This is a genomic window from Oceanospirillum linum (assembly GCF_001995095.2).
Classification (GTDB): Bacteria; Pseudomonadota; Gammaproteobacteria; order Pseudomonadales; family Halomonadaceae; genus Oceanospirillum; species Oceanospirillum linum.
Map to the genome: position 1 here is coordinate 1 of NZ_MTSD02000008.1, position 114,608 is coordinate 114,608.

108 protein-coding genes, 3 tRNA genes and 1 other RNA gene (1 of these 112 running past the window's edge) are annotated in these 114,608 nt (G+C 49.9%); 57 read left to right on the top strand and 55 right to left on the bottom strand.

What is annotated here, in order from left to right:
• Positions 1-573: 573 nt before the first annotated feature.
• Positions 574-2,478 (bottom strand): biosynthetic arginine decarboxylase, encoded by a 1,905-nt coding sequence (gene speA / locus BTA35_RS14255; protein ID WP_078320609.1) that lies wholly within the window; start codon positions 2,476-2,478, stop codon positions 574-576.
• A 430-nt stretch (positions 2,479-2,908) separates the two neighbouring features.
• Here speA and speE point away from each other — a divergent pair, with 430 nt between their 5' ends.
• A complete protein-coding gene (gene speE, locus BTA35_RS14260; RefSeq protein ID WP_078320496.1) occupies positions 2,909-3,769 on the top strand; it encodes a polyamine aminopropyltransferase in 861 nt (286 codons plus the stop codon).
• A 60-nt stretch (positions 3,770-3,829) separates the two neighbouring features.
• On the opposite strand, the gene BTA35_RS14265 is transcribed toward speE, so the two are convergent.
• From BTA35_RS14265 to BTA35_RS14280, 4 genes are all read right to left on the bottom strand, one after another.
• The gene (locus tag BTA35_RS14265) at positions 3,830-4,864 is read right to left on the bottom strand and encodes an extracellular catalytic domain type 2 short-chain-length polyhydroxyalkanoate depolymerase (RefSeq protein WP_078320497.1); all 1,035 of its coding nucleotides are present in this window, start codon (positions 4,862-4,864) and stop codon (positions 3,830-3,832) included.
• Between the two features lie 237 nt (positions 4,865-5,101).
• A complete protein-coding gene (locus tag BTA35_RS14270) occupies positions 5,102-5,974 on the bottom strand; it encodes an HD domain-containing phosphohydrolase (protein ID WP_202931275.1) in 873 nt (290 codons plus the stop codon).
• A gap of 768 nt (positions 5,975-6,742) precedes the next feature.
• The gene (locus tag BTA35_RS14275; RefSeq protein ID WP_078320498.1) at positions 6,743-7,096 is read right to left on the bottom strand and encodes a hypothetical protein; all 354 of its coding nucleotides are present in this window, start codon (positions 7,094-7,096) and stop codon (positions 6,743-6,745) included.
• Between the two features lie 36 nt (positions 7,097-7,132).
• Positions 7,133-7,369 (bottom strand): hypothetical protein, encoded by a 237-nt coding sequence (locus BTA35_RS14280; RefSeq protein WP_078320499.1) that lies wholly within the window; start codon positions 7,367-7,369, stop codon positions 7,133-7,135.
• 121 nt (positions 7,370-7,490) lie between these two features.
• On the opposite strand from BTA35_RS14280, the gene BTA35_RS14285 reads away from it, so the two are divergent.
• Genes BTA35_RS14285 through BTA35_RS14315 form a run of 7 tightly spaced genes read left to right on the top strand, consistent with a single transcriptional unit; the run spans position 7,491 to position 16,667 of the window.
• Positions 7,491-8,669: a hypothetical protein gene (locus BTA35_RS14285; RefSeq protein ID WP_078320500.1), complete on the top strand. Its 1,179-nt coding sequence runs from the start codon at positions 7,491-7,493 to the stop codon at positions 8,667-8,669.
• 54 nt (positions 8,670-8,723) lie between these two features.
• Positions 8,724-11,834, top strand: coding sequence for a type I restriction endonuclease subunit R (locus tag BTA35_RS14290; RefSeq protein ID WP_078320501.1), 3,111 nt, complete (start codon positions 8,724-8,726; stop codon positions 11,832-11,834).
• A gap of 34 nt (positions 11,835-11,868) precedes the next feature.
• The gene (locus BTA35_RS14295) at positions 11,869-13,500 is read left to right on the top strand and encodes an HsdM family class I SAM-dependent methyltransferase (protein ID WP_078320502.1); all 1,632 of its coding nucleotides are present in this window, start codon (positions 11,869-11,871) and stop codon (positions 13,498-13,500) included.
• Complete coding sequence (locus BTA35_RS14300) at positions 13,497-14,771, top strand: restriction endonuclease subunit S (protein ID WP_078320503.1); 1,275 nt, start codon at positions 13,497-13,499, stop codon at positions 14,769-14,771. Before BTA35_RS14295 ends, BTA35_RS14300 begins: the two co-directional genes overlap by 4 nt.
• On the top strand, positions 14,768-15,325 hold the full coding sequence (locus tag BTA35_RS14305) for a KwaA family protein (protein WP_078320504.1): 558 nt from the start codon (positions 14,768-14,770) through the stop codon (positions 15,323-15,325). The genes BTA35_RS14300 and BTA35_RS14305 overlap by 4 nt, the downstream gene beginning before the upstream one ends.
• A 2-nt stretch (positions 15,326-15,327) precedes the next feature.
• Positions 15,328-16,161 carry an ATP F0F1 synthase synthase gene (locus BTA35_RS14310; RefSeq protein ID WP_078320505.1) on the top strand — a complete coding sequence of 278 codons (834 nt, stop codon included), beginning with the start codon at positions 15,328-15,330 and terminating at the stop codon, positions 16,159-16,161.
• 35 nt (positions 16,162-16,196) lie between these two features.
• Positions 16,197-16,667, top strand: a complete 471-nt coding sequence (locus BTA35_RS14315; protein ID WP_139363674.1) for a hypothetical protein — start codon at positions 16,197-16,199, stop codon at positions 16,665-16,667.
• 268 nt (positions 16,668-16,935) lie between these two features.
• On the opposite strand, the gene BTA35_RS14320 is transcribed toward BTA35_RS14315, so the two are convergent.
• Positions 16,936-17,012: transfer RNA gene (locus tag BTA35_RS14320), tRNA-Arg, on the bottom strand.
• A gap of 315 nt (positions 17,013-17,327) precedes the next feature.
• Here BTA35_RS14320 and BTA35_RS14325 point away from each other — a divergent pair.
• Entirely contained in the window at positions 17,328-17,753 is a 426-nt protein-coding gene (locus BTA35_RS14325) for a c-type cytochrome (RefSeq protein ID WP_238377608.1), read from the top strand.
• A gap of 133 nt (positions 17,754-17,886) precedes the next feature.
• On the opposite strand, the gene rep is transcribed toward BTA35_RS14325, so the two are convergent.
• The 3 genes from rep to BTA35_RS14340 all read right to left on the bottom strand — a co-directional run bounded on the left by rep (position 17,887) and on the right by BTA35_RS14340 (position 21,957).
• A complete protein-coding gene (rep, locus tag BTA35_RS14330) occupies positions 17,887-19,905 on the bottom strand; it encodes a DNA helicase Rep (protein ID WP_078320507.1) in 2,019 nt (672 codons plus the stop codon).
• 161 nt (positions 19,906-20,066) lie between these two features.
• Positions 20,067-21,587 (bottom strand): YifB family Mg chelatase-like AAA ATPase, encoded by a 1,521-nt coding sequence (locus BTA35_RS14335; protein WP_078320508.1) that lies wholly within the window; start codon positions 21,585-21,587, stop codon positions 20,067-20,069.
• A gap of 97 nt (positions 21,588-21,684) precedes the next feature.
• Entirely contained in the window at positions 21,685-21,957 is a 273-nt protein-coding gene (locus tag BTA35_RS14340) for an accessory factor UbiK family protein (protein WP_078320509.1), read from the bottom strand.
• Between the two features lie 421 nt (positions 21,958-22,378).
• On the opposite strand from BTA35_RS14340, the gene glnK (BTA35_RS14345) reads away from it, so the two are divergent.
• The 3 genes from glnK (BTA35_RS14345) (at position 22,379) to glnK (BTA35_RS14355) (ending at position 24,622) form a co-directional block, all read left to right on the top strand.
• Positions 22,379-22,717 (top strand): P-II family nitrogen regulator, encoded by a 339-nt coding sequence (gene glnK / locus BTA35_RS14345; RefSeq protein WP_078320510.1) that lies wholly within the window; start codon positions 22,379-22,381, stop codon positions 22,715-22,717.
• A gap of 48 nt (positions 22,718-22,765) precedes the next feature.
• Entirely contained in the window at positions 22,766-24,007 is a 1,242-nt protein-coding gene (locus tag BTA35_RS14350) for an ammonium transporter (protein WP_078320511.1), read from the top strand.
• A 276-nt stretch (positions 24,008-24,283) separates the two neighbouring features.
• Positions 24,284-24,622 (top strand): P-II family nitrogen regulator, encoded by a 339-nt coding sequence (glnK, locus tag BTA35_RS14355; RefSeq protein WP_078320512.1) that lies wholly within the window; start codon positions 24,284-24,286, stop codon positions 24,620-24,622.
• Positions 24,623-24,713: 91 nt separating this feature from the next.
• On the opposite strand, the gene BTA35_RS14360 is transcribed toward glnK (BTA35_RS14355), so the two are convergent.
• The 3 genes from BTA35_RS14360 to BTA35_RS14370 form a co-directional block, all read right to left on the bottom strand.
• Positions 24,714-25,163 carry a copper chaperone PCu(A)C gene (locus BTA35_RS14360; RefSeq protein WP_078320513.1) on the bottom strand — a complete coding sequence of 150 codons (450 nt, stop codon included), beginning with the start codon at positions 25,161-25,163 and terminating at the stop codon, positions 24,714-24,716.
• Positions 25,164-25,211: 48 nt separating this feature from the next.
• Complete coding sequence (locus BTA35_RS14365) at positions 25,212-25,817, bottom strand: SCO family protein (RefSeq protein WP_078320514.1); 606 nt, start codon at positions 25,815-25,817, stop codon at positions 25,212-25,214.
• Between the two features lie 163 nt (positions 25,818-25,980).
• Positions 25,981-26,448: a hypothetical protein gene (locus tag BTA35_RS14370; protein WP_078320515.1), complete on the bottom strand. Its 468-nt coding sequence runs from the start codon at positions 26,446-26,448 to the stop codon at positions 25,981-25,983.
• Positions 26,449-26,761: 313 nt separating this feature from the next.
• Here BTA35_RS14370 and BTA35_RS14375 point away from each other — a divergent pair, with 313 nt between their 5' ends.
• On the top strand, positions 26,762-27,697 hold the full coding sequence (locus BTA35_RS14375; protein WP_078320516.1) for an AEC family transporter: 936 nt from the start codon (positions 26,762-26,764) through the stop codon (positions 27,695-27,697).
• 48 nt (positions 27,698-27,745) lie between these two features.
• Here BTA35_RS14375 and BTA35_RS14380 read toward each other — a convergent pair whose 3' ends face one another.
• From BTA35_RS14380 to radC, 6 genes are all read right to left on the bottom strand, one after another.
• The gene (locus BTA35_RS14380; protein ID WP_078320517.1) at positions 27,746-28,747 is read right to left on the bottom strand and encodes a 2-hydroxyacid dehydrogenase; all 1,002 of its coding nucleotides are present in this window, start codon (positions 28,745-28,747) and stop codon (positions 27,746-27,748) included.
• A 51-nt stretch (positions 28,748-28,798) separates the two neighbouring features.
• Entirely contained in the window at positions 28,799-29,179 is a 381-nt protein-coding gene (locus tag BTA35_RS14385) for a SirB2 family protein (RefSeq protein WP_078320518.1), read from the bottom strand.
• A gap of 65 nt (positions 29,180-29,244) precedes the next feature.
• Positions 29,245-30,072, bottom strand: coding sequence for a bifunctional DNA-formamidopyrimidine glycosylase/DNA-(apurinic or apyrimidinic site) lyase (gene mutM, locus BTA35_RS14390; RefSeq protein ID WP_078320519.1), 828 nt, complete (start codon positions 30,070-30,072; stop codon positions 29,245-29,247).
• Positions 30,073-30,190: 118 nt separating this feature from the next.
• Positions 30,191-30,346, bottom strand: a complete 156-nt coding sequence (gene rpmG, locus BTA35_RS14395) for a 50S ribosomal protein L33 (RefSeq protein WP_078320520.1) — start codon at positions 30,344-30,346, stop codon at positions 30,191-30,193.
• A gap of 24 nt (positions 30,347-30,370) precedes the next feature.
• Positions 30,371-30,607 (bottom strand): 50S ribosomal protein L28, encoded by a 237-nt coding sequence (gene rpmB / locus BTA35_RS14400; protein ID WP_078320521.1) that lies wholly within the window; start codon positions 30,605-30,607, stop codon positions 30,371-30,373.
• Positions 30,608-30,841: 234 nt separating this feature from the next.
• Positions 30,842-31,516 (bottom strand): RadC family protein, encoded by a 675-nt coding sequence (radC, locus tag BTA35_RS14405; protein ID WP_078320522.1) that lies wholly within the window; start codon positions 31,514-31,516, stop codon positions 30,842-30,844.
• 256 nt (positions 31,517-31,772) lie between these two features.
• Here radC and coaBC point away from each other — a divergent pair, with 256 nt between their 5' ends.
• From coaBC to BTA35_RS14430, 5 genes are all read left to right on the top strand, one after another.
• On the top strand, positions 31,773-33,044 hold the full coding sequence (gene coaBC / locus BTA35_RS14410; protein WP_078320523.1) for a bifunctional phosphopantothenoylcysteine decarboxylase/phosphopantothenate--cysteine ligase CoaBC: 1,272 nt from the start codon (positions 31,773-31,775) through the stop codon (positions 33,042-33,044).
• Between the two features lie 213 nt (positions 33,045-33,257).
• Positions 33,258-33,713: a dUTP diphosphatase gene (gene dut / locus BTA35_RS14415; RefSeq protein ID WP_078320524.1), complete on the top strand. Its 456-nt coding sequence runs from the start codon at positions 33,258-33,260 to the stop codon at positions 33,711-33,713.
• Positions 33,714-33,813: 100 nt separating this feature from the next.
• The gene (argB, locus tag BTA35_RS14420; RefSeq protein ID WP_078320525.1) at positions 33,814-34,725 is read left to right on the top strand and encodes an acetylglutamate kinase; all 912 of its coding nucleotides are present in this window, start codon (positions 33,814-33,816) and stop codon (positions 34,723-34,725) included.
• 47 nt (positions 34,726-34,772) lie between these two features.
• Positions 34,773-35,390: a nucleoid occlusion factor SlmA gene (gene slmA, locus BTA35_RS14425; RefSeq protein ID WP_078320611.1), complete on the top strand. Its 618-nt coding sequence runs from the start codon at positions 34,773-34,775 to the stop codon at positions 35,388-35,390.
• Positions 35,391-35,416: 26 nt separating this feature from the next.
• A complete protein-coding gene (locus BTA35_RS14430; RefSeq protein WP_078320526.1) occupies positions 35,417-36,691 on the top strand; it encodes a GGDEF domain-containing response regulator in 1,275 nt (424 codons plus the stop codon).
• A gap of 90 nt (positions 36,692-36,781) precedes the next feature.
• Here the strand turns inward: BTA35_RS14430 and BTA35_RS14435 are convergent, their stop codons facing one another.
• The 6 genes from BTA35_RS14435 to ftsY all read right to left on the bottom strand — a co-directional run bounded on the left by BTA35_RS14435 (position 36,782) and on the right by ftsY (position 45,697).
• Positions 36,782-40,045, bottom strand: coding sequence for an efflux RND transporter permease subunit (locus BTA35_RS14435; protein WP_078320527.1), 3,264 nt, complete (start codon positions 40,043-40,045; stop codon positions 36,782-36,784).
• On the bottom strand, positions 40,038-41,081 hold the full coding sequence (locus BTA35_RS14440) for an efflux RND transporter periplasmic adaptor subunit (RefSeq protein ID WP_160055259.1): 1,044 nt from the start codon (positions 41,079-41,081) through the stop codon (positions 40,038-40,040). Before BTA35_RS14440 ends, BTA35_RS14435 begins: the two co-directional genes overlap by 8 nt.
• 328 nt (positions 41,082-41,409) lie before the next feature.
• Positions 41,410-42,276, bottom strand: a complete 867-nt coding sequence (gene rpoH / locus BTA35_RS14445) for an RNA polymerase sigma factor RpoH (protein WP_078320529.1) — start codon at positions 42,274-42,276, stop codon at positions 41,410-41,412.
• A 240-nt stretch (positions 42,277-42,516) separates the two neighbouring features.
• On the bottom strand, positions 42,517-43,611 hold the full coding sequence (ftsX, locus tag BTA35_RS14450; RefSeq protein WP_078320530.1) for a permease-like cell division protein FtsX: 1,095 nt from the start codon (positions 43,609-43,611) through the stop codon (positions 42,517-42,519).
• Positions 43,608-44,276 carry a cell division ATP-binding protein FtsE gene (gene ftsE / locus BTA35_RS14455; RefSeq protein ID WP_078320531.1) on the bottom strand — a complete coding sequence of 223 codons (669 nt, stop codon included), beginning with the start codon at positions 44,274-44,276 and terminating at the stop codon, positions 43,608-43,610. The genes ftsX and ftsE overlap by 4 nt, the downstream gene beginning before the upstream one ends.
• 119 nt (positions 44,277-44,395) lie before the next feature.
• Positions 44,396-45,697, bottom strand: a complete 1,302-nt coding sequence (ftsY, locus tag BTA35_RS14460; protein WP_078320532.1) for a signal recognition particle-docking protein FtsY — start codon at positions 45,695-45,697, stop codon at positions 44,396-44,398.
• A gap of 155 nt (positions 45,698-45,852) precedes the next feature.
• On the opposite strand from ftsY, the gene rsmD reads away from it, so the two are divergent.
• Entirely contained in the window at positions 45,853-46,497 is a 645-nt protein-coding gene (rsmD, locus tag BTA35_RS14465; RefSeq protein WP_078320533.1) for a 16S rRNA (guanine(966)-N(2))-methyltransferase RsmD, read from the top strand.
• A 12-nt stretch (positions 46,498-46,509) separates the two neighbouring features.
• On the opposite strand, the gene BTA35_RS14470 is transcribed toward rsmD, so the two are convergent.
• Positions 46,510-47,151 carry a TetR/AcrR family transcriptional regulator gene (locus tag BTA35_RS14470; protein ID WP_160055256.1) on the bottom strand — a complete coding sequence of 214 codons (642 nt, stop codon included), beginning with the start codon at positions 47,149-47,151 and terminating at the stop codon, positions 46,510-46,512.
• Between the two features lie 371 nt (positions 47,152-47,522).
• Between BTA35_RS14470 and coaD the strand changes: the two genes are divergently transcribed.
• The 3 genes from coaD (at position 47,523) to BTA35_RS14485 (ending at position 49,722) form a co-directional block, all read left to right on the top strand.
• Positions 47,523-48,005 (top strand): pantetheine-phosphate adenylyltransferase, encoded by a 483-nt coding sequence (gene coaD / locus BTA35_RS14475; RefSeq protein ID WP_078320535.1) that lies wholly within the window; start codon positions 47,523-47,525, stop codon positions 48,003-48,005.
• 30 nt (positions 48,006-48,035) lie between these two features.
• Positions 48,036-48,290, top strand: coding sequence for a YfhL family 4Fe-4S dicluster ferredoxin (locus BTA35_RS14480; protein ID WP_078320536.1), 255 nt, complete (start codon positions 48,036-48,038; stop codon positions 48,288-48,290).
• Between the two features lie 127 nt (positions 48,291-48,417).
• The gene (locus BTA35_RS14485) at positions 48,418-49,722 is read left to right on the top strand and encodes an MATE family efflux transporter (RefSeq protein ID WP_078320537.1); all 1,305 of its coding nucleotides are present in this window, start codon (positions 48,418-48,420) and stop codon (positions 49,720-49,722) included.
• A gap of 42 nt (positions 49,723-49,764) precedes the next feature.
• On the opposite strand, the gene BTA35_RS14490 is transcribed toward BTA35_RS14485, so the two are convergent.
• Positions 49,765-50,190 carry a chemotaxis protein CheW gene (locus tag BTA35_RS14490; protein ID WP_078320538.1) on the bottom strand — a complete coding sequence of 142 codons (426 nt, stop codon included), beginning with the start codon at positions 50,188-50,190 and terminating at the stop codon, positions 49,765-49,767.
• Positions 50,191-50,492: 302 nt separating this feature from the next.
• Between BTA35_RS14490 and BTA35_RS14495 the strand changes: the two genes are divergently transcribed.
• From BTA35_RS14495 to BTA35_RS14510, 5 genes are all read left to right on the top strand, one after another.
• On the top strand, positions 50,493-51,935 hold the full coding sequence (locus BTA35_RS14495) for an aspartate kinase (RefSeq protein WP_078320539.1): 1,443 nt from the start codon (positions 50,493-50,495) through the stop codon (positions 51,933-51,935).
• A gap of 323 nt (positions 51,936-52,258) precedes the next feature.
• Positions 52,259-52,384, top strand: a complete 126-nt coding sequence (locus BTA35_RS18735; protein WP_274378435.1) for a hypothetical protein — start codon at positions 52,259-52,261, stop codon at positions 52,382-52,384.
• A gap of 254 nt (positions 52,385-52,638) precedes the next feature.
• Positions 52,639-55,203 carry a sensor histidine kinase gene (locus BTA35_RS14500; protein WP_078320540.1) on the top strand — a complete coding sequence of 855 codons (2,565 nt, stop codon included), beginning with the start codon at positions 52,639-52,641 and terminating at the stop codon, positions 55,201-55,203.
• A gap of 65 nt (positions 55,204-55,268) precedes the next feature.
• On the top strand, positions 55,269-55,586 hold the full coding sequence (locus BTA35_RS14505) for a DUF6482 family protein (protein WP_078320541.1): 318 nt from the start codon (positions 55,269-55,271) through the stop codon (positions 55,584-55,586).
• A gap of 66 nt (positions 55,587-55,652) precedes the next feature.
• Positions 55,653-56,570 (top strand): ketopantoate reductase family protein, encoded by a 918-nt coding sequence (locus tag BTA35_RS14510; RefSeq protein ID WP_078320542.1) that lies wholly within the window; start codon positions 55,653-55,655, stop codon positions 56,568-56,570.
• Between the two features lie 29 nt (positions 56,571-56,599).
• Here BTA35_RS14510 and BTA35_RS14515 read toward each other — a convergent pair whose 3' ends face one another.
• Positions 56,600-57,346, bottom strand: a complete 747-nt coding sequence (locus BTA35_RS14515; RefSeq protein ID WP_139363675.1) for a hypothetical protein — start codon at positions 57,344-57,346, stop codon at positions 56,600-56,602.
• A 989-nt stretch (positions 57,347-58,335) separates the two neighbouring features.
• On the opposite strand from BTA35_RS14515, the gene BTA35_RS17955 reads away from it, so the two are divergent.
• Together BTA35_RS17955 and BTA35_RS17960 are read left to right on the top strand one after the other, a co-directional pair.
• On the top strand, positions 58,336-58,491 hold the full coding sequence (locus BTA35_RS17955; RefSeq protein ID WP_160055253.1) for a hypothetical protein: 156 nt from the start codon (positions 58,336-58,338) through the stop codon (positions 58,489-58,491).
• Positions 58,492-58,591: 100 nt separating this feature from the next.
• Positions 58,592-58,747, top strand: a complete 156-nt coding sequence (locus BTA35_RS17960) for a hypothetical protein (RefSeq protein ID WP_160055250.1) — start codon at positions 58,592-58,594, stop codon at positions 58,745-58,747.
• Positions 58,748-59,985: 1,238 nt separating this feature from the next.
• On the opposite strand, the gene BTA35_RS14520 is transcribed toward BTA35_RS17960, so the two are convergent.
• The 12 genes from BTA35_RS14520 to smpB form a co-directional block, all read right to left on the bottom strand.
• On the bottom strand, positions 59,986-61,821 hold the full coding sequence (locus BTA35_RS14520) for a DUF927 domain-containing protein (protein ID WP_078320544.1): 1,836 nt from the start codon (positions 61,819-61,821) through the stop codon (positions 59,986-59,988).
• Complete coding sequence (locus BTA35_RS14525; RefSeq protein WP_160055247.1) at positions 61,811-62,815, bottom strand: toprim domain-containing protein; 1,005 nt, start codon at positions 62,813-62,815, stop codon at positions 61,811-61,813. The genes BTA35_RS14520 and BTA35_RS14525 overlap by 11 nt, the downstream gene beginning before the upstream one ends.
• The gene (locus tag BTA35_RS17765) at positions 62,808-63,080 is read right to left on the bottom strand and encodes a hypothetical protein (RefSeq protein WP_139363676.1); all 273 of its coding nucleotides are present in this window, start codon (positions 63,078-63,080) and stop codon (positions 62,808-62,810) included. The genes BTA35_RS14525 and BTA35_RS17765 overlap by 8 nt, the downstream gene beginning before the upstream one ends.
• Complete coding sequence (locus BTA35_RS14530; protein ID WP_078320546.1) at positions 63,073-63,363, bottom strand: hypothetical protein; 291 nt, start codon at positions 63,361-63,363, stop codon at positions 63,073-63,075. Before BTA35_RS14530 ends, BTA35_RS17765 begins: the two co-directional genes overlap by 8 nt.
• Positions 63,356-63,655, bottom strand: coding sequence for a hypothetical protein (locus tag BTA35_RS14535; protein WP_078320547.1), 300 nt, complete (start codon positions 63,653-63,655; stop codon positions 63,356-63,358). Before BTA35_RS14535 ends, BTA35_RS14530 begins: the two co-directional genes overlap by 8 nt.
• Positions 63,648-63,905: a hypothetical protein gene (locus BTA35_RS14540; protein ID WP_078320548.1), complete on the bottom strand. Its 258-nt coding sequence runs from the start codon at positions 63,903-63,905 to the stop codon at positions 63,648-63,650. The genes BTA35_RS14535 and BTA35_RS14540 overlap by 8 nt, the downstream gene beginning before the upstream one ends.
• The gene (locus BTA35_RS14545; RefSeq protein WP_078320549.1) at positions 63,898-64,386 is read right to left on the bottom strand and encodes a hypothetical protein; all 489 of its coding nucleotides are present in this window, start codon (positions 64,384-64,386) and stop codon (positions 63,898-63,900) included. The genes BTA35_RS14540 and BTA35_RS14545 overlap by 8 nt, the downstream gene beginning before the upstream one ends.
• Positions 64,383-64,709 (bottom strand): hypothetical protein, encoded by a 327-nt coding sequence (locus BTA35_RS14550; RefSeq protein WP_078320550.1) that lies wholly within the window; start codon positions 64,707-64,709, stop codon positions 64,383-64,385. The genes BTA35_RS14545 and BTA35_RS14550 overlap by 4 nt, the downstream gene beginning before the upstream one ends.
• A 15-nt stretch (positions 64,710-64,724) precedes the next feature.
• The gene (locus tag BTA35_RS14555) at positions 64,725-64,916 is read right to left on the bottom strand and encodes a helix-turn-helix transcriptional regulator (protein ID WP_078320551.1); all 192 of its coding nucleotides are present in this window, start codon (positions 64,914-64,916) and stop codon (positions 64,725-64,727) included.
• 555 nt (positions 64,917-65,471) lie between these two features.
• On the bottom strand, positions 65,472-66,707 hold the full coding sequence (locus BTA35_RS14560; RefSeq protein ID WP_078320552.1) for a tyrosine-type recombinase/integrase: 1,236 nt from the start codon (positions 66,705-66,707) through the stop codon (positions 65,472-65,474).
• A gap of 189 nt (positions 66,708-66,896) precedes the next feature.
• Positions 66,897-67,255, bottom strand: a transfer-messenger RNA (tmRNA) gene (gene ssrA, locus BTA35_RS14565).
• 57 nt (positions 67,256-67,312) lie between these two features.
• On the bottom strand, positions 67,313-67,795 hold the full coding sequence (gene smpB / locus BTA35_RS14570) for an SsrA-binding protein SmpB (RefSeq protein WP_078320553.1): 483 nt from the start codon (positions 67,793-67,795) through the stop codon (positions 67,313-67,315).
• 190 nt (positions 67,796-67,985) lie between these two features.
• On the opposite strand from smpB, the gene BTA35_RS14575 reads away from it, so the two are divergent.
• Positions 67,986-68,420, top strand: coding sequence for a type II toxin-antitoxin system RatA family toxin (locus BTA35_RS14575; RefSeq protein WP_078320554.1), 435 nt, complete (start codon positions 67,986-67,988; stop codon positions 68,418-68,420).
• Positions 68,410-68,721 carry an RnfH family protein gene (locus BTA35_RS14580; protein WP_238377609.1) on the top strand — a complete coding sequence of 104 codons (312 nt, stop codon included), beginning with the start codon at positions 68,410-68,412 and terminating at the stop codon, positions 68,719-68,721. Before BTA35_RS14575 ends, BTA35_RS14580 begins: the two co-directional genes overlap by 11 nt.
• Before the next feature lie 101 nt (positions 68,722-68,822).
• Here the strand turns inward: BTA35_RS14580 and BTA35_RS14585 are convergent, their stop codons facing one another.
• Positions 68,823-69,137 carry an outer membrane protein assembly factor BamE gene (locus BTA35_RS14585; protein WP_160055243.1) on the bottom strand — a complete coding sequence of 105 codons (315 nt, stop codon included), beginning with the start codon at positions 69,135-69,137 and terminating at the stop codon, positions 68,823-68,825.
• A gap of 82 nt (positions 69,138-69,219) precedes the next feature.
• Here BTA35_RS14585 and fur point away from each other — a divergent pair, with 82 nt between their 5' ends.
• Positions 69,220-69,630: a ferric iron uptake transcriptional regulator gene (gene fur, locus BTA35_RS14590; RefSeq protein ID WP_078320557.1), complete on the top strand. Its 411-nt coding sequence runs from the start codon at positions 69,220-69,222 to the stop codon at positions 69,628-69,630.
• An 88-nt stretch (positions 69,631-69,718) separates the two neighbouring features.
• Here the strand turns inward: fur and BTA35_RS14595 are convergent, their stop codons facing one another.
• The gene (locus tag BTA35_RS14595) at positions 69,719-70,033 is read right to left on the bottom strand and encodes a hypothetical protein (protein ID WP_078320558.1); all 315 of its coding nucleotides are present in this window, start codon (positions 70,031-70,033) and stop codon (positions 69,719-69,721) included.
• Between the two features lie 11 nt (positions 70,034-70,044).
• The gene (locus BTA35_RS14600) at positions 70,045-71,373 is read right to left on the bottom strand and encodes an NAD(P)/FAD-dependent oxidoreductase (RefSeq protein WP_078320559.1); all 1,329 of its coding nucleotides are present in this window, start codon (positions 71,371-71,373) and stop codon (positions 70,045-70,047) included.
• Positions 71,374-71,545: 172 nt separating this feature from the next.
• Here BTA35_RS14600 and BTA35_RS14605 point away from each other — a divergent pair, with 172 nt between their 5' ends.
• Positions 71,546-72,112 carry a rhodanese-like domain-containing protein gene (locus BTA35_RS14605; protein ID WP_078320560.1) on the top strand — a complete coding sequence of 189 codons (567 nt, stop codon included), beginning with the start codon at positions 71,546-71,548 and terminating at the stop codon, positions 72,110-72,112.
• Between the two features lie 38 nt (positions 72,113-72,150).
• On the opposite strand, the gene recN is transcribed toward BTA35_RS14605, so the two are convergent.
• On the bottom strand, positions 72,151-73,836 hold the full coding sequence (gene recN, locus BTA35_RS14610; RefSeq protein ID WP_078320561.1) for a DNA repair protein RecN: 1,686 nt from the start codon (positions 73,834-73,836) through the stop codon (positions 72,151-72,153).
• A 322-nt stretch (positions 73,837-74,158) separates the two neighbouring features.
• On the opposite strand from recN, the gene grpE reads away from it, so the two are divergent.
• The 8 genes from grpE to greA all read left to right on the top strand — a co-directional run bounded on the left by grpE (position 74,159) and on the right by greA (position 85,083).
• Positions 74,159-74,746 (top strand): nucleotide exchange factor GrpE, encoded by a 588-nt coding sequence (grpE, locus tag BTA35_RS14615; protein ID WP_078320562.1) that lies wholly within the window; start codon positions 74,159-74,161, stop codon positions 74,744-74,746.
• A gap of 148 nt (positions 74,747-74,894) precedes the next feature.
• Entirely contained in the window at positions 74,895-76,826 is a 1,932-nt protein-coding gene (gene dnaK, locus BTA35_RS14620; protein ID WP_078320563.1) for a molecular chaperone DnaK, read from the top strand.
• 107 nt (positions 76,827-76,933) lie between these two features.
• Positions 76,934-78,082 carry a molecular chaperone DnaJ gene (gene dnaJ / locus BTA35_RS14625; protein WP_078320564.1) on the top strand — a complete coding sequence of 383 codons (1,149 nt, stop codon included), beginning with the start codon at positions 76,934-76,936 and terminating at the stop codon, positions 78,080-78,082.
• Positions 78,083-78,228: 146 nt separating this feature from the next.
• Entirely contained in the window at positions 78,229-79,029 is an 801-nt protein-coding gene (gene cysE / locus BTA35_RS14630) for a serine O-acetyltransferase (protein ID WP_078320565.1), read from the top strand.
• A 56-nt stretch (positions 79,030-79,085) separates the two neighbouring features.
• Positions 79,086-79,889 (top strand): 4-hydroxy-tetrahydrodipicolinate reductase, encoded by an 804-nt coding sequence (dapB, locus tag BTA35_RS14635; protein WP_202931277.1) that lies wholly within the window; start codon positions 79,086-79,088, stop codon positions 79,887-79,889.
• Positions 79,890-80,161: 272 nt separating this feature from the next.
• Positions 80,162-81,307, top strand: a complete 1,146-nt coding sequence (gene carA, locus BTA35_RS14640; RefSeq protein WP_078320566.1) for a glutamine-hydrolyzing carbamoyl-phosphate synthase small subunit — start codon at positions 80,162-80,164, stop codon at positions 81,305-81,307.
• Between the two features lie 78 nt (positions 81,308-81,385).
• A complete protein-coding gene (gene carB, locus BTA35_RS14645) occupies positions 81,386-84,610 on the top strand; it encodes a carbamoyl-phosphate synthase large subunit (protein WP_078320567.1) in 3,225 nt (1,074 codons plus the stop codon).
• Positions 84,607-85,083, top strand: a complete 477-nt coding sequence (greA, locus tag BTA35_RS14650; protein WP_078320568.1) for a transcription elongation factor GreA — start codon at positions 84,607-84,609, stop codon at positions 85,081-85,083. Before carB ends, greA begins: the two co-directional genes overlap by 4 nt.
• 115 nt (positions 85,084-85,198) lie before the next feature.
• Here greA and yhbY read toward each other — a convergent pair whose 3' ends face one another.
• Positions 85,199-85,522, bottom strand: coding sequence for a ribosome assembly RNA-binding protein YhbY (gene yhbY / locus BTA35_RS14655; RefSeq protein WP_078320569.1), 324 nt, complete (start codon positions 85,520-85,522; stop codon positions 85,199-85,201).
• A gap of 110 nt (positions 85,523-85,632) precedes the next feature.
• On the opposite strand from yhbY, the gene rlmE reads away from it, so the two are divergent.
• From rlmE to pnp, 15 genes are all read left to right on the top strand, one after another.
• Complete coding sequence (rlmE, locus tag BTA35_RS14660) at positions 85,633-86,253, top strand: 23S rRNA (uridine(2552)-2'-O)-methyltransferase RlmE (protein ID WP_078320570.1); 621 nt, start codon at positions 85,633-85,635, stop codon at positions 86,251-86,253.
• A 96-nt stretch (positions 86,254-86,349) separates the two neighbouring features.
• Complete coding sequence (ftsH, locus tag BTA35_RS14665) at positions 86,350-88,350, top strand: ATP-dependent zinc metalloprotease FtsH (protein ID WP_078320571.1); 2,001 nt, start codon at positions 86,350-86,352, stop codon at positions 88,348-88,350.
• 75 nt (positions 88,351-88,425) lie between these two features.
• Positions 88,426-89,277 (top strand): dihydropteroate synthase, encoded by an 852-nt coding sequence (gene folP, locus BTA35_RS14670; RefSeq protein WP_078320572.1) that lies wholly within the window; start codon positions 88,426-88,428, stop codon positions 89,275-89,277.
• 2 nt (positions 89,278-89,279) lie between these two features.
• Positions 89,280-90,626 carry a phosphoglucosamine mutase gene (gene glmM / locus BTA35_RS14675; RefSeq protein ID WP_078320573.1) on the top strand — a complete coding sequence of 449 codons (1,347 nt, stop codon included), beginning with the start codon at positions 89,280-89,282 and terminating at the stop codon, positions 90,624-90,626.
• Between the two features lie 68 nt (positions 90,627-90,694).
• On the top strand, positions 90,695-91,441 hold the full coding sequence (tpiA, locus tag BTA35_RS14680; protein WP_078320574.1) for a triose-phosphate isomerase: 747 nt from the start codon (positions 90,695-90,697) through the stop codon (positions 91,439-91,441).
• 15 nt (positions 91,442-91,456) lie between these two features.
• Positions 91,457-91,822, top strand: a complete 366-nt coding sequence (secG, locus tag BTA35_RS14685; protein WP_202931278.1) for a preprotein translocase subunit SecG — start codon at positions 91,457-91,459, stop codon at positions 91,820-91,822.
• 76 nt (positions 91,823-91,898) lie between these two features.
• Positions 91,899-91,985 (top strand) — tRNA-Leu (locus tag BTA35_RS14690).
• Between the two features lie 99 nt (positions 91,986-92,084).
• Positions 92,085-92,161 (top strand) — tRNA-Met (locus tag BTA35_RS14695).
• An 86-nt stretch (positions 92,162-92,247) separates the two neighbouring features.
• Positions 92,248-92,709, top strand: a complete 462-nt coding sequence (gene rimP / locus BTA35_RS14700; RefSeq protein WP_078320576.1) for a ribosome maturation factor RimP — start codon at positions 92,248-92,250, stop codon at positions 92,707-92,709.
• A gap of 23 nt (positions 92,710-92,732) precedes the next feature.
• Complete coding sequence (gene nusA, locus BTA35_RS14705) at positions 92,733-94,226, top strand: transcription termination factor NusA (protein WP_078320577.1); 1,494 nt, start codon at positions 92,733-92,735, stop codon at positions 94,224-94,226.
• A gap of 28 nt (positions 94,227-94,254) precedes the next feature.
• Positions 94,255-96,717: a translation initiation factor IF-2 gene (gene infB / locus BTA35_RS14710; RefSeq protein WP_078320578.1), complete on the top strand. Its 2,463-nt coding sequence runs from the start codon at positions 94,255-94,257 to the stop codon at positions 96,715-96,717.
• 39 nt (positions 96,718-96,756) lie between these two features.
• On the top strand, positions 96,757-97,173 hold the full coding sequence (gene rbfA / locus BTA35_RS14715) for a 30S ribosome-binding factor RbfA (RefSeq protein WP_078320579.1): 417 nt from the start codon (positions 96,757-96,759) through the stop codon (positions 97,171-97,173).
• 6 nt (positions 97,174-97,179) lie between these two features.
• On the top strand, positions 97,180-98,094 hold the full coding sequence (truB, locus tag BTA35_RS14720; protein ID WP_078320580.1) for a tRNA pseudouridine(55) synthase TruB: 915 nt from the start codon (positions 97,180-97,182) through the stop codon (positions 98,092-98,094).
• Positions 98,095-98,240: 146 nt separating this feature from the next.
• Positions 98,241-98,510, top strand: a complete 270-nt coding sequence (rpsO, locus tag BTA35_RS14725; protein WP_078320581.1) for a 30S ribosomal protein S15 — start codon at positions 98,241-98,243, stop codon at positions 98,508-98,510.
• Between the two features lie 160 nt (positions 98,511-98,670).
• The gene (pnp, locus tag BTA35_RS14730) at positions 98,671-100,791 is read left to right on the top strand and encodes a polyribonucleotide nucleotidyltransferase (RefSeq protein WP_078320582.1); all 2,121 of its coding nucleotides are present in this window, start codon (positions 98,671-98,673) and stop codon (positions 100,789-100,791) included.
• A gap of 230 nt (positions 100,792-101,021) precedes the next feature.
• Here pnp and BTA35_RS14735 read toward each other — a convergent pair whose 3' ends face one another.
• From BTA35_RS14735 to dksA, 11 genes are all read right to left on the bottom strand, one after another.
• A complete protein-coding gene (locus tag BTA35_RS14735; protein ID WP_078320583.1) occupies positions 101,022-102,200 on the bottom strand; it encodes an acetyl-CoA C-acetyltransferase in 1,179 nt (392 codons plus the stop codon).
• 151 nt (positions 102,201-102,351) lie between these two features.
• Positions 102,352-102,732 (bottom strand): aspartate 1-decarboxylase, encoded by a 381-nt coding sequence (gene panD, locus BTA35_RS14740; RefSeq protein WP_078320584.1) that lies wholly within the window; start codon positions 102,730-102,732, stop codon positions 102,352-102,354.
• A gap of 113 nt (positions 102,733-102,845) precedes the next feature.
• Positions 102,846-103,706 carry a pantoate--beta-alanine ligase gene (gene panC / locus BTA35_RS14745; protein ID WP_078320585.1) on the bottom strand — a complete coding sequence of 287 codons (861 nt, stop codon included), beginning with the start codon at positions 103,704-103,706 and terminating at the stop codon, positions 102,846-102,848.
• The gene (gene panB / locus BTA35_RS14750) at positions 103,703-104,497 is read right to left on the bottom strand and encodes a 3-methyl-2-oxobutanoate hydroxymethyltransferase (RefSeq protein ID WP_078320586.1); all 795 of its coding nucleotides are present in this window, start codon (positions 104,495-104,497) and stop codon (positions 103,703-103,705) included. The genes panC and panB overlap by 4 nt, the downstream gene beginning before the upstream one ends.
• Positions 104,498-104,604: 107 nt before the next feature.
• Entirely contained in the window at positions 104,605-105,114 is a 510-nt protein-coding gene (gene folK, locus BTA35_RS14755) for a 2-amino-4-hydroxy-6-hydroxymethyldihydropteridine diphosphokinase (RefSeq protein ID WP_078320587.1), read from the bottom strand.
• On the bottom strand, positions 105,111-106,529 hold the full coding sequence (gene pcnB, locus BTA35_RS14760) for a polynucleotide adenylyltransferase PcnB (RefSeq protein WP_078320588.1): 1,419 nt from the start codon (positions 106,527-106,529) through the stop codon (positions 105,111-105,113). Before pcnB ends, folK begins: the two co-directional genes overlap by 4 nt.
• A 769-nt stretch (positions 106,530-107,298) precedes the next feature.
• Positions 107,299-108,735, bottom strand: coding sequence for a sigma-54-dependent transcriptional regulator (locus BTA35_RS14765; protein ID WP_078320589.1), 1,437 nt, complete (start codon positions 108,733-108,735; stop codon positions 107,299-107,301).
• Positions 108,735-111,704, bottom strand: coding sequence for an ATP-binding protein (locus tag BTA35_RS14770; protein WP_078320590.1), 2,970 nt, complete (start codon positions 111,702-111,704; stop codon positions 108,735-108,737). The genes BTA35_RS14765 and BTA35_RS14770 overlap by 1 nt, the downstream gene beginning before the upstream one ends.
• Positions 111,694-111,864 (bottom strand): hypothetical protein, encoded by a 171-nt coding sequence (locus BTA35_RS18305; protein ID WP_202931281.1) that lies wholly within the window; start codon positions 111,862-111,864, stop codon positions 111,694-111,696. Before BTA35_RS18305 ends, BTA35_RS14770 begins: the two co-directional genes overlap by 11 nt.
• Before the next feature lie 78 nt (positions 111,865-111,942).
• Complete coding sequence (gene gluQRS / locus BTA35_RS14775; protein WP_078320591.1) at positions 111,943-112,890, bottom strand: tRNA glutamyl-Q(34) synthetase GluQRS; 948 nt, start codon at positions 112,888-112,890, stop codon at positions 111,943-111,945.
• Between the two features lie 106 nt (positions 112,891-112,996).
• On the bottom strand, positions 112,997-113,434 hold the full coding sequence (gene dksA / locus BTA35_RS14780) for an RNA polymerase-binding protein DksA (protein ID WP_078320592.1): 438 nt from the start codon (positions 113,432-113,434) through the stop codon (positions 112,997-112,999).
• A 300-nt stretch (positions 113,435-113,734) separates the two neighbouring features.
• Between dksA and BTA35_RS14785 the strand changes: the two genes are divergently transcribed.
• A protein-coding gene (locus tag BTA35_RS14785) for a pyridoxal phosphate-dependent aminotransferase (RefSeq protein WP_078320593.1) crosses the window boundary here: on the top strand, positions 113,735-114,608 show its 5' portion. 305 nt of this gene lie beyond the right edge of the window; 874 of the gene's 1,179 nt are visible here — the first part of the coding sequence; its start codon is at positions 113,735-113,737; the stop codon falls past the right edge of the window.

The following is a 114,608-nucleotide window of genomic DNA, read 5'->3' on the forward strand; positions in this document are numbered from 1 at the left end:
CAGGCTTTAGGAGCCGGAATGCGTAAGTTGGTACAGATTTGTTTTGGCGTTGTAAAACATCAAAGCGAATACCGCCCGCAAGTGGTTAGCTAACCCTTTACGGACGGTTCGGAGAGATGGTATCTACACGAAAGAAGTGTTGCTCCAGGGTAGAGCGTTATTTCAGATAGTTACTGTTACTCCAGTATAGAAAGGGTAGACCTAGGGAATGTAGGTCACGCTTTAACCCGACAGACTTGTCGCCCTAAAGGACGACCTACACGAAAGAAGTGTTGCTCCAGGGTAGAGCGTTATTTCAGATAGGTACTGTTACTCCGGTATAGAAAGGGTAGATGTAGGGAATGTAGGTCGCGGCTTTAGCCCGACAGACTTGTCGCCCTAAAGGACGACCTACACGAAAGAAGTGTTGTTCCAGGGTAGAGCGTTATTTCAGATAGTTACTGTTACTCCAGTATAGAAAGGGTAGACCTAGGGAATGTAGGTCGCGGCTTTAACCCGACAGACTTGTCGCCCTAAAGGACGACAGGAAAGAAGTGTTGCTCCAGGGTAGAGCGTTATTTCAGATAGGTACCGTTACTCCAGATACGTATAACCCGCCAGTCCCTCTTCCAGCTCTTTAATAAAGCAGGCCTGCTCTGCATCGGTCAGATCACTGGCATCCATCTTGGCCCGGTAGCTGTCCATCAGTTTGTTTGGATCAAAGTTCACGTACTCCAGAACCTTGGCTACGGTATCCCCTTTGATCACCTGATTGATCTGCACGTCACCCCCGGCATTTACGGTAACATCCACTGAGTCGGTATCACCGAACAGGTTATGCATATCGCCCAGAATTTCCTGATAAGCCCCCACCAGAAAAACGCCCAACAGGCGTTGTTCGTTCTCCGGCCAGGCAGGTAGAGGAAGGGTGGTTTCCAGTCCCTGACCATCCACATACAGGTCGATACGGCCATCGGAGTCACAGGTAATATCCTGAATCACACCTCGGCGCAGTGGCGGCTGATGCAGCTGAGACAGAGGCAGAATCGGAAAGATCTGTTCAATACCCCAGACATCCGGCAGTGACTGGAACAGGGAGAAGTTAGCAAACAGCTTATCGGCCAGTTTCTCATTCAGCTCATCCAGAATGGTACGGTGGGCTCGGTTACGGGTGTTGAGCTGGCCGCGCAACTTATCACAGGTCGCGGTGTAGATACGCTCTGCCAGTGAGCGCTGGGTCAGGGTCAGAATGCCCAGCGTGTACATATCCTGTGCTTCAGAAACCGCCTGCACCACATCGTGATAGCTTTCCACCAGAGAACGTTCGTCAGCGCCCTGTGTCACTAGCTGGAAGGCGCGCCACAGCTCCTGGATCACAGCAGGCTCGTCATCACTGATGTTGTCCGGTGCACGGGTATCCGGGGATTCGATATCGATCACATCGGTAATCAATACCGCGTGGTGCGCGGTAATCGCCCGGCCTGATTCGGTAATCAGGTGTGGGTACGGTAGATTATGATTACTGCACACCTCGTTGATCGCATGCACCACGTTGTTGGCGTACTCTTCCATACTGTAGTTGATGGAACAGATACTACGGGAGCGGGTGCCCTCATAATCCACACCCAGGCCACCACCTACATCGACAAAGCCTATGTTCGCACCCAGGTTGCACAGTTCGTTATAGAAACGACCACACTCTTTCAGGCCGCGTTGAATATCACGGATGTTGGCGATCTGAGAACCCAAATGGAAGTGCAGCAGTTGTAGTGTATCCAGAGCATCGGCTCTTTTCAGTTGCTCTACTACCTGCAGAATCTGGCTGGCCGAGAGACCGAATTTGGATTTTTCACCACCGGTATTCTGCCAGTTGCCTTTGCCGATGGAGGCCAGTCGTGCACGAATACCCATACGCGGCTTTACGCCCATCTTCTTACTTTCTTCCAGAACAAGATTCAGCTCGTTCATCTTCTCAATGACAATGAATACTTTGTGGCCGAGTTTTTCACCCAGCAGTGCAAGGCGTACGTATTCCCGGTCTTTATAACCGTTGCAGACAATAACGGAGTTTTGTTGTCCCGTTTGTGCCAGTACCGCCAGCAGCTCTGGTTTACTACCGGCCTCCAGGCCCACACGGTTGGCTGAACGGGCAGAGGTATTCAGAATTTCTTCCACCACACGGCGCTGCTGGTTTACCTTGATCGGATAAACAGCTGTGTAGCCGCCAGTATATTCCAGCTCCTGCATCGCCTTATCAAACGCTGCGCACAGGCGATTTACACGGTGGTGCAGAATATCGGTAAAGCGAACCAGAACCGGTAACGAAAGTCCCTGGGCCTGAAGCGTCTGACAAAGTTGAGTCAGATCCACTGAAGCATCCGGCTGCGTCGGGCTGGGTTTTACAACAACCCGACCCTCAGGATTAACAGCAAAGTAATCACTGCCCCAGTGGTCTATGTTGTAAGTGCGAAACGCATCTTCAAGGCTCCAATCGGTCATCTCTTCGTTACTCACCTTTAAGGTCTGTGGTGACACTGCAGAGCAGGTGCAGGTCGGGATTGTCTGAACGGTTTTGAGGGTAGATCATTTTGATAACGAAAGCAGTTTTTCCTGTGTACTTTGTCGTGATTTACTCGCTTTCTGGGTGCCTCTCAGGCGCGCGCATTATCCATTCAATTTTGTAAAAATCAAACAAAAAACCTGTGCTTTTCGCCATCTGGCTTTTATCCGGTTTTGGGTTAAAAATATCTTTGTTTCTACAGGGGCAATCCGTTATTGTTGCGCCCCTTATTTAAACGGCTTGAAGGGCTCTTTCAAACAGAAGAGTTTAGGCTGCAAGCCATCTTCCCATCAGGTGCAACCACATCTCAGGTTTCAGAATGAATGCCCGGGATGCAGACGTTTCTGAGATGCAATTGTTGAGGTAGCTATGAGCGAACAACTGGACAATAACTGGTTTACTGAGGTTTTCACTTCCTGTGGTTCCGGCTTTTCTTTGAAAGTAAAAGCGAAACTGCACGAGGAACAGAGTCCGTACCAGAAGCTGGAAATCTACGATACGGAAACTTATGGCAATCTGATGGTCATTGATGGCTGCGTAATGCTGACGGATCGCGACAATTTTCTCTATCACGAGATGATGTCTCACCCGGCACTGTTCAGTCACCCGGAGCCTAAGCGTGTGGTGATTATCGGTGGCGGTGACTGCGGAACCCTACGTGAAGTCTTGAAGCACCCGGGTGTTGAGAAAGTGACCCAGATTGATATCGACAAATTGGTGACGGATCTGTCTGAGAAATACTTCCCTGCACTGTGCGACAGCAATAATGACCCCCGGGCCGAACTATTGTTTGAAGATGGCGTGAAATGGGTTGATGAGTGCCCGGAGGAAAGCATTGACCTGATCATTGTCGACTCCACCGATCCGGTTGGCCCGGCAGAGGGCCTGTTCAAAGTAGATTTCTTTAAGCGCTGTTTCCGCATCCTTAAACAAGGGGGCGTTATGGTGCAGCAGTCTGAGTCGCCGTTGTACCACACCGACAGTATTATCAAAAATCTGCATGTTGATATGCAGGCAGCGGGTTTCAGCACCACCGCAACCCTGCCGTTTCCTCAGCCGGTTTATCCTTCAGGCTGGTGGAGTTGCACACTTGCAGGTAAAGGCACGGATGTTAAATCGTTCCGGGAAGCTGACTCTGCGGCCAAAGGTTTTGAGACCGACTATTACACCGTCGACATGCATCGTGGCGCCCTGACTTTGCCTCCTTTTATGAAGAAGGTTTTGGGGTAGCCTCCGATACTCATCAGGCTGACCAGATTCTTATCTGGTCAGCCTGATGGCGCCCGGCAATTATTCGGTCTGACCGGTTAGGCGATCTGCCATACGAATAATCGCAGAGACTTGTTGGTTTTTACGGGAGAAAAAAGGCTCCGATTCGTAGCCCCACCAATCCCAGCAGCCTTTTGGATTAGGCAGGCTTTTTTTGGCCTGTGGATAAAGTACCACGATATTATTGGTTTCTGCCCAGCGGTTAAAACCACTGTTCCGGATAAAGTGGTCTTCGGCGACCTCTGCACTCTGATCACAACCATGCAATGCGATATGCAGCTGGCACCTGTTGTTATCATCACGGCAGGCTTCAGGAATATAGAGATAACCTCTGTCCAGCATGCCTCTACCGTCGAAAAACTCTAGTTGTCCAAACTCCATTACGTCACTTTTCAGGTTTGTCTCCGCTGGAGGTTCTAACTGGCCGTACAGGGTAGAGAAGGCTTCACCTGCACCATCAAAATGACAGTTCTGCAGATGATGGCCTGATGGTGAGCCACATTCCGCATCGGTCTGCAGTGTTGGAAACCCATGCCCGGCTTCCGGCAGAGCCGTAATCCTCAGGTTATAGCTGGCTACCAGCATCTGGTAAAACGTTATCAGGCTTTCAGTAACCGCCGGGGCTACGACAGCATCACTCTGACCCATAAAGATATAAACAGGGTCATCCACCAGCAGAGCCGGATCACCAATAGTGCCGCTGCGACTGGCTTTCTGTAGCATGGTCATACGCTCCTGCTGGCTAATCATAGGCAGGGTGGTTTTCATGCAGGACATCATGGCATGACTTAAGCCTTTAATAGCACACCCCCAGGGGCCCGCAGAGAAAATGGCAGCCCCTTCGATTTTTTCCGGATGTGCCAGGTGTAGCTGATTCGCCATATAACCACCGGAAGAAAAACCCGATACTGTGATTGATGCATGGTTAAGGCTTGCCAGATAAGGAAGTTGGTTATAATGATTATCAGGCTGGTTTGACGTACAGGCGCTAAGAATCAGGCTGCAAGCCAGAACACTGAGTAGGTGAACGAAATGTGAGGGAGGGTGCCAAGCCATAGGGCTAAACCTGCATAGGGAAATTTGTCGCTACCATAGCGAATCCCTGAGAGGATTCCTATTGCTCCTTTTGCCTATATGGCCTTGTTTATCCGGTGAGGATTAAAACGCTGAAGGCCACGTTATTTGTGCTATAAGAAAGAATACAAAGACATAAACAGTATATCGACAGCTTTTATCCACCGAAATACCCCCCTTAACCACAGAGTTATCCACAGGCCGGGTGATATAATGCCTCTAGTCGGGTTCCTGATGGTTATTTCGAATGGCCAGAATTGCATCCAGGTTGCTCATAAAAGCATCTACTAAACCAGGCTCAAAGTGAGTGCCTCTGTTCTCCCGGATGAGGGTCAGGGCATCGTCAACAGACCAGGCTTTTTTGTAGGGACGTTCAGACGTTAATGCGTCAAACACATCCGCGATGGCGCAGATGCGCCCGACCAGAGGAATCTCTTCACCTTTCAGGCCGTTCGGGTAGCCAGTACCATCCCATTTTTCATGATGAGTCAGGGCAATATCGCGTGCCATCGTCAATAGATCAGAGTCCTCACCCTCCAGGATATCAGCACCCATCTGAGCATGCTGCTTCATAATGTCCCACTCTTCAGGTTCAAACTTGCCGGGTTTGAGCAGGATATGATCAGGAATACCGATCTTGCCGATATCATGCATAGGGCTGGCATTAAGCAGCAGGTCACACTGGTATGCATCCATTCCCATCGCTTCACCCAGAAGATGGGATATTTTACTCATACGGACAATATGTAAGCCTGTTTCATTATCGCGGTACTCTGCCGCACGGCCCAGGCGGCGCACCACCTGCAGGCGAGTTTCATTTAACTGCTGAGTACGTTCAGTAACCTTCTCTTCCAGTGACTCATTCAGACGTTCCAAACCCTGGCGGTATAGCTTAGTGCTTAAAAGATTTTTTACCCGGTGAAGCAGCTCATTCCGCTCAAAGGGCTTGGTAACGTAATCCTGAGCACCGACCTCCAGAGCCTGAGTACGAAACTCCTGGGCTGACTGGGCGGTTAAAACCAGAACCGGCGGTGGGGTTTCAAAGCGCGCTTTAAGGGCTTCCAGAACAGCAAAACCGTCCATATGAGGCATATTAAGATCGAGAAGAATAAGGTCAAAATCCCGTGCCGCAAAAAGGTCGCAAACGTCACGGGGTCCATGGTGGATTCAATATCACTGTATCCTGCTTTAGCCAGAGTCCTCTCAAGCAGTTTCACGTTGACCGGCTCATCATCAACAATGAGAAGTTTGCCTGCAAAAATATCAATGGATGATGTCATTCTTATGCCCTGTTAGCGTCTGGCGTCTTACAGCTAATGTAAAACCTTGCTGAGTTTAACGCAAACCCCAAGTTGGTCTTAAGCATCCAGATAGCAACGATGGCCTTAAAATCTGAAACGGGGCGAGTGCTTGGTATAAAAGACTTAATTTACCGGAGGGCAATGAATTGTCACTCCCGGAAGCCGTTCAGGCACATAACGAAGCCGTGGCAATGGCATCGCAAGGAATCGCCCCCCCGCATAGCCAAGGCTAAGCGTGAAGCTGAAGCGACAATGGATGTGCTCGTTGAACGGTGGAGTAAGTTGCAGAATGAACAGATGGTGCTGAGTCATGCGCAGCATCATGGCCGTATTCAGCGACAGGAAGTGATGGAGCTCTGTCATTTAGGGAAAGATCAGGCGAATAGGCTGCTAAAAAGCTACGGGATAATGGTCAGCTTGAAATGCATGGCACCACTCGAAATGCTTATTACACCATTCCAACAGAGGATTGAATTAAGGTATTGCGCGGTATTGCGCGGTTATTGCGCGGTTATCAAAATAGCGTTAGAAGTTAGGGGCTGTCTCCAGCCCCCAGCCGTTATTCGTAGTGAACGATACCTTCAACATCAATCAGGCTGTCAGATACGCTCGCCAGATCGTCAGTGGATAGCAATGCCAGCACTGGGCTCACAATCTTGTTTCTAACATCGTTGAGATTATTAAGGCTGGTAAGGCGCAGGCTGTATGCCCAGTTCTGATCTACCCATGTTTCGATAGCTGGGTTCCAGTCGATTAGCACGCCATGATGAACATCCCCTTCCTGAGTATCCATCGCTGTAAACACCCATTCGTCTAAATCAGGCTCTTCGTCCGTCAGGTAAATGTGAACCAGTGGCTCAGCTGGGTTTCCGGGGATCTCTGCACCTGGACCTGATAGGCTAACCTGAATCACCAGATAGGCATCAGCGCTATTGCGTTTATGGTGGGATTAGAAAGGGAGGGACATTGCGTGATCACTGAACGTCCAGCCAGACTCCGTGTATTTGTCGGTCTCGCTCCAGCTTTCCTCCATCAAAAGCTTCTTGCCCAGTGACTCAAGTTCCTCATCAAGGGCTCCAGACAGCAATGTTTGGGTCAGCAGCAGTAAATTGTTGATCTCCTGTCCTGCCGCGTCCAGCAGTTCTACGCTTCGGGTGATATTTTGACCAGTGGTAACGGTTGTCATGGTGATTCCTTCCTGTCAGCTCAATGGCTATGAAAACGGTATGGTTGGTTATTATCTGAGGCAGCAGGGCATTCGCTGAGGGCATCGTCTAGCCCCTGCAATCCCGAGAAAAAGATAGGGTATGTGGCACCCGTTTCGACGATCGCTACCACAGGATGTCCCGGTTTTCCCTGTACTGGCTGATGGAGAGGCTCAGCCGTGGCACTTGCAGTTAACACCTGATCTTATCCCTATGCTGTCATCCCGCCCTGATGTCGTGCTGATACTGAACCGCGCGATCCACACGTCTGATACTGTTGCCTGCCGCTTTCAGCATACACCTGCGCTGCTGTTTAACTGGTGCAGCCACTGCCTGCCCGCTGATGCAGGCTGGGCGCAGCTGATTGAATGGTTAGAGCGACCTGCTGATCACTTATTGATGGATCTGGGGCTGGAGCCGACAGAGCCGGTTGTTAGCCTGATGCCCCACATGGCACTTACCGTATGGCCTTTGGCGGTGTTGAGAAGAACGCTTCGCAAACTGGGCACTCTTGATGAATGGGCATGGGTGCCGCATTGCCAAAACCTAACGTCCGCAGGTTTGGAAACACTGCTGATAGATCCTGTTGTACGAAGCTCCAAAATCGCCCCTCTGGTGGGTTCTGAAGCTGAAGAATCACTGAATCAAAATAAAGATATGCTCTATGAGCTGGCTATCTTGCTTGGAGATCGCAGCCTCACTGATCAGGCGTGCCTAACAGCTGATATTCAACAGTTTGATGATCTGGCAAGGCTTAGGGGTCAACTGATAGTAGGTGAGAATCACGCTGTTCTTAATATCCGCAGGCACTTCCAAAAGCGCTACGGTGAACGACTGAAGGCTCACTTCGGCAAGCCCCCTGTTGAGGGGCAGCTTGGTATCCAGCCGCTAACATCGCTTAAATCGATTTTGGACTGTCATGCATTGATCAGTAGCGAAGTCTCACTGGAAACGCTGCGCAAAGTGAATGACGGTGATTACTACTTATATCAAGTGGAATACGGTATTGAGCTGGCACTGCTGACCTTGGAGAGAAATCCAACGGTTTGGCTGGGACTGCCTGATTCCGACGATTTAGATTGCGGTAATGGTGACAGGCTACATATCTACTCAGTGGATCACGCAACAGAGGTTGCCTTGAAGCCAGAGAGCGAACGTGATGATCACTGGGTTGCGGTGAGTTTGTTTGCTGGAAAGGGTGCGTCGATTTCATCTGAATTTAAATGCCGTGCTGATGGTTGGCTAAAGGACGCTGGTGTAACTTCCCTTATGATCAGTTAGTTGAGATATACTGGCAAAATTAGAGTACATACTGATTTGATCACAAGGACAGTTATGAAATTCAACGAAGATTCCCGAGTCAAAATCCCTGCCATACTGCACCTGATGCGTTTAGGTTATCAGTACCTATCACTAAAAGATCAAAGCTGGGATCTCGACACCAATATCTTCCCCGCCATATTCAAAGCCGCTATTGGAAAAATCAACCCAGGTATTGAAGCTGCAGAAGCCGGTCGTTTGCTGGAAGATGTCAAACTGCTGCTTGATAACGAAGACTTAGGCAAAGCCTTCTTTGAGCGCCTGTCAGAACGTTCAAATACCAAGCTGATCGACTTTGAGAGTTTCAATAACAATACGTTCCATGTTGTCACAGAGCTAACGTGTCAGAATGGCGATGAAGAGTTCCGCCCGGATATTACGCTGCTTATCAATGGTATGCCGCTGGTATTTATTGAGGTGAAAAAGCCGAATAATCGTGAAGGTATTCTCGCCGAGCGCGACCGCATCAATAAACGCTTTCAAAACCCTAAATTTAAGCGCTTTGCTAACATCACCCAGTTTATGATTTTCTCCAATAACATGGAGTACGACGATGGTGACCCAGAACCCGTACAAGGCGCTTTTTATACCAGTAGTTCTTATCATAAGCCTGTCTTTAACTATTTCCGCGAAGAAGAGATCCTAAACTTAACCGCCTTGCTGAAGCCGGTATCGGATGACGACGAGCTAAAAGTTTTAAAAGACAGCAATCTGGAAGTGATCCGCAGTAACCCAGAGTTCCAGATCAACAAGCAGCCTGAGCGCCCAACCAACCGTATTTGTACCTCTTTACTCAGTCGTGAGCGCTTAGCCTTTATTTTGCGTTACGCCTTGGCCTATGTGTCGGAATCTGACGGGCTACAAAAGCACATCATGCGTTACCCACAGTTATTTGCTACCAAAGCTATTGAGCAAAAGCTTAGCGAAGGCGTGAAAAAAGGGATTATTTGGCACACACAGGGCAGTGGTAAAACCGCACTGACGTTTTACAACGTGCGCTTTTTAACCGACTACTTCCAACAGCAGCACGTCATCCCTAAGTTTTACTTTATCGTTGACCGCCTAGACCTACTGCAACAAGCGCAGCGCGAATTTACCGCCCGTGGCTTAACCGTACACACCATCAACTCACGGGATGCTTTTACCCGTGACATCAAAGCCACGCAGGTGATACACAACCATTCTGGCAAGCCAGAAATCACCGTGGTGAATATTCAAAAGTTTAAAGATGACCCAGATGTAGTCAGTACTAAAGACTACAATGTCGCGATCCAGCGCGTGTATTTTTTAGACGAAGTTCATCGCAGCTATAATCCCAAAGGCAGTTTTTTAGCTAACCTTAGCCAGTCAGACAGCAACGCCATCAAAATTGGTCTAACTGGCACGCCGCTATTGGGGGATGACTACAACTCACGCGCCTTGTTTGGTGACTATATTCACAAGTACTACTACAACGCGTCTATTGCCGACGGTTATACCTTGCGGCTTATCCGCGAAGAAATCAGCATCCAATACAAAATTGAGCTGCAAAAAGCCCTTGAAGAAGCCGAAGTCAAAATGGGCGATGTCGACCGCAAGCTCATTTATGCCCACCCAAGTTTTGTTGAGCCAATGCTGACCTACATCGTAAACGATTTTGAAAAAAGCCGTGGCACATTAAACGATACAACCATTGGTGGCATGGTCATTTGCGACAGCTCAGAGCAAGCCAAGCAGATGTTTGAAATTTTCAACGGTGTTTATGCTCAACACATTAGCTCTCCTTATGAGCTGAAGGATTCCGCACAAGCACTTATTAAGGCAGCAAAACCTGACAGCTACGCAGCGAAAGCGAAGCAGGACAACAAAGTAAAAAGTGCCGCCTTGATTCTTCACGACATCGGCACCAAGGAAGACCGTAAAAACTGGGTCGAAAACTTCAAGGCCGGAAAAATCGACTTTTTGTTTGTCTATAACATGCTGCTCACCGGCTTTGATGCCAAACGGCTGAAAAAGCTCTACTTGGGTCGAGTGATCCGTAAGCACAATCTGTTGCAGGCACTGACACGGGTTAACCGCACCTATAAGGACTTCCGCTACGGCTATGTGGTGGATTTTGCCGATATTCGTAAAGAGTTTGATGCCACTAACAAAGCCTATTTCGACGAACTACAGTCGGAGTTGGGCGATGAGATGGAGCATTACTCGCACCTGTTTAAATCTCAGGAAGAGATCAAACAAGAAATAGAGCACATCAAAGACGTACTCTTCCGTTTTGATACCGACAATATGGAAGAGTTCTGTAACCAGATCAGTCAAATACAAGACCGCGATACCGTACTGGCGCTAAAAAAAGCCTTAGCCGATGCCCGTAGTTTGTATAACCTTATTCGTTTGCAGGGCGAGTATGACTTTCTCGATGAGCTGGATTTTGCCAAGCTCAATGTGCTGTATCGTGAAACCAGCAATCACCTGGATTTGCTTAACCTTAAAAACGACTTAGAAACCGGCCAAGATACCAGTAACCTGCTCAACCGAGCCTTAGAAGACGTGATCTTCAAGTTTGTAAAAATCGGGGAGGAAGAGCTGGTATTGGCCGACAAGCTTAAAAACACCCTGCGCCAAACCCGCGAAGCACTGGCCAGCAATTTTGACCAGCAAGACCCACAGTTTATCAGCTTAAAAGAAGAGCTAGAGCGCTTGTTTAAGAAGAAAAATCTCAGCGAAGTTACCCAAGACGAAATGGTTGCCAACATTGACGCGCTGAATAAAATTCACGACCGTGTGAAAGAGCTGAACCGCCAAAATAACCAGTTAAGGCAAAAGTACCTTGGCGATGCCAAATACACCCGTATTCACAAACGCCTGCAAGAACGCCAGCAAAGTCAAAGTGATATCAGTGAGTCAGAGCGTAAAATCTTTGCAGCCTTAGCAGGTGTAAAACAAGATGCCGACGAGCAAGTGCTCAACAACAGCCAGGTGCTGGATAACGAAAGCTACTTTGAGCGGCAAATGATGCCACTGGTGATTGGCCGCTTTAAGAAAGAACAGCAAATCAAACTCAACGCCGACGCATCACGCTACATTAATCACCTCGTCGTCGCGGAGTATTTAAAAGAATTTAATACTGGCAGCCAAGCGTGGTAATGCGAGTAAAACTGATTAGGAAGTAAAAAACCAAATGGTTGAATTAGAATTTCAGCAAAAAACCAAAGCCTTAATTGATAGCTTAAAAAGCATCTGTGCCAACTATGGGCTAGGTAATGACGGAAATGAATTTAAAATCATTACCCAAACCTTTTTGTATAAGTTTTTAAACGACAAGTTTGCCTTTGAAGCTAAAAAAATCGACGACACCATCGCTAAGGCTGATAAGTGGGAAGAAGCGCTGGCAGCCATGTCAGAAGACGACCTCGACATGCTGCAACTGCAAATGGGCGGCGATACCGCAAGGCTAAACCCGCAGCACTTTATCAGCTATCTGTTTAGCCAACAAAACGCACCGGACTTTGCCAAGTTATTTGACGATACCTTAATCGACATTGCCATTACTAATAACGATGTTTTCGCGGTAAAAACTGATGGCGGTGCAAAAGTGGTGCTGTTCGACCGTATTAGCCAATACATTGCTGACGACTCAAAACGTGATGCCTTCTGCCGCGCCATTATCAATAAACTGGTCGAGTTCAGCTTTGAGCGAATTTTTACCCAAAAATTCGACTTCTACGCCACCATCTTTGAATACCTGATCAAAGACTACAACAGCAACTCCGGCGGCAAATACGCCGAGTACTTCACTCCCCATGCCGTAGCACGCATTATGGCGGAAATTCTGGTGCCAACAGAGCAACGCGGCACCGTGCGTAATGTCGCCTGTTACGACCCATCGGCAGGTTCAGGTACGCTATTAATGAACGTTGCCCACGCCATTGGTGAAAACCGCTGTAGCATTTACACCCAAGATATTTCACAAAAATCCTCTAACCTGCTGCGGTTAAACCTGATCTTAAATAACTTGGTGCACTCAATCCCGAATGTGATCCAAGGTAATACCGTGCTTCATCCTTACCATAAAGATGGCAAAGAGCTAAAACGCTTTGATTACATTGTTTCCAACCCGCCGTTTAAGCTGGATTTTAGCGACTTTAGAGATGAGCTCGACAGCAAAGAAAATAAAGAACGCTTTTTTGCCGGTATTCCTAAAGCACCCGCGAAAGCAAAAGATAAAATGGCCATTTATCAGTTGTTTTTACAACATATCATTGCCTCACTTAAACCCAACGGCAAAGCAGCTGTCGTGGTACCAACGGGGTTTATTACCGCACAATCGGGTATTGATAAAAAAATCCGTGAGCATTTGGTAAAAAACAAAATGCTGGCGGGTGTGGTGTCTATGCCATCCAATATTTTTGCCACCACCGGCACTAACGTGTCCATCCTATTTATCGATGACAGCAATAAAGACAAGGTGGTGCTGCTCGACGCCTCGAACTTGGGAGAGAAAATTAAAGACGGAAAAAACCAGAAAACCGTGCTCACCGCTAAAGAAGAGCAGCACATTATCGACACCTTTAATGCCAAAGAGGCGGTTGAGGATTTTTCAGTTGTTGTTGATTACAACGAGATCGAAGCTAAGAACTACTCGCTCAGCGCGGGTCAGTATTTCGATGTCAAAATAGAGTATGTGGATATTACCCCTGAAGAATTTGCCGAAAAAATGCAGAGTTTTTCCAGCAATCTGGAACGTCTGTTTTCCCAGTCTCGTGAACTGGAAACTGAGATCAAAAAGCAGTTGGGGGGGCTTAAAATATGAATAATTTTAATCCGGTTCAATTGAACAAAATAGCTGATTTTAACCCATCTGAATCGTTGCCAGTTGGAAATATTGCAAAGAAAGTTCCTATGAACATGCTCAAAGAGTTTCAGAGGAAAATTTCTGGTTATGAGCTGGCAGAGTACAAATCTGGCCCTAAGTTTCGAAATAACGACACGTTGGTGGCCAAGATAACACCTTGTTTAGAAAATGGAAAAACAGCATACGTTGACATCTTATCTGATGGTGAAGTGGCATTTGGCTCGTCCGAGTATATTGTGCTTCGAGCTAAAGAAAAAACATTTCCAGAGTTTCTTTACTACCTGGCTATAAGCCCTGCATTTAGAGCGCGGGCGATAAGCTGCATGGAAGGAACATCTGGAAGGAAAAGAGTTAATGAAGGAGTCCTTAAATTATATGAGCTGCCTATCCCTTGTTTCGAGAAACAGATAAAAATCGCAAATGTATTATCTGCTTTGGACAAAAAAATCGAACTCAATAACCGCATCAATACCGAGCTCGAAGCCATGGCCAAAACCCTGTACGACTACTGGTTTGTACAGTTCGACTTCCCCATCAGCAAAGAACAAGCCGCCACCATGGGCAAACCCGAACTGGAAGGCAAGCCCTATAAAACCTCCGGCGGCAAAATGGTCTACAACCCAACCCTAAAGCGGGAAATACCGGAGGGGTGGGAAGCGAGAAATGTACTATCTATTGCGGATCTTCTCGGTGGAGGGACGCCTACAAAAACAAAACCTGAATATTGGAATGGAACAATCCCTTTTTTCACACCGAGCGACTCAGACAAAAATATCTTTTCGGTAGCGACAGAAGATTATATTACAGATGAAGGCTTAAAAAAGAGCAGCACCCGACTATTCGAACGACACACCGTGTTTATAACGGCAAGAGGATCTGTAGGGCGGTTGGCGCTCAATGCCGTGCCGATGGCTATGAATCAATCATGTTACGCTTTGAAAGCAAGGGAAGGAGTCAGCTATACTTTTCTGTTTTTCTTGACCAAGGAACTTATCCACCACCTTGAAGTTAAAGCCAGTGGCTCTGTATTCAATTCGATCGTATCCAATGACATTGAATTCACTAATCTTGCGCTACCAAAAGAGCGTTTATTAATTGATAAATTTGCTGCTATAGCAGAGCCTGCCTTCGAAAAAATTGAAGCAGCAACTAAAGAGAGTAAACAGCTTTCTGCGCTTAGAGACTGGCTTCTCCCCATGTTAATGAACGGCCAGGTAACCGTATCATGATCAATACTGCGTTTCGGGTTTTGCTTACGTTCAATGCCACATCGCTGTTGGTGATTATCTTTTTGGTGCAAAAAGGAATCACAGTGAGCCATTTTGTAAGTGGTATGGATTATTTAGATTGGACAGCAGCCCTTCCGAACGCAGTATCGTATTTGTTTTATTTAGCTATTCCGATTCTATCCACGGGCTTGAGTATTTGGCTAAGTAAATATTTAGGTAAAGACGAGTTTAAAGCGGGTGAAGTCGCCAGTATTGAACATGCCAACAACAGTTTTCTACCCAGTTATTTGGGCTACTTTTTTGTGGCGTTGAGCATTAATAACTGCGAGACCTTGTGGTTTGTCTATGGGGTGTTGTTCGTATTCACCTTTCTTTCGCAGGCACTCTACTTTAATCCACTGTTTTTGTTGTTTGGTTATGAGTTTTACAACATCACCACCAAAAACGGCACTGAAATTTTTCTGATTAGTAAAGAGCGCTATAAAAAGCCTGATGATATTCAAATACCCTTGGCGTACCGCATTAACAATTACACCTTTATCGAGCGAGAATAGTGATGGACCATATACTGGCACACATAAAAACAAGAGCAAAAAAACGTATTTTCAAATTGGTTTCTGATCAATCTCTATTTGATACAGTCAAAGTCGATTTAGAAGCCTGTGTTCCATACAACCCTGACCATAACCTCGATGAAGACTCATGGTTCAAAATTGAAGGCTTTAGCAACCAAGCGTTCTGTATTGACCTTTTGAAGAAGGTATACAACTCAAAAGATTACGATGATTTAACCAAAGAAAACTTTTCAAAAATTGCCTATTTATTCTCTGTTCAAGGTGATGATTTTTATTTCCAAAAAATTACCCCAAGCCTGTTTGTTAAGCGAAAAACATTGGTGTTTGGCGAAGCGGCAACCCTTGAACAAAGCCAAACCCGTTTGGTGATAAACGCTTTGCCTGATGCTGTGTATTTTAAAGGCTCAGATACCCTGGTATTTAGAAATCTGGCAACGATATCAAGCATTTTTAAAGGCATTGATGAACTGTACAAAGAAGCGACTAAAGAGGAAGTTGAGCAGTTTTTGGGTGAGTCATTTATAGAGCTGAGTAACGACTACGATGTTGAAAAAGTTTCAAAACCTAACCGAAAGCGTATTGGTCTTGCCATGAAAACCCTTGAAGGGATGTCAGCAGATGACAAAACCAATATGCTTGAATATATAGAAGGTTACTGCGAGCAGAAGCTGAATTTCGATAAACAGAATCAAAAGTTTGAAATATCAACGGATGAAGAATTGAAGCTATTAGTTTATGGTATTGAACAGCGCTTTTACACAACTCAATTTGGCCAAGAGAAACGCTTGGCTAATTCTGTTGTTGCAATGAGCTGATTACTTCGTAACTAGTTGAATAATAGGAGAGAAAAATGAATAGGGAATATTTACAGTCAATATATGATTCTAGCGAGGCGGTACAGGCAATTTGCGATCAAATGGCAAGTCGTGAGAGAAATCAGAATGAAACTCTGTTGCATCGCATGATCTACCATTTGGAATGTGATGGTTATGATTTTAAAAAATCAGAAGTAATTGCAGCATTTAGGTCGCTTGAATCTGCCGAGTGTGGCAAATATGTCGAAGGCCGCCGAGGCTGGAAATCACGTTTCGTATGGGCTGTTAAAAGCTCCAAGATTGCAGAGGTTGCCAGTGGTGAGGCAGATGAGGACGATATTGCTGATGAGCCTGACATCGATGCTAATGAAATGATTGAGCATTCGTATGTTTTGCGTCCTGATCTAACAGTAACACTGGAGCTACCTTCAGATCTGACCAAGTCGGAAGCTTATCGGTTGTCTCAATTTGTTGATTCTCTATCTTTTGACAGTGACAGTTTCTAAACTATCTATTCTTCCCAGACAACCCAGCACCCCCACTCCAAATTCTAGTGTAGGAAAAAGTGTAAACGAATCGCTTTTTCCTGCATAAATTCTTATAAATCAGTCATCTAAAAATGATGCATCATGGTTATTTTAAGATAATTCGGTGCGAGTTAACTGAATTGGTATGGAATACCAGTCTTGCAGATTGGTGGGGATGGTGGTGGGGATGAGATCAAATTTTGAGTTTTTAGGAATGTTTAAAATCACGTAACTCTTTGATTTTAAATGGCCCGCTCGGCGCGATTCGAACGCGCGACCACCGCCTTCGGAGGGCGGTACTCTATCCAGCTGAGCTACGAGCGGGCAGTGCGGTGTATTTTATGGAGTTATTGATCCGATGTCTACTGCGAACCCCCTGTGAGATCAAAACAGTTTTACTGAAAGCGCTTTAAAATCAAGATCTAAACGGGTAACGGTTGATGCAGGCTTAGGACTTGGTGCTATTGCGGGGTAGGTTTTCCCGCGGATTAGCTGATGCTTAGCGGGCTATACGCCTTGTTGGCTATTTCCGCTAAGACTAATTGCCGCTATACTTCCGTTTTTTAGGGTTAATAGAATACACACCGAAAAAAAAGCAAATCTTGTTTTTTGACGGATCAGTGATTAGAGGTGGTGAGAGTGAAACGCAGCGGAATTATCGCGGGTGTTATGGGCGTGCTGGCTGGCGCGGTTCTGAGCACATCAGTACAAGCGGCAGCAATGTCTAAAGAAGCGATTGCAGAGCGTCTGGCACCGGTGGGTGATGTTTGCCTGCAGGGTCAGGATTGTGGTGGTGCAGCTCCTGCTCCGGCAGCAGGCGGTGGCAAATCACCTGAAGATCTGTATGGCACGGTTTGTTCTGCGTGTCACAATACTGGCGCAGCAGGTGCTCCGAAGAAAGGTGATGCAGGTGCATGGGCTCCTCGTATCAGTAAAGGTATGGATACTTTGTATAACCATGCTCTGAATGGCTTCAATGCGATGCCTGCTAAGGGCGGTAACCCGACCTTGAGCGACGACGAAGTGAAAGCTATCGTTGATTACATTGTAGAAAGCAGTAAGTAAGCCTTTTCCTTACAGTCTGTTAGCTACTAAAAAACGGCGCTGCTTAACCTGAAAGCAGCGCCGTTTTTTTATAGCTTTATGTATGACCTGTATCTTCAGTGGCTATCGTGGTTATTGGATGGAAACCGTCATGTTAGCCCCCTAAGCGTTTCTTAAGGGCGTCCAGTGCGGCATGCCCTCTGGCGCGTTTAGCTTCGTCGGGAGCATTCTCTTTGCCTTCCCATGCGAGATCACCTTCCGGTAGCTCTTCCAGGAAACGGCTGGGGGTGCAGTTCAGCATTTCACCAAACTGTTTGCGCTGGCTGGCAAAGCTCAGGGTCAGAGTTTCCCGGGCCCGGGTTATTCCCACGTAGGCCAGGCGGCGCTCTTCTTCGATATTACCTTCATCAATACTGTTGCGGTGTGGCAGCAGATCTTCTTCCATGCCGATGATATAAACATGGGGGTACTCCAGCCCTTTGGCGGAGTGCAGGGTCATAAGTTGAACCCGGTCGGAGTCATCTTCTTTTTCCTGCTGTTCCAGCATATCTCGCAGTACAAGGCGGGATATTGCATCTTCGATGGTGGCTTCATCGTCCTCTTCCTGCATTCTGGCCAGGGTGTCGCGCAGGGAGTCCACCAGAATCCAGACATTGGCCATGCGCCGTTCTGCAACCTGCGGTGAACTGGAGTTCTGGTGTAGCCAAGCTTCGTAGTCGATATCCTGAATCATCTGGCGGATGGCGGCGATGGGGTCATCCTGGGCGCAGCGTTTGATGGTCTGCTGCAGCCAGTGATTAAACCGGCCCAGCTTCTCCAGAGCTTTGCCGGAGAGGTACTGCTCCAGCCCCAGTTCGTCGCAGGCGTTAAACAGGCTGATATGTCGGCTGTTGGCGTAGGTTCCCAGGCGCTCAAGCGTAGAGGGGCCGATCTCCCGGCGGGGCATATTGATTACCCGAAGAAAGGCGTTATCGTCCTCTGGGTTTACCAGTAAACGCAGGTAACCCATGATATCTTTGATCTCATGACGGGAGAAAAAAGAGGTGCCCCCGCTGATTTTGTAGGGTACCTGATACGCCTGCAGTTTGATCTCCAGCAGTCGGGCCTGGTGGTTGCCCCTATATAGAATGGCAAAATCTTTATAGTGGCCATCGTTTTTGATGCGATGGGTCAGAATCTCGGTTACAACGCGCTCAGCTTCCGCATCTTCGTTACGGCAGCTGATCACCCGTATGGGCGAGCCGGAGCCCATATTACTCCACAGGGTCTTCTCATAAACGTGGGGGTTGTTGGCGATCAGAGTATTCGCGCAGCGCAGAATCAGTGAGGTTGACCGGTAATTCTGTTCCAGTTTGACGATTTTCAGGTTTTTGAAATCTTCCCCCAGCTTAATCAGGTTTTCCGGCCGGGCACCTCGCCAGGCGTAGATCGACTGATCATCGTCTCCCACTACGGTCAGGGCACCCCGGTAGCCGATTAGCAGCTTTACCAGCAGATACTGACTAACGTTGGTATCCTGGTACTCATCCACCAGCATGTAGTGCATTCGGTTCTGCCAGCGATCCAGTACGTCAGGATGGTCACGGAACAGACGTACCGGCAGACGAATCAGGTCATCAAAATCTACGGCGTTATAGGCCTGCAGGTGACGGTCGTATTCTCTGTATACCGCTGCAGCCAGGGTTTCCCTGTCATCCTGGGCCAGCCCCATCGCCTGTTCCGGTTCGATCAGGTCATTTTTCCAGTTGGAGATCATATGTTGCACCAGACCGATAATTTCAGCATCGGTCTGGAAATCCTTGTGCATCAGATCCTTAATCAGTGACTTGGTATCCTGATCATCAAACAGAGAGAACCCGGCTTTATAGCCCAGGGTTTTGTGTTCCCGGCGGATAATGGTCAGGCCAAGGTTGTGAAAGGTCGAGACCGTTAAGCCCCGAGCCTCTTTGCCCTGCACCAGCTTACCTACCCGCTCTTTCATCTCCCGGGATGCCTTATTGGTAAAGGTAACGGCTGCAATCTTATTGGCTTTGATGCCTTTCTCTTTGATCAGGTAGGCGATTTTGGTGGTAATGACACTGGTTTTACCACTGCCGGCACCGGCCAGCACCAAAAGCGGGCCACCGACATATTCCACAGCTTCACGTTGGCGATCATTCAGGCGAGAGAGCATATTGGGTTCCGGTCCAACTGAGATAAAAACGGGCTTAAATCTTCGAGACAGGGATTGTACCAGTGGCTGTTAAAAAAGCAGTGTGAACTTTGTGAAGATCATACTGCTTATGCAAAAAACGATATAAAGAAGACTGAGTTTTTTCTCCTGGATCCTGATGGCTAGTGAGTGAGCTGCTGCAGATAGCGATCCAGTTGTCTGAGTCCCAGCGCCTCTGATACGGCAGGTACGCCGACGGTTTCTTCACCGGCCAGGTCGGCGATGGTGCGGGCCACTTTCAGAATCCTGTGATAGCTGCGGGGAGATAAACCTAATTGCTCCATCGCCTGCTGCAGTAGTTGGCTGGCATCATCCTGCAGATTTATCTGGCTATCCAGTTCACGGCCGGTTAGTTGTGCGTTGCTCTTTCCTGAGCGCGCTAATTGGCGCTGGTGGGCTTCCGTTACCCTTGCCTGAACCTGTTGACTGCTTTCGCCTGGGCTAACATTGGCCAGCTGTTCCGGGGGTAGACTGGTGACTGCCACCTGCAGATCGATGCGGTCCAATAGTGGGCCGGACAGTCGACTTTGATAGTTTCTGACTTGCTTAGCTGTGCAGCGACAAGCGCGCAGATTGTCACCAAAGTAACCGCAGGGGCAGGGGTTCATTGCAGCAACTAACTGAAAGCGGGAAGGGTAGCGTACCTGCTGGGTGGCCCGTGAAATATGGATTTCACCGGATTCCAGTGGTTCCCGTAATACTTCAAGCACACGCCGATCATATTCCGGCAGTTCATCGAGAAAGAGAATCCCATTGTGTGCCAGGCTGATCTCTCCGGGTTTAGGGCGGGAACCTCCACCAACGAGTGCAACGCCGGAGGCTGTGTGGTGAGGACTGCGGAATGGCCTCTGCCCCCACTCATCCATGGAAAAGCGGCCGGATACGGAAGCCAGAGCCATGACCTCCAGTGCATCCTGTTCACTCATTTTCGGCAGGATACCCCCAAGGCGGCTGGCAAGGAGTGTTTTACCTGTTCCTGGAGGCCCAACAAGCAGGAGGTGGTGGTTACCGGCTGCTGCGATTTCCAGAGCGCGCCTTGCCTGAAACTGTCCCTTTACATCTGCCAGGTCAGGTTGATCTCTTAGCTTCGTGTGGCGCTTTTGGGCTTCAAGCTGGTGTAGCGGGAGCTCCTCTTGCCCATGGAGCATGGCGGTTACTGCCAATAAGTGAGCGGCTGTCATCACTTTGTTCGCTTCTGGTAGTGATGCTTCATCACCGTTACCGGAGGGAACCAGCATGGTGCGGCCAGCCTTCGCGCATGCCAAAGCGGCAGGCAGAATGCCAGAGACCGGGCGTAATTCAGCGGACAGAGAGAGCTCGCCATAGCATTCAAAGTCGCTTAAACGGTCTGCCGGGATCTGACTGGACGCTGCTAATACACCCAAAGCGATCGCAAGGTCGTATCGGCCACCCTCTTTAGGCAGATCCGCGGGGGCCAGGTTAACGGTGATACGGCGTTGGGGGTATTCAAAGCCTGCATTGATCAGAGCACTGCGGACGCGATCTTTGCTCTCCCGGACGGCGGTTTCAGGCATACCTACAATAGCGAGTCCGGGCAGCCCGTTGGTGAGATGTACTTCGATGCGCACTTCCGGGGCGTCGATACCCACAGAAGCACGACTGTAGATGACCGCAAGTGTCATGGCGCGATTCCTTATGCGTTGAGAGGGCAGTGGCGTGCCCTGCTTCTTTATCGTCCGTTAAAAGAAGCTGCCGTTCCGGTCGGCTGATTAGCAGTGTTTATTTCTGCTGATCTTTCGCTGCCAGTTCCGCCACAACAGCTTCCAGTTGAGTAACCTGTGCCTCGAGTGCGTCCGCTTTAGCACGGGTGCGTAGCAAAATTTCACTCTGAATATCAAATTCTTCACGGGTTACCAGATTCAGTTTAGCAAAAACATTCTCGGCTACCGATTGCATTTGGCGCTTCAGTTCAGTGTCGCCGGGCAGGCCCGCTCCGGAGAGTTTTTCACCCATCTGGCGGGTGAACTCAGCAATTACTTCAGGTTTTAACATCTTAGGTGCCCAATCGTTGTGTTATTTCATTGGTTTTTCAGTAAATGACTCGTCAGAAAACCGGTTGGAGAGTGTACCACTTTACGCTCTTTTACTGGATTTCGGTTTTACCGGGTTATGTTGCCTTGTGGTGCACTATGTGTGCACAACAATGGTGCGTGCGGCCTTTGTTTGGAATTTTGTCGGTGCAATGTTTTTTCTGTTTTGGTGCATTGAGCTCATGCTTAAAGGTTCTTTTTACTTCTAGTTGTATGAAAAACATAGCTTTTTTCTTTTTGGCACAACCTGTGCAGAATCCCGGGTATGTTGGCGATAGTGCATTGAGCAAGCGGTGCACCGAGAGAAGCCACGCTTAAAACTAAATTACTGGAACAGTAATTCAATCTGATAAGCACGTAAAACGTGCCGTAGGGGTAAACCAATGAAACTGGTCACTGCAGTCATTAAGCCGTTCAAACTGGATGATGTACGCGAAGCCTTATCCGATATCGGTATTCAAGGGATAACGGTCACTGAGGTTAAAGGATTTGGCCGTCAGAAAGGCCACACTGAGCTTTATCGGGGTGCGGAGTACGTAGTGGACTTCCTGCCGAAAGTGAAACTGGAAGTTGCAGTTTCGGGAGATCAGGTTGATCAGGTGGTTGAAGCGGTTACTAACGCTGCAAATACAGGCAAGATCGGTGATGGCAAAATCTTCATCACTGCTCTGGAAGAAATTGTGCGTATCCGTACCGGAGAGCGCGGTACTGACGCAATCTAAGCGACACATTAGCTTAAAACTGAATTTAGCCTTCGGAGGGCCTTCCCAATGGAAGATTTAGTACAAGTAAAGTATGCAATTGATACTTTTTATTTTCTGATCTGTGGTGCACTGGTTATGTGGATGGCGGCGGGTTTTGTCATGCTGGAAGCCGGTCTGGTTCGTGCCAAAAATACCACTGAAATTTTAACTAAGAACATCGCTCTGTATGCGATCGCCTGTACCATGTATCTGCTTTGCGGTTACTTCATTATGTATAGCGGTGATGCAGGCGGTATTTTGCCAAATCTGGGCTTCCTGATTGGTGAAGAGAATGCAACAGAAGCTGTTTTGGCAAGCGGTGGTGATACTTATTACTCCGCACGTTCTGACTTCTTCTTCCAGGTGGTTTTCGTAGCGACAGCTATGTCAATTGTCTCTGGTGCGGTTGCTGAGCGTATGAAACTGTGGGCCTTCCTGGCTTTTGCAGTGGTTATGACAGGCTTTATCTACCCAACGTCCGGCTACTGGACCTGGGGTGGTGGTTTCCTGAGTGAAGCAGGTTTCTCTGATTTTGCTGGCTCCGGTATTGTTCACATGGCGGGTGCAGCAGCTGCACTGGCAGGTGTTTTGTTACTGGGTGCCCGTAAAGGCAAATATGGTGCAAACGGTCAGATCAACGCGATTCCTGGCAGCAACATGCCTTTGGCAACTTTAGGTACTTTCATCCTGTGGATGGGGTGGTTCGGCTTCAACGGTGGTTCTGAGCTGAAACTGTCTGATGTGGGTGAGGCAAACGCTGTTGCACAGGTATTTGTTAACACTAACGCAGCAGCAGCAGGTGGAGCGATTGCAGCCCTGATCCTGGCTCGCCTGTGGTTCCGTAAGGCAGATCTGACTATGGTGCTGAATGGTGCCCTGGCTGGTCTGGTTGCGATTACTGCAGAGCCTCTGGCTCCAACAGCCCTGGCGTCTACTCTGATTGGCGCGGTAGGTGGTGTACTGGTTGTCTTCTCTATCATTATGCTGGATAAGCTGCGTATTGATGATCCTGTAGGTGCTATTTCGGTACACGGTGTTGTGGGTATCTGGGGTCTGCTGGCAGTGCCTCTGAGCAATGCTGATGCAACTTTCTCTGCACAGCTACTGGGTATTATCTCTATCTTTGGCTGGGTATTCGTAGCAAGCCTGATCGTATGGAGCATCCTGAAAGCAGTTATCGGTATTCGTGTCTCTGAAGAAGAAGAGTACGAGGGCGTGGATATCGCGGAGTGTGGCCTGGAAGCTTACCCTGAATTCACTAAAGGCTAAGGGTAGTTAAAGGTTAGGTGCTCAATGATTCAAAGGTTAAATAACCGGGCACCAAGTGAACAAAAATAAGAGTTTGATCTGGAAAACGATAAAAAATTAAGAAAAATATAAAGAGGTTTTAACCTCAAAAAAGCTTCAGGGTGCCTACGGGCACCCTTTTTTAATGTCGACAATAGCAGTATGCTATTGGCAGTTTAAACAGGGAATGCACACCAGACCTGTTCACTAATTCTTACCGGCTTACGAGGCCGGGACCGTTTTCACAGGAGTACAACAATGAAGCTGGTTACTGCGATTATTAAGCCGTTCAAGCTGGACGACGTGCGCGAGTCTCTTTCAGAGATCGGTGTTCAGGGTATTACCGTGACGGAAGTAAAGGGCTTTGGCCGACAGAAAGGTCATACTGAGTTATACCGCGGCGCAGAGTATGTTGTGGACTTCCTGCCAAAAGTAAAGGTTGAGATTGCTGTTGGTGATGATGTGGTTGACCAGGTGATTGAGGTGATCACGAAAGTGGCTAATACCGGTAAGATCGGTGACGGTAAGATCTTTGTTTCTGCACTGGAGCAGGTGATTCGCATTCGTACCGGTGAGAGCGGTACAGACGCAGTTTAGTTATTTCGCGAACTGCAGAGCATAAAAAAAGCGGTTCAGGGTGTTAGCCCTGAGCCGCTTTTTTATTTGGCGAGTAGAGTCGGAAGAGGGATCAGTGGGAGTGATTTTTCATGCCGACCATAACTTTCTTAACAGGCATGCTCACCACAGACATACTGCCGTTGCTGAAGTAGAGTTTTACCGATATTTTCTGACCTTCAAAAAGATTTTGCTTCAGGCCAATCAGCATGATGTGATAACCACCGGGTTTTAGGTGCGTCATTCCGTTACCGGGAATAGCAATTTCAGAGACCTGACGCATTTTCATCACACCCTGATCCATCGTATGGGTATGCAGCTCTACTGCGTCGGCAACACTACTTTGAGCTCGGATCAGTCGAACTTCTGCTGCTGAGTTGTTCTTCAGCATCATAAAGATTGCAGAGTTAGATTGTCCCGGAGGCACGGCGCGTGCGTAGGGGTTCTTTACATCAACCGTACTGGCAGCCATTGCCAGAGGTGTGATCAGAGCGAAGACCAGAGCGGTAAGCCATTTTTTCATGCTTTTTCCTTTTTTATTCACAAGAGTTTCAGAAGTCTTTCAGTCATATCAGCGGAGCTGGCGTTTCAGAGCATCCAGCAGAGCATCCGGTGAGGCAGAGTGATTAACTGTTTCCAGTACTTCACCCTTGTCATTAGTCAGATAAAAAACAGACGTGTGATCAATGGTGTAACCCATGGCGCTGTTGTCGATCTGAGCTTTCTGATAGAAGGCTCCATATTTCTTTGACAGGGCCAGAATTTTCTCAGGATTGTCCGTCAAGCCGATAATTTGGGAGTGAAAAAACTGCGTATAGCTTTTCAGGTGCTGCAGGGAGTCGCGCTCAGGATCAACGCTGATCAGAATGCCCTGCAGTTGGGTTAACTGCTCCTGGGGGAGTTGTTTGAAAGCGTGGGCCATAACCGACAGAGACGTTGGGCAGATGTCCGGGCACTGGGTATAACCAAAGTAAATAACATTCAGCTTGTCAGGATAATCACTTAACGTGAACGGGCCATCAGCAGACCGCAGTGTAAAGTCGCCGCCAATCTGCATGACTTTGGCTGAGGTTTTCATCTGGTACTTCTGATACATTTCCATACCGGCAACCAAGGCCACTACAGGCAGTAACATCAGAAAAGCTTTGAAAAAATGTTTCTTAAAACTGTTGAGCATAAGTTTGTTCCATCGCTAAGAGGTAGGGGCTGATACCGCCTGGTATCCTACATGAAAAGGACCTCTGGCTCTTAAGGGTGATTTGTTTTACAGATCGCTTTTTATAAAGAGTCCGGCAGCAGCGAAAAGTTGCCCCAGACAGATCGGATATCTGTCAGATAGTTCACATCTGCAGGACATCAAAGTCGAACCAAATATGTTCTGTACCCCGGTCAGTTTCCAGTTCCACCCTTCCTCTCCAGGGCATCACCTTCTCGGTACAAACGCTGATGGTGCCATTTACAGCGAGAGTATTGCTATCGGAGAATGGGCGTAATGTGTATTGATGAATGCCCATATACATAGTCCGGCCTGTCAGAGCCAGCTTTGCTGAGGTCAGGCGTACATTGTCAGCCATGATACTGAACTCGACAGGCTTCAATGCTAATACCGGCCAGGGAGAGACTGACAGGCGAACGGAATCACCACTACTCAGGGTTACAGTACAGCTTCCCTGCTCCATTGTGCAGCCTGGCATTTTGCTCTCATCAATATCCATCAGGGCGCTCAGGTGATTGGCCAGATAGAGCAGCATCACCAGCAAAGCGGCTATGGTTAGTGTCCAGAGAAGCTTGAGTTGTTTGGTCGACATAAATTAGTTTTTGCCTGTTTCAGCAGAGCATATGCTTTCACGGTATGCGCCATTTAAGAGAGTGAAGTCTAACCAAAACCGATCTAAAAACCGTGTGACTAATTGCCGCATATTTTTTCTTCCGGAGGAAAAGTGTTTGAGCGTTGCGTCGTGTCAAAAAAATATCGGTTTTATGTTTGGTGCAGGCTGGCCTTAGAGTAAGTACTGTCTGCTTGGCCTTGCTGCTGGCCTTAGGTAGACTGCGCCAATACCACAGTGCTGGCGCTGCTCTCTATTATAGAGTGTTGATACTTTTTCCTGAGAAGAGGATGTTATGCTAATTATTGATGCGCTGGTTCCGGTATTTATGGTGATTATGGCCGGAACATTGCTGAATATTTTTCGTTTTCCCGGTGGCGATTTTTGGCCACTAGTCGAGCGCTTTACGTATTTTTTCCTTTTTCCGGTGATGTTGATCAGCAAGATGGCGAATGCCCGTATTGATCAGGTTGCGGTGGATAAGGTAGCGCTGGCGATTATATTGCTGTTGTTTGCGATGACGGCTTTTGTGGTGGTGTTAAAACCGTTATTAACCCGGTCGGGACCTGTCTTTACTTCCGTCTATCAGGGAGGGCTGCGTTTTAACACCTATGTGGTGCTGGCTGCGGCTGAAGCACTGTATGGTGGGGCGGGCCTTACAATCGCGGCTGTGGCCATGGCGATTATGATTCCTCTTATCAATGTTTTCTGCGTGTTTATCTTTACGCTCTATGTGGGGCAAAGCGGCAGTGGCCTGGGTGCCACGCTGAAAGCGATTGCAAAGAACCCGCTGATTGTAGGTTGTGTGGTCGGTATCGGGCTTAATATTACAGGTATTGGTTTGCCGGGCTGGAGTGCTGCTGCCTTTAACATTATCAGTAATGCTGCTTTGCCTTTGGGGCTTTTGGCCGTAGGCTTTGCTTTGAATCTCAGGTCTATCAGAGAAGCCTCCTGGCCGCTGATCTCCTCCAGTCTGATTAAACTTTTTATCATGCCTTTGGTGGCGACGGTTATTGGTTATCTGGTGGGGCTGAGTGAGCTGGAGATTGGGGTGCTGCTGCTGTTTGCAGCTATGCCAACGGCAACGTCATCTTATATTCTGGCGCGTCAGCTGGGAGGGCACGCCCCTTTGATGGCTGCAATCACCACTGCGCAGACTCTACTGGCAATGGTAACCCTGCCTGTTGTGCTTCAGTTCTTACCGGGTAGTCTGGCCCTGCTATTTTCATAGCAAGGCATATTTCTCATAGCAAGGCGCTGTGCTTCCGGCCCGGAAGCATTAGCTAATAGCGTGGGTCAGCTCGTTTTCACAGGGTTGATCGCCCGCCAGACAGGTCAGGTTGTTAAGTGTTATCGCCGCGATTTGAGTTAATGCTTCTTCAGTGAAAAATCCCTGGTGGCCTGTGATCAGTACATTAGGGAAGCTCTGCAAACGCTCAAATAACTCATCGTCTATGATTTTACCGGAGTGATCATGGAAGAAGAGTTGGCTTTCCTGCTCGTACACATCAAGCCCCAGGGCCTGAATCTTGCGGCTCTTCAGGCCGGCGATCAGAGCCTTAGTATCCACCAGTCCGCCCCGGCTGGTGTTTATAATCATGACACCTTCTTTCATCCGGCTGATGGATGCTTCATCAACCAGGTGATAGCTGCCTTCATTTAATGGGCAGTGTAGCGTGATAATGTCAGAGCGACTGTAAAGCTGTTCCAGCTCAACGTAGTGGCCTCCCAGGCTGACATACTCCGGGTTGGGGTAGGGGTCGTAGGCGATCAGCTTACAGCCAAAGCCGTTGAGAATTTTAGCGGTTGCCAGTCCGATCTGACCGGTGCCGATCAGACCAACCGTTTTGCCGTGCAGGTTAAAGCCCAGCAGGCCGTTCAGGGTAAAGTTGCTCTCCCGAACCCGGTTGTAGGCGCGATGGGTTTTCCGGTTCAGAGTCAGAATCAATGCCAGAGTGTGCTCGGCTACTGCCTCCGGTGAATAGGCAGGAACCCGTACTACGGGTAGCTCCAGAGACTTGGCTGTAACCAGGTCTACATTGTTAAAACCGGCGCAGCGCATGGCGATAAATTTAACCCTGTGGGCCTTTAGTCTGTTCAGTACCGGGGCGCTCAGGTCATCATTAACAAAGGCACAAACCGCATCAAACCCTTTGCACAGCTCGGCATTAGCCTCGTTTAGTTGTTGATCGAAGTAGCTTAACTCATAGCCATGCTGGCTATTTTCCTGTTCCAGAAACTGTTTGTCGTAGGGTTGGGCACTGAAAACAGCAATACGCATGTTCGGAATTCCTTTTACTTCATATCATCAACGTAATCCGGTGACCTGAAATCAGGCCAGCCAGGAAAGTGCATTATGGCGAATAGCTACACCTACAATATAGGCGATGACGCCTAAGGCCGCGACCAGAGCGATCACGCGGATTCCTTTGGTTTTTCCCCGTTTTAAAGCAAGAGTACCCAGCACAATATAAGCCACCAGCCCCAGGACTTTTGCCGTTAGCCAGTCATGGGTGATTGGATATTGCTGAATCTGAAACATCAGGCCGATGGCGCTGATCAGTAGCAGAGTATCGACTACGTGCGGGAGAATCTTTACCCAGCGCTTTTTCAGCTGAGCAGAGTCCAGCAGCATCCAGACACTGCGAAGTGCAAACAAGCCCAGACTTAGGGCAACGGTTAACAGGTGGATATGCTTAAACGCAGCGTACATGGTTAATCCTTTCTCAATGATGGTTAAATGGATGCCGGAACGCCAGGCCCGAAGTGGTTGGTGCTCTATAGGGGCTGGCATTGGGGGCAGAAGACACTGCTCCGGTTACTCTGACGAATCTCTTTAAGCTCGGTTTTACAATGCAGGCACTCTGACCCTGCGCGGCCATAGACGTTCAGCTGCTGGGCAAAATAGCCGGGCTTGCCATCGCCACCAACAAAATCTTTCAGGGTGGTGCCTCCTTGCTCGATTGAGTGTTGCAGTACCTTTCTGATGTTATGGGTCAGCTTTGCCAACTGTTCCGGTTTCAGGCTGCCAGCCGCCTGCTGAGGATGAATACCGGAGAGAAACAGTGCCTCATTGGCGTAGATATTACCCACACCCACGACCACTTTACTGTCCATAATCAGGCTCTTGATAGCGGTTTTGCGCTTGGTGCAACGTTGTGTCAGGTAGTCAGCATTAAACGGATCTGACAGGGGTTCAGGCCCCAGATGAGCGATCAGTTTGTGCTCTTCAACCGGTTGATCAGTCCAGAGTATGGCGCCAAAGCGTCTCGGGTCGTGATAGCGAAGGATGTTGCCGCTTTCCATGATGATGTCGACATGATCATGTTTGTTAACCGCTTCGCCACCGGAATTAGCCAGTAAAACCCTGAGGCTGCCGGACATACCTAAGTGCATGATCAGGGTGCCATGATCAAAGTGAAACAACAGATACTTGCCCCGACGCTCAACCTTGTTTATCTGTTGGCCGCAGATCTGTGCGCTAAGATCACCGGGAATAGGCCAGCGTAAGGAGGGCTGCCGAACAATAAGCTGTTTTACTCTTTGCTTCAGGCAATAGGGGCTGACGCCTTTTCGGGTGGTTTCTACTTCTGGTAATTCAGGCATGGCAGGCTCTTTATGGCGCACTCCTGTTAGGAGAGATAATAACCCAGTTGTAACGTTGGCTATTATGCGGGCATAAAAAAACCCGGGCAAGCCGGGCTTTTTTTCAGAAGAAAAAATCTTATTTGATTTTAGCTTCTTTGTACATAACGTGCTTACGAACAACAGGATCGAATTTCTTCATTTCCAGTTTGTCTGGCGTAGTACGCTTGTTTTTGTCTGTGGTATAGAAGTGACCTGTACCGGCAGACGATACCATTCTGATTTTATCACGCATGATTTAGACTCCTTTGTTCCGAGCTTACAGCTTAGCGCCGCGTGCACGAATGTCAGCCAGTACCTTCTCGATACCTTGCTTGTCGATGATGCGCATGCCCTTGGCAGATACGCGCAGTTTCACAAAACGTTTCTCGGCTTCAACCCAAAAACGGTGCGTGTGAAGGTTAGGAGTAAAACGACGACGCGTTTTATTTTGTGCGTGTGATACATTATTTCCGGTTACAGGACGCTTCCCGGTAACCTGGCAAACTTTGGACATTTTCTAGCCTCCAGCCGCTAGCTAGGCGTCTTAACTATTCAAGAAACCTGGGGGAATCAGCGAATCAGCCGGAAAAACGGCGCCCTGCTTCAACCCATCAATTTAAAGGCGCACTGTTATATCAGAATGCCCACTAGCTGACAAGTTATATGTGGTTTTGCGGCTGTTTTTCTATGTTTTCCACAGATGTTCTGTGTTGAGGCAAAGAAATACCAGCCAGAAGTGCGTCATTATCTACATCAGGCCGCGTTGAGCAAGCGAAACCGTATCTCCGTTACCAATAATAAAGTGATCAAGCACTCTGACATCAATTAAATCGAGTGCTTTTGTCAGTTTGTGGGTGATTCTTTCGTCTGACTGACTGGGCTCTGCGATACCGGATGGGTGGTTGTGGGCAAAGATGACTGCGGCGGCATTATGGGCGAGAGCTCGTTTAACGACCTCCCTGGGGTAGACGCTGGCACTGTCGATGGTACCGCGGAAAAGTGGCTCAAAGGCGAGCACCTGGTGTTGGTTATCCATAAACAGGCAAGCAAACACCTCATGGGGTTCGTGGCGCAGCTGGGTGATCAGGTAGTGCTCTGCCAGCTCAGGGCTGGTGAGTGCTTCACCGCTTTCCAGTCGGGCCATCAGATGGCGTTTACCCATTTCCAGAACAGCCTGCAGCTGAACGAACTTTGCCGGGCCAAGACCGTTATGACTGCAGAAACTTTTCAGGTCTGCTTCCAGAAGAGCCCGAAGACCATCAAAACCGATCAGTAGCTCTCTGGCCAGCTCCACCGCATTTTTGCCGGGAATGCCGGTACGAAGAAATATAGCCAATAACTCAGCATCACTGAGTGCGCCAGCTCCCTGCTTCAAAAGCTTCTCTCTTGGCCTTTCCTGTTCAGGCCAGTCCTTAAGACTCATCGTCACCTCCCTGATGACTTTTTCTGTTCCTGGCTACGGGAACGTACTCCATTGCTTGTTAGTTTTGACCGAAATTCCGGTTAAGGCAAGTTCAGATCAGAGGGGAGTAGCTGACGGCTTAACAGTGCGCATGCTATCTTGTTGCGCTTTGGGTCAGTTTGGTTCATTTGATCATTGAACTCGGGTCTGACCAGGTAGCCTGGGTTTGGGGTTTATAGCCTGGGCCAGGAATTTATAAACAGAGAGTGTGGTTATTATGTTGGCTAAGGTTCGTATTCTGTTGGGTATCAGTGGTGGTATTGCTGCTTATAAATCCGCTGAGCTGACCCGTTTGCTGATCAAGGCCGGTGCAGATGTTCGCGTTGTTATGACCGAGGGTGCACAGGCTTTTATAACACCTCTGACGTTTCAGGCGCTGTCGGGCAATCCGGTGCATACTCATCTGCTTGACCCGGAGGCTGAGGCCGGTATGGGGCATATCGAGCTGGCAAAATGGGCAGACCTGATAGTGATTGCTCCGGCCAGTGCAGATGTAATGGCGCGCCTGGCATCCGGTATGGCGGATGATCTGCTGACAACGCTGTGTTTGGCAACTGAGGCTAAGGTTTTGCTGGCCCCGGCAATGAACCAGGCGATGTGGCGTCATCCTGCGACCCAGGGAAATGCAAAACGGCTGGCCGGTTATGGTTACCAACTTCTGGGTCCGGGGCAGGGTGAGCAAGCCTGTGGTGATGTTGGCCCTGGCCGTATGCTGGAACCGGAAGCCCTGGTAACTCTGATTAGCAAGGCTGCGGTTGAGCCTCAGGCTGAACTCCTGTCTGAGACTGTGCGGCATGACTTCAGAGGGTTGCTGGCGGGGAAAACCGTTACAATTACGGCAGGTCCAACACGAGAAGCGGTTGACCCGGTGCGATATATCAGCAATCACAGTTCGGGCAAAATGGGTTTTGCGCTAGCGCAGGCCTCGCTTAATGCGGGTGCTAAGGTGAACCTGATCGCCGGGCCGGTTCAGGTCATGGCACCGGAAGGGGTGAACCTGACCTCTGTGCAGAGCGCGCAGCAGATGCTGGATGCCAGCCTTTCCGTTATTGGAGAAACCGATATTTTTATCGCAGCGGCTGCTGTCGCGGACTATCGTCCCTCTGATGTGGCAGATCAAAAAATGAAAAAACAGCCTGGGCAGGATAATCTGGTGCTGCACCTGGTGCAGAACCCTGACATTGTTGCCACGGTTGCCAGGCATGTTCAGCGCCCCTTCACCGTCGGTTTTGCTGCGGAAACTCAGGATGTGGAGGCCTATGCAGCCGATAAGCTGGTACGCAAGAACCTGGATATGATTATTGCCAATGATGTCTCCCGTACTGATATAGGCTTTAATAGCGACCAGAATGCCGTCACGCTGCTTTGGCAGGAAAAGAGTACCCTTCAGTCCCATAGCCCCGAACAGGCCGCTAAACAAGATTTAGCACAGGATCTGATCCTCTGTATCGCCCATCGTTTTCATCAGGGCAACACTGATGATGCATAAGTTTAACAAGCAGTCAGCGCTGAAATCGTTATAATACCAAGTCTGCATCGGGTAGGTCTTTCGGGAGCCTGAATGCCCTCTTTTGATGCGCTTTTGCCGTTTCTGCTGTTAACGTTCTTCCTGGTCAGTTGTACAGAGGTTCATTGTGCAGAGCGGATTTCAGCCGGCCAGACCGGAAAAATTCTTATTTTCTAAAAAAGAGCAGAACTATCGATGAGTACACTCGACGTTAAAATCCTGAACCCTAAAATTGGACATGAGCTTCCGCTGCCGCACTACGCAACTGAAGGTTCTGCGGGTATGGATCTGCGTGCGTGCATCGATGAGCCGTTGACGCTCCAGCCCGGTGAAACTCAGCTGATCGGTACGGGTCTTGCTATCCATATCGGTGATCCGGGGCTTGCGGGTGTGATTTTACCGCGCTCCGGCCTTGGGCATAAGCACGGTATCGTTTTGGGTAATCTGGTGGGCTTGATTGACTCTGATTATCAGGGTGAGCTGATGATCTCCTGCTGGAATCGTGGGCAGTCGGCTTTTACTCTCGAGCCTGGTGAGCGGTTGGCTCAATATGTACTTGTGCCGGTGGTTCAGGCTGAGCTGAATATCGTTGATGATTTTGACGCCTCTGATCGGGGCGCCGGTGGCTTTGGTCATTCCGGCCGCCAATAACCGATCCGTTTCTTAATAAAAGCAGCGCCTTTCCGGTAACCCCTTTTTAAGCCAGAGAAGGGGATTCAGAATATAACTAAGAGGTTTTACAGGTACTTCCATGAGTGACAACGCCAGCACCAAGACTGAACATGCCATTGAGGTTGTTAAGGTTCTTAGCGAAGCCTTACCTTATATCCAGCGTTTTTCCGGCAAAACCATTGTGATTAAGTATGGCGGTAACGCCATGACGGACGAAGGGCTAAAGGCTTCGTTTGCCCGTGACATGGTGCTGATGAAAGAGGTCGGCATTAATCCGGTGGTTGTGCATGGCGGAGGGCCTCAGATTGGCGAATTGCTGGAGAAGCTTAAGATCGAATCCCGCTTCGTTAACGGTATGCGTGTCACCGACGAAGAAACCATGGATGTGGTTGAGATGGTGCTTGGCGGTTTGGTCAATAAAGAGATTGTCAGCCTGATCAATCAGGCGGGCGGTAAAGCTGTAGGTCTGACGGGTAAAGATGGCGGCTTAATTGAAGCGAAAAAGCTGAAAGTTACCCATAAAACCCCGGAAATGACAGCCCCGGAAATCATAGATATCGGCCATGTTGGTGAGGTAGCCAACGTTCAGACTGATGTAGTGGATATGCTGGTACAGCGGGACTTTATTCCTGTGATTGCTCCGATTGGTGTGGATGGTGATGGTCGTTCTTATAACATCAACGCAGATTTGGTCGCAGGTAAGGTGGCTGAAGCTCTGGGTGCCGAAAAGCTGATGTTGCTCACAAATATTGCCGGTTTGCTGGATAAAAATGGTGATATTCTGACCGGGTTGAGCACAACACAGGTTGATGAGCTGATTGCAGATGGCACCATTTACGGTGGCATGCTACCAAAAATTGGTTGTGCTCTGAGCGCCGTGAAAAATGGCGTGGTAAGCTCTCATATTATTGATGGCCGGGTTCCTCATGCGACCCTGCTTGAGATCTTCACCGATGCCGGGGTAGGAACTCTTATTACCAATCAGGACTGATGGTCGGTAAAGGTATTGATAAAAACGCTGGGAAAACTGGAAAGGCCATGACGCAGGATAGTAAGCAGAAGCACACGAAATCATCTCGCCGGGAACAGATTCTGCAAGCACTCGTTCAGATGCTTGAGAATAACCCTGGTGCCAGAATCACAACGTCTAATCTGGCAAAAGAGGTTGGCTTATCTGAAGCTGCGCTGTATCGCCACTTTGCCAGTAAAGCCAAGATGTTTGAGGGCTTGATAGAGTTCATCGAAGATACGGTTTTCAGTCGAGTGAACCGTATTCTGCAGGATGAGCCGCAGGCTATTTATCGCTGTGAGCACCTCCTGACGCTGGTGTTAGCCTTTGCCGACCGGAATCCGGGGTTATGCCGTATTCTGACCGGGGAGGCTCTGGTAGGTGAAAATGAGCGCCTGCGTAGTCGGGTATCCCAGTTTTACGAACGCCTGGAAACTCAGCTTAAGCAGATCCTGCGGGAAGCTGAGATCCGCGACAAAATGAAAACCCGCATGCCAGTTCCTGTAACGTCTCAGCTGCTTCTCTCCATTGTAGAGGGGCGTATACAGCAGTATGCCCGTACGGGGCGCTCCCCGGTGGAGAACTGGCCGGAGCAGTGGGCCTATCTGGCCCATGAACTGATGATTCCCATTGCGATTGGCGCCTGATCCTGGGGCTGTGTAAGGCTTAAAGCATGTTGACCAGGCATCGTTTGCTGATTGCTGATAACTCTATTTTCTTCCGGGATGCTCTGGCGCAGACTCTAATGAGTCAGATTCAGGGGCTGCAAGTTGATTCTGTCAAAAACTGCGCCGGTGGCAAGCAACTGCTGGCTCAAAACCAGGGCGAATACATGGCCGTGATTAGCGGGCTGGTGCTGGAGGATGCCGCTGCTGGTGCCATGCTTGACTTGGCTGCTGAATATAAAATTCCTGCTATTGCTCTAACCAGCTCCCTGGACCGGGAGACCCGCCAGCTAGTCATGGACAGAGATGTTATCGACTATTTCTTTAAGGACCAGGATGGCCTTGAAGGTATCATTTCACTGATCAGAAGACTGATCTCCAACCGCAAGCATAAGGTGCTTGTGGTGGATGATGCACCAACTTACTGCGCCTACCTTTCTGCGCTTCTGGAGCGCCAGCAGTATCAGGTTGTTGTGGCTCATACCGGAGAGCAGGCAGTTGATATCTTAGGTCGGCGCAGTGATATTTCGATGGTGATGATGGATTATCAGCTACCTGGTATGAGTGGCTATGATGTGATTCGTATTATTCGAAAACAGTATAGCTCTACAGAGCTGCCGATTATCGGAATTTCCGGCCAGACTGATCAACAGATTCCTGCACAGATTCTAAAGTGCGGAGCCAATGACTTTATGTATAAAGGCTTCACTGTGGAAGAGTTCTACAGTCGCATCAATAACATGATGGATCTTCTGTTGAGTGTGCGTGAATTGAAAGATGCAGCCTATAAAGACTTTCTGACCGGAATGCCCAATCGCCAGTATTTTTATCCCGCTGCGGATGCGTTGATCGCCCAGCTTGGCACTGAGACAGGTGAGTTGGGGTTTGTGATGATGGATATCGACTTTTTTAAACAGGTCAATGACCGGTACGGCCATAGTATCGGGGACGAGGTATTGAAAGTCGTTGCGAACTGCATTCGCACTGAAAGTCAGCGCAATGCGCTTATGGCAAGGCTTGGGGGTGAAGAGTTTTGTCTTTTGACCCGGGGAGTTAGCGACTCGGATCTTTTGGCGCGTATGGATAAATTGCGTGCTCTGATCTCAGATACTGAAATTGCTATATCCGGGAAAAGCCTGAAAGTGACTTTGAGCATGGGGATCTGCATGCGCAAAGATGAGACTCTGGAAGATCTGATGGCGCAGGCAGACCAGGCGCTTTATACGGCTAAAGAGGATGGTAGAAATAAAGTCGTTGTTTATCAGTCCCAGTCGTCGTTTTAACCTGATCAGTATCTTGGCGGGGCAATCAAAAAACGCTGCACTACGTAATTGAGTGCAGCGTTTTTTTGTTTTTGGCTAACGACTACCCGCTCAGACTTTGCTCAGTGTCTGGTCTAGGTCTTTGATGCGCTGAGGCGCAAATGCGTAGTACATAACCGGGATCACAATGAGCGTCAGTAATGTTGATACGGTCAGACCAAAAATAAGCGTAATCGCCAGGCCGTTGAAGATAGGGTCGTCCAGAATAAAGAGCGCTCCTATCATGGCGGCTAACGCCGTCAGGATAATAGGTTTGGCGCGCACTGCACCAGACTGAATGACGGCTTCTTCAAATGATATCCCCTCTGCTAACTGCTGATTGATAAAGTCTACCAGCAGTATTGAGTTCCGCACGATGATGCCAGCCAGGGCGATCATGCCGATCATAGAGGTTGCTGTAAATTGAGCTCCCAGCAACGCGTGTCCCGGCATAACACCGATCACCGTCAGTGGAATTGGCGTCATGATGATCAGAGGGACCCGGTAGGAGCGGAACTGAGCAACCACCAGCATATAAATCAGGATCATGCCCACGCCGTAGGCGATGCCCATATCCCGAAATGTCTCATATGTGATCTGCCACTCACCATCCCATTTAACCGATGGTACCAGAGGCCATTCAGGCTGTTGAATAAAGAACTGCTCCAGAGGCGTATCTTTAAACAAAGGCTCATCATCAAGCTGGCCAATCAGGTCGAACATGCCGTATAGCGGGCTATCCAGCTCACCGGCCATATCCGCAGTGACAAAAGTTACTGGCAGCAGGTCTTTGTGGTAGATGGTTTTTTCCCACTGGGCATCCACCAGATTAACTACCTCCGACAGGGCGACCAGATCACCGTTTATGCTGCGTACTTTGAGCGTCATAAACTGCAACAGATTGCTCTTATCTGCCTCGTTCAGCTCAAGACGTATCGGCAGCGCATACTTCTGATGGCTCTCATGCAGATAGCTGATATCTTCACCGCCTAATGCGGCTGTAATGGCAGAAACAATGCGTGCCTGAGGCACACCCAGTAACGACGCTTTTTGGCGATCAACCTGCAAAAGATACTTTTTGGCCTGAGCCTCAATCATATCATCCACATCAACAATGCCATCAGTTTGCGCCAGACGGGCGCGAAGCGCTTTAGCGGTATCTGTCATTGCCTCCTGATCCGGGCCATAAATTTCAGCCACAATTGGGGCGATCACCGGTGGTCCCGGTGGCACTTCAACTACTTTCACATTGGCGTTATAACGCGCTCCAATTTGCTGCAGAGACGCCCGCATACCCAGGGCGATATCGTGGCTTTTGCGGTCACGCTCCCCCTTGTCTGCCAAGTTGACCTGAATATCACCGGAGTGAGGGTCGGCACGTAGATAGTATTGGCGAACCAAGCCATTAAAGTTGATGGGGGCTGCAGTACCGGCATAGGTCTGATAGTGAGTTACCTCAGGTATCGTTTGCAGATACTCTCCTAGCTCCAACAGAACCCGCTGGGTTTGTTCGACGGGTGTGCCTTCCGGCATATCCACAATAATCTGGACTTCTGACTTGTTGTCAAAGGGCAGCATCTTCAGCACGACGGCCAGAGATGCCGGTAGTGCAACAGAGACCATCATCAGGACAGCAATACCGACACCAAGAGCTACACGTTTTTTGCGGCCTTTCTTGCCCTGGAGAAAAGAGCCAACCATTGCACGGAAGAAGGCGAGCATCTTTGTGTTGGCGGTTTCATGTTCCGCTTCAGTTTGATTATTCTGAGCGTCATGCTTAAGGAGTTTAAGTGCCAGCCAGGGGGTTACGACAAAGGCAATTACCAGCGAAATCAGCATACCCATACTGGCATTGATCGGTATTGGGCTCATATAAGGGCCCATTAGACCGGTTACAAAAGCCATGGGCATCAGGGCGGCGATTACGGTGAAGGTGGCCAGAATGGTTGGTCCGCCAACTTCATCCACCGCCAGTGGAATCGCCTCCCGCATCGATTTGCCACCCATACTCAGGTGCCGGTGAATATTTTCTACGACCACGATGGCATCATCCACCAGAATACCGATGGAGAAGATCAGAGCAAATAGGGATACCCGGTTCAGAGTGAAGCCATAGGCCCAGGAAGCAAACAAGGTGATCATCAGAGTGATCACGATGGCAAGGCCGACAATCAACGCCTGACGGAAACCGAGAGCGGCTAAAACCAAAAGCACAACCGCACCGGTGGCAAAGATCAGCTTGGAGATCAGGGTGTTGGATTTATTATTGGCGGTTTCACCATAGTCCCGGGTGACCGTTACCTGGATATTATCCGGGATGGCAATATTTTTTAGTTGCTCGATCCGTTTGTTAACACTCTCTGTGATATCAATAGCGTTTTGCCCGGGTTGTTTGGCAATCGCTATCGTTACTGCGGGATAAAGCCCGGATTTAGCACTTTCGGCAAAGGCCGGGCCGGTGCCCATAAAGACACTTTGCTCTGGTACATCGGAACCCAGGGTGATATCGGCCACATCGGACAGGTAAACAGGGGTGTTGTTGTTCAGACCAACAATCAGGCGTCTTACGTCCTCCACTGTAGAGAGAAAATCACCGGCCTGAACCGGAATTACCGTATTGTCAGTGATAACTCTGGTTTCGGAACCTGTTGTATTACCTGCCTGAAGAGCGTTGCGCAGATCATCCAGGCTGATATTGAAGCCGGACAAACGGGCAGGATCAAGTGTGACCCGGACCGCTGTATCTGGCCCTCCCAGGGTATAAATATCCCGGGTGCCTTTAACGCGCTTAAGCTCAACTTCCAGGTTGTGGGCGATCTTTTTCAGTTCATGGCTACCCAGGCTACTGTCATCAGACCAGAGTGTCAGGGACATGATAGGTACGTCATCAATTCCCATCGGTTTGATAAGAGGCTGGCCGACACCAAGGTTGGACGGGAGCCAGTCGCTATTGGAAAAAACCTGATTATAAAGCCGCACAATGGCTTGCTGCCGGGTAATACCCACCTCAAACTGGACAGTTAAAACAGACATACCGGCACGGGAGACGGACATGGTATGTTCCACACCCTCTATCTCGCTCAGAACCTGCTCCGCGGGGGTGGATACAAGCTGCTCCACTTCTACAGGTGAAGCTCCGGGAAAGGGGATAAATACATTGGCGAAGGTAACATCGATTTGAGGTTCTTCCTCCTTTGGCGTAATCAGGATGGCCAGTAAGCCCAGCAACATACCAACAATGGCCAGCAAAGGGGTTATCTCGGTGCTTTGGAATGCTTTCGCTGTTCGCCCTGAGATGCCCAGGGGTTTCTGATCAGGTTCCCGGTTATCATGCATCTTGCTCAGCCCTCGCAGCTTTGATCTGTTTCAGTGCATCATTGGGAGCCAGAACGATTTTGTCACCAGCTTGAAGGCCTGAAAGAATTTCGATCTCACCATTTTTTTCGTAGCCGGTGCGTACCTGGCGCAGGCGTGGAATATCCTGGTTATCCAGTATATAGACAGCGCGTAACTCACTACGGGTAATTAGTGCGGACGCGGGAATTGTCAGTGCCTGACCGGTTTCGATTGGCAGAGAGACTTTAACCATCATGCCAGGATAGAGACCTGCCTGGCGCTCAGGCAGGTGCACACGGGCTCTGAAGTTGTGGGTTTTGGCGTCAGCATAAGGAAATATTGTCAGGTCTTTCGCTGGCACCACTTCACTATTAGGGAGGATAACCTCGGCCAGCTGGTGTTGGCGAACTGTCGCGGCATAGCTCTGGGGCAGGTCGATATTGACACGCATAAGGTCCAGGTCAATACCCGACATCAGAGGTGAGCCTGGAGCGACCACTTCCCCTATCTCGACAAAGCGCTGTGTTACAACTCCGCCATAGGGTGCGATCACTTTTGTGTAAGACATCTGCTTCTGGGCTTCTTTCAATGCGCCCTGGGCACGGCGGTATGTTGCGCTGGCAGCATCCAGCTGGTTTTTTGCCTGATCATACTGGGCTTTTGATGCCAGCTCATTCCGATAGATCTCATCGATGCGCTCGAACGCTTGTTCCGCATCCCGCTTGTTGGCAAGGGCAGCCCGTGCTGCAGCCTGGGCTTGCTCAAGACGAGCTTGCTGCTCGGTATCACTGATCTCCAGAATGACAGAGCCGGGCTTTACGTTATCGTCTACATCGTAATAGATCGCAGTTACTGTACCCGCAGTTTGAGCGGCAACAGTGCTTTGACGGACGGCTTCAACGATTCCATCCAGCTTTATGGCCTGACTGACGGCCCTTGGTTCCAGTGTCATTGTTTCCAGTGCATGTGCCGGTAGAGAGAGCCCTCCGAACAGACAGGCGACCGACAGCCAGGTTTTCAGGTGTTTGCTTAACATGAGTTGTTCTCCGGCTAAACCCGTTGAATCGGGCCTGAATTGGATTTTTTGCATATTAGCTTAACCTAATTATATAGGCAAATATGAAGCAGGTTTTCTCACCAGTTAAACTTATAGTGGCTAATAGGTCATCATATTTCAGGGTGGTGCGACAAGCCAGAACGGCTTGTGCTAAGTGTAAAGAATACGGATAGACTTGAAGCCAGCAGAGGCTGACCAGGTGATGTTGCAGGCCAAAAAGACAGAGCTTACTTTGGCTGGACCGTAAATAATAAGGCTGCCGAAGAGGCAGCCTTACTTTAGGAAAACGAAGCCACAGAGAAAGCGCTTATGCTTCGGCAGACTCTTCCATGAGTTTGCGTACCTTGTTCATGGCATTTTTCTCCAGCTGGCGGATACGCTCAGCAGAAACACCATAAACGTCAGCCAGCTCATGCAGAGTTGCTTTGCTGTCGGTTAGCCAGCGCTGTTGCAGAATGGCCTGGCTACGTTCATCAAGTTGCGACATGGCAAGCTGTAGACGGGAAGATGAGTCTTCAGCCCAGTTGGCGTCTTCCAGCTCGGTTGCCGGGTTAAAACGATGGTCTTCTAGGTAATATGCCGGAGCCTGATACGATGAGTCATCGTCATCATCGGTGTAGCCGTCAAAGGCTGCATCATGGGCGCTCAGTCGGCTTTCCATCTGGCGAACGGTCTGGGGTTTTACATCCAGATCCTTCGCGATGGCGTCAACCTCGGCATTGTTAAGCCAGCCGAGCCCTTTTTTTGCGCTACGCAGATTAAAGAACAGCTTACGCTGAGCTTTCGTGGTGGCGACCTTCACAATTCGCCAGTTGCGCAGGACGTATTCATGAATCTCGGCTTTGATCCAGTGAACGGCAAAAGAAACCAGACGAACGCCAACGTTTGGGTCAAAGCGTTTAACCGCTTTCATCAGGCCTACATTACCTTCCTGAATCAGGTCTGCTTGTGGCAGGCCATACCCAGAGTAGCTTTTTGCGATATGTACTACAAAGCGCAGGTGTGACATAACAAGCTGACGAGCAGCATCAAGATTACCCTCGTCATGCAGTTGACGGGCAAGTAATTGCTCGCGCTCAACAGACAAAACAGGGATGCTGTTAGCAATCTGAATATAAGCGTTAAGGTCCTGTCCGGGGGGCAGGTGGTCGATCGTTTGCAGGCTAGTATTCATATTACCTCGAAGAAGCAGTTATATTATTACCAATTGGAACAAGAGTACCGACTTGATCAATAGAACTGATCTTTATGATTTACGGTTAAGCCAAAAGTTCAATCAGGAGATTAATATAAAATCTCCTGTATATTTTGCAAGCACCCAATGCGTCCTGGGGCCCCGGCAACATTGATTTAATTGATCACCAATGGTGCTGTGATTATCTTGTCTGGCTACAGATGATTGTCCACCCCTGGTTTAGCGGGGTTCTATATCTCCCAGATGGCGGCCCACCGCAACCCAGGCTCCCAGCCAACCAAGAATGGTCCCCGACAGAACCAGTAGCAGAGAGTTAGCCATGCCCAGACCTACCAGCTCAAAGCTACTGGAGTAGACGCTGGCTAAGGCACGGACAGGGCCAGCCAGCCAAATCAGGCTCAGGTTGATAATCATCCAGGCCATGACGCCGCCACCCAGACCATACCAGATACCTGTATAGAGGAAAGGGCGGCGCACAAAGGCGTTCGTACCACCTACCAGCTTTACAATCACAATTTCATCACGCCGGTTCTCAATGGCCAGACGAATGGTGTTACCTACTACGAGTAAAACGGCAATTCCGAGCAAAACAGCCAGTGCACTCACCGCTCGTTGCGCAAGTTCCATAATGTAGTAAAGGCGTTTCACCCAGGCGAGATCGAGTTGAGCTTCGTCTACCTCCTGTAAACTCTGCAGCTCGTTCAGCAATTGTTCCTGTTCGTGAACCCGCCCTGCCGCAGGCCGGACCACCAAAACACTGGGCAGCGGGTTGCCATCCAGATAGTCCAGTGCTTCGCCAAAGCCTGAGAATTCTTTGAACTCTCCCAGAGCCTGTTCACGGGATATATATTGAACTGATGCAATATCACTTCTTTGGCGCAGATCTTCAGCCAAAGACTCTGCCCGCTGCTCGGAAACATCAATCTTAAGGAAGAGTGACATCTGGGCTGCCCCGTCCCAGTTACTGGTGACCAGCTGAGCATTATTAAGGAAGATATAAAGGCTGGCAGGTAATGCCAGCGCAATGGCCAGCACAGCCCAGGTCATCAGACTGGCAAAGGGAGCCCTGATGACCCGCCACAGGCTATCGATAGCCATAAGACGGTGGTGGCGTAGCCAGCTGCTCACTTTATGATTACTTTGGACTTTATGCTCGCTGGCGCCCTCTGAGTTTTGCCGTTTGGGTGGGGCTTTACGGGGTGCTGGTGGTACAGGCCCCTTGGTTACCCCGCGACGTGGGCTACGAAGAGGTGTTGCACCGGTTGCCCCTCTTGGCGATGTGCCACGATTATGGGGTTTGCCTACCTGGCTCATAGCATGCCTCCATCGGTTACAAGCTGTCCCTCACTCAGCGTCAGTACCCGGTGACCCATTCGGGCGATCAGACTCAGGTCGTGGCTGGCGATAAGGACGGTGACGCCCACTTCGTTGAACTGTTCAAACAGATTCATAATTTCAGAGGACAGCTGAGGATCAAGGTTACCCGTAGGCTCATCCGCCAGCAGAATGGGGGGCTTGTTAACCACAGCTCTGGCGATGCCGACACGCTGCTGTTCACCCCCGGAAAGCATAATAGGGTTCAGCTTCTCTTTTTTGAGCAAGCCAACCTTATCCAGTGCTGCCCGAACACGGCGGCCAATATCAGATGGGTCCGTACCTTCAATCATCAGCGGCAATGCAACGTTGTCAAAAACGGAGCGGTCGAACAGTAACTGGTGGTTCTGAAAAACAACGCCAATGTTGCGGCGAAGATAGGGTACCTGGCCACTGCCCATGCGTGAGAGGTTCTGGCCGTTAATAAACACCTGCCCCTGAGAGGCTTTTTCCATCCGCATAATCAGTTTAAGCAAGGTGCTTTTGCCGGCCCCGGAGTGTCCGGTGAGAAAGCACATTTCGCCTTCTGCGATGGTGAGGTTGAGTTGCCTGAGGGCTTCATGCCCGTTCTCGTAGCGTTTACTGACGTTATCGAAGCGGATCATGGCATCCTGCGTTGAATGTTTGGGGAGAAACTCCTGCTATATGTTCAGCCTGAGATGTCTCCGGATTAGGTCAAAAGGGCCATACGCAGCCCAGCCGGGCCACGGCTAACCCACCCATGTCAGCCTTCGTTCTTATCGAACAGGGCTTTGGTAAACTGGTCAGCATCAAACGGGCGCAGATCGTCCACCTGTTCTCCGACACCAATAAAGCGGATCGGAATCTGCATCTGTTGCGCCAGAGCAAATACGATGCCGCCTTTGGCGGTTCCGTCCAGCTTGGTAAGTGTGATGCCGGTTAACCCCACAGCTTCATCAAACAGACTGGCCTGAGACAGAGCGTTTTGCCCCGTTCCGGCGTCAACCACCAGCATCGTTTCGTGTGGTGCAGCGCCATCCAGCTTCTTCATGACCCGGGTGACTTTTTTCAGCTCTTCCATCAGGTTGCTTTTATTTTGCAGGCGACCAGCGGTATCAGCAATTAACACATCTATGTTACGGGCCTGGGCTGCCTGAATGGCATCAAAGATTACAGATGCGCTGTCGGCACCAGTATGCTGGGCGATGACAGGGACACTGTTACGTTCCCCCCAAACCTGAAGTTGTTCAACGGCAGCCGCGCGGAAGGTATCGCCAGCAGCCAGCATAACGCTCTTGCCTTCACTCTGAAATTTCTTTGCCAGCTTACCAATCGTTGTGGTTTTACCCACACCGTTAACACCAACCATTAAAATAACGTATGGGGTGGTTTGTTCACCGATCACCAGAGGCTTGTTGGACGGTTCCAGCATGGTGCGCAGCTCTTCCTGTAGCGCTTCGTATAGCGCCTGAGCATCGGTCAGCTGTTTACGTGAAACACGTTCAGTAAGGCGATCAATAATTTCTGAGGTCGCCTCAACGCCGATGTCGGCAATCAGAAGTTGGGTTTCAATATCTTCCAGCAGGTCATCATCGATCTGTTTTTTACCCAGAAATAAACTGGCAAGACCTTCACTCAGGTTGGCTCGGGTGCGGCCTAACCCTTGTTTAATGCGACCGAAGAAACCGACCTTTTCTTTCTTGGGAGGAGCATCGGCTTTCGGCGTCTCCATTACCGGCTCAGGTGTTATGACCGTATCAGGGGTAACCGGATCTGAAGGTACAGGTGCTTCCTGGGGGGCTTCTTCTGCCGGATGCTCCAGGCCGGGAGCTGAAGGCTTGTCATCAGATAACGCTGTAACAGGTGCGTCCTGGTCTACTGCGCTGTCTGCCTCTGCTATCGGCTGTTCAGCAGATGCATCTTTTTCCTGAGCGTTGCCTGTTTGGGTAGAGAGCTCCCCTGACGCAGGGGCCTCATGGGCCTCAGTTTCGGTGGCATTGGTCTCCGGAGATTGTTCCAGAGGCGCTTCCGGTTGTTTCTTGTTACGCTTGAAGAATCCAAACATGGGATAAATTCTGTCTCTTTAGAACGGAAAATAGCAGGTGAGCCCCTGCCTCTTATGGCGCTCTATCCTACCACTTGTCGCCCACGGGGGGTACAATCCACGGCGCTTTGACCCTTTATGTTTTATTAAAATGACTCCCGTATCCGGAAACTGCTATGTCCAGACCTCGTCGCTCCGCCTCCCGCTCATCCTCTGCCAATCAAAAAAAATCCGGTCATCTTAAATCTGCCAGTGGAGCCTCAGGGGGTAAGAATCAGCTGCGGATTATTTCCGGTGAGTGGCGCGGGCGTAAATTGCCTTTTCCTGATGGTGAGGGTTTGCGGCCAACGGGTGACCGTATGCGTGAGACGCTGTTTAACTGGTTGAGCTTTGATCTGTATGGTCGCAGGGTTCTGGATCTGTTTGCCGGGAGTGGTGCGCTGGGTTTGGAGGCGTTATCCCGAGGCGCTAAAAGCGCTGTTTTTCTGGATAATCATCCGGGGGTGGTGCGCCAGATAAGGGAGAACCTGGAAACACTTAAATGTGAACATGCAGACGTTTTTCAGGGTGAGGCACTTAATTGGCTGGGAGGAGATAAAGACACGTTTGATCTTATCTTTCTTGACCCACCTTTTGGCAAGGGGTTGTTAGCGCCGGTTTGCCAGCAACTGGAACAGCTACAGCGTCTGGCAGATGGCGCATTGATTTACCTGGAAGCGGAGAAAGGTTTCGATTTTACTGAAATTCCAGCATGTTGGTTGTTGGAAAAAGAGAAGAAATCGGGCCAGGTTATCTGCCGGCTTTATCGCCGAACGGGTTGATATAGGCGAGCATCAGTCGGTATTGAGATGGAAGGCCTGCATTTGCGCCCGGGTCTCTTCTTTTGTATACGGAGTAAGATAAGGCATCTCAAGACAAAACATCTGATAGATAACCTGATTGAGCTGCTCCCGGGTTTGCCGGTCTTCTGTTACACCCAGGGCGGTACGTAGATAGGTCGTCCAGCTGGTGACCAGAATCCAGATATTCAATGCCAGAGGCTTCAGTTGGTCTTCAGGTATATCCATAAAGCCAGACTCACACATTCTGATATACACCTGCTCAGTACTGGCAATTCCCTGAGTGGCAAAAGTCTGATAGCGGGCTTTTAGCTCGGCATCATTTGCCAGCATGCCCACAAGGTCACGGTGCATAAAACGGTATTTCCAGATAAGATCGAGCAGCCTTTCAGTGATTAGGGCGCGATCATACAAGGTGATTGCCCGATTATCCGGCAGGGTAAAGAGTTCATCTACGGCTGCTTCATACTGATCAAAAATGCGTGCAATGATGTCGGATTTATTACGATAGTGGTAATAGAGATTACCCGGGGATATTTTTATATGGGCTGCAATGTGGTTGGTTGTTACGGAGCGCTCTCCGTGGAGATTGAACAACTCTAAAGAAGCCTGAACAATTCTATCTTTTGTTTTCACGGTCAATTCTCGGGGTGTGGGGCAGCTGACTTATTATCCGTTACTGTATATTCATCCGTTACTGCGTATCAGCAAGTTTTGCCATGGAATGTGCTAACAGTGCTGTTTTAACAGTCATTTTAAATATAGCACTACTGAAATGGAAAATCTGTTTTGCAAATGACCGGGAATCCTTGTGCTATTACTGTCATAATCCAGCATCAGCCAGTGAACAGAACATTTAATTTTCTGCTCCGTAGATGCTATTACAGCCGGGTGCCTTTGGCTGCTTTGAATTAGCTATAACCTTATAGCGAGAGAAGTTTGTACCGGTGAGGCAATTTGTTTACCATTCTGCCTCTCCAAAATCCGCGCATAATCAGGAAAATGCGATGACGACGGTAGTTTATCCCGGAACGTTTGACCCTATTACCAACGGTCATACCGATTTGGTAGAGCGTGCCAGCAGGATTTTTGACAAAGTGGTTCTGGCTATTGCTGCCAGCCCGCGCAAAAAACCTTTGTTGGCTCTGGAGCAGCGCGTTGCCCTTGCTGAGTCAATTTTGTCTCAGTACAGCAACGTAGAAGTTTGCGGTTTTGACTGCCTGTTGACCGAATTTCTGGAACAACAACAGGCACGCGTTATTATCCGTGGCCTGCGTGCAGTATCCGATTTTGAGTATGAGTTACAGCTTGCCAACCTGAACCGGGCGATGTCTCCCGATGTGGAGAGCATTTTCCTGACCCCGGAAGAGCGTAATTCTTACATCTCATCTACGCTGGTGAGAGAGATTGCCTGCCTGAACGGCGATGTAAGCAAATTTGTGCATCCAACCGTCGATCAGGCTCTTAAAGAACACTTTAAAAACGACTAAGCAAGTTAGCTTTTTGATGAGGTAAGCGTTATGGCTTTGATGATTACCGACGAATGCATCAACTGTGATGTATGTGAACCTGAATGCCCTAATGGTGCAATCTCTCAGGGTGACGAGATCTATGAGATTGACCCGAATCTGTGTACCGAATGCGTTGGTCACTATGATGAGCCTCAGTGTGTGTTGGTTTGCCCGGTAGAGTGTATTCCGGAGAACCCTGAGCATGTTGAGTCGAAAGATGAGCTGATGGAAAAATACAAAATTATCCAGACTTCTCTGGGTTAATTCTGTTTTTCGTTCAGAACAAATGCAGCACTTGGGTGCTGCATTTTTTTTACCTGTAATCTGGTTTCGGCCATTATGAATTCTTTGTTCTCACCCATCACAAATTACCCATAGCGCCGGAGCTACTGTGTCATCGCCTTCGCCCTACAGACAGATTTTTTTACTTTCTCTGCCGATCATTATCTCTAATATCAGTGTGCCGCTGTTGGGCTTGGTGGATACGGCTGTGGTTGGGCATTTGAGTGATGCATCTTATCTTGCGGGGGTAACGCTGGGGGCCACTCTGTTTAGTTTTTTATTTTGGGGGTTTGGTTTTTTGCGGATGGGGACAACCGGCGCTGTTTCCCAGGCAGCGGGCGCTGCTGACTGGTTGGCGGTGACGCGACTCCTGCAGCAGGGAGTGCTGATGGCGTTAGGGATCTCATGTTTACTGCTGCTTTTCCAGTTCTGGTTGTTACCTGGGGGGCTTTCCCTTCTGGCGGAAGAGGGAAGTGCTCGTGATCAGGCTGCGTTATACGCAGGGGTGCGTATCTGGTCTGCACCTGCCGTTCTGGTGAATTATGTCCTGATGGGCTGGTTTCTGGCGCAGAAAAACAGTCGTTTTGCGTTGCAGATGCTGCTGCTGGGGAACGGGATCAATATTTTGCTCGATCTGATCTTCGTTATGCTATTAGGCTGGCAGGTACAGGGTGTGGCATTTGCCTCTTTGATTGCAGATTACAGTGTGATGGCTGCCGGTGTTTGGCTGGCGCTAAAACGTCTTGCTCAGTTGCAGTCGAAGTGGCAATGGCAGGCCTGGGTCGCCAGTGAGTTTAAGGTGTTGTTTAGGGTTAATCATCAACTGATGGTACGTACCTGGTTGCTGCTAGGCAGTATGGCGTACTTTACCTCGCGCGGAGCTGCTTTCGGTAGTGAAACCCTGGCGGCTAACGCAATTCTGATGCAACTGGTCATGATGGCATCTTACGCTTTGGATGGATATGCCCATGGGGCTGAGGCTCTGGTTGGCCAGGCGGAGGGCGCTAAGGATTACCAAAAGCGCAACCAGATTGTTTGGGCTGGTAGTGTGATGAGTATTCTGACGGTCATGGTGATCAGTAGTGGCTATATATTCTGGGGTAATGAGCTGATTGCTCTGCTGACTGATCTTGAGACCGTACGCCAATTAGCGGGTGATTACCTGATATGGGCTGCCGTTATTCCAGTGCTGGCGGCATCGAGTTATCTTCTGGATGGTGTCTATATTGGGATGATGCGCAGTGATGTGATGCGTAACGGGATGCTGGTGGCTTTTTTTGCGTTTATGCTTCTTGCATGGCTACTGTCTGGCTGGGGGAATCAGGGGTTATGGGCCGCCTTCGCCGGATTTATGCTGCTGCGCTCGCTATTTATGGCCCTGCATTTTTTACGGATATTCAGGCGCATTGTCTGATGGCGGGATACCGCTGGAGAGGTAGCCGTCTGCCAAAAGGCGCTACATCTGCTGGGCTACACCTTCGCAGTGTGGCAGGAAGTTCGCGACGATATAAAGCTCACCTTCACGATGAATAGTACCTTGAATAATCCCTCCGGCATCCTGATTGGGTGGGGGCTCGATGCTCTTGCCGTCAAACCCTACAATGGCTTCAACTTTATCCACCACAATACCGCAGAGACCGTCATCGGTTTCGATTGATATAATACGGGAATCTTCAGACCTTGGGTCTTCAGGCAGATCCATGAGCTTACGCGCCGAGATTACGGTGAGCACCTCGCCACGAATATTCAGAATACCGTCAACATCATATGGGGCTCCGGGGATTGGAGATGGCTCCTGGTAGCGAAGTACTTCCTTGATACTGCCCACGGGGTGGGCGTATTTTTCGCCGGCTAAAGAAAAGCTGACCCATTGATTATCCATTGATTCATGTCCCTCTGAAATGCGATATAAAACAAAATATAGTTAGAGAACTATATAATCTAATGGTCTTTAATAAAAGTTAAACCCCCGGAATGTATCGTTATGTTGCTTTGTTTTGCGATATATCCCAGAAGATAGGCTTTCCCGTGTACTCCCCAATGGTCTTGTTTAACAAATGATATGTTTAGAGATATAATCTTTTTTGATTCGGGCAGGCTTACCCCTGCATAACTGAAAAAACATGAAGGAGGCAGCTGCTTTTGTTACGGTCCTTTGCGGGGCCAGAAAGCTGAACCTAAACAATGAAAACCCATACGGTAGAGAAGATCGGCGGCACGTCGATGAGTGATTACGCCGCGGTACGAGATAACATCATTTTTCACAAGCAATCCCGGAAAGAAGAAGGGTATCAGCGAATTTTTGTGGTATCTGCGTACGGTGGTGTGACCGACCTGTTGCTTGAGCATAAAAAATCCGATAAAGCCGGGGTGTTTGCTTCATTCGCCGGAGCAGAAGATAGCAGTGTTTGGCGCGATAAAATGACTCGCCTACGGGCCAGATTGATGTCGATTAACTATGAGCTGTTTGGCCAGACGCCTTTATGCCAGCTGGCAGATAGCTTTATCGGCGACCGCCTTGATGAGGCAGAGCAGACCCTGAACGATCTTGAAAGCGTGTGTCAGCATGGTCACTTTGACCTCAGTGATCACCTGATGACAGTTCGTGAAATGATGGCCAGCCTTGGCGAAGCACACAGTGCCTGGAATATGGCTCAGTTGCTTAAGCGTGATGGGATCAATGCAGTTTATGTCGACCTGACCGGCTGGAATGCGGAAAAGCATCTATCCCTTGATGAGCGAATTGAAGCGGCCTTTAAGGATGTTGATCTGGCAAACTGTTTACCGATTGCTACCGGCTACGCTCACTGTACTGAAGGACTCATGCAGACCTTTGATCGGGGTTATAGTGAGATGGTCTTCAGCCGTATTGCTGTGCTGACAGATGCACGGGAGGCGATTATCCATAAAGAGTACCACCTGAGCAGTGCTGACCCTCGTCTGGTGGGAGTGGATAATGCTGTGCCAATTGGTCGTACAAATTATGATGTGGCAGATCAGCTGGCGAACCTGGGTATGGAGGCGATCCATCCCAAAGCAGGGAAAGGTCTGCGCCAGCGGTGTCTGCCGCTACGTGTGATGAATACCTTTGAACCGGATCATGCCGGTACGCTGATCACCGCTGAGTATGTCAGTGAAAAGCCTTGTGTCGAGATCATTGCTGGCCGACAAAATGTTTATGCTCTGGAGTTTTTTGATCAGGATATGATGGGGAGCATGAGCCGTTATGGCCGCGAATTACTGGGCATTATCGAACGGTTTAAAGTTCCACTGATCAGCAAAGATAATAATGCTAATACGCTAACACACTATATGGCATCGAATCTGAAAACCATAAAACGGCTTCAGAAGGCGATTCAGGAACAATATCCGGGTTGTGAAATGAGCCTGAAGAAAGTAGCAATGGTTTCTGCGATCGGAAGTGATATGCAGGTGCCGGGTATTCTGGCGCAAACCGTTAATGCACTGGCCTCGGCTAAAATCAGTGTGCTTGCGCTGCAGCAGTCTATGCGTCAGGTTGATATTCAGTTTATTGTATCGAATGATGACTATGATCTGGCTGTTCAGAGTTTGCACCGCAGCCTGATTGAGATTCACAATCACGGAGAAGCAATTTGTGCGGCCTGATAAGGCGGATGAAATGACAGGTTTATCTCTTCTCTGAAGAGGTAGCACAAGCTAAAGAGCAGCCATCGTCTGAAGAGATGATGGCTGTTTTTGTTTGTGACTCTGATTTTAATGCCACCTCTGGTGTGTCATTAATGGCGACTTAGCAATATTTGTCTGACGACAATGTCTTATGTCCAGTAAGAGCTTTGATGCTTGGATATATTATTCCCTTTAAAATCAGTGGGTAAAAGGATTTTATTTCTGTTGGCACTAGCGTTGCAATATCTGGAGTGTACAGCGTCAAACGCTGACTTCTACTGGATATAACAGGAGTGACCACGATGGCACATGCTGAATCTCACGATTATGAAACGATTGGTGTTGGTGCAACACTGTTGATGGCTGCTGCAGGTCTTGTACTTGGTATTTTTCCGGTATTGACTCAGATCTGGGTGTTGTTGAACTAGATATACACAATGTTTGCCAGAGTGTAATGTTGGTTTTATTCTGGCTCTGTTATCAAAATAGCTCCGCTGAATCGGGGCTATTTTTTTACCTGTCGTCTACAGCGTGCCCGATGTGGAATGGATTTTTTCTCGCTGTTTAGCCGTCATGCTGCCATGCTAGGATCATTAATGATAAAAAGAAGCAACTCGGAAAGCAGGAAATCTGCGCTATTCGAGATAAGGTGTAAATAAAATATCACTTTTAGGAGCAGAGGATGGCTGAGGCCACTGTAAAGCTTGGTATTCGGGCGAAATTGGTCGTCTTATTTCTGTTGATCAAAGTGATCCCTCTGGTACTTTTGGCATTGTTAGCCTGGCAGGGTGTGGTTTACCTTGGTGAGCGCCTGAATGACGAAACGCGTCAACTGAGTAATGAAGTGCGTCTCACTGTAGAGGATATGGCGGATACCTTCAGCCAGAAAGCGGAGCGAGCCCTGAATGATCGTGCCCGTGAAGAGCTGGAACGCCTGACCACAGACACTGCCCGTGACGTTGCCCGCTTTTTGTATCAGCGGGATGCAGACCTTAATCTCGCTGCCGCCCTGCCCATTGAAGAAGATAGCTTTCGCCGTTTTGTTGAACATCGCAGCAGCCGGATCATGGATACAGGGGTGTGGCAGCTGGCAAAAGATGGTAGTGGCTGGGTGCCGGCGAATCCACCGCCGCCTGATGTCTCTGATGCTAAATCCAGCAACGCTGAAAACCAGCAGGATTTTCATTACCGGCCTCCGGAAAGCGTACAGCCTACCCTGCAGATTCCTCTGTATCACGAAATAACCTTTATTGATCTTGATGGCCGAGAGCGTATCAAGGTGCAAACCTCAGACCTGCTACCAGAGGGCTTGCGGGATGTTTCCAGACCTGAAAATACCTATGCCAAAGCGGAAGACTACTTCACCAAACTAAGGGATCTGAAGCCTGGTGAGATTTATGTTTCCGATGTCATCGGTCCCTATGTACCCTCCCGTATTCTGGGCCCTGCAACACCGAAAGCTGCCGATAAGCGTCAGATCCCTTTTGAGCCGGAGCAGGAAGCCTACGCTGGCCGTGAAAACCCTGTCGGTAAGAAGTTTCGCGGCATTATTCGTTGGGCAACACCGGTCAGCCGCAACGGTAAAAAGATTGGCTATATTACGCTGGCATTGAATCATGATCATATTCTGGCCTTCACCGACAATCTGAAGCCCACTGAGAAGCGCTACGCACAAATTGCAGATGCCAGTAGTGGTAATTATGCCTTTATGTGGGATTACAAAGATCGGAATATCGCCCATCCGCGACATCACTCTATCGTTGGTTTTGACCCGAAAACAGGTCAGCGAGCGGTTCCCTGGCTGGAAGCTTCTATTTATGAAGGTTGGCAAAAAAGCGGGCAGCCGCTTAGGGAGTATCTGGCCGATATACCGGCTTTTGACCAGCAAACCCGCAGTAAAAAGCCAGCTCTGGAGCTCATCAGGCAGGGGCAGTTGGGCCTTGAGTGTCGCTATCTGAATTTTGCCCCCCAGTGTAAAGGCTGGAACGACCTTACACGTCAGGGAGGCTCAGGCTCTTTTCTGATTCATTGGACAGGTGTTTGGAAGCTGACGACTGCCGCCACGATTCCTTATTTTACCGGGCATTATGGCGATACACCCCGAGGTTTTGGTTTTGTCACCATAGGTGCCAATATCGATGATTTCCAGCAGCCAGCAAAAGATACTGCAGCACGTATGGAGAGTAAGCTGGAGGAGTTTACGGCCCTTCTTAATGAACGTCAGAAAGAGCTTAGCGGCCTGATCAATAAGATCATGGCCGATGTGGCAATGGAGTTGACCGTCTCCACCGCCATCATGGTGATTATTGTGGTGGTTATCGCGGTTTGGATGGCATCCATGATTACCGGTCTGGTGCGCTACTTTACCTCAGGGCTGAATAAAATTGAGGATGGGGATTATGGATTCCGCTTTGAAGCCCAGCGTAATGATGAACTCGGGCAGCTAAGTCATGCCCTTAATGGCATGGCAGACAGTGTTGAGGCATCCTTTGAAGTTTCGGATCAGGCTCGCAAAGATGCGGAGCAGGCCAGCCAGATGAAAAGTGATTTTCTTGCCCGTATGTCCCATGAGTTACGTACTCCGCTCAATGGCATTATGGGGTTCGCAGAGATTTTAAAGCTGGATGATGAGAACGCTGAAACCCGCGAGTATGCTGATATTATTCACCAGAGTGGTAACCATTTACTGAAGCTGGTTGATGATATTTTGGATCTCGCCAAGATGGACGCTGGACAGCTGACACTAACCCCACATGAAGTCAGATTGCAAAATTGGTTAACCCGTTTTATAGCTGTGCACCGGGGCGGTGCAGAGCGCAAGGGGCTTCATCTGGAGCTGGATATCACATCTCTGCCAGCGGATTTTACCCTGTATATTGATGATACCCGCTTGCGGCAGGTGTTGAATAATCTTGTGGAGAATGCCATCAAGTTTACTCAGCAGGGCAGGGTCGAACTGTCTGTCTCTGAAGCAGAGAGCAGTGTCATCTTTGATGTTAAAGACAGTGGTGAAGGTATTCCACCGGAGGCACGGGAGTGGGTTTTTGAAGCGTTCCGTCAGGCAACCGAGTTTGTAAGCCGCAGTCATGGCGGAACCGGGCTGGGTCTCAGTATTGTGCGTGAGCTTTGCCATGTTATGGGGGGTGAGGTTGAACTGGTGGACTCAACCCTTGGCAAGGGCAGTCATTTCCGGGTCGTTTTACCTCGGGAGAAAGTGCCGCCGGAAGAGTCAGGCGATACCTGTTGACCCTATGCCGCTCCGATTCAGTGTCTATGACGTATAGGTCTGGAAACTGAATTGAGGACGGTCTTATGACAATCAGCCTGAAAAACCTTCAAAAGCAGGTGGAAATCGAGAAAGTTATTATTCACTCACTGGACTGTGCGCTGTACCAGGTTTCGGTGATTATTCATGGGCAGGAGCTATACCTTGCTGATGAGCAGGGAAAACTTCTGCGCAGTCATAACAAAATGAGCCTGCAAACCTTATTTGCCCGGCTGCCGGTGAAACGGATGGTGCTCCGCCAACAGAGCGCCTACGATGAAATGGTGGGGCAGCCTCTGCGTGCTGGTGATAACTATCTGGAAGTGTCTCTCGGTAACAGCGAAATGGGGCTTGTAGATCGCTAAAGCATTGAAACCTGCTTTCGCCAGACTAAACTGTCAAACTCAGTTTAAAGCCAAGGCGGAGCAAGCATGAGAATTCTGGTGGTCGGCGCAGGTGCCGTGGGTATTTTATTTGGCAGTCAGCTACGGCAACAGGGTTTGGATATCTCGCATCTGGTGCGCCCCAAGCGTGCAGCTGAACTGGCGGAAAAACCCTTTGAGGTTTGTTTGCCAGAGGCGACATTTCAGCTATCACCCACATGCCTTACCCAGCGGGAGCTGACGGCGACTGCTACCTTTGATCTGATTATCCTCACCAACAAAGCTTACGGATTACCTCAGGTGATAGAGGATATTGCGCCTGCGGTGGGTGACAATACCCTGATCCTTCCCCTGCTCAATGGCCTCCGCCACCTTGATCTGTTAGACAAAGCTTTTGGTGCAGAGAGAGTGCTGGGCGGTATCGCTAAAACAGTCGCTACGCTTAAAACACCATGGCAGGTTCGAGTTGCCACTGACTATAACAGCATCACTGTTGCGGCCCGCCAGCCTTCCCAGCAGGCTGCTGTGGCGGAGGCTGTTCAGCTGTTCCAGCAGTCCGGTCTTACGGTTGAACAGACCGACGACATTATGGGGCAGATGTGGGATAAGTTCTGTCGCATGGCAGCTTTAGGCGCGGTGAACTGTCTGCTGCAGGGGAATGTGGGCGAATATATGAAGAGTGAACGCGGCGGTGAGATCGCCCTGCAGATCTTTGACGAATGCTGTCAGGTTGCCGCAGCTTCTGGTCATGCTCTGGCGAAGGACTCAGTACAGGGCTTCCAGCGTATTCTGACCAATCCGAAATCCAGCTTTAACTCCTCCATGTACCGCGACATGCGAAATGGCCTGCCCATCGAAGGGGATCACCTTGTCGGTGATATGGTTGCCCGGGGTAAAGACGTTGGAGTCGCCACCCCAATGCTCGAAATCGCCGAGGCTGTGTTGCAGGTTTATAGTGCGGGATGACTTATCTATTCATGTCTTTATTATGACTGTCAATTTGACTGTGTAGTGGCTAAGTGTTGTTTTCTGCTTTCTTTGATTTCATGTTCAATTTCTTCTATTTGTTCTTTTAAAGCTGCTGAGTATGCCTTTATGCAGTTTTCTCCAAGGTATGCATTTCTGGATAGCTCTAGTGTGATTCTTTCTGACTCAAGTTTTAATGTTTCTGATAGAAAGAAGTGCTCTGATATGGATGTTTTAGCTTGTGAAGAGGTTTGTATTCCTCTTGCATCTTTTGTGTGGAGCTTATGCATGCATTCTAAGTCTTCTCTGATATCAGAGCTTGTAAGGGATATTATGCTAAATGCGTATTTAAACTTGAATATTGCTATTTCTTTGCTGTCAGAGTAGTTGATTTTAATTTGTTTCAGGCTGTTGATTTCTCGCTGTATTAGTTCTGATTTATGCGCCATCTCCTCTTTGTCCAAACTATCAATTTCAGTCCTAAGACTTTGCATTTTTGACTCAATCTCTTTTTTGTTCCTTTCCTTGTCTTTCTCTTGTTGAGCAATTCTTTCTTGCTGTTCCTTGATAGTCTGATCTTTTTTAGTTTCTACAGCGTGGTTAAGTTGCTGATATGCAATCCAAACAGCCCCAAGTGTCAAAACAGGTGTGAAGAAGCCGCCAACAAAAGTCCCCATATTGGCTAAGTTGCTGGCAACTTCACCGTTGAGTGGACTGCCGCTTGCGCCAACAAACAATGCTGTTAGTGCTAAGAAAAGAAAAATTAAGGCGTGCATAACATCCCCTATCTTAACTCCCTGATAAATAGGCTTTTCCTGCAAAACTTTAATCTCACTTCTTGACCTCCCTCAGCCGATGGTTGGGAACCAGCGAAATAGTATTTTTGCGGCAATTACCGTTTTGAGTTGATCTGCTTGCAGCAAATTAAAGATCGAATATTTATAAGGTTAAGGCTATCACAGGAAAGGTTTATATAAAGGTACAAAAACAAAAAAGGCCCAGCTGTTTCCAGCTGGGCCTTCGATGTTTGGTGGGGTGGGGTCTACCGAATAGTAGTGCTAAGTTATTGTTTTATATGATAGTAGTGTCTGTGTTTTCAAAAAAATACCCCCAAAAATACCCCCGGATTGCGTTTGCTAGAGGCCTTTTCTGGGGGTATCTCTTTCGTAGGCTGGCTTTATGTACAGTATTTGACCGGTTCGACTTCTTCCAGAGAAGCGCAACCACCTTGCGTTGCTGAGCACCCGGTGCGGCTTCTCAGGTTGGCCGGTGATCTGCGCCAGCTCTCAGGTAAGCGTGATCTGTGTAACGGTTTCAGTTGTGGTCCATGGCTGAAACACCCTAAAATGAGGGTATTACCCTTGTTTTGAGTGTGTTTTGTCGTTGGCCTTTATGTTGGCCCTTTGCTGGCTGGTTGATCCGTCGCGGGCTGATCTGGTGGGCGTTTGGGAGCTGGCGTGGGTTGGCCCTTATGTTGGCCTCGACTGCTCGGGAAGGCATAAAACACCGTTCAGAAAATTTTCCTTATTTCACACGTAAAAAAATGCGTCTAAGGGTGCGGTCATCGAGCCCATGCAAATCCTAGACTTTCAGACCGCCCTATCCCATGTCGTTGTGTCCGCCCTACCAGTCCGCCCTTAACAACTGCCTACCGGCTGCAACGGTCTGTTTTAACAGGCTGTATTGGCTCTACGTGTACGCCCCACCAGTCCGCCCCTTGCCTATCCTCAACACCTGTTACCTGTGCGCTCTCCGGCTGCGTTTTTTGCGTCTCTGCGTATCCGGTGCGGGTTCTCAGGTTAGCCCGGACGCTGCTGTTCTCCAGATCGGTTTATCAGGTGTGCGTGGTCTTGAGCTGATCCCGTTTGCTGGCGTTTGTGTTGCTATGGTAATCAGAATGCAAAAACGCATCATCGCATAAGATTAGCCTAATGAACTTGTTTATTAGGTCTGCTCTGTATGATGGTTCTATGACGGTTCTACTGACGGTTAAAGGGTCATGGTGACACCTGGCTTTGGTCATGGTGACACCTGACAGGGGTCATGGTGACACCTGGCTTTTCAAGGTTGGCCCTTTTGCTGGCCCTGTGACCTTCTGGCTGATCGGCTCCGGCCTGATCTGGTGGGCGTTTAAGAGCTGGCGCGGGTTGGCCCTGATGTTGGCCTTGTGTCTCTAGCTTAGAGACAATATCCGTTATTCCTCATGTGTATTACCATCGCCACGGCTGAATAAACGCTCTGCTCTCTCTGGCACCCAAGCAGACGGGCTATTCTGTTTAAACCTGTGTGATTCACCATTCATAAAGAAAACGTCTCCTGTGTGCGTTCTGGTGCGTTCTAACTCTGGTGTCATGGTGACACCTGGGAGCATGGCCGGTGCTATCTGGTGCTACACCTGCGCCAGCTCTCAGGTATTCATTCTCTGTGTAACTGCTCCAGTTACCAGAATCATACAGGCAGCTGAAAACACCCTGATTCGGGGTGTTTTTCCACCCTGATTTAGGGTGTTTAACCCTGTTTTGGGGTTGTTTTTCGACCCCGTTTTGGGGTTGTTAACCCCGGTTTGGGGTTGTTTCGCTGACAGTCTGTACGGTTCATCAGTACCAAAATAGTCCTGTTACAGCGACACACCAAACGACACGCCGGATCCCCCGGGTGGTACTGCTTTCAGGCAAGCAGCGACACACCAACCAACACGCCAGCTAACACACCTGCAATACACCACTAGAACGAAAAACCCCAGACCGGCCTATGCTGATCTGGGTTTCTGTTTTGGGTCGTTTTGACCTCATTAGGGCTGTTTTGGCCCTATTGCTCTGCTGGGTAGTTTCTACCTTATTCGGGTAGTTTTTCCCACCCGATTTGGGTAGTTTCTACCTTATTCGGGTAGTTTCTTGCCGGGTATGAGTCGCATCAGTGACCGGGTGGCGGCATCTCTACCGGCCTTTGCTTTCAACTCCTTTACCGGCTATTCGTAACCGTTAACCTGATCGGGGGCTTATCGGGTGGTGGCTTGCGTGTTACTGACTGGCCAGCCGGTACAGCTCATGCAACAGCCTGCCGGTGTCGCATGGGTTTTGTGATGGCCTGTGCCTATGGTTCCTGTGGTAGCTCTGGCATACCTTACACTTGAAATAATGCCGGTGCCATTCGTCACGGGCGGCTACCCACTCCGGGTTCAGGTGTGGGCGGCGGCGTTCGTTCCGGGCTTTGGTCGGCTGTGGATTCTGCGGATTTGCGGGGCGGGTGATCTTCTGTGTTTTATTCTGACTTTGGTTTTTAGTGGGGGAACAGGGGGAACACGGGGAACGGCCAGTAACCACGGGGGCTGTAGCTGTTCCCCCTTGTTTTTTAGTGGGGGAACAGGGGGAACACTTCCCGGCCCGGTAACGCTCTATGACCTGTTGTATGCTCATTAGGCCACCTCTTGCGGTTGTATGGCGTACAGGCTGGTCATCTTCCCGTGAACCCGTCTCTTCACTGAGTTTTTCCCGGCGTTACGCTCTGTGATCCACCCGGCAGCGTCCAACGTGGCTATGATCGCTTTCAGTTCATGGCCTGCGCCAGCTTCTTTAAGCCCGCCTGACGTTAGGTAGTAGGTGCGGCCCTCTGCGGTGTTTCGCCAGTACCCGGCCCGGTCACGGATTAGTGGTCCTGCGCTTGCGGGCTGATCAAGATCAGAAAAGCGGCTATCCCCGTGCCGGTCGATAAAGTCCGCTATGGCTTCCAGTATCTGCCGGTCTTCTGTGTTGCCTGTGCCCCGGTGATCCCGCCATAAGTTGAACCCGGTTACAGCGGCTTCTATGGCTTCGCCTTCACGCCAGCCAGTTAACCCAAAGCTGGTAGCCAGCTCTCCCCCTAACGCCAACAGGGCAAAGGTTCCGGCGGCGCGGGCTTCCACACCATCCGATACCTGAAACGCCGGCAGGCGGCAAAGCTCGCTGTATTCGTTGGGTAGATCGCCTTTGTATTTCATCAGCTGACGCGCAAAGGCTTGCCCGGTTAAGCCGTATTGTTCGCTGGTGGCCTGCTTTAAGGCATTAGAGAGCCCGGCACCATCGGGCAGCCCGTGTAGTTGGTCAAAGGCACCATAAGGCCGATCTACAGCAGGAACGTCCAGCAATCGGGCCTCTTGTCCGGCTTTGGCTTTTTTGCCACCTTCGGCCATGTGGGCGGATAACGTGCGTTCACCACTGGATAGCACCATCAAGCGCCACCGGGAAGCGGGCCGCATACCTCCGGTGCGTTTGGCTCGTTGCTTACCTGTGCCATTGGCTAACAGGTAAACCATGTTCCCGGCATCGTAGGGGCTGCTTTGACTGAGCTCGTCCAGTGGCAACAAGGTATCGTTCAGGCTGGCGGCCAAGGCTTCCAGCCCGTTACCTGTGGCGCTCCAATTGCGGACGGTTTCAGGGCTTCCCCAGATACTAGCAGCGACCTGTAAGGCGGTGGTCTTTCCCTGGCTGCTTTTGCCCAATAGGTTAAGCCCTGCGCCCCCGACGGCCTGCTGTTTGGCGGGTTTCAGAAGTGCGCCAGCAAAGCCGGTACAGGCTGACAGTATCAGTATAGGGTTGCCGCTACAGCGTTCCCCTATCTGGCTGCGCCATGCGTCCAGGGTTCCCCGTGTACTCAGGTGGCTATCATGGGCGTGTTCAGCCTGAAAGCGGTATTGTGTATCGCCCAGGGTGGTTTGAGGCAGCACAAAGGCGGTTCCGTCTCCATGCCAGCCGGTACGGATCGCGGCTATCAGGCGCTCCCGTGGCTGGCTTTGCATAATGTGGCTGAGTATGTGGGCCTTGTACCGGTCGTTGTAGGTATAACCCCGGCTTAACAGCTCAGAGCGTAGCGCCTCACCATTACCGGCCAGCAGGGCCATAGGCACCAGCCATTCTTTCCATTGCCCGGTACTGTCCCGAAAGCGCAGCAGGCGGCCAAAGTTGCCACTGTGTTCATCATGGCTCAGGGCCTCGATATGCAACGGGCCACCAATACGCTGATCTATGGGATCACCGGCCCGGTTCGCTCCGTGCCAGTACAACCCGGCCCGGTGGGGTTCCGGGGCTGGGTTATCGGCAAAGCGCACAAAGTCATCATATACCCCGTAACAGGGGCGGCTGATGTTCTTAATGGTGATCTGATCGGCTGCCGGGGGTTGGTCGTGCGGGTTGATAGTCTTAAAAGGAAGAATCGGCCCGGCGCTCCCTTCGGCGGCTTTGTTCAGCTCTGGGGGGTGGGTTGTTTTAGCTGGCATAGCGGCCCCCTGCGTTGATCCAGTTGGACAGGTCGTTAAAGTCACTCAGGTGCTCCGGGGCATCGGCGGGCCAGTCGGGTAGCGCCAGCTCTGCGCCTGACGCTATGGCGGCTTCACGGGCGGCTATGGCTCCGGTGTTAACTTCTTTCTGCCGGTCATCATCGCCACAAATCACCAAACGGGAACCGGGCCATTTTTCACGGGCAGCCACTGCGACAGGCTCAAGGTTTCCGGCATCCATCGCGGCCAGTACACGGGCTTTAGGGTAGCCTTGCGCCAGCGTCTTACCAGTGGCCCAGCCTTCACAGATCAGCGTTGCCGGGGCGGTTGGCGGCATCTGTACAGGTATAAAGTGCTCTGTTTTCCGGCATCCCTTGGTAAACCGCTTACTACCGTCTGGGAATATTGCCTGTAATCCCCATAGTGCCCCGTCTACATCCACAAACGGCAGGAACAGGCGGTTAAGGTGGTCGGCGGGCATCTGGCCGGGCACTACTCCAACCAATCGAGCAGCGCCACCCGCTCCAATTAGGAAAGGCGGGCCTTCCAGCTTGCGGGGTAAGCTCAGGCCCTTAGCCAACAGATACGGGTGTTCAGGATCGGCAGGGATTAGCGCCTCTGTGATGCTGGCCGCTTCCCATTGGGCGGCGCTATGTTTTGCGCGGTCTTCCGCTTCCCGTGCCTCCCGTTGCTCCCTGATATGGCGCTTTAACTCTTCCTGCTCCCGAAAGCTCAGGCGGCCCCCTTTGCTGCCGTAGGCCCAGTTTTCATGGTAGCCGGTGCGGTAATTGCCAAAGTAACCAGCGGGATACTGATCCAGATACAAGCGACAGTAACAGGCTTTGTTGCCTCGCTTGCCTTCTGGGTCATCAAAGCGGGTATGGTCGTTCAGGTCGATAGTGTCCGGGGCAGCCCCCATGCTGCGAAGCATGGCGGCTTTAAACGCTTCAATCACTTGTACGGCGGTTGGGGGCTGTTGCTGGCGCTTATTCATGGCCTCGCCCTCCCTGCTGCTGCGCTTCGCTGATCTCCTCAATACGGGCGGCAACTTCGGCCACCTGATCCGCGATAGCTTCCAAAGCATCCATCATAGAGACGGTTTCATCATCGCTTAAAATGCGTTCGTGGCTCTCAAGGCTGCGCGTGACCAAGCGAGTAATGGCCTGTGTTCCGCTATGGGCGGTCAGTAGCTTGTTAGCGTAGACCTGCAACAGGTCGGACTGATAACGCTGCTCAGGTGTGGTCTGTGGCTTAGGCATGGCGGAATCCTCCCTTTTGTGCTGGTTTCAGGTGCTGGCGCAGCTGTTCATCAAAGTCATAACGGCGGTCTTCCACTTCCTCCGACAGATCAATCAGAGACTCCGATAGGCGCGTCAGGGCACGGTGTAAACCTCGTTTGTCCCGGTCGCTCAGGTCGTCATTGTCCAGCATCCGAGTAATTGCACCCACGGCAAAGCCAATTTCAACCGCTTTGTTGGTGTAATCGGGAATTGTGGTTTCAGTGAACCAATACAGGTTGGGTTTCTGCTCAGGATTAGGCATGGCGCGGCCCTCCCTGCTGCAACGGGTTAAGGTGTTGTTTAATGTCTTCGTTGATCTCGTGGCGCTGATTCTCGACCGACTCTGACAGATCGGTAAGGGAATCACCCAGGCGCTCAAGTGCTGACAGAAGGCATTGCTTTTCCTCCACGGTCAGTTCGGAACGTTCGGCTAACATCCGGGCGATACCCATTACAGCAAAGCCAGTATCTGAGGCTTTACTGATATAGTCCGGCATCACCCTCTCATTGAGAAGGTGAACTTTTTTTGAGGCCAGTTCGTTAAGGCTAGGCATGGCGCGGCCCTCCCTTGTTGCTCTGGCGGGCTTCATCCAAGCGTTCGCCAATGGCGGCGGCTTGCGTGGCGATAACATCCAAGCGGGCCAACAGGATCAGGGCATCAGCCTGTGTGATCTCTGGTAACCGCTCCTGTGCTTTGCCGGTGAACAGGTCGGTCAGTTGCCGAGCGGCCAGCGTGATGCTGTATAGCGTGTAATCAGCCACCTGTGCCGGTGTGGGTTGTGTGCGGTCAGAAGGATTAGGCATGGCGCGACCCTCCCTGTGCTGGTTTACGGCAGACAAGCGCCAGCGACAGGCCAGCAAAGACCGAGCGGGCTTGATTCAGGTTTGAGGCGTAACAGCTCACCATGCGAACGCGATTAAGCGCCGATAGTTTTAAGCCCTTGGGGGCAATTAGAAAGGTGTAGATCATTGAGGAAAAGTCCTTTGTATCTGTGGCGCTCGGGGCGCTCTCAAGTACAAAGGCGGATCGGGTAGCCGCAAACCAGCGCCACAAAGGACAAGGGCGCAGCTGGGGGCGTTTTCTTTGGCTCCCGACCCATACCCCCAAAACAGGGGACACCAGACGGATTGAGGCCGCCTGATAGAAATGGGGGTGTGCTGAATTGTCCTTTGTAGTCATTGGCTGCGGGTGGTTAATCCGCCAGCTCTGCCAGGTGGTTAATCCGGCAAGGCAGATAGTAGCGGCACCATAGGAAGAATACAAGGCGGGTTTTAGTGGCATCATTTCAGACCCTCCGGCATCTGGTACTGACCCAGCAGGGCGCGGGCTTTGGCTTTGCTGCTCTCTTTAAGCGTGTAGCGGGTAAAGTGCGAAACACCACCATCAGGGCGCGGGCGGCTGGGTTCCCGTGCTTTCTCAAACTCCAAGCCGTGCTTATGGTGTAGCTCGCTGATGGTTGTTGGTAATGCGGTTTCCCAGTACAAAGCGGCCGCCTCTTTCTTGTTGAGGGATCGCGTCATCAGGTAGTGAAGGGCTATAATGTTCTTGGTTGGTTTTTTAAGACGGGCGGCTTTCTTGGTGGGAGCCGCTTGTTTTTTATGTGGCATCGCTTTATCTCCTCGTTAGGCAGCGTCTTTGCTGCTGATCTGCTGTTCAATCCATTCCTGAATATCGCTTTCCAGCCATCCGACCCGGCGGCCACCCAAGGGGATAGACTGCGGGAAGGTTCCCTCTTTCATCCGTGCGTAAATGGTGGAGCGGGTCAGAGCGGTTGTTTGCTCGACTTCTTTCCGGTTCAGAATGCGTTTTGTCATGGCGTACCTCTTTTTTCAGGCATAAAAAAACCCGCACGGCGGCGGGTTCAGTGATTTATGGGTGGGTTTTCAGGCACAAAAAAGCCCCGACAGGTCAGAGTCTGTAAGGGCTTCGGGGTTGTGGCTGTGGTTTATGATCAGGCACAAAAAAGCCCCGGCTACTGGGTAACTAGGGCTGATCTCGCAACTATCGTCAAGATAGCATTTATGATGCTCAAATGTTAAGAACCTTGCAACCTTTTTCGGCTTTCATCGGTATTACAGGGATGATACCGGACACAAAAAAGCCCCGGCTACTGGGTAACTGGGGCTGATCTCGCAACTCTCGTCACGATAGCATTTATGATGCTCAAATGTCCGGCACCTTGCAACCTTTTTCGGCCTTCATCGGTATTACAGGGATCACACCAGACGTTTTAAAGGCTTACTGTTCCCCCTGTTCCCTCTGCTTTTTTCATGAGGGAACGGCTACAGGCCCCGTGGTTACTGGCTGTTCCCCGTGTTCCCCCTGTTCCCTCACAAAAAACCAACATCAGAATAAAACACGGATTATTTCTAACCGGCTTTGGCTCCAAAGCTGGCGCTGATCACGTTACCGGTAAGGGCCTGCGCTTTCAGGTCATCCAGGTAATCGGCCCACCGTTGCATCATCTCGAAACGCTGATTTAAGTGCTTTGTCCGGTTGTAGGCTCTGCCGTTGGGGTCTTTTACCGCATGTGCCAACTGTTGCTCTATCCACTCCACCCGGAATCCCAGAACCTCATCCAGCAGGGTGCGCGCCATTGCCCTGAATCCGTGGGCGGTCATAGTGTCGTTATCGTACCCCATAGATCGAAGGGCGGTTCTTACAGCGTTATCTGACATAGGGCGGCTGGCACCACGGGCAGACGGGAACAGAAACTCCGACCGGTGGCGTGTGTGTAGCGCCAGCTCTTCCAGTATCTCCAAGGATTGCCGTGATAGGGGGATGATGTGCTCCTGATGGGTCTTTGAGGCTTGCAGCTCGATACGCTTTTCCTCCCAGTTCACCTGATCCCATCGCATGTGGCGCAGCTCACCCGGACGGCAGAACCAGAGGGGTGATAAGCGTAGGGCGGCTTTAACAACCGGGGTTGCGTTGTATTCATCAATTGCCACCATCAGGCGGCCAACGTCTTTGGGGTCGGTAATGGCTGCCAGGTGCTTTTCTTTCGGGCTGGGTAGTGATCCGTCAAGGTCACGGGTGGGGTCACGTTCAGTCCGCCCGGTGGCAATGGCATAACGGAATATCTGTCCGGCGGTCTGTTTTACCCGGTGGGCGGTTTCTACGGCCTGCCTCTCACTGATGATCTTTTTCAGCACCGTCAGTAACTCGATGGCCTTAATGTCGGATATGGGGCGCTTGCCAATGTAAGGGAACAGATCGCGTTCTATGGCGCTTTTAGTGCGCTTGCGGTGTTTCTCGCTTTTGTCTGCCATCTTGGTTTCAAACCATTCTAGCGCTACCCGTTTAAAGCTGTTGTCTGACTCTTGGTGTTTAATCATCTGGTCTATCTGCTTTTGCATAGATGGGTCTATATGCTCTGCCAGTTGCTGCCTTGCTTTGTCTCTGGCTGCCCGTGCTTCCTTCAAGCTGACTTCCGGGTAAACGCCAATCGCTAAAACCTTCTCCTTACCTGCAAACCGGTACTTTAAACGCCAGTAGCGTTTATTGGTCTTGGTGATCAGCAGATAAAGGCCCTTTTCATCAGAAAGTTTGTAGTCCTTCTCTTTTGGCTGTGCTGCGCTTATGGCTTTGGCTGTCAGTGGCATCTGTACCCCCAGTGAATAGCTATTTGGGGGTATCGGTTTTCTCTGGTGGGAAATGTACCCCCAAAAATACCCCCGCATACCCCCGGATATTGGGGGTATGTGTCGGGACTCATAGGAATACAGTATAAACAAAAAAGCCCGCAGGGTGCGGGCTTGAAAGAACTTCTGGGAAGTCCTCGGTACTATGTTTGGTGGAGGTGGGGGGAGTCGAACCCCCGTCCGCCAGTCCTCTGCCATCGGCTCTACATGCTTAGTTTCGTTTTTTAGTTTAACGCCTGGCACTCCAACGAACAGGATTGCCTAGCGCGAGTCTCTAAAAGTTTTAGAAGCGCGGCCTGAGACGGACGTTGCTTCGAGCCTGTTTCGCGGGCTCATACCTCGTCTAGAAGATACAGGCATCTTCCGTCTGAGGGAGCAGCAATTAAGCTGCTAGAGCGTAGTTTTCGTCGTTTGCGACTATAAAATTGTAACGCTGGATTTACGAGATACGTTACCCTCTCGACATGCACCTCAGGGTTTGAAACCGGCGTCGAAGCCATGTCACCCCCAAAGAAGTGGGGCATTCTAACAGAATTCCCCTTTGATTGCCTAATTATAAGGCTATCTTATCCTGCGTGTTCACGCACAATGCGTTGTTTCTGGCGACCCCAGTCACGGTCTTTCTCGGTCGCGCGTTTGTCGTGCAGTTTTTTACCGGTTACCAGTGCGATCTCGCATTTTACTTTGTTATTTTTCCAGTACAGAGCGGTTGGCACACAGGTGTGACCTTTCTGCTGAATTGCTGCAAAGATTTTAGCGATCTCTTTCTTATGAAGTAAGAGCTTCCGGTTGCGGGTTGGTTCCGCAAGAACATGGGATGAAGCGCTGATCAATGGGGTAATGTGCGCACCCATCAGCCACACTTCTCCTTTGTGCATAATGACGTAGCCCTCAGTAATCTGGACTTTGCCTGCACGGAGACTTTTTACTTCCCATCCACCCAGGGACAAACCCGCCTCGAACTTTTCATTGATATGAAATTCATGGCGTGCACGTTTATTCAGGGCGATGGTTGAGCTGGTTGCTTTTGCTTTCTGTTTCTTAGCCATAGATCTTATTATAAGGCTAAGAAAGGCAAAGGGCTATCAGGCGAAACCGTTAAAAATCAAAATCATGCTACAATTCTGCCTTTAAGTGGACAGTAGCTTCTGTTGCTGCCCGATTTTGCTACCGATTTGACCTGTTTGCTGTCGGTTTTCCCCCGGCAGGGTCAAGATGAAGAGAGCGAGAGCGTCATAAATGACAACGGTGACCCGAAGCGCGCTGGTTATGCATTCCGCCCGTGAGATGTATGACCTGGTAAATGATTGTGAGTCCTACCCGAAATTTCTTCCCTGGTGTGGCGCTGCCACGTTGATTGAGTCATCCGAAAGGCATATGGTCGGTAGGCTGGAGATCTCTAAGGCGGGCATTAAGCACAGCTTTACCACCCGTAATACGCTGGAGGCTCCGCATCATATTCATCTGCAGCTGGTGGATGGCCCTTTCAAAAAACTGGAAGGGGACTGGCAATTTGAGGCGCTGTCAGATGAGGCTTGTAAGGTCACTCTGACCATGGAGTTTGAGTTTGCCGGAAAACTGTTAAGTATGGCTCTTGGTGGGATCTTTAATCAGGCGGCAAACACGATGGTTGAAGCATTTTGTAAACGGGCGGACGAGGTTTATGGTCGATAATATGGATGCTAAGCAGATTCGGGTGGAAGTTGTATATGCACTACCGAATGAGCAGAAGGTTATAGAGCTTTACGTTCCTGAAGGGACAACGGTACTGCAGGCAGCAGAACGTTCCGGCCTGAGCCAGCATTACCCTGAAATTGATTTGGCCACTGTTTCGCTGGGGGTTTTCAGTAAACTGGTTAAGGCGCCGAAGGAGCAGGTTTTGAGGGAAAATGACCGGGTTGAGATTTACCGCCCACTTATTGCTGATCCCAAGAAAGTACGGGCCAACCGTGCAGCTAAGCAGAAGAAAGCCTGACCGTTTAAAGCTGTGCTTACAGTAATGCCATAAAGTCCCAGGGCTGACTTTGTTCGCCGGCCCGGGGAGCTTATACCTAACCCTGTTTCCAGGCTTATCGCTCAGGGTGTTTTATTGATTTCAACCAACCGGTTGTTATCAAACACCAGGCTTACTTTTTGTTGGGTGACATTATCTCTGGGATCTTTAGACCAATAGATATAGTCCCAGCGATTTGGATTGATAGTGGAGGGTGTCAGGGGGTTGCCCATCACATAAACCACCTGTTCCCGGGTAAGCCCCGGCTGGAGTTGATTGATCATCTCATCGGTCATAACCTGACCTTGCTGAAGCTCCCGTTTGTAAACGCCAGGGAAAATACAGCCGGAAAGTGTGACTAACGACGAAAAGATGACTAAAATGATCAGTCTTTGCATATGAGAATATCTTTCACCTTGTTGTGCAAGTTTGGGATAATACCGGAAATAAGCACCAACTGCGAAGCGAGACGGGAAAAACATGGCAGATGAAAATCAGGAATTGAAAAAAGCAGGTCTGAAAGTAACCCTGCCACGCATTAAAATTCTTCAGCTTCTGGAGAATGCGGCTGCGCATCATATGAGTGCAGAGGATGTGTACAAGGCGTTACTGGAAGCAGGGGAAGATGTAGGTCTTGCTACTGTATACCGTGTATTGACTCAGTTTGAGTCTGCAGGCTTGGTTGTACGTCATAATTTTGATGGCGGCCATGCGGTCTTTGAGTTGGCAAAAGACGAACATCATGACCATATTGTTTGTGTCGACAGTGGTGAGGTGATTGAATTTTTTGATCCTGAGATCGAGCGTCGTCAGCATGAAATTGTCGCTGAGCACGGTTACGAATTAGTGGATCACTCATTGGTTTTATATGTCCGCAAGAAAGACAGCTAGTTTACATGTGGTACCTGAAAGCCTGCTCCCCGAAAGGGGGCAGGCTTTTTTTTGGCTATCGTAATCGCCGGGGGCAGATGGGTTGGTATCAGGCGCGATGCTTTACCAGTGGCGAAAGCAGTAATATCGCATAGAGGCTGGTACCCAGTGCTACGGCAACTAATGCCAGAATATCTGTTGTTGTTTGAACATAGCTGAGCTTTGACAGTGTTATCGCTGGCGCAAGCAGCGCCGCGATGATACCTATGCCCAGGCTTAGCCCATAAACATACCCGGGTACTGAGCCCTTTTTGTTTCGGCCCATCCATTGGGTGATCAGTAATAGCATGGCCAGCAGTAATAATAGCGGCCAGTAGGGTTTAAGGCTGTACATTACAATGGTGATGATGCCTGAAAATGTCATGGATTAGCCTCCTATACCTGACCGTTAAGCATGGCGTAATACGCGGGTTGCAGCATCTTCTCTTTCATCACCCATACCGCCCAGGATTCTTCTGTCGGATCGATAAAGGAGAAGGAGGGCATCAGTTCACCGCCATAACCAAATTCAGCCAGTATCGCTTTGCCGATGGATGTAATTAGCGGGCATGAGGTGTAGCCATCGTATTTAGCGGCTAAAGGGCGATCTGCCAGGTAAGACAGGATATTAGCTTCAGCAACCGGAGCCTGTTTTTTTACGCTGGCTGCAGTTTTGCCGAAAGGTGTGCCGATGACGTCGCCAACCCCGAAAATTTCCGGATAACGACGGTGCTGCAGGCTGTATTGATCAATCTCCAGCCATTGGTGCGCCATAGGCCCTTCCTGCCAGGCAAGTTCACTATGCCGGATCGCATCCGGTGCGCTCATGGGCGGGACTATGTGGATAAAATCGTAGGCTTCCTGCTGGCGTTGACCGTTTGCGGTGGTGAAGGTGGCTTCTTGTCTCTCCACATCAATGGCGGTGAGTACACGCTGATCATATAGACCCACGTTTTGTTCCTGCCAGCGATCCAGAACGAAATCGTTGTACACAGGGACAGAGAAAACCTTGTTCTGGAACGGTGTAAAGAAGTCGACCTGAAAAGCATCCCGTCTGCCGGTATCCTCAAGACGGGAAAGCGTGGTGAAGGTCATCTTCAGCGGTGCACCGGCACATTTGATCGGGGTATCACTCAGGGTGAAGAGCGCCCTGCCTTCTCCCGCACGGATCAGAGATTCAATCTGCCGGTTAGTGGCTGTAGCACCTTCGGCGCTGGCGTAGACACTGCCAATACCCTTTTGCCCGATCAGCTCCGGGCTCATTCCTTCGATCTCAGAGTAGTTCAGCTGACAGCCGGTAGCGACCACCAGCAGGTCATACTCCAGTGTCTGACCGTCTTTCAGACTGACAGCGCGTTTGTCCGGAAAGAGTTCTGCTACATCTGATGGGATCCAGCTTATCTCAGAAGGCAGCCAGTCCCGGGTCGGCGTCGCGACTTGCTCTGTTTGCCAAAGACCCGAGGCGATCAGAGTGTAGCCTGGCTGGTAGTAGTGTTGCGGGCGTTTACCGACGATGGTGATGCTGGCACCGGACAGGGCGTTATTCAGTCGGTTGGCCATAGCGGTTCCTGCGGCCCCGGCCCCTAAAATCAGGATGCGGGCCTGGGTTTTCTGTCGGGCAAACGCGATACCAAAGGGCAGAACCGACGCTGCAGCACCGCCTATTCCCCATTTGATAAATTGCCGACGTCCGGGATTGTGGGTGGGGTGTTTCAATGGGGGCATTTGAGCTCCTCCGTTGACGTTTATATTTTATTTAGTTATATCTTTATTAGTATTTGTTTTAATAAGCTTAGATTATGGATGCTTGATGTGAAATCTCAAGTTTTCCGCCTAGTCATTTTGTCGCACCCGCCAGATAGACAGGGGCGACTCAGAAAAGCAAAAAGGTTTTCAGATGAAAAAACGATTGATGGCTTTAGCTCTGATCTCATCGTCCCTGATGTTTTGCGGAGCACTGCGGGCATCTGAGCTGGGAGTAACGCCTGTGCAGGCGTATGAGATGAACAAGGGTCCACAGGCACCGGTATTGCTGGTTGATGTACGTGATCCGGTAGAGATTATGTTTGTTGGCTTTACCGATGAGGTTGATCTGAATATTCCTTTTCTGATGGTGGACCGTCAGGGATGGGATGAGAAGAAAAACCGTTTTCGCCTTTACCGTAATCCTGATTTTGCTGCTCAGGTTGAACAGGCGCTTCAGGCAAGGGGGCTGGATAAGACCGCGACAGTCATTACGATGTGCCGTTCCGGTAGTGAACGAGGTTTGCCGAGTGCGCAATACCTAAGAGATCAGGGGTTTAAAAATGCCCGCTATGTGATTAATGGGTTTCAGGGTGGTTCGCTAAAGGCGGGTGAGCACAAGGGTATGCGGATTAAAAATGGCTGGCAAAACTCAGGCCTGCCTTGGGGCGCAAAACCCAATCCGGATAAAATATATCGGGCAGATAAGAGACAGCCCTGACTTATTTTTATTACGTTTATAAAAACGGCTTGGCAGGGTCAGGCCTGGGCTTTCTCTTTGCTGTTTTTCAGCATCTCGGCAGCATGGGCTAAAGTTTGCTCCGTCAGATCGACGCCGCCCAGCATACGGGCCAGCTCTGTAGTTCTGTCCTGATCGGTCAGCCAGTTCATCTGTGAGCGAGTTGTGTTTCTTGTGCTGTGCTTGCTGATATGCAGATGCTGATCACCCTGTGCGGCGACCTGTGGCAAGTGTGTTACCGACAGAATTTGTCCCTTTTTAGCCAGATTATGCAGGAGTTTGCCGACGATCTCCGCCGTACCGCCGCTGATGCCCACATCCACTTCATCGAACACCAGTGTCGGGATGGTGGACGTTTGGGCAGTGACCACCTGTATTGCCAGGCTGATCCGGGATAGCTCGCCGCCGGAAGCGATCTTGATCATGGGTTTTGCAGGCTGGCCGGGATTGGTGCTGATCATAAATTCCACATCATCCGTGCCGGTGGGCTGGAACTGCTCACTGTTTTTGATCGAAACTTCAAAGTGAGCATTGCTCATGCCCAGCTGAGCAAGCTGGTGGTTGATGCTTTTGTTGAGTTTTTGTGCAAATTGTTGCCGCTTCTGATTGAGTTTAGCTGCATGTTCCCGGTATTGATGGGTGAGCTGATCCAGTTGTTCTGCGAGTTGATCGATGTTCTGGGGGCCGCTCTCGATATTGTCCAGTTCTGCTCTCAGGGTCAGGCTGTGATTGTATAGCTCTTCCGGGGTAATGTGGTGCTTGCGGGCCAGCTGGTAAATGGAGGAAAGGCGCTCCTCCACAAACTGCAGGCGTTCCGGGTCCAGCTCGCAGCGTTCAATAAAGTAGCTGAGTTCCCTGGATGCTTCCTCAACCTGAATTAGGGCATCATTGAGCATTTGGGCAATATTGGTCAGCTGCGGGTCCTGAGAGGGAATCTGGCCCAGGCGTTGACAGGCATGATTTAGTGCCTGACGGGCGCCGCCATCATCACCATCGCAGAGGTCGAGGGTCGCCTGACCCTCAGAGATCAGTGTTTCAGCATTGGCCAGTTCCTGCTGCTCATTTTCAAGCCCCTGAAGCTCGCCTTCCTCAAGCCCCAGTTGCTCCAGCTCTTCCACCTGGTAGCGTAACAACTCAAGACGAGCCTGCTGCTCGCTGTCCTGGGTTTTCAGTTGTTCAAGCTGCTTACGTACCTGTTGCCAGTCTTTATACAAAGAGCGCTGTCTGGTGACCTCTTTTTCCAGATGTCCGAACTCATCCAACAGGATCAGATGAGTCTCCTTGCGCAGTAGTGACTGGTGCTCATGCTGACCATGAATATCGATCAGATGACTGCCTAGTTGCTTCAGTAGTTGAGCTGAACATGACTGACCGTTAATCCAGGCTTTGGAGCGCCCGTTCGCATGAATAATACGGCGAAGTACGCACTCACACGCGTGCTCTTCATCGGTGAGCTCCTGCTCCTGTAGCCAGTGTTGAGCTTGCGGCAGAGCTGTAATATCAAAGTGGGCGTGAATTTCAGCTTTTGATGCACTGTGCCGCACACTGTCAGCGTCTGCGCGGTCACCTAGTGCTAGGCCCAGGGCATCCAGCAGGATCGACTTGCCAGCACCGGTTTCACCTGTGATCACGGTCATGCCTGAAGGCAGGTCAAGCTCCAGGTGTTCTACTATAGCCAGATTATTGATCGCCAAATAGGTCAGCATCAGTGCATCCTCGTGCCGGCTGTTGACGCCGGATTTATAGATAAAGCTGCATGAGTTGGGGTGTTCAGCCCGTGATCATCTTTTTTAAGAATTGGTTATGGCTATTTATACAGTATTTTTACTGTAAGGGGCAAACATTGGCATCAGGAAGGTGGCAGCTTATTTCTTCCGTGCCTATGAGAGTCTGTCCCGGAAGGTATTTTTTAATCAAATGTAGCATTTCTGGGGAATTAGCCCGGTATAAGGGTTGAAAAAAAATGGGCAAACCCAATATAGCTCAGCAATTGGTGATAACAGATCTGAAGTGAGAGAAACTGACGCAATGACAACTGAAGAGCAGAAAAAGACCGCACAGGACGAGCTGGATCAGGCTCAGCAGACTGCCGAAGATGCGCAGGCTACCCCGGAAAATCTTATTGAAGGTGATGTGGTAGATGCTGCCGCGGAAACCGATACCAATGAGGTTGCAGCCCTTGAGGAACAGCTTGCGCAGGCTAAAGATCAGGTGCTGCGTGCTCATGCTGATGCTCAGAATGCCCGTCGCCGTGCTGAACAGGATGTGGAAAAAGCACATAAGTTTGCACTGGAAAAGTTCACTAAAGAATTGCTACCCGTTATCGACAGTCTGGAGCGTGCCATTGAGGCTTTCGACCAGAACGATGCCCCCGCGGCACTTCGGGAAGGTGTAGAGATGACGTTGAGTATGTTTATCAGCACTCTGGGCAAGTTCAATGTGGAGCCCGTTAATCCACAGGGTGAACCCTTTGACCCTCAGTTCCATGAAGCGATGTCGATGGTGCCAAACCCTGAGGTAGAGCCAAATACCGTAATCGCAGTTATGCAGAAAGGCTACCTGCTGAACGGTCGCCTTGTTCGACCTGCGATGGTGATGGTTTCTAAGTCGGCATAGTGTCGGAATAAACTTAAGAAAATTAATCTGCAGGCCTTGAAAGAAATCGTAAAGGCCGCATATAGCAGTTAAATGCAAAGAAAAGTGGCGAAAAGCACAGCTAAAGCCGCTAAGTCTACAGAATTAGATTGAAAGACCGGAGAATATTATGGGCCGCATTATCGGTATCGACTTAGGTACAACCAACTCTTGTGTTGCTGTAATGGATGGCGAAAAAGCCAAGGTGATTGAGAACGCTGAAGGCGATCGCACCACCCCATCAATTATCGCTTTCACTGAAGACAACGAAACACTGGTAGGCCAGTCTGCCAAACGTCAGGCAGTGACAAACCCGAATAATACTCTGTTTGCGGTTAAGCGCCTGATTGGTCGCCGGTTTGAAGATGATGTTGTACAGAAAGACATCAAAATGGTGCCTTATACCATCTCTAAAGCCGACAATGGTGATGCTTGGGTTGAGGTAAAAGGCGACAAGAAAGCACCACCTCAGATCTCTGCAGAAGTTCTGAAGAAAATGAAGAAAACTGCAGAAGACTATCTGGGTGAAGAAGTAACTGAAGCTGTTATTACGGTTCCTGCATACTTTAACGACTCCCAGCGTCAGGCTACTAAAGATGCCGGTAAGATTGCAGGTCTGGAAGTTAAGCGGATCATCAATGAGCCAACCGCTGCTGCTCTGGCATACGGTATGGACAAAGCCCGCGGCGACCGCACTGTGGCTGTATATGATCTGGGTGGTGGTACGTTTGATATCTCTATCATTGAGATCGCAGAAGTCGACGGCGAGCACCAGTTTGAAGTACTGGCGACTAACGGTGACACCTTCCTGGGTGGTGAGGATTTCGATCTGGCGGTGATCAACTACCTGGCCGACGAGTTCAAAAAAGAGTCCGGTATCGATCTGCATAATGATCCTCTGGCTCTGCAACGTCTGAAAGAAGCCGGTGAGAAAGCGAAGATCGAACTGTCCAGCAGTCAGCAGACAGACGTGAATCTGCCGTACATCACTGCAGATGCCACCGGTCCTAAGCACCTGAACGTAAAACTGACCCGTGCTAAGCTGGAATCACTGGTAGAAGATCTGGTTCAGCGCTCTCTGGCACCGTGCGAAATCGCGCTGAAAGATGCCGGTCTGTCCACGTCTGAAATTGATGACGTGATCCTGGTCGGCGGTCAGACCCGTATGCCTCAGGTGCAGGCGAAAGTTGCTGAGTTCTTCGGCAAAGAGCCACGTAAAGATGTTAACCCTGACGAAGCGGTAGCCATCGGTGCGTCTATTCAGGGTGGTGTACTGGCCGGTGACGTGAAAGACGTACTGCTGCTTGACGTAACGCCTCTGACTCTGGGTATTGAGACTATGGGTGGCGTTGCGACTCCGGTTATCGATAAAAACACCACGATCCCGACTAAGAAGTCTCAGGTGTTCTCGACTGCAGACGACAACCAGACTGCTGTAACTATTCACGTGGTGCAGGGTGAGCGCAAGCAGGCGACGCAGAACAAATCTCTGGGCCGTTTCGATCTGGCAGATATCCCACCGGCTCCACGTGGTGTACCTCAGATTGAAGTTACCTTCGATATCGATGCGAACGGTATTCTGAACGTAAGCGCGAAAGATAAGGCGACGGGTAAAGAGCAGTCCATCGTGATCAAGGCTTCTTCAGGTCTGTCGGATGACGAAGTAGAGCAGATGGTTCAGGATGCGGAAGCAAACGCTGAAGCAGATAAGAAGTTTGAAGAGCTGGTGCAAACCCGTAACCAGGGCGACACCATGTTGCATGCCACTAAGAAAACCTTAGAGGAAGCAGGCGACAAGGCGACAGCTGAAGAGAAAGAGAAGATCGAAGCGGCGATTAAAGATCTGGAAGAAGCACTGAAAGGTGATGATGCGGACGATATCAAAGCTAAGACTAACGCCCTGACGGAAGCTTCCGGTGAGCTGGCTCAAAAGCTCTACGCTGAGCAGGCCGCTGAAGCCCAGCAGGGTGAGGGTGGCGAGCAGGCTGCTGATCAGGGTTCTGCTAAAGCAGATGATGTGGTTGACGCTGAGTTCGAAGAAGTTAAAGACGACAAAAAATAAGTCGTTTTAAGCTAAGGAATGCAAGAACGCGGGAAACTCTCCCGCGTTCTTGTATCCGAATCTTTTTCAGCTCCCTTTCCTCTTTCATAACCTATGGTTAGCTAGCAATGTCAAAACGTGATTACTACGAGATTCTGGGTGTTTCCAAGGATGACGACGAAAAAGCCATTAAAAAAGCTTATCGTCGCCTGGCGATGAAATATCATCCGGACCGTAACCCGGATGACGAAGAAGCGGCGGAGAAATTTCGTGAAGCGACCGAGGCCTACGATATTCTGACGACCCCGGAAAAACGCTCGGCGTATGACCAGTATGGTCATGCCGGTGTTGATGGTCAGTCAGGCTACGGCGGAGGTGGTTTCGGTGGTGGTGCCGGTGCCGGTGGTTTTGGTGATATTTTCGGTGACGTATTCGGTGATATTTTTGGTGGCGGCGGTGGTCGTCATGATCCGAGTGCCCCGCAGCGTGGCTCTGACCTGAGATATCGTCTGGATCTTAATCTTGAAGAAGCTGTGCACGGTACGACTGTCAGCATTAAGGTGCCGACACTGGTCGAGTGTGATAGCTGTCATGGCACCGGCTCTGCCGATGGCTCTGCTCCTGTGACCTGCTCAACCTGTGGTGGTCATGGTCAGGTACGTATGCAGCAGGGTTTCTTCTCTGTACAGCAGACTTGTCCGAGCTGTCATGGTCGCGGTACTGAGATTAAGAACCCTTGCCGTAAGTGTCATGGTGATGGCCGTGTTCAGGAGCAGAAAACCCTGTCCGTTAAAATCCCGCCAGGTGTTGATACCGGAGATCGTATTCGCCTTTCCGGTGAAGGTGAGGCCGGTGCCAATGGTGGACCTGCCGGTGATCTATATGTTCAGGTGAGTGTACGCCAGCATGAAATCTTTGAGCGTGATGGTCGTGATCTCTACTGCGAAGTGCCGGTTTCCTTTGTGGATGCTGCCCTTGGTGGTGAGCTCGAGGTGCCGACTCTGGATGGTCGCGTTAAGCTGAAGATTCCGGCGGAAACTCAGACAGGTAAGCTGTTCCGGTTACGGGGTAAAGGTGTTAAGCCTGTGCGTGGTGGTGCTCAGGGTGATCTGCTGTGTAAGGTTTTGGTGGAAACGCCGGTGGATCTTACGGATCGCCAGAAGGAGCTGCTGCGTGAGTTCAAGGAAAGTATGGAAGATACCCAGGGCCGTCACTCACCAAAAACCAATAGTTGGTTTGATTCGGTGAAAAAGTTCTTTGAAGACTTTAAGAACTAAGCGTTAAAATCAAAGCTCGGCAGGAAGCATTGTTCGCAGTGATAACCTTGTATCGCTGTGGATCGCTTCCTGTTTTTATTTCTGCACTGTTTTTTTTCAGTATTCGTTTTCTCCCCGATTAAGGGATATCTGACTAGAGGTGAGTTATGGCACCTGTTCAACTGGATTCACAGGCCTTATGGCGTGAGATTCAAGAGGAAGCCCGTCTGGAAGCTGAGCGGGAGCCGTTTCTGGCAAGTTATTTTCACAGTACTATCATCGGGCATAATGATCTTGCCGGGGCACTATCCTACCTATTGGCGATGAAGCTTGGCGATGATGTACTGTCCGCCGTCAGTGTTCGTGAACTCATCGAAGAAGCCTTCGAAAGTGAGTGTCAGATTATTCGTTCGACCTGTCAGGATATTGTGGCGGTCCGTGAGCGTGACCCGGCAATTACTCAGCTTTCCACTGTATTGCTCTACCTGAAAGGCTTCCATGCGCTACAGGCTTATCGGGTTGCTCATTGTATGTGGTGCCATGGCCGTCGCTCTATGGCGCTCTATCTGCAGAGTCGTATCAGCCAGGTTTTTCAGGTGGATATTCATCCGGCAGCAAAGATCGGGCGGGGAGTCATGTTCGATCATGCAACGGGTATCGTGATCGGTGAAACCTGTGTTATCGAGGATGACGTTTCTATTCTGCAGAATGTTACCCTGGGTGGGACCGGTAAAGACTGCGGTGATCGCCACCCTAAGATTCGTGAAGGCGTTCTGATTGCGGCAGGGGCCAAGATCTTCGGCAATATTGAGATCGGTGCCGGTGCCAAAGTCGGTGGTGGCTCTGTGGTGCTGGAAGATGTGCCGCCGCACACAACGGTCGTGGGTGTGCCTGCGAAAATTGTGGGCAGCTCAGGCTGCGAGAAACCTGCGCTGGATATGAATCAGCAAATCTCTAATTCCGAATAGCCACGTAAGCTGCTTTATTAAGCGTTTTATCAAGAGAAGCATAAAAGGATATCAAGATGATCAAAGTAGCCGTAATCGGTGCCGCAGGTCGTATGGGTAAAACCAATATTGAAGCGATCACACAAGCTGAAGGCGTTACGCTGGGTGCCGCTATTGTCGAGCCGGATAGTAGTCTTATCGGTGTTGATGCCGGTGAAATGGCGGGTGTTGGTAAGCTTGGAGTAGCGGTTGTTGGTTCTCTTGAGGCCGCGAAGGATGATTTCGATGTACTGATCGATTTTACCGCACCACAGGTTACCCTGACTAACCTTGCCTTCTGTGCTGAGCATGGCAAAAAGATTGTTATTGGTACAACAGGCCTGAACGACCAGGAGAAGGCTGAGCTGGAATCCTTTGCTGATAAAGTGGCGATCATGTTTGCACCTAACATGAGTGTCGGCGTGAATGTCACTTTGAAGTTGTTGGAGATGGCGGCAAGTGTATTGGGTGATGATTATGATGTGGAGATTATCGAGGCCCACCATCGTCATAAAGTAGACTCACCATCCGGCACGGCGCTTCGTATGGGTGAGGCCGTAGCTGATGCCCTGGGTCGTGACCTGAAAGAGTGTGCCGTTTATGGTCGTGAAGGTCAGATTGGCCCGCGTACGCAAAAAGAGATCGGTTTTGAAACGATTCGTGCCGGTGATGTTGTTGGAGATCATACGGTTCTGTTTGCTACCGAAGGTGAGCGAGTGGAGATTACTCATAAAGCTTCCAGCCGTATGACGTTTGCTAAGGGTGCTGTTCGTGCCTGTAACTGGCTGGCCAATAAAGAAAAGGGCCTGTTTGATATGCAGGATGTGCTGAGCCTGAAGTAAAGTTTGGCTCAGAGTGAACTGGCTGCAGCCCCTATGTTTTCAGGCTTCCTGAAAAATAAGGCAAAGGAAGTCATGGACGCGGCCTGCTAAATTGCCTAAAATATGGCGGATTACTGGCCAGGCTAAGGGCCAAATCACACCAAATTATAAAAAAGCGGGATGGAACTATGTTTCATCTCGCTTTTTTGCAGCTGTAGGTCGAGGTTTTGCAGTAATAACCTTTACAGTGCAGAGCTTATCAGATCAGAATCGCGCGACGGGAGGAGGTTGACTTGAACAGACCAGCCATATTGGCCCTTGAAGACGGAAGTGTATTTCAGGGTGTGGCCATTGGTAATGATGGCATCACCAGTGGCGAGGTGGTATTTAACACCTCAATGACCGGATATCAGGAAATCCTGACGGATCCATCCTATACCAAACAGATTGTTACCCTCACTTATCCTCATATTGGCAACACTGGCACGAACAGCGAAGATGTTGAATCCGATAGTGTTTGTGCTTCTGGTCTTATTATTCGTGATCTGCCTCTGCTGGCCAGCAGCTTCCGCAACCAGAAATCACTGGATGACTACCTGAAAGAGAACGGTATTGTTGCGATCGCTGATATTGATACCCGCCGCCTGACCCGGATTCTTCGTGAAAAGGGCTCTCTGCGTGGCGCTATCGTCGCCGGTAGTGATGTTTCTGAAACACAGGCTCTGGAAGCCGCTAAGGCGTTCCCTGGCCTGAAGGGCATGGATCTGGCCAAAGAAGTGACTACCCGTCAGTCATACCGCTGGAGCCAGTCAAGCTGGGAGTTGGGCAAAGGTTATGCCCATCGCGATGACAGCGACCTGCCTATGCACGTGGTGGCCTATGACTACGGTGTGAAATACAACATTCTGCGTATGTTGGTTGAGCGTGGCTGTCAGTTGACCGTTGTTCCGGCACAGACGCCTGCCAGTGAAGTGCTGGCGCTGAAACCTGATGGTGTATTTTTATCTAATGGCCCGGGTGATCCTGAGCCATGCGATTATGCCATCACCGCGATTAAAGAGATTCTGGAAACAGATATCCCTGTATTTGGCATCTGCCTGGGTCACCAGCTACTGGCGCTGGCCAGTGGCGCGCAAACTGAAAAAATGAAGTTTGGTCACCACGGTGCTAACCACCCGGTGCAGAGCTTGGACGACAAAACGGTCATGATCACCAGCCAGAACCACGGTTTTGCGGTTGACGAAAGCAGCTTGCCAGCCAATCTGCGTACGACGCACAAATCGTTATTTGACGGTTCTCTGCAAGGTATTGAGCGTACCGATAAGAAAGCGTTCAGCTTTCAGGGGCACCCTGAAGCAAGCCCCGGCCCACGCGATGTAGCGCCTCTGTTCGATCGTTTTATCGATAACATCAAGGACTATGTGGAAAAGCGCGGTTAACAGTATTTGATGCGACCCGGTTAGCCGGGTTCCTGATGCTGAACTGATACCAACCGAATTTTTAGTGTGTGAGCGACCATGCCAAAACGTACCGACATAGAAAGTATTCTGATTCTGGGCGCAGGCCCAATCATCATTGGTCAGGCCTGTGAGTTTGACTATTCCGGCGCACAGGCTTGTAAAGCCCTGCGTGAAGAGGGTTACCGTGTCATTCTGGTGAACTCTAATCCTGCGACCATCATGACTGACCCGGCAATGGCTGATGCGACCTACATCGAGCCTATCACCTGGCAAACCGTTGCTAAGATCATCGAAAAAGAGCGCCCGGATGCCGTTTTGCCGACCATGGGTGGTCAGACCGCATTGAACTGTGCACTGGATCTGGAAAAGCATGGTGTTCTGGAAGAGTTTGGTGTTGAGATGATCGGTGCAAACGCCGATACCATCGATAAAGCGGAAAATCGTGAGCGTTTTGACCAGGCGATGAAAAACATCGGTCTGGAGTGCCCGCGTGCAGATATTGCACATACCATGGAAGAAGCCTGGGACGTACAGTCCAAGCTGGGTTTTCCATGCATTATCCGCCCTTCTTTCACTATGGGAGGTACCGGCGGCGGTATCGCGTATAACAAAGAAGAGTTTGAAGAGATCTGTACCCGTGGTCTTGATCTGTCACCTACCAGTGAGTTATTGATCGACGAGTCTCTGATCGGCTGGAAAGAGTACGAGATGGAGGTTGTACGTGATAAAAACGACAACTGCATCATCGTATGTGCTATCGAGAACTTTGATGCCATGGGTGTACATACCGGTGATTCCATCACCGTTGCTCCGGCACAGACCCTGACCGATAAAGAATACCAGATCATGCGTGATGCCTCCCTTGCGGTACTGCGTGAAATCGGTGTAGAGACGGGTGGTTCTAACGTTCAGTTCGGTATGGACCCTAAAACCGGTCGCATGGTCGTGATTGAGATGAATCCGCGTGTTTCCCGCTCATCGGCGCTGGCATCAAAAGCAACGGGTTTCCCTATTGCTAAAATTGCCGCAAAACTAGCCGTGGGTTATACCCTGGATGAGCTGCAGAATGATATTACCGGTGGTCGCACTCCGGCATCATTCGAGCCGTCTATTGACTATGTTGTGACTAAAATCCCTCGTTTCACCTTTGAGAAATTCCCTCAGGCTAATGACCGTCTGACCACTCAGATGAAATCTGTGGGTGAGGTTATGGCTATTGGCCGTACACTTCAGGAGTCGATGCAGAAGGCGCTGCGTGGTTTGGAAGTAGGTTCTAACGGCTTTGATCCGATTCTGGATAAGACCGAAGAAGACTACATGGACAAGCTGAAAGGTGAGTTGCAGAACCCTGGCGCTGACCGTATCTGGTATATCGGTGACGCATTCCGTCTTGGTATGTCTGTAGAAGAGTTATATGGCATTACCGGTGTGGACCCATGGTTCCTGGTTCAGATCGAAGACATTATTAAAGATGAGCAGCGTGTCGCTAAGATGGGCATGGCAGACCTGTCTGAAGATGTGATCTTCCGTCTGAAGCGTAAGGGCTTCTCAGATGCGCGCCTTGCTGACTTACTGGATGTATCTGAAAAAGAGTTCCGTAAACTGCGTCAGAAGCTGGGTGTTCGTCCGGTTTATAAGCGTGTTGATACCTGTGCCGCAGAATTCGCTTCCGACACCGCTTATATGTACTCCACTTATGAAGAAGAGTGTGAGGCAGATCCGAGTGACCGTGAGAAGATCATGGTCATTGGTGGTGGCCCTAACCGTATTGGTCAGGGTATCGAGTTTGACTACTGCTGCGTACATGCTGCTCTGGCTGCCCGTGAAGACGGTTACGAAACCATTATGGTGAACTGTAACCCTGAAACGGTTTCTACAGATTATGATACGTCTGATCGCCTGTTCTTCGAGCCGATCACCTTAGAAGACGTGTTGGAAATCGTTGATAAAGAGCAGCCAAAAGGTGTGATCGTGCAGTTTGGTGGCCAAACGCCACTGAAACTGGCCCGTGAACTGGAAGCGGCTGGCGTACCGATTATTGGTACTACGCCTGACGCAATTGACCGGGCGGAAGACCGCGAGCGCTTCCAGAAAATGATTGAGCGTCTAGAGCTGAAGCAGCCGCCTAATGCGACAGCCCGTAGCCTGGACGAAGCTCTGCTGCTGGCTCAGAAAATCGGTTATCCACTGGTTGTTCGCCCGTCCTATGTTCTGGGTGGCCGTGCCATGGAGATCGTATATAGCGATGAAGAGCTGAATCGCTACATGAATACTGCGGTTAAGGTCTCTAACGACAGCCCGGTTCTGCTGGATCATTTCCTGAATGCTGCGATTGAGATTGATGTTGATGCGGTTTCAGACGGTAAGCAGGTGGTTATCGGCAGTATTATGCAGCACATTGAGCAGGCCGGTGTTCACTCCGGTGACTCGGCTTGTTCTCTGCCTCCTTACAGCCTGCCATCTGATGTTCAGGATCAGATGCGGGATATGATTAAACGGATGGCTTTGGAGCTGGGTGTTGTCGGCCTGATGAACGTTCAGCTGGCTTGGCAGGATGGTGAGATCTATGTGATCGAAGTGAACCCTCGTGCATCCCGTACTGTGCCATTTGTTTCCAAGTGCATCGGCACGTCGCTGGCGAAAATTGCGGCACGTTGTATGACGGGAATCTCTCTGGAAGAGCAAGGCTTTACCAAAGAGATCATTCCAACATTGTTTAACGTAAAAGAAGCCGTATTCCCGTTCAATAAGTTTCAGGGCGTTGATCCGATTCTGAGTCCTGAGATGAAATCTACCGGTGAGGTGATGGGAACCGGTGACACGTTTGCCGAGGCTTTCCTGAAAGCTCAGCAAGGTGCTGGTGAGCAGATGCCACGGGATGGTGGTCGTGCCATTCTTAGTGTTCGTGAAGCAGACAAGGCAGCGGTTCTTGATGTTGCTAAGTCACTGCAGAAGCTGGGCTTTGAACTACTGGCAACCCGTGGTACTGCAAAAGTTCTGGAAGATGCAAATATTCCGGTTCAGGTTGTCAACAAGGTGAATGAAGGTCGTCCTCACCTGGTGGATATGCTGAAAAATGATGAAATTTCCTATGTACTGAATACGACGGAAGGCCGTAAAGCGATTGCTGACTCGTCTACTATACGTCGTACGGCGCTACAGCATAAAGTTGCCTACACCACAACATTGGCAGCCGCTAAAGCAGTGTGCATGGCACTGGAGTATGGTGACGAGATTAATGTGCGTCGCCTGCAGGACATACATTCAGGAGTAAACGCATGAAGCGATATCCAATGACGGTCGATGGCGAAAAGCGTCTTCGGGCAGAACTGGACGATCTGAAATCTGTTCAACGCCCAAAAGTTATTGAAGCTATTGCTGAAGCCCGTGAACATGGCGACTTGAAAGAGAATGCTGAGTATCATGCCGCCCGTGAACAGCAAGGTTTTATTGAAGGTCGTATCCAGGAGCTGGAAGGCAAGCTGTCTACTGCTCAGGTTATTGATATTTCGACAATACCTAAAAGCGGTAAGGTAATTTTTGGCACTACGACAGATCTCTATAATCTGGATACTGAAGAAGAAGTGCGTTACCAGATTGTTGGTGATGATGAGGCGGATATTAAAGCCGGTAAAATTTCGGTGAACTCGCCCATTGCACGCGCTCTTATTGGCAAGGAAGAAGGTGATGTCGTCGTCGTCGTGACGCCGGGTGGTGAAGTGGAGTACGAAATTTCAGAAGTGCACCACATCTAAAAATAAGGGGGCAATTTGCCCCCTTATTCTATTTTCACCGTAGAGTGTCTGAGAGGTTACAGGGAGTACGGATTGCGTTCGTATCCTGTTAAGCTAAACGGTGACAGGTCTGTTGTTAGCGATTCAGGTAATGCTGATAACGTACCAGATTGGATAACTTAGCATTCTGCTCTTTCGCTTTACGGAAGAGTATGGCCATTTTACCAATGGTTTGAACGAGTTCTGCGCCTGTTTCTTTACGGATCTCTTCGATCAGAAGCACTTTACTTTCACGGTCTGCAACGCTGATCCGTACTTTGATGAGTTCATGATCGGTCAGTGCGCGATCAACTTCGGCCAATAATGCCTCGCTCAGTCCGTTTTCTGAAACAATCACCACTGGATTGAGGTGGTGAGCAATAGAGCGGTACTGTTTTTTAACTGCAGATGTCAGGGACATAAAACTTCCAGAGGTGCTTGCCTTGAATTTGGCTTGTGTAAAACCCACATTGTAGCTAAGTGCGGAGCGGATGGTAATCTCTGACAGAGGTTTGTTTACAGGAAATTTTTGTGGCTAGATCAAAAACCAGCGCCGGTTGGCTGAAAGAACACTTTGATGACCGTTATGTGCAAAAATCCCGGGATGATGGCTATCGTTCCAGAGCCAGCTATAAGTTGCTGGAGCTGGATGAGAAAGACCGGCTTTTTCGATCTGGCATGACGGTTGTGGATCTTGGGGCGGCCCCTGGCGGCTGGTCACAGATTGCCATTGAAAAAGTGGGTGAGTCGGGTGTGGTTATCGCCTCAGATATTCTTGAGATGGAGCCTATCGCTGATGTGACCTTTATTCAGGGGGATTTTACTGAAGATAAGGTTTACGACGAGATTATGGCGGCTATTGGAAACCGTCCGGTGGATATGGTTATTTCTGATATGGCACCCAATATGAGTGGTATGTCGGCAATGGATCAGCCCCGTGCGATGTATCTGGTAGAGCTGGCGTTGGACTTAGCTTCCCGCACACTCAAAAAAGAAGGTACATTTCTGGCTAAGGTTTTCCAGGGGGAAGGCTTCGATGCTTACCTGAAAGACCTGAAAAGCCAGTTTAAAACAGTGATTACAAGAAAGCCGGATGCCTCAAGGGCAAGGTCCAGAGAAGTTTATCTTCTTGCGAAAGGATTTAAAGGCTAAACCCTGGTCGGATGGTTGAACCGATTGGAGTATAGTATTGTCTATTAAGGATCCTGAAATGCAGGCAATCAAAGCGATCAAACAGAGGGTGAGCCCTTGAACGATATGGCAAAAAATTTAATTCTGTGGTTGATTATCGCTGCAGTGTTATTAACAGTTTTTAATAATTTCAGTGTTGATTCGTCACCGCTGCGCATGAACTACACCGACTTCATTGAAGAGGTGCAACGTGATCAGGTGCGCAAAATTGTGGTGGACGGTTATGTGATTTCCGGCGAGCGTATTGACGGTAGTCGTTTTGAGACAATTCGTCCGGCGGTTCAGGATCCTAAATTAATGGATGACCTGATTCAGCATCAGGTGACGGTTGAAGGTCGTCAACCTGAACAGCAAAGTGTCTGGTCTCGTTTGCTGGTGGCCAGCTTTCCTATCCTGATTATTCTTGCGATCTTTTTCTTCTTCATGCGCCAGATGCAGGGCGGTGGCGGTGGTGGCAAAGGCCCTATGAGCTTTGGCAAGTCCAAAGCACGCCTGCTGCCACAGGATCAGATCAAAACGACGTTTGCTGATGTCGCTGGTGTTGATGAAGCGAAAGAAGAAGTTAAAGAGTTAGTGGATTTCCTGCGTGATCCGGGCAAATTTCAGCGCCTGGGCGGTAAGATTCCCCGTGGTGTACTGATGGTTGGTCAGCCGGGTACCGGTAAGACTATGCTGGCAAAAGCGATTGCCGGTGAAGCCAAGGTGCCGTTCTTTACCATTTCCGGTTCAGACTTTGTTGAAATGTTTGTGGGTGTGGGTGCATCCCGTGTCCGCGATATGTTTGAACAAGCCAAGAAGCAGGCACCCTGTATCATCTTTATTGATGAGATCGATGCGGTAGGTCGTCAGCGTGGTTCCGGTATGGGTGGTGGCCACGATGAGCGTGAGCAGACTCTGAACCAGTTGCTGGTTGAAATGGATGGTTTTGAAGGTAACGAGGGTATTATCGTTATCGCTGCAACAAACCGCCCTGATGTTCTCGATGCAGCCCTTCTGCGTCCGGGGCGTTTTGATCGACAGGTAACCGTTGGCTTGCCAGATATTCGTGGCCGTGAGCAGATTCTGAAAGTGCATATGCGCAAAGTGCCGGTGGCCGATGATGTGGATCCGGCGATTATTGCCCGTGGTACACCTGGCTTCTCCGGTGCTGACTTGGCAAATCTGGTGAACGAGGCTGCGCTGTTTGCGGCCCGGAGTGATAGCCGTCTGGTACGCATGGCTGAGTTTGACCTGGCTAAAGACAAAATCATCATGGGTACTGAACGTAAGACTATGGTGATGTCGGATAAAGAGAAGCTGAATACGGCTTGCCATGAGGCGGGTCATGCGATTGTTGGTCGTTTGGTGCCGGAGCATGACCCTGTGTACAAGGTGAGTATTATTCCTCGCGGCCGTGCCCTGGGTGTCACCATGTTCCTGCCGGAAGAGGATCGCTACAGTCAAAGTCGTACCGGTCTGCTGAGTCAGATCTGTAGTCTCTATGGTGGCCGTATTGCTGAAGAGATGACACTGGGCTTTGACGGCGTCACAACCGGCGCTGCTAATGACATTAAGCGTGCTACAGAAATTGCCCATAGTATGGTGACAAAGTGGGGGCTTTCCCGTGAACTGGGCCCACTAATGTATGACGAAGATGAGTCTCATCAGTTTCTGGGCGGTGGCGGTGGCGGCGGAGCAGGTAAGTTCTCCTCAGCCGAGATCTCCAGCAAGCTGGATAAAGAAGTGCGCAGTGTGATCGATCAGTGCTATGAACGGGCGATGCAAATCCTGACGGACAATCGTGATAAGCTGGATATGATGACGGATGCTTTAATGAAGTATGAAACCATTGATGCCAAGCAGATCGATGCGATTATGGAAGGTCGTGAACCGGATGCTCCTGAGGGCTGGACAGAAAAAGGCCACGCTGCTGCTGAGTCAAAACAAGATGCAGAAGAGGCATCAAATGTTGCCCCAATCAGACCTGAAGCAGAGGCTGAGAAGCCAGCCGAGGATCTCGCTGAAAAGGGAAAACCTGAATCAGATTCTGATAGCGAGAAGCCTAAAGATCAGGAGTAATATCTGAGTTTCTAATTGCTTGCCTAAGCAGAAGGGCGTGATTTAAAGTGTTTGATTTTAAAGCGGGAAAGCTTGATGTCGAACCTGAAATCGCGCCCTTTTTTATTTGGCCGTCATACACTGGATCTGACCCGGATTCAGGTGATGGGCATCCTCAATGTTACACCGGACTCATTCTCTGACGGTGGCCAGTATAACGGGCGTGATGCTGCGCTCCGTCACGCTGAAGCCATGATCAAGGCAGGAGCCACTCTTATCGATGTTGGGGGTGAGTCTACGCGGCCTGGGGCGTTGGCTGTTTCTGAGCAGGAAGAGTTGGATCGTGTGATACCGGTTGTTGAGGCGCTGACAGAGGAACTCGATGCATTGGTTTCCGTCGACACCAGTACCGCCTCTGTTATTCGGGAATCAGCAAAGGCAGGTGCCAGCCTGATTAATGATGTGCGGGCATTGGAAAAAGAGGGTGCCCTGGAGGCCGCCGCAGCCAGTGGGCTGCCGGTTTGTCTGATGCATATGCAGGGACAGCCCCAGACGATGCAGGATGCTCCCTCCTATGCCGATCTGCTTCGGGAAGTAACTGACTATCTGCAGAAGCGGGCTAATGCCTGTCTTGAGGCGGGCATTCCCCGGAACCGGATTATTCTTGATCCCGGTTATGGCTTTGGTAAAAGCGTTGAGCATAATTGCAGCCTGATTAAGCACTTAAAAGATATTCAGACGTTAGGCTACCCACTTCTGACCGGGACATCGAGAAAAAGCATGTTGGGCGCTATTACAGGTAGAGAGATACCTGCAGAGCGTATTGCAGTCAGTGTCGCAAGTGCTCTGATCTGTGCGCAACAGGGTGCATGGATTTTGCGGGTGCATGACGTGGAAGAAACAATTGATGCACTGAAAGTTTATCAGGCAGTGCAGGGAGCAGAATAATAATGAGTCGAAAATATTTTGGCACCGATGGCATTCGTGGGCGTGTAGGTGAGGGCGTTGTGACCGCAGAGTTTATGCTGAAGCTGGGCTGGGCGGCGGGTAAGGTTTTTAATCAGAAAGGTTATAATAAAATTCTGATTGGTAAAGATACCCGTATATCCGGCTATATGTTTGAGTCCGCTCTGGAAGCTGGTCTTTCTGCTGCAGGGGTTGATGTCTACTTGTTAGGGCCGATGCCGACACCGGGAATTGCCTACCTGACCCGAACATTTCATGCTCAGGCGGGCATTGTGATCAGCGCATCCCATAACCCGTTTGAAGATAACGGCATTAAGTTCTTTTCAGCTCACGGGACTAAACTACCCGATGAGGTTGAGGCTGCCATTGAGGCGCAGCTTGATGAACCCATGGTGACTGTGAGCCCCGATAAGCTGGGTAAAGCGAAGCGGATTGCTGATGCTGCGGGTCGATATATTGAGTTTTGTAAAAGCACGTTTCCGAATGACTACGATCTTAATGGTCTGAAGATCGTGCTGGATTGCGCTCATGGTGCGACATACCACATTGCGCCCTCGGTTTTTACGGAATTGGGTGCGGAGGTTATTGCCATTGGAGCTCAGCCTAACGGGTTGAATATAAACGAAGGCGTTGGCTCAACTTCACCGGCAGCACTGCAGGCCGCTGTGCTTGAGCACCAGGCAGACCTTGGTGTCGCGTTTGATGGTGATGGTGACCGGGTTGCTATGGTCGACCAGCAGGGTCGTCTTCTGGATGGTGATGACCTGTTATATATCATTGCGACGGATATGCAGCGGGAAGATATGCTCTGTGGAGGTGTTGTCGGCACCCTGATGAGTAATTACGGCCTTGAAAAAGCTTTTGCGGAGCTGAATATTCCTTTTACACGGGCTAAAGTCGGCGATCGCTATGTGATGGCTGAGTTAAAAGCAAACGACTGGCGTGTTGGTGGTGAGAACTCCGGCCATATTGTTTGTCAGCATGTGCAGACCACCGGAGATGGTATAGTGTCGGCTTTGCAGGTAATGGCCGCTGTTGCCCGTAGCGGAAAATCGCTCTCTGAACTACTTCGGCCGTTAAACAAGTTGCCTCAGGTGCTGATTAATGTTCGTCTTGGTCAGGCTTCTGCTGAGCGTGTGCAGAAAGCTGTAGCGGTTCAAGCTAAAATTGCAGAGGTAACACAGACTCTGGAAGGAAGAGGACGGCTTTTGCTGCGCCCGTCCGGTACCGAGCCGCTGATTCGGGTGATGACAGAAGGTGAAAACAGGGTCGAAGTAACAGCCCTTGCTGAGGGCCTGGCCGCAGTTATTGAACAAGAAGTCGCCATATAAAGCGGCTTCACCTTGTCAGTCGGGTTGGCATGAAGTAATATTTTGCGCCCTGAAATACAGGAATTGATATGCGTAAGAAAATTGTCGCCGGTAACTGGAAGATGAATGGCTCTATGGAGCTGTTAAACACTCTGGTTCCTGCTCTGGCTGAAGAGGCCAAACAGTCGCAGGCTGAGATTCTGGTTTGTCCGCCAGCACTTTATTTAGGTGATGTGCAGCGGAAGGCGGGTGATCATCTTTTGGTCGGTGCTCAGAACTGCCATGAAGCCCAGTCCGGGGCTTTTACTGGTGAGATTGCCGCCGGCATGCTGGCAGAGATGCAGTTAAGCCATGTTCTGGTTGGTCACTCAGAGCGCCGGGCAATTTATGGCGAGACAGATCAATTGATTGCAGCAAAGACTCAGGCGGCGATTGCCTCAGGCTTGGTTGCGGTTCTTTGCGTAGGTGAAACACTGGATGAGCGTGAGAGTGGCCGTACATTGGACGTTGTCCTTGGTCAGGTCAACGCTGTTGTGAGTCAGCTGGGTCTTGCTGACTGGTCTCGCCTGGTGATTGCCTATGAGCCTGTATGGGCCATTGGTACGGGAAAAACGGCAACAGCCGATCAGGCTCAGGACGTGCATAAGGCGATACGCAACGCCCTGGCTGATTATGGGCAGGATTATGCGGATGCCATGCGAATCCTGTACGGTGGTAGTGTTAAAGCTGCTAATGCAGAGGAGCTTTTTACCTGCCCTGATATTGATGGTGGCCTCGTTGGTGGTGCATCATTAAACGCAGACGAATTTATTTCAATTTGCCGTGCGGCAAATTAAGCATAGGTTGATATAATGGAAACCGTAATTCTGGCAGTACATGTAGTTTTGGCGATTGCTTTGGTTGGTCTGGTTATGATCCAGCAAGGCAAAGGCGCTGAGGCAGGAGCCTCTTTCGGAGGTGGCGCTTCACAAACCGTATTTGGAAGTACCGGAAGCACTAGCTTTTTAGGTCGGGTTACCGCTATAATTGCGACCCTGTTTTTCGTGACAAGCTTGGCTCTTGCCTTTTATGCAAGCCAGCAGGCGAAAAGCTCAAGCCAATCTGCTGATACCGGTATTGTAACCGAGCAGGCTCAAAAAGAAGCAGTTGGCGGTCTTCCAGCTTTGGAAGATGATTCAGCGATACCTGCGGATAGTGATGTTCCTGCTGATCGCTAATTAATTGCAGGTTTTTGGTGTTGCGGTCAATGGCAACACCTTTGCAGAGTGCTTATTTGCTTTGCTTGTTTTATATGCCGAAGTGGTGGAATTGGTAGACACGCCATCTTGAGGGGGTGGTGACCTTATGGTCGTGCGGGTTCAAGTCCCGCTTTCGGCACCAATTTAGCACAGCAGTCTGCCTGGACTGTGTTTATGACTTGTTTTCAAATAGTCGGTTGACTATTGGATGTATTGGTCATAGAATGTGCACCTTCATTGATGCGGGGTGGAGCAGCCTGGTAGCTCGTCGGGCTCATAACCCGAAGGTCGTCGGTTCAAATCCGGCCCCCGCTACCAATTTTCTATAACAAAAAGCCCCTTTTATAGGGGCTTTTTGTTAGCTGCAAAAAAGTTCAGATTTCTTATTTTTTCAGGGTGATTAGATGGCAAAGAAAGAGACTTTGCTGATCGATCTGGCCAAGCCAGTTGTCGAGGCGCTTGGACTTGAGTTCTGGGGTTTAGAATATAAGCCTCAAGGCAATCATTCTATGTTGCGGGTATTTATCGATGGGCCGGATGGCGTCACAGTGGATCACTGTGCAGAAGTCAGTCGCCAGCTCAGCGGTGTTCTGGATGTAGAAGACCCGATCAGTAGTGAATATACGCTGGAGGTATCCTCTCCGGGTATGGATCGTCCTCTGTTTACCCTGGATCAGTTTGCTCATTACAAAGGCTATAAAGTGGCCCTGAAACTGAACCTTGCGTATGAAGGAAGACGTAAATTTTCCGGCATTCTTAATGGCACCGAAGAAGACGAAGTGTTGGTGGTCGTTGATCAGGAAGAATACTGTTTTCCAATTGAAAATATTGAACAGGCCCGAATAGTGCCGCAGTTTGATAACTAAGGACTTTTTGTTGAGGCAATGGCATGAGTAAAGAGATTCTTCTGGTAGTAGATGCCGTTTCAAACGAGAAAGGCGTTTCCAAAGAAGTGATTTTTGAGGCAATCGAATTAGCTCTGGCCAGTGCCTCCAAAAAGCGTTTCGAAGGCGAAGAGGCGGACGTCCGCGTCGCAATTGACCGTAAAACCGGCGACTATGACACCTTCCGTCGCTGGACAATTGTTGAAGATATTGAGCTTGATGATGTGGATTATGAAATCTCATTAACAAATGCTCAAAAGAAAGATGCTTCACTGGATCTTGGCGATGTGATTGAAGAGCAGATCGAGTCGGTGGCTTTTGGCCGTATCGCAGCTCAAACCGCTAAGCAGGTTGTTGTACAAAAAGTACGTGAGGCAGAACGGGCAGAGATTGTACGTCAGTACTCCGAGCGTGAAGGCGAAATTGTCAACGGCACGGTCAAGAAAACTACACGGGATGGCGTTATTGTCGACTTGGGCAACAATGCCGAAGCTTATTTGCCCCGTGATGAGATGATCGCCGGTGAAAAATATCGCATGAATGATCGTGTTCGCGCTCTGTTGGCAGAAGTTCGCCCGGATGCGCGTTCCGGTCAGTTGTTACTGAGTCGTGCACGACCTCAATTCCTGATTGAGTTGTTCCGCATCGAGGTACCTGAGATTGCTGAACAGCTGATTGAAATTCGTGGTGCAGCCCGTGATCCGGGTTTGCGTGCCAAGATTGCAGTTAAAACCAACGACAAACGCATTGACCCTGTTGGTGCCTGCGTTGGTATGCGCGGTTCCCGTGTTCAGGCGGTTTCCTCTGAACTGGGTAACGAGCGTGTTGATATCGTTATGTGGGACGACAACCCTGCACAGCTGGTTATTAACGCTATGGCTCCTGCTGATGTCGCATCTATCATCGTTGATGAAGACAAAAACGAGATGGACGTGGCTGTTGATGCAGAGAATCTGGCGCAAGCTATCGGTCGCAATGGTCAGAATGTTCGTTTAGCCAGTGAGCTGACGGGCTGGAAGATCAATGTGATGACCGAAGAAGAGGCCGAAGCCAAGCAGGGTGAAGAGTTCGACAGCGTTGTTCAGATCTTTATTAACCATCTGGATGTTGATGAAGAACTGGCACGAGTACTGGTTGAAGAAGGCTTCGCCAGTCTGGAAGAAGTGGCCTATGTGCCAATTGATGAAATGTTAGCCATTGAAGGCTTTGATGAAGATTTAGTTAAAGAACTGCGCAGCCGTGCAAAAGATGAGCTGCTGAATCTGGCGATTGCTGATGAAGAGCAACTGGAAGATTCTGAACCAGCTGAAGATCTGTTGAATATGGAAGGTATCGACAAACACCTTGCATATGTACTGGCAAGTAAAGGTATCTGTACCATGGAAGATCTTGCTGAACAGTCCATTGACGACTTGCTTGATATTGATGGTATGTCTGAGGAAAAAGCCGGCCAGTTAATTATGACGGCCCGGGCACCTTGGTTTGAAGGCGGCGAGTAAGCGCAGCAAAGTCACAGGAGAAGAGTGAATGGCAGAATCAACCGTAAAAGAGTTTGCTGATAGTGTTGGCCGACCTGTGGAACGTTTGCTGGAGCAGATGAGCGAAGCAGGCCTGCCACATAAGAAAGCGGATCAGCCGGTTTCAGAGCAAGACAAACAGACACTGTTGGACCACCTGAAAGAAAGCCATGGTGGTAAGGCAGCGGAGCCGGGCAAGATCACCCTGAAGCGTCGTACAACGACGAAACTGAAAGCGGGTGCCGGAAAGAAAACAGTTAATATCGAAGTGCGCAAAAAACGTACATACGTGAAGACTGCTGAAGTAGATCAGGCGGCAGAAGAAGAGAAGAAAAAAGCGGAAGAGGAAGCTAAGCTTCAGGCTGAAAAAGAAGCTAAACGCCAGGCTGATGCCAAGCGTAAAGCTGACGCGCCTAAAGCAAAAGCTCCGGTTTCGACTGAAGCTCCGGCAGCAGCGCCGGCACCTGCAGCGGCTCCTAAAGAAGCCCCTGCAAAGAAATTCCGCGATGAAAACAACCCGGGTGCTGCTAATAAACCAGCGGGTAAAGGTAAGAAAACTTCCGCTAAGCCAGAGTATGGCGAGCGTAAGAAAGAGAAAGAGAACGCACCTCGTCGTGGTAAAAAAGAGATGCGAAGCGCTAAGAAAAGCTCCCGTCGTGGCGGCAACCGTGATAACGGCCCTAAACGCGAACATGCTTTTGAGAAGCCAGCAGCACCTATTGTACGGGAAGTAGCAATTCCTGAAGCGATCACTGTCGCCGATCTGGCAGACAAGATGGCTGTTAAAGCCGCTGAAGTGATCAAGGTGATGTTTAAAATGGGCGCTATGGTGACCATTAACCAGGTGATCGATCAGGAGACAGCTCAGATTGTTGTTGAGGAGATGGGCCATAAGTTCAAGCTTCTGAATGATAATGCGCTGGAAGACGATGTTCTGGATAACATCAGCTACGATGGCCAAGAGGTCACCCGGGCTCCTGTTGTTACCGTAATGGGTCACGTTGACCACGGTAAAACATCCCTGCTGGATTACATCCGTCGTGCTAAAGTTGCTTCCGGTGAATCCGGTGGTATTACCCAGCACATTGGTGCGTATCACGTAGAAACGGGTCATGGCATGATCACCTTCCTGGATACTCCAGGACACGCAGCATTTACTGCAATGCGTGCCCGTGGTGCTAAGGCAACGGACGTTGTTATTCTGGTTGTTGCTGCTGATGATGGCGTGATGCCTCAGACGGAAGAAGCGATCCATCATGCGAAAGCTGCTGGTGTTCCTATCGTCGTTGCTGTAAACAAAATCGATAAAGAACAGGCTGATCCGGATCGGGTTAAGACTGAACTGGCTGCTAAAGATGTTATCCCTGAAGATTGGGGGGGTGATGTTCAGTTTATCCATGTATCTGCTAAATCTGGTGAAGGCATCGATGCTCTGCTGGATGCCGTACTGCTGCAATCTGAAATTCTGGAGCTGAAAGCGGTTCCTGAAGCACCAGGTAAAGGTGTGGTTGTAGAGGCGCGACTGGATAAAGGCCGTGGTCCTGTTTCAACAGTTTTGATTCAGAACGGTACTCTGCGTAAGGGTGATATGGTTCTGGCAGGCCTGAACTATGGTCGTGTTCGTGCATTGATTGACGAAAATGGCAAACCGATTGATGAAGCCGGCCCCGCCATTCCTGTTGAGATTCTGGGTCTTGATGGTACGCCTGACGCTGGTGACGAGTTCACTGTAGTACAGGATGAGCGTAAAGCCCGTGAAGTTGCACTATTCCGTCAGGGTAAATACCGTGATGTGAAGCTGGCTCGTCAGCAGGCAGCGAAACTGGAAAACATGTTCGAGAACATGGGCAAAGGTGAAGTTGCGAACCTGAACATTGTACTGAAGACAGACGTTCGGGGCTCCCTGGAGGCGATCACGGCAGCATTGCTGGATCTGTCTACGGATGAGGTGAAAGTGAATATCATCTCTTCCGGTGTCGGTGGTATTGCTGAAACAGATGCTAACCTGGCCCTGGCTTCAAGTGCGATTCTGGTCGGTTTCAATGTGCGTGCAGATGCGACTGCTCGTACTATTGTTGAGCGTGAAGAGATCGATCTGCGCTACTACAGCGTGATCTACGAGCTGATTGATCACGTTAAGATGGCCATGACAGGCATGCTGGCTCCTGAGTTTAAAGAAGAGATTGTGGGTATCGCCGAAGTGCGCGATGTCTTCCGCTCTCCTAAGCTGGGTGCTATTGCCGGTTGTATGGTTGTTGAAGGCACCGTGTTCCGCAATAAGAAGATTCGTGTCCTGCGTGACAACGTCGTTATCTATGAAGGTGAGCTGGAATCTCTGCGTCGCTTTAAAGATGACGTTAACGAAGTTCGCAACGGTGTTGAGTGTGGTATCGGTGTTAAGAACTACAACGATGTTAAAGAAGGCGACAAAATCGAAGTCTTTGACAAAGTTAAAGTTGAGCGCACCCTTTAATTACCCTGCGTAATTTAAATGCGCCAAGGATCAGTCTGAATGTCCCGTGAGTTCAAACGAACGGACCGAATTTCCGAGCAACTCCAGAAGGAGTTGGCTCGGATAATTCAGTTTGAGATTAAAGACCCTCGTTTGGGGATGGTAACTGTTAACGATGTTCAGATCAGTCGTGATCTGAGCTTCGCGAATGTTTACATCACCGTTCTGGGTAAAGATAGTGCTGAAGAAGCCAAGGAAGATCTTGGCGTGTTGAACCGAGCAGCAGGCTTTTTGCGTCGTGAGATTGGTAAATCGATCAAACTGCGTATTGTGCCGCAGCTCAAGTTTGACTACGACTCCAGCCTGGTACATGGACGCAAGCTGTCCAGTCTGATTGAGGAAGCTGTTGCTGCCGATAAATCACGTACCGATCTAACCGACCCTGAAGGTCCAAAAAACGATACGGCGGAGGATTAAGCTCCGGTGGCTCGTCGTGGTAAAGGCCGGAATATCTCCGGCGTCCTTCTGCTGAATAAACCTAAAGGCATTTCCAGTAATCGTGCGCTGCAACGTGTGCGGGCGATGTTTAATGCCAGTAAAGCTGGTCACACGGGCAACCTTGATCCGATGGCGACCGGTCTTTTACCGTTATGTTTTGGTGAAGCGACTAAATTTTCCAGTTATCTGCTTGATGCTGATAAAGCCTATATCGCCACAGCCCGTTTAGGGCTGGTGTCCGATACTGGTGATGCTGAAGGTACGATTATTCAGGAACGTCCTGTCCCGGAGCTGAGCGATGCTCAGATTTGTGATGCAATGGCGAAATTCCTGGGTGATATCGAGCAGGTACCTCCTATGTATTCCGCCCTGAAGCAAAATGGTCAGCCGCTGTACAAGCTGGCCCGCGAAGGTAAAACGGTTGAGCGTAAAGCCCGTGCTGTCACTATTTTCGAATTAAAGCTTCTGGAATGGGACGCCCCCGATATGACTTTTTCAGTCCGTTGTTCCAAAGGTACTTATGTACGTACCTTGGCTGAGGATATTGGAGAGACTTTAGGCTGTGGTGCACACTTAGTGATGCTGCACAGAACCCACACGGGTGGCTTCGATGCTTCCGGGATGCTGGAGTTTGACCGTCTGCAGTCTGAAAGAGATCAGGATCAGTCTCTCGATGGTTATCTGCTGGATACTGATGTTCTGGTAGCACATTTCCCTAAGAAAAATTTGTCTGCGGAGGAAACTGCGCGTATCCTCCACGGTCAGGATATTACCTGCGACCAGGTGTATTCTGATAAGGTCCGATTGTATGATGAGCAGGAGCGATTTATCGGTCTTGCAGAGTCAGCGGAAGCCGGCAGACTTAAGCCTCGCCGGTTGGTCGTGTTCGAAGAGCAGTGATCCTGCTCTTTGGGCTGCAGATACGATTTTGTTCAGCAGATGATCTTCTGTCTGGACCGCTCTAATCCGGAGCAAAATTAGGCTAACTGTAAATATGCGCGGTTAGCCTGAATATATGATTCGCATATTTTATCAGGAGAAGCATCATGGCTTTAACTGCAGAAAAAAAAGCAGAAATCGTTAAAGAATACGCACGTGGCGAAGGTGACACTGGTTCTCCAGAAGTTCAGGTAGCCCTGCTGACGTTTAACATTAACGGTCTGCAAGAACACTTCAAAGCGAACAAACAGGATCACCACTCTCGTCGTGGTCTGATTCGCATGGTTAACCAGCGTCGTAAGCTGCTGGATTACCTGAAGAAAAAAGATCTGGGTCGCTACAGTGATCTGATCAAGAGCCTGGGTCTGCGTCGCTAATTGCTGACGTTGTCCAAAGGACACTGGCTTATTATCGGTACACAAGTTTTGTATATTGATAATTGATTGCCCTCTGAAGCCCGCTATCGCTTTGATAGCGGGCTTCTTTGTGTGAAAATAGAGCACACATGAAAGCAATAGATATTGGAAGGAAATTACCGTGAATCCGGTTACTAAGACATTTAATTACGGCGATCAGGTCGTAACACTCGAAACGGGTCGTATCGCACGCCAGGCTACTGGTTCCGTTATGGTCACTATGGGCAGTACTTCTGTACTGTGTGCTGTTGTTGCTAAGAAAGATGCAGCCCCGGACGCGGCATTTTTTCCATTGTCTGTTCACTATCAGGAAAAAACCTACGCAGTAGGTAAGATCCCTGGAGGCTACTTCAAACGCGAAGGCCGCCCGACAGAGACTGAAACTCTGACTTCGCGCCTGATCGATCGTCCGATCCGCCCGCTGTTTCCGAATGGTTTTATGAACGAAGTTCAGGTTGTTTGTACTGTTATGTCTGCGGACAAGGACAACAACCCGGATATTGCAGCCCTGATCGGCACCTCTGCTGCTCTGGCCGTTTCCGGTGTTCCGTTTAGTGGCCCTGTAGGTGCGGCTCGTGTCGGTTTTACTGACGAAGACGGTTATATCCTGAACCCAACCAACGAAAAGCTGGAAGAGTCTCTTCTGGATATGGTTGTAGCAGGTACTGAAAACGCTGTATTGATGGTTGAGTCTGAAGCAGAAGAGCTGACTGAAGATGAGATGCTGGGTGCTGTTCTGTTTGCTCATAAAGAGATGCAGGCTGTTAACACAGCAATTAAAGCGTTTGCAGCTGAAGTTGGCACCCCTGCGTGGGATTGGCAGCCAGCGGCAGAAGATACAGAAACTAAGCAACTGGTTTCTCTGGCTTACGCCGATAAAATTAAAGACGCGTACAAGATTACTGTTAAGCAGGATCGTTACGCTCAACTGGGCGAACTGAAGTCTGAAGCGGTTGAAAAGCTGGCTAACGATGAAGGTCCAACGGCTGACGCGATTAAGTCTGCATTCGCCAGCCTTGAAAAACAGATTGTCCGTCAGTCTGTTGTGAATGGCGAGCCTCGTATTGATGGTCGTGAGCAGGATACTGTTCGTGATATCAATGTTGAAGTTGGTATGCTGCAGAAGACCCATGGCTCTGCACTGTTTACCCGTGGTGAAACTCAGGCGATCGTGACAGCAACTCTGGGTACTGCCCGTGATGCTCAGATCAGTGAGTCTCTGGCTGGTGAAGTCCGCGACCCGTTCATGCTGCACTATAACTTCCCTCCATACTCTGTAGGTGAAGCAGGCTTTATGGGTGGTCCTAAGCGTCGTGAAATCGGTCACGGTCGTCTGGCCCGTCGTGGTGTTCAGGCGGTTCTGCCGACTGAAGAAGAATTCCCGTACTCCATCCGTGTGGTATCAGAGATCACTGAGTCTAATGGCTCAAGCTCAATGGCTTCTGTATGTGGTGCATCTCTGGCCCTTATGGATGCGGGTGTACCTCTGAAAGCACCAGTTGCCGGTATCGCTATGGGTCTGGTTAAAGAAGGCGAAGGTTTCGCAGTTCTGACCGACATTCTGGGTGACGAAGATCATCTGGGTGATATGGACTTTAAAGTAGCCGGTACATCTGAAGGTATTACTGCTCTGCAGATGGATATCAAGATTGAAGGTATCAACGAAGAGATCATGGAAGTGGCTCTGCAGCGCGCTAACAAAGCCCGACTGCACATCCTGGGTGAGATGAACAAAGTGATCAGTGAAGGTCGTGAAGACCTGTCTGAGAACGCACCTGCGATGACCACGATCAAGATCGATCCTGAGAAAATCCGTGATGTGATTGGTAAAGGTGGCGCAACGATCCGTTCACTGTGTGAGCGTACTGGTGCCTCTATCGATATCGATGATAACGGTCTGGTTAAGATCTATGCAGAAAACAAAGCAGCTGCTCAGATGGCGATCAACGAAGTTGCCGGTATCACTGCAGAAGCTGAAATCGGTACTGTGTACAAAGGTAAGGTTGTACGCCTGGCTGACTTCGGTGCGTTTGTTAACTTCCTGCCGGGTCAGGATGGTCTGGTGCATATTTCTCAGATTGCCCAAGAGCGCGTTAACAGTGTTAGTGATTACCTGAAAGAAGGTGATGTGATTGCTGTTAAAGTACTGGACGTAGACAATCGTGGTCGCGTTAAGTTAAGCGTTAAAGAAGTAACCGAAGAAGAGAAAGCAGCAACTCTGGCTGAAGAAGCCGCTGAGTAATCTGTGACCTTTCGATCCGGTCTGCCTTCAGGGTGAAGGCACCACCGGATCATGGTTAACTGATGGTGCCTAAGGTTTTCATCAGATACAAAAAAACCTCGCAGTGCTTTTATATAAAAAGCGAATCTGCGAGGTTTTTTTATATCCCGATATCTGTGAGATTACCCTGACAGAAATCGGGAAAGCATTAAAACCAGTATTAATGCTTAAATGCTTAACAGCCGATGGCCTTAGCGCTCAACAGCCAGCGCAACGCCCTGACCACCACCGATGCACAGCGTCGCCAGGCCTTTCTTCGCATCCTGCTTAATCATTTCGTGAACAAGGCTCACTAATACACGACAGCCGGAAGCACCAATCGGGTGGCCCAGAGCGATCGCGCCGCCATTAACATTCACCTTGCTGGTATCCCAGCCCAGCTCTTTATTGACGCTCAGGGCCTGAGCGGCAAAAGCTTCATTCGCTTCAACCAGGTCCAGATCGTTAATATCCCAGCCTGCTTTCTTCAGGCAGCGCTGAGTAGCCGGAACCGGGCCAATGCCCATAATTTTAGGGTCCACGCCTGCGTTAGAGTACGCAGAGATCTTAGCCAGAACCGGCAAACCCAGTTCTTCCGCTTTCTTAGCGCTACACAGCATAACCGCTGCAGCGCCATCATTCAGAGTCGAAGCGTTACCAGCAGTGACGGTGCCATCTTTCTTAAAGGCAGGGCGCATACCGGCCAGTTTTTCAGCGGTAGTACCGAAGCGGGCATTTTCGTCCGTATCGAAAACAACCGGATCGCCTTTACGCTGAGGGATGGTTACTGGAATGATCTCGTCTGCGAAGCGGCCGCCTTTAATGGCTTCTTCAGCCTTTTGCTGTGATTGGGCAGCGAATGCATCTTGTTCTTCACGGCTGATGGCGTATTTCTCGGCCAGGTTCTCAGCGGTAATCCCCATGTGGATATCGTTAAAGGCATCCCACAGGCCATCAACAATCATGGTGTCTTGCAGTGCCCAGTTTCCCATACGCTGGCCGTTACGGGAGTTCGGCAGAATGTGTGCAGACTGAGACATATTTTCCTGGCCACCGGCGATGATCAGGTCAGCATCGCCACAGCGAATGGCTTGGGTCGCCAGATGCAGAGCCTTCAGACCTGAACCGCAGACTTTGTTGATGGTCATGGCCGGAGTAGACTCTGACAGTCCGCCATTAATGGCTGCTTGTCGTGCAGGGTTTTGGCCTGCACCAGCGGTCAGTACCTGACCCAGCAATACTTCGTCTACCTGTTGAGGATCAATGCCGGTTTTTTCCAGCAGGCTCTTAATCACTACGGCACCTAAGTCACTGGCAGAAACAGAGCTCAGACCACCGTTAAAGCTGCCGATTGCTGTACGACCGGCGGCGACGATAACAACGTCTTGCATAGGTATTTCCTTTTTTATCAGATAAAATCTCTATTGTGCTTCGCAGCATAGCATTTTTTTATTGCTTCAGAGGCAGACTACGCCTAAATGATGACAAAAAAAAAGCTGACCTAAGGTCAGCTTTTTATCATCCGTTCGTTACAGTTTCCTGTTAGGCAACCTGAACCGGAATTGCATTACTGGTGTGACTGACCTCATTGCCTTCTGTCATATAGATCAGGGCTGGTTTGAAGTTTGCCAGTTCTGCTTCAGTGTAGTTAGCGTAGGCGCAAATGATCACACGGTCACCGACTTTAGCCTGATGAGCCGCTGCACCATTAACAGAAATGATACCTGAGCCTTCTTCGCCACGGATTGCATAAGTGGTGAAGCGCTGACCGCCTTCAATGTTGTAGATCTGAATCTGCTCGTATTCACGGATGCCGGCCATATCCAGCAAGTTGCCGTCAATAGCGCAAGAACCCTCATACTCCAGTACCGCGTGAGTGACACGAGCCTGATGCAGCTTTGCTTTAAGCATGATGGATTGCATGATGATTAACCTTTATTTCTTTCTGAGATGCTTGATAAAAGCATTCTGGAAATGCTGTAGAAGTACGCAGGTTTGCTGCAAATAGCAGCTAGGTCGCGCAGTATGCCTCAATGTTATTTCTGATTCAACGCAAATGCGATGTTATCAATCAGTCGTGCTTTACCCAGATGGGCTGCGGCCAGAATCACTAGGTGTGAACTCGTGCTGTCCGCAACTTTTAAATTGTCCTGACGGCGAATGCTCAGATAATCAGGCCTGAAACCCTTTGCCTTCAATTCTGACTTAGCCCGGTCGCAAAGTGTATCAAAATCTGACTGGCCTGCTTCGATCGATTGACGAATTTTGACTAATGTCTGATACAGGGTAGGAGCAACTGCTAACTCTTCCTGTGTTAAATAGCCATTCCGTGAGCTTAAAGCAAGCCCCGACGCCATACGAACGGTTGGCACGCCTTTGATCTCCAGCGGCATACAGAGGTCCTGTGCCATCTTGCGGATGATCGCCAGCTGCTGGAAGTCCTTCTGACCAAACAGCGCCACATCAGGTTGAACAATATTGAATAACTTGCTGACTACCGTGGTTACGCCGGTAAAGTGACCGGGGCGGGCTGCGCCACAAAGTTCTTCACCCAGCTCAGGTACATTGACCTGAGTCTGGCTGTTCAGGCCCGTGGGATAGATTTCGCTGGCGTTTGGTGCAAACAGAATATGACAGCCTGCTTCAGATAGTTTCTCGCTATCGGCCTCCAGCGTCCGTGGATAAGAATCCAGATCTTCATTCGGGCCAAACTGCATCGGGTTCACAAAAATGCTGCAGATGACAGTGTTGCCCTCTTTATGGGCTTCGTGGATCAGCTGAATATGGCCTGCATGCAGGTTGCCCATTGTTGGAACGAAAGCGACCTTGCCGCCCTCGTTCCGTCGACGCTCCGCAATTGCAGACCTAAGCTCAGCAATGGAGTGACATAAAATCATGAGAAACAGTGCTCCTCAGCAGGGAAGGTGTTTGCTTTCACCTCCTGATGATAGTTACTCAGAGCTTGCTGAATACTGGAAGCATCCGTCATAAAGTTTTTTACGAACTTTGCGGTGTGCCCCAGAGTGATGCCCAGCATATCCTGTAATACCAGAATCTGGCCATCGGTATGAGGTCCGGCACCGATGCCGATAACAGGTACGGCAACGGCTTCTGTTACCAAACGCCCGACTTCTGTCGGTACACACTCCAGAAGAATGATACTGGCACCAGCAGCTACCAGTTTTTGGCTCGCTTCGATAATGGCCTGTGCGGCAGCTTCAGTTTTACCTTGGACTTTGTAGCCGCCAAACTGATTAACCATCTGAGGGGTCAGGCCTAAATGTGCACAAACAGGTACACCGCGACGGGTCAGCTCGGTAATGCCTTCTGCCAGCCAGGCTTCACCTTCGATTTTGACCATGTGAGCACCAGCCTGCATCAGCTTACCGGCATTGATCAGCAGCTGTTCTGTGGAGGCGTTACTCATAAATGGCATATCAGCCATAATCAATGCACCCTGATTACCTCGGGTAACACATTGGGTGTGGTAAGCGATATCGTCAACACTGACCGGCAGTGTGGTGTTATGTCCCTGTAGAACCATACCCAGGGAGTCTCCCACCAGGAGAACTTCAACTCCTGCCTGGCTGGCTTGCCCTGAGAAGGTTGCATCATACGCAGTCAGGCAGCTGAATTTCTCACCGGCCTGTTTTAGCTTATTCAGTGTACTGATTGTCACTGTCTTCATTATTATGTTCCGCCATTACAATAACGCCCACTGCTTTTGGCGGTGGGCGTTTCGGAATGTGTTACTTTGACGTTACCTGCATCTAAAGGTAACAAGCTGCGGTAACTTTACTCTGACTTTGTAAGTATCTGCAAGTCATCTGTAGCGATATTAGACAGAATGTCTGTAATAGAACCTTTACCGGGTAGGGTAATTCTGGGGCTGATTTCAGCCAAAGGTAACAGTACAAAGCCCCGTTCATGCATGTGTGCATGGGGTACAGTAAGGCGAGGATGGGAGATAATCTGCTCGTTAAACAGTAACAAATCCAGATCCAGTGTACGTGGCCCCCAGTGGCGCTCACGTACGCGCCTGTGGGCTTGCTCCAATGCCTGAAGCTGGTCAAGCAACTCCAGCGGCTCAAGGTTGGTTTCCAGCTGAACGACGGCATTAACAAAGTCCGGCTGGTCCTGGGGGCCAACCGGTTTGCTGCTATATAAAGAAGAGGCTTCAACCAATCGGGTGTCCGGTAGTCGATCCAGCTCTTTCAGTGCGGTTTTAAGCTGTTGAACCGGGTCTTCAAGGTTGCTGCCAAGACCAATATAGGCTGTATTGTTTAGCACAGTAGACTCTGTCATTCCGGGTGGTTCCGGTTACCGCTTTTGGGGTGACTGTCTTTACTGTTACTGCGCCGACGCCGACGCCGCTTTTTGGGCGCGGGCTTGTCGTTAAGTTCGTTATGCTGCACCAGATTACGGCGGGAATGGGAGTCACTTTCCTGAAAGTCAGTCCACCACTGAGCCAGCTCATGTACGTTTTCCCCGGTTTCACTGCGCAATACCAGGAAATCATAAGCGGCACGGAAGCGAGGGTGCTCAGCAGTCTGGTAAGCCCGCTTACCCTGGCGGCGTTCAAGGCGCAGCTGGAACTCCCAAATTTCGCGCATTGGCTGACTGAAACGCTTGGGGATTGATGTGAAATCCACCTGAGCGGTCGTCGTCTGTTGTCCTGCTTGCTGCATTGCGGGCACCGGAGGCATACCTGAGCGAATCAGGTCACCAAAGGCCCGTTGAGCAACCGGCCAAAGTAGCGCCGCAAACAGAAATGCGGGCGTCACAGGTTTGTTCTGCTGGATACGCTTGTCAGTATTATGCAGCGCTTTAATAATAAAGCTCTCTTTGTCCGGCGTTTCCTGAAGCGCATCTTCTGTATAGGGGAAAAGCTGTTCGAACAGGTTGTATTCGCGTAGTAATCTGAAGGTTTCAACAGCCTGGCCGGATAGGAAGAGTTTGAGTACCTCTTCAAACAAGCGGGCGGCAGGTATCTGTCGCAGAAGCGTCGCCGAAGCCTGGATAGGGGCTTCAGTTTTAGGCTCGATATTGAAATCAAGCTTAGCCGCAAAGCGAATTGCCCTCAGCATTCGCACGGGATCTTCACGATACCGGGTTTCCGGATCGCCAATCATGCGAATCAGCCGTTGTTCAATGTCATTAATGCCGCCGGCATAGTCGTGAATTGAGAAATCACGAATATTGTAATAGAGCGCATTGATGGTGAAGTCACGGCGTAGAGCATCCTCCTCTATGCTGCCAAAAACATTATCACGGACCAGAAGCCCCTGATCTGTCTGAGACGCATGGGATTTAGCCGTGCTTGTATCATGGGGTGCGCGAAATGTTGTCACCTCAATGATTTCACGGCCATAGCGGACATGAACAATGCGGAAGCGACGGCCAATAATACGGGCATTGTGAAAGAGGCGGTCAACCTGCTCTGGTGTCGCATTAGTCGCTACATCAAAGTCTTTTGGGTGCAGTCCCAAAAGCGCATCGCGAACACAGCCGCCTACAAGGAAGGCGTCGTAATTAGCTTTCTTCAGGCGATAGAGTACTTTCAAAGCGCTTTCTGAAATGCCGGAACGGCTGATGGGGTGTTCGTCACGGGAAACGATGCGCAATTCGTGTTTTTCGGATTGCTGTGGGCGCTCTGATTTAAGCAGCTGCCGAATTGAATCGCCGGGACGCTTTAGAAAAGAAGGAATTCCTTTTAGCATCGCTGGGTCTTGAATCTCTGAATAGGAGAGGGGAGTGTACCTTAAAAATAAAAGCGGGGCCAAGTTGGCCCCGCCGGAACTGTCCGCATCCTTACGAACGGTATGTCAGACTTCGGTAAATCGCCCTGAATACGCAATGACAGTCTATCGGTGACAAACCTTGGTGGCTTATGCCTTATTATTTTTGTTTTCCAATGCGAAGTATCACTACTTCTGGTTTGGACCGCCTCGTATTCAAAACAATTATTCCAAGTATTTTTTCTCAGACCGGTTTTTATTTTTATGATCCGGGCTGGCATCTTAAAGCATTGCTTTTTTATTGTTGTTGCAAGCCTGAGATGCATGAGTTTGCTGTGGTTAACCTCGACCTGATTTATTGTTGTTGTTTCAGGTTTGGCATTTTGTTCGGATATTTATTTTTGTTGTTTCCGATTCTGCCTGATTTTTTCCGCTCTGATTTTTGTTTTTGTTATTTGAGCGTTACAAAATCTGCCAGTTATTATTTTTATTGAGTTGGCTGTTAGTTAACCGTGTTCTTGTTGTTCTTACCCGTATAGACTGCACTTGCTGTGCCATGTTTTGAAAAAACCTTTTAAAACAGGTAGTTAACAGTTTCGATGTAAAGTTTGTCTGTGGCCGAACAAAAGATTGTTACCTGTGAAACCATTATTTTCAGGGTTGCCTGTGTGTTACGGTAACACTCTGTGAAGATCTCTCCGGGGCACCTGTCTGAATTCTTTTGACAGGGGTCAATAAAAAAGAGCGGATGTTATCCGCTCTTCTTAGATGCTGCTTTTTTTCTCGGGATCCCAAGGCGTTGACGCCTTTCCCAGAGGCATTTTCTACTGATGCCTAGTCGCTGGGCGAGCTCTGTTTCGCTCATCTGATCCTGATGCTCCAGTACAAAGTGCTGGAAGTAGTCTTCGAGTGAGAGATCCTCCGGAGCCTTAGTGCCGTCATTACGTGCGGCAGAACGCTGGGATTGTGGGATCATGCCAACAGAAGGGAGCGCGGATTGAACCTGGGGTGGCATGCGGGTTGAATGGGTTACTTCTGGAACAACGCCCATATCATCGCTATGAATGAGATTGCCCTCTGCGAGAATGACACCCCGTTCGATGGCATTTTCCAGCTCCCGTACGTTACCAGGCCAGTCATGTTGCATGATGGCATCGGAGGCGTGCTTACTGAAGCGCAGGTTTGGGCGATCCATGCGCTTACAGGCTTCTCCCAGCAGAAACTCTGCAATCTCCAGAATGTCTTCTCCCCGGTCACGGAGTGCTGGCAGGGCGATCTCCATGACATTAAGACGATAGTAAAGATCGAGACGAAACTCACCTTCGCTGGAAAGTTTTTTCAGGTTCCGGTGTGTGGCGGCGACTAAGCGAACATTTACTTTTTTTGATTGCACAGAGCCGATGCGCCTGATCTCACCTTCCTGGAGTACCCGTAGCAGACGTGCCTGTGCCTCCAGGGGGAGTTCTCCAATCTCATCAAGAAACAGTGTTCCGCCATCAGCGGCTTCGACTAAACCGCTGCGGTTAGTGTTTGCACCGGTAAAAGCACCTTTCTCATAGCCAAAAAGTTCGGACTCAATAAGTGTTTCTGGAATTGCCGCGCAGTTCACGGAGATCATCGGCTCTCCTTTCCGGCGGCTGTAATTATGAATTGCTTTGGCGACCAGCTCTTTACCGGTACCTGATTCACCCTGAACCAGAACGGTCGCCTCTGTGGGAGCTACTTTTCTGATACGTTGGTAAACCATCTGCATCGGAGCGCAGTGGCCGATCATACCCATGGTGCCAGCATCTGTTGATGCGGCCTCTGCTTCTTCAATAACACTGGCTGCGGGTCGCTCTGGCTGATCCAGAATACGATTAACCGTCTCCAGCATCTCATCGTGATCAAATGGTTTGGCGATATAATCCACAGCCCCTTGCTTCATAGCATCAACGGCGGAGCGCATGCTGGCGTAGCTGGTCATAATAAGAACCGGCGTGTCTTCTGCCAGCTTAATCAGATCCGTACCTGGTGCTTTGGGCAGGCGCAGATCAGAAATGACCAAATTATAGCGGTTGCTTTTCAGGTGGCTCAGAGCATCGTCTACCGATGCCGCCTCACTGACTTCAAAGCGGTGTCGCTCCAGCAGCCTTTTAAGAGCTGAGCGAATAATATCTTCATCTTCTACTATCAGAATCTTGCTCATTAGTACTTCCACGCGGATTCGCTTTTGGCTTCAGCATGGTAGAGAGGCAGGGTGATGGTGACCTCTGTTCCACGACCTTGCATCCGATCTGCGGGGCTGCTGATCTGAATATGACCATAGTGTTCTTCTATGATGCTGTAGACCAGCGCTAAGCCGAGACCGGTTCCTTCTCCGGGATCTTTGGTAGTGAAGAAGGGCTCAAATATATGCTCTAACTGTTCTTCAGGAATACCGCAGCCACGATCCGTAACGCTTACCCTGACTGTATTGTCCTGAATGGTAGCAGTTATAGTAACACTATCACCTGCGTCTGAGGCATCTCTTGCGTTACCCAATAGGTTAACAAATACCTGAATCAGCTTCTGGACATCACCGATAACGTAAAGATCATTCGGGCATAAATTGCTGAATTCAATATCTTTCCCCTTTGAACTTAAGGAGATAAGGTTAATAGCTTCATCAACGGCATGCCCGATAACAAGAGGCTCCTGTGCTGCCTGGTTGGCGTGTTGACCCGCATGGGCGAAGCTGACCAGTGAGTGGACAATACGTGTTACCCGCTTCGTCAGCTGTAGAATCTGTTCGGCGGTTTCCGCAATAACTTCTGGATTGTCTGTCTCATATTTCAGGTTTTGAACAAGGGAGGATATTCCGGTAATGGGATTGCCGATCTCATGGGCAACGCCTGCTGCAAGCCGTCCTATACTGGCCAGGCGCTCGCTGTGTACGAGCTCCTCTTCCAGTTCCTGCGTTTCGGTATGATCTTCCAGCAAAATCACCGAACCACCCATATGTGACAGAGGCTCTTCAATATGGGCTTTGTGTAGGGAGAACCAGCGTGGTTTGCTGTTATTCTGTTGCAGTTTCTGGAACAGATGAGGTGTCTGGCTGCTGACAAACTCACCTAGCAGCCCCTTCCAGGGCTCCGGTAAACTATCAAACCGGGAACCCACAACATCCTTCATAGGAATGCCTGTCAGTTCGGCCATGGCGTTGTTCCACATCAGAATCTCAAAATCGTTACCCAATGAGCAGACCCCTATCGGCAGATACTGCAGCGTTTGGCGATGATAGCGCCTGAGTGAATCCAGCTCCTTGGCAAGACCTGTCAGTTGGTAGCGGTAGTTCTCCAGTCGGGTTTCAACAAAGTGAATATCCTCTGAATTATGGCTGTTGGCATTGGCCTGGTAAGGCAGGTGTTGATCAACAATTTCCTGGGCGATAGCAGGGCCCATCAGGCCGGACAAGTTGGCCTGGATTCGGTCTCTAAGACGGCGCAGAGCGTATGGACGCCCGTCCGTTGGCGTCAGTTCCAGATCTCTCAGTGCATTTCTGACTTCCCGCTCTGCCGTCATTTTCCCCAATGGTATCGCCAAAAAGCTAATAAAGTCCTCACAGGTCCTGGCTGCCAGTTGCAGGCGATGAGGTCGGGAAAGAGCATCCACTGAGCAAGAGCTTGCTCCGGCTTTCTCTTCATCACTTGGTTGCAGGAACAAAGAAGTAAAAATAAAAACCACAATATTGATGATGATGGATGCGAGAGCGACGTCATACCAGCCATCCCCTCCGGAGTGAAAAACCAGATTAGTCGCGGGCAGAGTGACTTGCTCTAGGTTATAAAGCAGAGGCACAACCTGGCCGAAAATCCAGATGCCAATACCTGCACAAAGACCCGCAACCAGGCCAATGCGGTTGGCGGTTGGCCAATACAATACTGCCAGTATTCCGGGCAGAAACTGCAAAATACCGATGAAGGATGTCAGCCCCAGACTTGCTAGGTCATGTTTTACCCCTAATGTTCGGTAGAACAGATAAGCGGCCAGAATAATCAGACCTATCAGTAGTCGGCGAAACCAGAGCAACCAGTTGTAGATATCAAATTTGGCCCCGGGCTGATAAACCGGCAGAACCAGGTGGTTTAGGGTCATGGCGGCTAAAGCCAGAGTGACCAGAATAATGGTGCCGCTTGCGGCGGAAAGTCCTGCGATAAAAGCCAAGATGCCAATCCAGTTTTCTGCACCACCGGCGCCGACACCCAATACGGTATATTCTGCTTTCAGGGGGGTGCCTTCAGCCATGCCGGCCCAAAGAATAAGAGGTACCGGAAGGCTCAAAAGTAGCAGATAGAGAGGAACAGCCCAGCTGGAACGAAACAGTACATCCGTAGATTGATTTTCGGTAAAAATAATATGGAACATATGTGGCATAGCCACGGCTGCGGCAAAGAATAATAGAAGCATGGTACGCCACTGACCGGCCTCAAGCGGTTTTTGTAATGCCTGTAATTGATCCGAGTGGGCTGTTAGCCAGATATCTAAGCCCTGAAAACCACCAAAGACCTCAAACAGGATATAGGCGCCGATGGCCAGCATGAGTACCAGTTTGATAATGGACTCAAAGGCAATAGCGACCACGAGACTTTCGTGCTTTTCCCGTAGAGAGGTATGACGGGCACCGAACAAAATAGCAAATGAAGTCATTACCATGCAGAAACCAAGTGCCAGAGTGTGGGGTGAGGCTTCATTGGTGAGGATATAGATGGAGTCTGCGACAGCCTGAATCTGAAGTGCCAGTAGAGGAAGTGCCCCCATTAGCATAAGTACTGTTACCAGACTGCCAATCCACCGGCTACGGAAGCGAAAAGCGAAAAGATCGGCCAGGGATGAGAGCTGATAGGTTCTTGTGATTCGTAGTATCGGCACTAAAAGGACCGGAGCAAGCACAAAAGCACCTGCAACGCCGAGATAGTAAGAGAGAAACCCGTAGCCGTACTGATTCGCCAACCCAACAGAGCCATAGACAGCCCATGCGCTGGCATAGACTCCCAGAGACAGTACATAAACCAAGGGGTGACGCGTTATTTTTCGGGGTAACCAGCGCCGCTCGGTTGCATAGGCCGCTGCAAATAATAGCAAGAGGTAGCCGACGCCGATGGCGGATACCTGCCCTAGGCTAAAACTAAAGCTCATCCAATTTTCTCTTCTGTTCAAGCCAGATAGAAATGCCGATCAGGGCACCCCAAACCAGATAAGGGCGGTACCAGCTGCCGTTACTGTCGCCCCACCAGTCCATCAGAACCGGGGAAAAGAGGTAACCGGCAAAGACCAGAAAGAGGATTAAACGGTACATATACATGGTCGTTTCACTATTTTGTTCTTATTAAGTGTTGCTTAGCGGTGTTAAGAGCGTACTTAACCGCCATAAGCTTTAGGTTGATGACGGCAGGTCCGCTTCAGGAATCTCCTGCTTCATGGCTAACCGGGATGGATCCCATTGGCTGACAGCCCAGTGAAGAATATCAGAGTAGGCGCAGGCCTGTATCTCCTGCTCCGGAAAAACCTGCAGTGCGGCAAGTGCTCTTAGCAGCAGCTGATGTTTCTCTTTGCTGTTAATTGCCGGTGCCAGATTTTGTTTGCTTAGTTTCTGACCATTGGCCTGAACGATCACCGGAATATGGGCATAGGCTGGCGGAGTGAGATTCAGGTGTTTCAGCAGCTGCAGCTGGCGTGGAGTGCTTTCCAGAATATCATAGCCCCGGACGACCTGATTGATCCCCTGTTCCTTATCATCCAGTACCACCGCCAGCTGATAGGCAAAGAGTTTGTCCCGACGCTGAATAATAAAGTCTCCGACCTGATCCATTGGCCATTGGCAGTGCCCCTGGATTCTGTCTTCGATACTGAAACTGCCATCAGTTTTAAGGCGAATTGCACATTCGGCGTCAGTGGGTGGGGGATTTTTACGACAGCTGTTTGGATATACAGTATACCCTTTGAGCTGCTTTCGACTGCACTGGCAGCGGTAAGCCAGGCCCTGATCAAGCAACTGATCCACCTGATCCTGATAACGTTCGTTCTGTTGACTCTGATACATCACCTTGCCATCCCGGAAAAGCTCAAAGGCTTCTAAGGCCTGCAGGATTGCATCGCTGGCGCCGGGTTGTTCACGGGGAGGATCGATATCTTCAATGCGCATCAGCCATAAGCCGTTGTGAGCTTTCGCATCCAGATAGCTGGCCAGTGCTGCCACCAGCGAGCCAAAGTGCAGTGGGCCGGATGGTGTTGGAGCAAAGCGGCCGATATAAGCGTCTTTACCTGGAGTGGAAGCCGGGTTATTGATGCCGTTTTGTTTGATATGAGGCGTATCAGAAAGCATTGGAGTCTTTGTTTCTACTGGTTGCACGAAGGTTAAGGGCTATTAAAACTGACAGGCATAAAAAAACCAGCCGGAGCTGGTTTCTGTTTCTGTACATGCTGGTGGATTAACCGCCAATCTGACGCTCTTTTATTTCCGCCAGGGTTTTGCAGTCCACGCACAGGGTTGCTGTTGGACGTGCCTCAAGACGGCGAATACCAATTTCAATACCGCAGGACTCGCAGTAACCGTAGTCACCTTCGTCGATATCGTTAAGGGCTTCATTGATTTTTTTGATCAGCTTGCGTTCACGGTCACGGGTGCGAAGCTCCAGACTGAACTCTTCTTCCTGGGTGGCACGATCAGCTGGGTCAGCAAAATTGTTTGCATCTTCCTGAAGGTGCTGAACTGTACGGTCAACCTCTTCCATCAACTCTTGTTTCCACTTCAGCAGAATCTGGCGGAAATGCTCCAGCTGTTCATCATTCATGTATTCTTCGCCGTCTTTAATATCATACGGAACGAATGATTCTAGCTCTGGGTTGTTGGTTGCATTCTCTGGCATACGACTGCCCCATCATATTATGTTGTTGGTGGTCTGGGGGATGCCCGCCGATAAATAGTCCATCATTGGCACCCTCAGCAACGGACAAAATCCTGTCACGTTTTTGAAAGCCTTGCTTATTTAGCTGAAAAGTAAGAAAAAAGCAAATTCTGAGGCGAATTTATACAGTTTTTTACATTTCAGAATACCGGCAAAGTGCTGGTAAAGCTGCATACTTGTTTGCTTTTCACTATGATGTTCAGCTTGGTTAAGCGTGGCTTCATAGTTGAAACCCTCTGTTTTCAGATTCAGGAGTAGTGTATGTCACTGTCGGATTTCCAATGGGCAAGCCGTGTTGCGGATATTGCGCCTTTCCATGTTATGGCGCTGTTGGGGCGTGCCCGTGAGCTTCAGGCGGAGGGCCGGGACATTATTCATATGGAGATTGGTGAACCAGACTTTTCATCGCCTCCACAGGTGATTGAAGCTGGACGGCAGGCTCTGGCCGACGGTCATACCGGTTACACTCCTGCGATGGGTATTCCTGAATTGCGTGAGGCAATTGCAGGTCATTATCAGAAAGCCTATGGCGTTAAGGTCGATCCTGCCCGTATTTTGGTAACCCCCGGAGCCTCCGGGGCTCTCTTGTTACTGGCGGCCTTGCTGGTTAATCCCGGTGACCAGGTGATGATGGCCGACCCGACTTACCCCTGTAACCGTAACTTTATGCGTTTGTTTGAAGGTCAGTCACAGCTGGTTCCGGTAGGCGCAGATAGCCACTTCCAGCTTAATGCGGATCATATTGAACAACACTGGAATGCCAAAACCCGTGCCGCCATGCTGGCAACACCATCCAACCCAACGGGTACCTTGGTGAGCCTGGATCAGTTGACGGAAATTTCCCAGGCGGTGAATGCGAAAAAAGGGGCTCTGATCTGTGATGAGATCTATCAGGGACTAACCTATGGTGTTGAGGCGCAAACGGCACTGGCGGTGAATGATGACGCTTTTGTTATCAACAGTTTTTCTAAATATTTTGGTATGACCGGCTGGCGGCTGGGCTGGCTGGTGGCTCCTGAGTGCGCTATGCCGGAACTGGAAAAGCTGGCGCAGAATGTCTTTTTGTCGGCGACGACGCCATCTCAATATGCTGCCCTGGCGGCTTTTCAGCCGGATACGATTGCTCTGCTTGAGG

What these genes read in the sequence shown, in the direction of transcription:
- speA (WP_078320609.1), bottom strand. Translation starts at nt 2,478, where the DNA reads ATGACCGATTGGAGCCTTGAAGATGCGTTTCGCACTTACAACATAGAC.
- speE (WP_078320496.1), top strand. Translation starts at nt 2,909, where the DNA reads ATGAGCGAACAACTGGACAATAACTGGTTTACTGAGGTTTTCACTTCC.
- BTA35_RS14265 (WP_078320497.1), bottom strand. Translation starts at nt 4,864, where the DNA reads ATGGCTTGGCACCCTCCCTCACATTTCGTTCACCTACTCAGTGTTCTG.
- BTA35_RS14270 (WP_202931275.1), bottom strand. Translation starts at nt 5,974, where the DNA reads ATGCCTCATATGGACGGTTTTGCTGTTCTGGAAGCCCTTAAAGCGCGC.
- BTA35_RS14280 (WP_078320499.1), bottom strand. Translation starts at nt 7,369, where the DNA reads ATGACAACCGTTACCACTGGTCAAAATATCACCCGAAGCGTAGAACTG.
- BTA35_RS14285 (WP_078320500.1), top strand. Translation starts at nt 7,491, where the DNA reads ATGTGGCACCCGTTTCGACGATCGCTACCACAGGATGTCCCGGTTTTC.
- BTA35_RS14290 (WP_078320501.1), top strand. Translation starts at nt 8,724, where the DNA reads ATGAAATTCAACGAAGATTCCCGAGTCAAAATCCCTGCCATACTGCAC.
- BTA35_RS14295 (WP_078320502.1), top strand. Translation starts at nt 11,869, where the DNA reads ATGGTTGAATTAGAATTTCAGCAAAAAACCAAAGCCTTAATTGATAGC.
- BTA35_RS14300 (WP_078320503.1), top strand. Translation starts at nt 13,497, where the DNA reads ATGAATAATTTTAATCCGGTTCAATTGAACAAAATAGCTGATTTTAAC.
- BTA35_RS14305 (WP_078320504.1), top strand. Translation starts at nt 14,768, where the DNA reads ATGATCAATACTGCGTTTCGGGTTTTGCTTACGTTCAATGCCACATCG.
- BTA35_RS14310 (WP_078320505.1), top strand. Translation starts at nt 15,328, where the DNA reads ATGGACCATATACTGGCACACATAAAAACAAGAGCAAAAAAACGTATT.
- BTA35_RS14315 (WP_139363674.1), top strand. Translation starts at nt 16,197, where the DNA reads ATGAATAGGGAATATTTACAGTCAATATATGATTCTAGCGAGGCGGTA.
- rep (WP_078320507.1), bottom strand. Translation starts at nt 19,905, where the DNA reads ATGCTCTCTCGCCTGAATGATCGCCAACGTGAAGCTGTGGAATATGTC.
- BTA35_RS14335 (WP_078320508.1), bottom strand. Translation starts at nt 21,587, where the DNA reads ATGACACTTGCGGTCATCTACAGTCGTGCTTCTGTGGGTATCGACGCC.
- BTA35_RS14340 (WP_078320509.1), bottom strand. Translation starts at nt 21,957, where the DNA reads ATGTTAAAACCTGAAGTAATTGCTGAGTTCACCCGCCAGATGGGTGAA.
- glnK (WP_078320510.1), top strand. Translation starts at nt 22,379, where the DNA reads ATGAAACTGGTCACTGCAGTCATTAAGCCGTTCAAACTGGATGATGTA.
- BTA35_RS14350 (WP_078320511.1), top strand. Translation starts at nt 22,766, where the DNA reads ATGGAAGATTTAGTACAAGTAAAGTATGCAATTGATACTTTTTATTTT.
- glnK (WP_078320512.1), top strand. Translation starts at nt 24,284, where the DNA reads ATGAAGCTGGTTACTGCGATTATTAAGCCGTTCAAGCTGGACGACGTG.
- BTA35_RS14360 (WP_078320513.1), bottom strand. Translation starts at nt 25,163, where the DNA reads ATGAAAAAATGGCTTACCGCTCTGGTCTTCGCTCTGATCACACCTCTG.
- BTA35_RS14365 (WP_078320514.1), bottom strand. Translation starts at nt 25,817, where the DNA reads ATGCTCAACAGTTTTAAGAAACATTTTTTCAAAGCTTTTCTGATGTTA.
- BTA35_RS14370 (WP_078320515.1), bottom strand. Translation starts at nt 26,448, where the DNA reads ATGTCGACCAAACAACTCAAGCTTCTCTGGACACTAACCATAGCCGCT.
- BTA35_RS14375 (WP_078320516.1), top strand. Translation starts at nt 26,762, where the DNA reads ATGCTAATTATTGATGCGCTGGTTCCGGTATTTATGGTGATTATGGCC.
- BTA35_RS14380 (WP_078320517.1), bottom strand. Translation starts at nt 28,747, where the DNA reads ATGCGTATTGCTGTTTTCAGTGCCCAACCCTACGACAAACAGTTTCTG.
- BTA35_RS14385 (WP_078320518.1), bottom strand. Translation starts at nt 29,179, where the DNA reads ATGTACGCTGCGTTTAAGCATATCCACCTGTTAACCGTTGCCCTAAGT.
- mutM (WP_078320519.1), bottom strand. Translation starts at nt 30,072, where the DNA reads ATGCCTGAATTACCAGAAGTAGAAACCACCCGAAAAGGCGTCAGCCCC.
- rpmG (WP_078320520.1), bottom strand. Translation starts at nt 30,346, where the DNA reads ATGCGTGATAAAATCAGAATGGTATCGTCTGCCGGTACAGGTCACTTC.
- rpmB (WP_078320521.1), bottom strand. Translation starts at nt 30,607, where the DNA reads ATGTCCAAAGTTTGCCAGGTTACCGGGAAGCGTCCTGTAACCGGAAAT.
- radC (WP_078320522.1), bottom strand. Translation starts at nt 31,516, where the DNA reads ATGAGTCTTAAGGACTGGCCTGAACAGGAAAGGCCAAGAGAGAAGCTT.
- coaBC (WP_078320523.1), top strand. Translation starts at nt 31,773, where the DNA reads ATGTTGGCTAAGGTTCGTATTCTGTTGGGTATCAGTGGTGGTATTGCT.
- dut (WP_078320524.1), top strand. Translation starts at nt 33,258, where the DNA reads ATGAGTACACTCGACGTTAAAATCCTGAACCCTAAAATTGGACATGAG.
- argB (WP_078320525.1), top strand. Translation starts at nt 33,814, where the DNA reads ATGAGTGACAACGCCAGCACCAAGACTGAACATGCCATTGAGGTTGTT.
- slmA (WP_078320611.1), top strand. Translation starts at nt 34,773, where the DNA reads ATGACGCAGGATAGTAAGCAGAAGCACACGAAATCATCTCGCCGGGAA.
- BTA35_RS14430 (WP_078320526.1), top strand. Translation starts at nt 35,417, where the DNA reads ATGTTGACCAGGCATCGTTTGCTGATTGCTGATAACTCTATTTTCTTC.
- BTA35_RS14435 (WP_078320527.1), bottom strand. Translation starts at nt 40,045, where the DNA reads ATGCATGATAACCGGGAACCTGATCAGAAACCCCTGGGCATCTCAGGG.
- BTA35_RS14440 (WP_160055259.1), bottom strand. Translation starts at nt 41,081, where the DNA reads ATGTTAAGCAAACACCTGAAAACCTGGCTGTCGGTCGCCTGTCTGTTC.
- rpoH (WP_078320529.1), bottom strand. Translation starts at nt 42,276, where the DNA reads ATGAATACTAGCCTGCAAACGATCGACCACCTGCCCCCCGGACAGGAC.
- ftsX (WP_078320530.1), bottom strand. Translation starts at nt 43,611, where the DNA reads ATGAGCCAGGTAGGCAAACCCCATAATCGTGGCACATCGCCAAGAGGG.
- ftsE (WP_078320531.1), bottom strand. Translation starts at nt 44,276, where the DNA reads ATGATCCGCTTCGATAACGTCAGTAAACGCTACGAGAACGGGCATGAA.
- ftsY (WP_078320532.1), bottom strand. Translation starts at nt 45,697, where the DNA reads ATGTTTGGATTCTTCAAGCGTAACAAGAAACAACCGGAAGCGCCTCTG.
- rsmD (WP_078320533.1), top strand. Translation starts at nt 45,853, where the DNA reads ATGTCCAGACCTCGTCGCTCCGCCTCCCGCTCATCCTCTGCCAATCAA.
- coaD (WP_078320535.1), top strand. Translation starts at nt 47,523, where the DNA reads ATGACGACGGTAGTTTATCCCGGAACGTTTGACCCTATTACCAACGGT.
- BTA35_RS14480 (WP_078320536.1), top strand. Translation starts at nt 48,036, where the DNA reads ATGGCTTTGATGATTACCGACGAATGCATCAACTGTGATGTATGTGAA.
- BTA35_RS14490 (WP_078320538.1), bottom strand. Translation starts at nt 50,190, where the DNA reads ATGGATAATCAATGGGTCAGCTTTTCTTTAGCCGGCGAAAAATACGCC.
- BTA35_RS14495 (WP_078320539.1), top strand. Translation starts at nt 50,493, where the DNA reads ATGAAAACCCATACGGTAGAGAAGATCGGCGGCACGTCGATGAGTGAT.
- BTA35_RS18735 (WP_274378435.1), top strand. Translation starts at nt 52,259, where the DNA reads ATGGCACATGCTGAATCTCACGATTATGAAACGATTGGTGTTGGTGCA.
- BTA35_RS14500 (WP_078320540.1), top strand. Translation starts at nt 52,639, where the DNA reads ATGGCTGAGGCCACTGTAAAGCTTGGTATTCGGGCGAAATTGGTCGTC.
- BTA35_RS14505 (WP_078320541.1), top strand. Translation starts at nt 55,269, where the DNA reads ATGACAATCAGCCTGAAAAACCTTCAAAAGCAGGTGGAAATCGAGAAA.
- BTA35_RS14510 (WP_078320542.1), top strand. Translation starts at nt 55,653, where the DNA reads ATGAGAATTCTGGTGGTCGGCGCAGGTGCCGTGGGTATTTTATTTGGC.
- BTA35_RS14515 (WP_139363675.1), bottom strand. Translation starts at nt 57,346, where the DNA reads ATGCACGCCTTAATTTTTCTTTTCTTAGCACTAACAGCATTGTTTGTT.
- BTA35_RS17960 (WP_160055250.1), top strand. Translation starts at nt 58,592, where the DNA reads ATGGTGACACCTGACAGGGGTCATGGTGACACCTGGCTTTTCAAGGTT.
- BTA35_RS14520 (WP_078320544.1), bottom strand. Translation starts at nt 61,821, where the DNA reads ATGCCAGCTAAAACAACCCACCCCCCAGAGCTGAACAAAGCCGCCGAA.
- BTA35_RS14525 (WP_160055247.1), bottom strand. Translation starts at nt 62,815, where the DNA reads ATGAATAAGCGCCAGCAACAGCCCCCAACCGCCGTACAAGTGATTGAA.
- BTA35_RS17765 (WP_139363676.1), bottom strand. Translation starts at nt 63,080, where the DNA reads ATGCCTAAGCCACAGACCACACCTGAGCAGCGTTATCAGTCCGACCTG.
- BTA35_RS14530 (WP_078320546.1), bottom strand. Translation starts at nt 63,363, where the DNA reads ATGCCTAATCCTGAGCAGAAACCCAACCTGTATTGGTTCACTGAAACC.
- BTA35_RS14535 (WP_078320547.1), bottom strand. Translation starts at nt 63,655, where the DNA reads ATGCCTAGCCTTAACGAACTGGCCTCAAAAAAAGTTCACCTTCTCAAT.
- BTA35_RS14540 (WP_078320548.1), bottom strand. Translation starts at nt 63,905, where the DNA reads ATGCCTAATCCTTCTGACCGCACACAACCCACACCGGCACAGGTGGCT.
- BTA35_RS14545 (WP_078320549.1), bottom strand. Translation starts at nt 64,386, where the DNA reads ATGATGCCACTAAAACCCGCCTTGTATTCTTCCTATGGTGCCGCTACT.
- BTA35_RS14550 (WP_078320550.1), bottom strand. Translation starts at nt 64,709, where the DNA reads ATGCCACATAAAAAACAAGCGGCTCCCACCAAGAAAGCCGCCCGTCTT.
- BTA35_RS14555 (WP_078320551.1), bottom strand. Translation starts at nt 64,916, where the DNA reads ATGACAAAACGCATTCTGAACCGGAAAGAAGTCGAGCAAACAACCGCT.
- BTA35_RS14560 (WP_078320552.1), bottom strand. Translation starts at nt 66,707, where the DNA reads ATGCCACTGACAGCCAAAGCCATAAGCGCAGCACAGCCAAAAGAGAAG.
- smpB (WP_078320553.1), bottom strand. Translation starts at nt 67,795, where the DNA reads ATGGCTAAGAAACAGAAAGCAAAAGCAACCAGCTCAACCATCGCCCTG.
- BTA35_RS14575 (WP_078320554.1), top strand. Translation starts at nt 67,986, where the DNA reads ATGACAACGGTGACCCGAAGCGCGCTGGTTATGCATTCCGCCCGTGAG.
- BTA35_RS14580 (WP_238377609.1), top strand. Translation starts at nt 68,410, where the DNA reads ATGGTCGATAATATGGATGCTAAGCAGATTCGGGTGGAAGTTGTATAT.
- BTA35_RS14585 (WP_160055243.1), bottom strand. Translation starts at nt 69,137, where the DNA reads ATGCAAAGACTGATCATTTTAGTCATCTTTTCGTCGTTAGTCACACTT.
- fur (WP_078320557.1), top strand. Translation starts at nt 69,220, where the DNA reads ATGGCAGATGAAAATCAGGAATTGAAAAAAGCAGGTCTGAAAGTAACC.
- BTA35_RS14595 (WP_078320558.1), bottom strand. Translation starts at nt 70,033, where the DNA reads ATGACATTTTCAGGCATCATCACCATTGTAATGTACAGCCTTAAACCC.
- BTA35_RS14600 (WP_078320559.1), bottom strand. Translation starts at nt 71,373, where the DNA reads ATGCCCCCATTGAAACACCCCACCCACAATCCCGGACGTCGGCAATTT.
- BTA35_RS14605 (WP_078320560.1), top strand. Translation starts at nt 71,546, where the DNA reads ATGAAAAAACGATTGATGGCTTTAGCTCTGATCTCATCGTCCCTGATG.
- recN (WP_078320561.1), bottom strand. Translation starts at nt 73,836, where the DNA reads ATGCTGACCTATTTGGCGATCAATAATCTGGCTATAGTAGAACACCTG.
- grpE (WP_078320562.1), top strand. Translation starts at nt 74,159, where the DNA reads ATGACAACTGAAGAGCAGAAAAAGACCGCACAGGACGAGCTGGATCAG.
- dnaK (WP_078320563.1), top strand. Translation starts at nt 74,895, where the DNA reads ATGGGCCGCATTATCGGTATCGACTTAGGTACAACCAACTCTTGTGTT.
- dnaJ (WP_078320564.1), top strand. Translation starts at nt 76,934, where the DNA reads ATGTCAAAACGTGATTACTACGAGATTCTGGGTGTTTCCAAGGATGAC.
- cysE (WP_078320565.1), top strand. Translation starts at nt 78,229, where the DNA reads ATGGCACCTGTTCAACTGGATTCACAGGCCTTATGGCGTGAGATTCAA.
- dapB (WP_202931277.1), top strand. Translation starts at nt 79,086, where the DNA reads ATGATCAAAGTAGCCGTAATCGGTGCCGCAGGTCGTATGGGTAAAACC.
- carB (WP_078320567.1), top strand. Translation starts at nt 81,386, where the DNA reads ATGCCAAAACGTACCGACATAGAAAGTATTCTGATTCTGGGCGCAGGC.
- greA (WP_078320568.1), top strand. Translation starts at nt 84,607, where the DNA reads ATGAAGCGATATCCAATGACGGTCGATGGCGAAAAGCGTCTTCGGGCA.
- yhbY (WP_078320569.1), bottom strand. Translation starts at nt 85,522, where the DNA reads ATGTCCCTGACATCTGCAGTTAAAAAACAGTACCGCTCTATTGCTCAC.
- folP (WP_078320572.1), top strand. Translation starts at nt 88,426, where the DNA reads ATGTCGAACCTGAAATCGCGCCCTTTTTTATTTGGCCGTCATACACTG.
- glmM (WP_078320573.1), top strand. Translation starts at nt 89,280, where the DNA reads ATGAGTCGAAAATATTTTGGCACCGATGGCATTCGTGGGCGTGTAGGT.
- tpiA (WP_078320574.1), top strand. Translation starts at nt 90,695, where the DNA reads ATGCGTAAGAAAATTGTCGCCGGTAACTGGAAGATGAATGGCTCTATG.
- secG (WP_202931278.1), top strand. Translation starts at nt 91,457, where the DNA reads ATGGAAACCGTAATTCTGGCAGTACATGTAGTTTTGGCGATTGCTTTG.
- rimP (WP_078320576.1), top strand. Translation starts at nt 92,248, where the DNA reads ATGGCAAAGAAAGAGACTTTGCTGATCGATCTGGCCAAGCCAGTTGTC.
- nusA (WP_078320577.1), top strand. Translation starts at nt 92,733, where the DNA reads ATGAGTAAAGAGATTCTTCTGGTAGTAGATGCCGTTTCAAACGAGAAA.
- infB (WP_078320578.1), top strand. Translation starts at nt 94,255, where the DNA reads ATGGCAGAATCAACCGTAAAAGAGTTTGCTGATAGTGTTGGCCGACCT.
- rbfA (WP_078320579.1), top strand. Translation starts at nt 96,757, where the DNA reads ATGTCCCGTGAGTTCAAACGAACGGACCGAATTTCCGAGCAACTCCAG.
- rpsO (WP_078320581.1), top strand. Translation starts at nt 98,241, where the DNA reads ATGGCTTTAACTGCAGAAAAAAAAGCAGAAATCGTTAAAGAATACGCA.
- BTA35_RS14735 (WP_078320583.1), bottom strand. Translation starts at nt 102,200, where the DNA reads ATGCAAGACGTTGTTATCGTCGCCGCCGGTCGTACAGCAATCGGCAGC.
- panD (WP_078320584.1), bottom strand. Translation starts at nt 102,732, where the DNA reads ATGCAATCCATCATGCTTAAAGCAAAGCTGCATCAGGCTCGTGTCACT.
- panC (WP_078320585.1), bottom strand. Translation starts at nt 103,706, where the DNA reads ATGATTTTATGTCACTCCATTGCTGAGCTTAGGTCTGCAATTGCGGAG.
- panB (WP_078320586.1), bottom strand. Translation starts at nt 104,497, where the DNA reads ATGAAGACAGTGACAATCAGTACACTGAATAAGCTAAAACAGGCCGGT.
- folK (WP_078320587.1), bottom strand. Translation starts at nt 105,114, where the DNA reads ATGACAGAGTCTACTGTGCTAAACAATACAGCCTATATTGGTCTTGGC.
- pcnB (WP_078320588.1), bottom strand. Translation starts at nt 106,529, where the DNA reads ATGCTAAAAGGAATTCCTTCTTTTCTAAAGCGTCCCGGCGATTCAATT.
- BTA35_RS14765 (WP_078320589.1), bottom strand. Translation starts at nt 108,735, where the DNA reads ATGAGCAAGATTCTGATAGTAGAAGATGAAGATATTATTCGCTCAGCT.
- BTA35_RS14770 (WP_078320590.1), bottom strand. Translation starts at nt 111,704, where the DNA reads ATGAGCTTTAGTTTTAGCCTAGGGCAGGTATCCGCCATCGGCGTCGGC.
- BTA35_RS18305 (WP_202931281.1), bottom strand. Translation starts at nt 111,864, where the DNA reads ATGTACCGTTTAATCCTCTTTCTGGTCTTTGCCGGTTACCTCTTTTCC.
- gluQRS (WP_078320591.1), bottom strand. Translation starts at nt 112,890, where the DNA reads ATGCTTTCTGATACGCCTCATATCAAACAAAACGGCATCAATAACCCG.
- dksA (WP_078320592.1), bottom strand. Translation starts at nt 113,434, where the DNA reads ATGCCAGAGAATGCAACCAACAACCCAGAGCTAGAATCATTCGTTCCG.